108 protein-coding genes, 4 tRNA genes, 8 pseudogenes, 2 riboswitches and 2 other annotated features (1 of these 124 only partly in view) are annotated in these 115,343 nt (G+C 36.5%); of the genes and pseudogenes, 49 read left to right on the forward strand and 71 right to left on the reverse strand.

All coding sequences use genetic code 11. The annotated features are described in order from the left end of the window. Both RCG17_RS02930 and RCG17_RS02935 read left to right on the forward strand, forming a co-directional pair. Positions 1–1,028: the 3' portion of a MurT ligase domain-containing protein gene (locus RCG17_RS02930; protein ID WP_308173782.1), read on the forward strand. It extends 442 nt beyond the left edge of the window; only the last 1,028 of its 1,470 coding nucleotides appear in the window; its start codon lies off the left edge, out of view; its stop codon occupies positions 1,026–1,028. Then, on the forward strand, positions 967–1,656 hold the full coding sequence (locus tag RCG17_RS02935) for a type 1 glutamine amidotransferase (RefSeq protein ID WP_308175759.1): 690 nt from the start codon (positions 967–969) through the stop codon (positions 1,654–1,656). Before RCG17_RS02930 ends, RCG17_RS02935 begins: the two co-directional genes overlap by 62 nt. 64 nt (positions 1,657–1,720) lie before the next feature. Here the strand turns inward: RCG17_RS02935 and RCG17_RS02940 are convergent, their stop codons facing one another. After that, positions 1,721–2,911, reverse strand: coding sequence for a MalY/PatB family protein (locus RCG17_RS02940; protein WP_308173783.1), 1,191 nt, complete (start codon positions 2,909–2,911; stop codon positions 1,721–1,723). A gap of 122 nt (positions 2,912–3,033) precedes the next feature. Then, the gene (locus RCG17_RS02945) at positions 3,034–4,278 is read right to left on the reverse strand and encodes a multidrug effflux MFS transporter (RefSeq protein WP_308173784.1); all 1,245 of its coding nucleotides are present in this window, start codon (positions 4,276–4,278) and stop codon (positions 3,034–3,036) included. A 299-nt stretch (positions 4,279–4,577) separates the two neighbouring features. On the opposite strand from RCG17_RS02945, the gene RCG17_RS02950 reads away from it, so the two are divergent. Beyond that, positions 4,578–4,709, forward strand: coding sequence for a hypothetical protein (locus RCG17_RS02950; protein ID WP_308173785.1), 132 nt, complete (start codon positions 4,578–4,580; stop codon positions 4,707–4,709). Positions 4,710–5,056: 347 nt separating this feature from the next. On the opposite strand, the gene RCG17_RS02955 is transcribed toward RCG17_RS02950, so the two are convergent. Together RCG17_RS02955 and RCG17_RS02960 are read right to left on the reverse strand one after the other, a co-directional pair. Beyond that, positions 5,057–5,920 (reverse strand): processed acidic surface protein, encoded by an 864-nt coding sequence (locus RCG17_RS02955; protein ID WP_308173786.1) that lies wholly within the window; start codon positions 5,918–5,920, stop codon positions 5,057–5,059. A 122-nt stretch (positions 5,921–6,042) separates the two neighbouring features. Then, positions 6,043–7,035 carry a Gfo/Idh/MocA family protein gene (locus RCG17_RS02960; protein ID WP_308173788.1) on the reverse strand — a complete coding sequence of 331 codons (993 nt, stop codon included), beginning with the start codon at positions 7,033–7,035 and terminating at the stop codon, positions 6,043–6,045. A 199-nt stretch (positions 7,036–7,234) separates the two neighbouring features. Continuing rightward, positions 7,235–7,322, forward strand: a riboswitch (cyclic di-GMP riboswitch). 603 nt (positions 7,323–7,925) lie between these two features. Here RCG17_RS02960 and RCG17_RS02965 point away from each other — a divergent pair. Further along, positions 7,926–8,099: an aspartyl-phosphate phosphatase Spo0E family protein gene (locus RCG17_RS02965; RefSeq protein ID WP_308173789.1), complete on the forward strand. Its 174-nt coding sequence runs from the start codon at positions 7,926–7,928 to the stop codon at positions 8,097–8,099. 313 nt (positions 8,100–8,412) lie between these two features. Continuing rightward, positions 8,413–8,886, forward strand: coding sequence for a hypothetical protein (locus RCG17_RS02970; protein WP_308173790.1), 474 nt, complete (start codon positions 8,413–8,415; stop codon positions 8,884–8,886). A 72-nt stretch (positions 8,887–8,958) separates the two neighbouring features. Here the strand turns inward: RCG17_RS02970 and RCG17_RS02975 are convergent, their stop codons facing one another. From RCG17_RS02975 to RCG17_RS02995, 5 genes and pseudogenes are all read right to left on the reverse strand, one after another. Next, positions 8,959–10,044: a 3D domain-containing protein gene (locus tag RCG17_RS02975; protein WP_308173791.1), complete on the reverse strand. Its 1,086-nt coding sequence runs from the start codon at positions 10,042–10,044 to the stop codon at positions 8,959–8,961. Positions 10,045–10,254: 210 nt separating this feature from the next. Beyond that, a complete protein-coding gene (locus RCG17_RS02980) occupies positions 10,255–10,824 on the reverse strand; it encodes a DUF421 domain-containing protein (RefSeq protein ID WP_308173792.1) in 570 nt (189 codons plus the stop codon). A gap of 284 nt (positions 10,825–11,108) precedes the next feature. Further along, positions 11,109–11,909, reverse strand: a pseudogene (gene proB, locus RCG17_RS02985) (glutamate 5-kinase); the annotation flags it as partial. 16 nt (positions 11,910–11,925) lie between these two features. Continuing rightward, entirely contained in the window at positions 11,926–12,768 is an 843-nt protein-coding gene (proC, locus tag RCG17_RS02990; protein WP_308173793.1) for a pyrroline-5-carboxylate reductase, read from the reverse strand. A gap of 79 nt (positions 12,769–12,847) precedes the next feature. Then, entirely contained in the window at positions 12,848–13,015 is a 168-nt protein-coding gene (locus RCG17_RS02995; RefSeq protein WP_308173794.1) for a Fur-regulated basic protein FbpA, read from the reverse strand. Between the two features lie 315 nt (positions 13,016–13,330). Here RCG17_RS02995 and RCG17_RS03000 point away from each other — a divergent pair, with 315 nt between their 5' ends. Next, positions 13,331–14,413 (forward strand): C40 family peptidase, encoded by a 1,083-nt coding sequence (locus RCG17_RS03000; RefSeq protein ID WP_308173795.1) that lies wholly within the window; start codon positions 13,331–13,333, stop codon positions 14,411–14,413. A gap of 92 nt (positions 14,414–14,505) precedes the next feature. Next, positions 14,506–15,411 carry an SDR family oxidoreductase gene (locus RCG17_RS03005; RefSeq protein ID WP_308173796.1) on the forward strand — a complete coding sequence of 302 codons (906 nt, stop codon included), beginning with the start codon at positions 14,506–14,508 and terminating at the stop codon, positions 15,409–15,411. Between the two features lie 48 nt (positions 15,412–15,459). Here RCG17_RS03005 and RCG17_RS03010 read toward each other — a convergent pair whose 3' ends face one another. Beyond that, positions 15,460–15,960, reverse strand: a complete 501-nt coding sequence (locus RCG17_RS03010; protein WP_308173797.1) for a hypothetical protein — start codon at positions 15,958–15,960, stop codon at positions 15,460–15,462. 75 nt (positions 15,961–16,035) lie between these two features. After that, positions 16,036–17,148 carry a Gfo/Idh/MocA family protein gene (locus RCG17_RS03015; RefSeq protein ID WP_308173798.1) on the reverse strand — a complete coding sequence of 371 codons (1,113 nt, stop codon included), beginning with the start codon at positions 17,146–17,148 and terminating at the stop codon, positions 16,036–16,038. Between the two features lie 316 nt (positions 17,149–17,464). Between RCG17_RS03015 and pssA the strand changes: the two genes are divergently transcribed. The 4 genes and pseudogenes from pssA to RCG17_RS03035 all read left to right on the forward strand — a co-directional run bounded on the left by pssA (position 17,465) and on the right by RCG17_RS03035 (position 21,230). Continuing rightward, entirely contained in the window at positions 17,465–18,163 is a 699-nt protein-coding gene (gene pssA / locus RCG17_RS03020; protein ID WP_308175760.1) for a CDP-diacylglycerol--serine O-phosphatidyltransferase, read from the forward strand. 156 nt (positions 18,164–18,319) lie between these two features. Further along, positions 18,320–19,530, forward strand: a pseudogene (locus RCG17_RS03025) (SLC13 family permease). 226 nt (positions 19,531–19,756) lie between these two features. Then, entirely contained in the window at positions 19,757–20,371 is a 615-nt protein-coding gene (locus RCG17_RS03030; RefSeq protein ID WP_308173799.1) for a DedA family protein, read from the forward strand. A 295-nt stretch (positions 20,372–20,666) separates the two neighbouring features. Then, on the forward strand, positions 20,667–21,230 hold the full coding sequence (locus RCG17_RS03035) for a DUF2062 domain-containing protein (RefSeq protein ID WP_308173800.1): 564 nt from the start codon (positions 20,667–20,669) through the stop codon (positions 21,228–21,230). A 53-nt stretch (positions 21,231–21,283) separates the two neighbouring features. On the opposite strand, the gene RCG17_RS03040 is transcribed toward RCG17_RS03035, so the two are convergent. Next, entirely contained in the window at positions 21,284–21,421 is a 138-nt protein-coding gene (locus RCG17_RS03040; RefSeq protein ID WP_308173801.1) for a hypothetical protein, read from the reverse strand. Between the two features lie 678 nt (positions 21,422–22,099). Between RCG17_RS03040 and RCG17_RS03045 the strand changes: the two genes are divergently transcribed. The 4 genes from RCG17_RS03045 to RCG17_RS03060 all read left to right on the forward strand — a co-directional run bounded on the left by RCG17_RS03045 (position 22,100) and on the right by RCG17_RS03060 (position 26,536). Then, positions 22,100–23,266 carry an MGDG synthase family glycosyltransferase gene (locus RCG17_RS03045; RefSeq protein ID WP_308173802.1) on the forward strand — a complete coding sequence of 389 codons (1,167 nt, stop codon included), beginning with the start codon at positions 22,100–22,102 and terminating at the stop codon, positions 23,264–23,266. Between the two features lie 324 nt (positions 23,267–23,590). Then, positions 23,591–23,842 carry a hypothetical protein gene (locus tag RCG17_RS03050; RefSeq protein ID WP_308173803.1) on the forward strand — a complete coding sequence of 84 codons (252 nt, stop codon included), beginning with the start codon at positions 23,591–23,593 and terminating at the stop codon, positions 23,840–23,842. Between the two features lie 172 nt (positions 23,843–24,014). Then, entirely contained in the window at positions 24,015–26,303 is a 2,289-nt protein-coding gene (locus RCG17_RS03055) for a nitric-oxide reductase large subunit (protein ID WP_308173804.1), read from the forward strand. Positions 26,304–26,437: 134 nt separating this feature from the next. Beyond that, a complete protein-coding gene (locus RCG17_RS03060) occupies positions 26,438–26,536 on the forward strand; it encodes a YjcZ family sporulation protein (protein ID WP_308173805.1) in 99 nt (32 codons plus the stop codon). 61 nt (positions 26,537–26,597) lie between these two features. On the opposite strand, the gene RCG17_RS03065 is transcribed toward RCG17_RS03060, so the two are convergent. The 9 genes from RCG17_RS03065 to RCG17_RS03105 all read right to left on the reverse strand — a co-directional run bounded on the left by RCG17_RS03065 (position 26,598) and on the right by RCG17_RS03105 (position 36,629). Further along, positions 26,598–27,200 (reverse strand): methyltransferase, encoded by a 603-nt coding sequence (locus RCG17_RS03065; protein ID WP_308173806.1) that lies wholly within the window; start codon positions 27,198–27,200, stop codon positions 26,598–26,600. A gap of 99 nt (positions 27,201–27,299) precedes the next feature. After that, positions 27,300–28,046, reverse strand: coding sequence for an amino acid ABC transporter ATP-binding protein (locus RCG17_RS03070; RefSeq protein WP_308173807.1), 747 nt, complete (start codon positions 28,044–28,046; stop codon positions 27,300–27,302). 14 nt (positions 28,047–28,060) lie between these two features. Beyond that, a complete protein-coding gene (locus tag RCG17_RS03075; protein ID WP_308173808.1) occupies positions 28,061–28,720 on the reverse strand; it encodes an amino acid ABC transporter permease in 660 nt (219 codons plus the stop codon). A 76-nt stretch (positions 28,721–28,796) separates the two neighbouring features. Continuing rightward, positions 28,797–29,576, reverse strand: coding sequence for an amino acid ABC transporter substrate-binding protein (locus RCG17_RS03080; RefSeq protein ID WP_308173809.1), 780 nt, complete (start codon positions 29,574–29,576; stop codon positions 28,797–28,799). A 173-nt stretch (positions 29,577–29,749) separates the two neighbouring features. After that, complete coding sequence (locus RCG17_RS03085) at positions 29,750–30,457, reverse strand: YoaK family protein (protein ID WP_308173810.1); 708 nt, start codon at positions 30,455–30,457, stop codon at positions 29,750–29,752. Positions 30,458–30,671: 214 nt separating this feature from the next. Continuing rightward, a complete protein-coding gene (locus RCG17_RS03090; RefSeq protein WP_308173811.1) occupies positions 30,672–32,243 on the reverse strand; it encodes a SagB family peptide dehydrogenase in 1,572 nt (523 codons plus the stop codon). A gap of 14 nt (positions 32,244–32,257) precedes the next feature. Further along, positions 32,258–34,198 carry a TOMM precursor leader peptide-binding protein gene (locus RCG17_RS03095; protein WP_308173812.1) on the reverse strand — a complete coding sequence of 647 codons (1,941 nt, stop codon included), beginning with the start codon at positions 34,196–34,198 and terminating at the stop codon, positions 32,258–32,260. Further along, positions 34,198–36,123: a putative thiazole-containing bacteriocin maturation protein gene (locus tag RCG17_RS03100; RefSeq protein ID WP_308173813.1), complete on the reverse strand. Its 1,926-nt coding sequence runs from the start codon at positions 36,121–36,123 to the stop codon at positions 34,198–34,200. The genes RCG17_RS03095 and RCG17_RS03100 overlap by 1 nt, the downstream gene beginning before the upstream one ends. A gap of 161 nt (positions 36,124–36,284) precedes the next feature. Further along, complete coding sequence (locus tag RCG17_RS03105) at positions 36,285–36,629, reverse strand: hypothetical protein (protein WP_308173814.1); 345 nt, start codon at positions 36,627–36,629, stop codon at positions 36,285–36,287. Between the two features lie 283 nt (positions 36,630–36,912). Here RCG17_RS03105 and RCG17_RS03110 point away from each other — a divergent pair, with 283 nt between their 5' ends. Then, entirely contained in the window at positions 36,913–37,572 is a 660-nt protein-coding gene (locus RCG17_RS03110) for a lysozyme family protein (protein ID WP_308173815.1), read from the forward strand. Between the two features lie 37 nt (positions 37,573–37,609). Here the strand turns inward: RCG17_RS03110 and RCG17_RS03115 are convergent, their stop codons facing one another. Further along, on the reverse strand, positions 37,610–39,436 hold the full coding sequence (locus RCG17_RS03115) for an APC family permease (RefSeq protein WP_308173816.1): 1,827 nt from the start codon (positions 39,434–39,436) through the stop codon (positions 37,610–37,612). Positions 39,437–39,633: 197 nt separating this feature from the next. Further along, positions 39,634–39,783, reverse strand: a riboswitch (cyclic di-AMP (ydaO/yuaA leader). Positions 39,784–39,987: 204 nt separating this feature from the next. On the opposite strand from RCG17_RS03115, the gene RCG17_RS03120 reads away from it, so the two are divergent. Then, a complete protein-coding gene (locus RCG17_RS03120; protein ID WP_308173817.1) occupies positions 39,988–40,113 on the forward strand; it encodes a bacitracin ABC transporter ATP-binding protein in 126 nt (41 codons plus the stop codon). A 67-nt stretch (positions 40,114–40,180) separates the two neighbouring features. Here the strand turns inward: RCG17_RS03120 and RCG17_RS03125 are convergent, their stop codons facing one another. The 5 genes from RCG17_RS03125 to RCG17_RS03145 all read right to left on the reverse strand — a co-directional run bounded on the left by RCG17_RS03125 (position 40,181) and on the right by RCG17_RS03145 (position 46,008). Further along, entirely contained in the window at positions 40,181–40,765 is a 585-nt protein-coding gene (locus RCG17_RS03125) for a competence protein ComK (RefSeq protein WP_308173818.1), read from the reverse strand. A 295-nt stretch (positions 40,766–41,060) separates the two neighbouring features. Beyond that, complete coding sequence (locus RCG17_RS03130) at positions 41,061–43,637, reverse strand: SH3 domain-containing protein (RefSeq protein ID WP_308173819.1); 2,577 nt, start codon at positions 43,635–43,637, stop codon at positions 41,061–41,063. Positions 43,638–43,939: 302 nt separating this feature from the next. Next, positions 43,940–44,515 carry a hypothetical protein gene (locus RCG17_RS03135; protein WP_308173820.1) on the reverse strand — a complete coding sequence of 192 codons (576 nt, stop codon included), beginning with the start codon at positions 44,513–44,515 and terminating at the stop codon, positions 43,940–43,942. A gap of 376 nt (positions 44,516–44,891) precedes the next feature. Beyond that, positions 44,892–45,131 carry a glutaredoxin family protein gene (locus RCG17_RS03140; RefSeq protein WP_308173821.1) on the reverse strand — a complete coding sequence of 80 codons (240 nt, stop codon included), beginning with the start codon at positions 45,129–45,131 and terminating at the stop codon, positions 44,892–44,894. Positions 45,132–45,201: 70 nt separating this feature from the next. Beyond that, positions 45,202–46,008, reverse strand: a complete 807-nt coding sequence (locus RCG17_RS03145) for an MBL fold metallo-hydrolase (protein WP_308173822.1) — start codon at positions 46,006–46,008, stop codon at positions 45,202–45,204. 100 nt (positions 46,009–46,108) lie between these two features. Between RCG17_RS03145 and RCG17_RS03150 the strand changes: the two genes are divergently transcribed. The 4 genes and pseudogenes from RCG17_RS03150 to RCG17_RS03165 all read left to right on the forward strand — a co-directional run bounded on the left by RCG17_RS03150 (position 46,109) and on the right by RCG17_RS03165 (position 49,873). Further along, positions 46,109–47,203: a putative glycoside hydrolase gene (locus RCG17_RS03150; protein WP_308173823.1), complete on the forward strand. Its 1,095-nt coding sequence runs from the start codon at positions 46,109–46,111 to the stop codon at positions 47,201–47,203. A gap of 171 nt (positions 47,204–47,374) precedes the next feature. Further along, positions 47,375–48,093: pseudogene (gene pxpB, locus RCG17_RS03155) on the forward strand (5-oxoprolinase subunit PxpB). After that, complete coding sequence (locus RCG17_RS03160) at positions 48,093–49,094, forward strand: 5-oxoprolinase subunit C family protein (protein WP_308173825.1); 1,002 nt, start codon at positions 48,093–48,095, stop codon at positions 49,092–49,094. The pseudogene pxpB and the gene RCG17_RS03160 overlap by 1 nt, the downstream one beginning before the upstream one ends. Before the next feature lie 11 nt (positions 49,095–49,105). Then, entirely contained in the window at positions 49,106–49,873 is a 768-nt protein-coding gene (locus RCG17_RS03165; RefSeq protein WP_308173826.1) for a LamB/YcsF family protein, read from the forward strand. Here the strand turns inward: RCG17_RS03165 and RCG17_RS03170 are convergent. Both RCG17_RS03170 and map read right to left on the reverse strand, forming a co-directional pair. Continuing rightward, a complete protein-coding gene (locus tag RCG17_RS03170) occupies positions 49,870–50,250 on the reverse strand; it encodes an acyl-CoA thioesterase (RefSeq protein WP_308173827.1) in 381 nt (126 codons plus the stop codon). The genes RCG17_RS03165 and RCG17_RS03170 overlap by 4 nt on opposite strands. Positions 50,251–50,419: 169 nt before the next feature. After that, a pseudogene (gene map / locus RCG17_RS03175) lies at positions 50,420–51,161 on the reverse strand (type I methionyl aminopeptidase). A gap of 435 nt (positions 51,162–51,596) precedes the next feature. Between map and RCG17_RS03180 the strand changes: the two are divergent. Both RCG17_RS03180 and RCG17_RS03185 read left to right on the forward strand, forming a co-directional pair. Further along, the gene (locus RCG17_RS03180; RefSeq protein ID WP_308173828.1) at positions 51,597–51,707 is read left to right on the forward strand and encodes a YjcZ family sporulation protein; all 111 of its coding nucleotides are present in this window, start codon (positions 51,597–51,599) and stop codon (positions 51,705–51,707) included. A gap of 147 nt (positions 51,708–51,854) precedes the next feature. Next, positions 51,855–52,334 carry a hypothetical protein gene (locus tag RCG17_RS03185; RefSeq protein WP_308173829.1) on the forward strand — a complete coding sequence of 160 codons (480 nt, stop codon included), beginning with the start codon at positions 51,855–51,857 and terminating at the stop codon, positions 52,332–52,334. A gap of 84 nt (positions 52,335–52,418) precedes the next feature. Here the strand turns inward: RCG17_RS03185 and RCG17_RS03190 are convergent, their stop codons facing one another. Together RCG17_RS03190 and RCG17_RS03195 are read right to left on the reverse strand one after the other, a co-directional pair. Continuing rightward, positions 52,419–52,931 carry an HD domain-containing protein gene (locus tag RCG17_RS03190; protein WP_308173830.1) on the reverse strand — a complete coding sequence of 171 codons (513 nt, stop codon included), beginning with the start codon at positions 52,929–52,931 and terminating at the stop codon, positions 52,419–52,421. 232 nt (positions 52,932–53,163) lie between these two features. After that, the gene (locus RCG17_RS03195; protein ID WP_308173831.1) at positions 53,164–55,119 is read right to left on the reverse strand and encodes a lipoteichoic acid synthase; all 1,956 of its coding nucleotides are present in this window, start codon (positions 55,117–55,119) and stop codon (positions 53,164–53,166) included. A 353-nt stretch (positions 55,120–55,472) separates the two neighbouring features. On the opposite strand from RCG17_RS03195, the gene RCG17_RS03200 reads away from it, so the two are divergent. After that, the gene (locus RCG17_RS03200; RefSeq protein ID WP_308173832.1) at positions 55,473–55,661 is read left to right on the forward strand and encodes a hypothetical protein; all 189 of its coding nucleotides are present in this window, start codon (positions 55,473–55,475) and stop codon (positions 55,659–55,661) included. Between the two features lie 39 nt (positions 55,662–55,700). On the opposite strand, the gene RCG17_RS03205 is transcribed toward RCG17_RS03200, so the two are convergent. After that, on the reverse strand, positions 55,701–56,000 hold the full coding sequence (locus RCG17_RS03205) for a late competence development ComFB family protein (protein ID WP_308173833.1): 300 nt from the start codon (positions 55,998–56,000) through the stop codon (positions 55,701–55,703). A 140-nt stretch (positions 56,001–56,140) separates the two neighbouring features. On the opposite strand from RCG17_RS03205, the gene RCG17_RS03210 reads away from it, so the two are divergent. After that, positions 56,141–56,323, forward strand: a complete 183-nt coding sequence (locus RCG17_RS03210) for an H-type small acid-soluble spore protein (protein ID WP_308173834.1) — start codon at positions 56,141–56,143, stop codon at positions 56,321–56,323. A 33-nt stretch (positions 56,324–56,356) separates the two neighbouring features. Here the strand turns inward: RCG17_RS03210 and RCG17_RS03215 are convergent, their stop codons facing one another. The 3 genes and pseudogenes from RCG17_RS03215 to RCG17_RS03225 all read right to left on the reverse strand — a co-directional run bounded on the left by RCG17_RS03215 (position 56,357) and on the right by RCG17_RS03225 (position 59,261). Beyond that, positions 56,357–56,518: a hypothetical protein gene (locus RCG17_RS03215; protein WP_308173835.1), complete on the reverse strand. Its 162-nt coding sequence runs from the start codon at positions 56,516–56,518 to the stop codon at positions 56,357–56,359. 98 nt (positions 56,519–56,616) lie between these two features. After that, positions 56,617–57,863: pseudogene (locus tag RCG17_RS03220) on the reverse strand (TrkH family potassium uptake protein). A gap of 117 nt (positions 57,864–57,980) precedes the next feature. Beyond that, entirely contained in the window at positions 57,981–59,261 is a 1,281-nt protein-coding gene (locus RCG17_RS03225; RefSeq protein ID WP_308173836.1) for an ArsB/NhaD family transporter, read from the reverse strand. Positions 59,262–59,631: 370 nt separating this feature from the next. Between RCG17_RS03225 and RCG17_RS03230 the strand changes: the two genes are divergently transcribed. Next, on the forward strand, positions 59,632–61,155 hold the full coding sequence (locus RCG17_RS03230; RefSeq protein WP_308173837.1) for an MFS transporter: 1,524 nt from the start codon (positions 59,632–59,634) through the stop codon (positions 61,153–61,155). A gap of 71 nt (positions 61,156–61,226) precedes the next feature. Here RCG17_RS03230 and RCG17_RS03235 read toward each other — a convergent pair whose 3' ends face one another. From RCG17_RS03235 to RCG17_RS03245, 3 genes are all read right to left on the reverse strand, one after another. After that, positions 61,227–62,249: a LysM peptidoglycan-binding and 3D domain-containing protein gene (locus tag RCG17_RS03235; RefSeq protein ID WP_308173838.1), complete on the reverse strand. Its 1,023-nt coding sequence runs from the start codon at positions 62,247–62,249 to the stop codon at positions 61,227–61,229. 209 nt (positions 62,250–62,458) lie between these two features. Beyond that, positions 62,459–64,519: a formate dehydrogenase subunit alpha gene (gene fdhF, locus RCG17_RS03240; protein WP_308173839.1), complete on the reverse strand. Its 2,061-nt coding sequence runs from the start codon at positions 64,517–64,519 to the stop codon at positions 62,459–62,461. A gap of 134 nt (positions 64,520–64,653) precedes the next feature. After that, the gene (locus tag RCG17_RS03245; protein ID WP_308173840.1) at positions 64,654–66,834 is read right to left on the reverse strand and encodes a PAS domain S-box protein; all 2,181 of its coding nucleotides are present in this window, start codon (positions 66,832–66,834) and stop codon (positions 64,654–64,656) included. 254 nt (positions 66,835–67,088) lie between these two features. Between RCG17_RS03245 and yhfH (RCG17_RS03250) the strand changes: the two genes are divergently transcribed. The 5 genes from yhfH (RCG17_RS03250) to RCG17_RS03270 all read left to right on the forward strand — a co-directional run bounded on the left by yhfH (RCG17_RS03250) (position 67,089) and on the right by RCG17_RS03270 (position 68,170). Beyond that, on the forward strand, positions 67,089–67,223 hold the full coding sequence (gene yhfH / locus RCG17_RS03250) for a protein YhfH (protein WP_308173841.1): 135 nt from the start codon (positions 67,089–67,091) through the stop codon (positions 67,221–67,223). A gap of 75 nt (positions 67,224–67,298) precedes the next feature. Further along, positions 67,299–67,427 carry a protein YhfH gene (gene yhfH, locus RCG17_RS03255; protein ID WP_308173842.1) on the forward strand — a complete coding sequence of 43 codons (129 nt, stop codon included), beginning with the start codon at positions 67,299–67,301 and terminating at the stop codon, positions 67,425–67,427. Between the two features lie 70 nt (positions 67,428–67,497). Next, positions 67,498–67,626 carry a protein YhfH gene (yhfH, locus tag RCG17_RS03260; RefSeq protein ID WP_308173843.1) on the forward strand — a complete coding sequence of 43 codons (129 nt, stop codon included), beginning with the start codon at positions 67,498–67,500 and terminating at the stop codon, positions 67,624–67,626. 102 nt (positions 67,627–67,728) lie between these two features. Further along, on the forward strand, positions 67,729–67,914 hold the full coding sequence (locus tag RCG17_RS03265; RefSeq protein ID WP_308173844.1) for a hypothetical protein: 186 nt from the start codon (positions 67,729–67,731) through the stop codon (positions 67,912–67,914). Between the two features lie 13 nt (positions 67,915–67,927). Further along, a complete protein-coding gene (locus RCG17_RS03270) occupies positions 67,928–68,170 on the forward strand; it encodes a transcriptional regulator SplA domain-containing protein (protein ID WP_308173845.1) in 243 nt (80 codons plus the stop codon). Positions 68,171–68,209: 39 nt separating this feature from the next. Here the strand turns inward: RCG17_RS03270 and RCG17_RS28225 are convergent, their stop codons facing one another. Next, positions 68,210–68,521: a cold-inducible protein YdjO-related protein gene (locus RCG17_RS28225; RefSeq protein ID WP_374120893.1), complete on the reverse strand. Its 312-nt coding sequence runs from the start codon at positions 68,519–68,521 to the stop codon at positions 68,210–68,212. Between RCG17_RS28225 and RCG17_RS03280 the strand changes: the two genes are divergently transcribed. Then, positions 68,504–68,659 (forward strand): hypothetical protein, encoded by a 156-nt coding sequence (locus tag RCG17_RS03280; protein WP_308173846.1) that lies wholly within the window; start codon positions 68,504–68,506, stop codon positions 68,657–68,659. The genes RCG17_RS28225 and RCG17_RS03280 overlap by 18 nt on opposite strands. A 22-nt stretch (positions 68,660–68,681) precedes the next feature. On the opposite strand, the gene narI is transcribed toward RCG17_RS03280, so the two are convergent. Genes narI through RCG17_RS03315 form a run of 7 tightly spaced genes read right to left on the reverse strand, consistent with a single transcriptional unit; the run spans position 68,682 to position 76,195 of the window. Next, a complete protein-coding gene (gene narI, locus RCG17_RS03285; RefSeq protein WP_308173847.1) occupies positions 68,682–69,377 on the reverse strand; it encodes a respiratory nitrate reductase subunit gamma in 696 nt (231 codons plus the stop codon). 16 nt (positions 69,378–69,393) lie between these two features. Further along, a complete protein-coding gene (gene narJ / locus RCG17_RS03290) occupies positions 69,394–69,996 on the reverse strand; it encodes a nitrate reductase molybdenum cofactor assembly chaperone (protein ID WP_308173848.1) in 603 nt (200 codons plus the stop codon). Beyond that, on the reverse strand, positions 69,993–71,495 hold the full coding sequence (narH, locus tag RCG17_RS03295; protein WP_308173849.1) for a nitrate reductase subunit beta: 1,503 nt from the start codon (positions 71,493–71,495) through the stop codon (positions 69,993–69,995). The genes narJ and narH overlap by 4 nt, the downstream gene beginning before the upstream one ends. Continuing rightward, positions 71,485–75,150, reverse strand: a complete 3,666-nt coding sequence (locus RCG17_RS03300; protein ID WP_308173850.1) for a nitrate reductase subunit alpha — start codon at positions 75,148–75,150, stop codon at positions 71,485–71,487. The genes narH and RCG17_RS03300 overlap by 11 nt, the downstream gene beginning before the upstream one ends. Continuing rightward, on the reverse strand, positions 75,131–75,427 hold the full coding sequence (locus RCG17_RS03305) for a hypothetical protein (protein WP_308173851.1): 297 nt from the start codon (positions 75,425–75,427) through the stop codon (positions 75,131–75,133). Before RCG17_RS03305 ends, RCG17_RS03300 begins: the two co-directional genes overlap by 20 nt. 16 nt (positions 75,428–75,443) lie before the next feature. Beyond that, complete coding sequence (locus RCG17_RS03310; RefSeq protein WP_308173852.1) at positions 75,444–75,740, reverse strand: hypothetical protein; 297 nt, start codon at positions 75,738–75,740, stop codon at positions 75,444–75,446. A gap of 23 nt (positions 75,741–75,763) precedes the next feature. Then, positions 75,764–76,195, reverse strand: coding sequence for a hemerythrin domain-containing protein (locus RCG17_RS03315; RefSeq protein WP_308173853.1), 432 nt, complete (start codon positions 76,193–76,195; stop codon positions 75,764–75,766). Positions 76,196–76,468: 273 nt separating this feature from the next. On the opposite strand from RCG17_RS03315, the gene RCG17_RS03320 reads away from it, so the two are divergent. Continuing rightward, positions 76,469–77,830, forward strand: coding sequence for an aspartate kinase (locus RCG17_RS03320; RefSeq protein ID WP_308173854.1), 1,362 nt, complete (start codon positions 76,469–76,471; stop codon positions 77,828–77,830). A gap of 240 nt (positions 77,831–78,070) precedes the next feature. On the opposite strand, the gene RCG17_RS03325 is transcribed toward RCG17_RS03320, so the two are convergent. Further along, positions 78,071–78,205, reverse strand: a complete 135-nt coding sequence (locus RCG17_RS03325; RefSeq protein ID WP_308173855.1) for a hypothetical protein — start codon at positions 78,203–78,205, stop codon at positions 78,071–78,073. Between the two features lie 244 nt (positions 78,206–78,449). Here RCG17_RS03325 and RCG17_RS03330 point away from each other — a divergent pair. After that, positions 78,450–80,068, forward strand: a pseudogene (locus RCG17_RS03330) (ABC-F family ATP-binding cassette domain-containing protein). A 76-nt stretch (positions 80,069–80,144) separates the two neighbouring features. On the opposite strand, the gene RCG17_RS03335 reads toward RCG17_RS03330, so the two are convergent. Then, entirely contained in the window at positions 80,145–80,282 is a 138-nt protein-coding gene (locus RCG17_RS03335) for a YuzL family protein (RefSeq protein WP_308173856.1), read from the reverse strand. A gap of 113 nt (positions 80,283–80,395) precedes the next feature. On the opposite strand from RCG17_RS03335, the gene RCG17_RS03340 reads away from it, so the two are divergent. Beyond that, positions 80,396–80,638, forward strand: coding sequence for a YkuS family protein (locus RCG17_RS03340; protein WP_308173857.1), 243 nt, complete (start codon positions 80,396–80,398; stop codon positions 80,636–80,638). A 40-nt stretch (positions 80,639–80,678) separates the two neighbouring features. Here the strand turns inward: RCG17_RS03340 and RCG17_RS03345 are convergent, their stop codons facing one another. From RCG17_RS03345 to mprF, 3 genes are all read right to left on the reverse strand, one after another. After that, positions 80,679–81,086 (reverse strand): hypothetical protein, encoded by a 408-nt coding sequence (locus RCG17_RS03345; protein WP_308173858.1) that lies wholly within the window; start codon positions 81,084–81,086, stop codon positions 80,679–80,681. 88 nt (positions 81,087–81,174) lie between these two features. Next, entirely contained in the window at positions 81,175–81,666 is a 492-nt protein-coding gene (locus RCG17_RS03350) for an Hsp20/alpha crystallin family protein (RefSeq protein ID WP_308173859.1), read from the reverse strand. A gap of 189 nt (positions 81,667–81,855) precedes the next feature. Continuing rightward, positions 81,856–84,390, reverse strand: a complete 2,535-nt coding sequence (gene mprF, locus RCG17_RS03355; protein WP_308173860.1) for a bifunctional lysylphosphatidylglycerol flippase/synthetase MprF — start codon at positions 84,388–84,390, stop codon at positions 81,856–81,858. A gap of 246 nt (positions 84,391–84,636) precedes the next feature. Between mprF and RCG17_RS03360 the strand changes: the two genes are divergently transcribed. The 6 genes from RCG17_RS03360 to RCG17_RS03385 all read left to right on the forward strand — a co-directional run bounded on the left by RCG17_RS03360 (position 84,637) and on the right by RCG17_RS03385 (position 91,368). After that, positions 84,637–85,086 (forward strand): cupredoxin domain-containing protein, encoded by a 450-nt coding sequence (locus tag RCG17_RS03360; RefSeq protein WP_308173861.1) that lies wholly within the window; start codon positions 84,637–84,639, stop codon positions 85,084–85,086. Positions 85,087–85,410: 324 nt separating this feature from the next. Then, positions 85,411–87,636 carry a formate C-acetyltransferase gene (pflB, locus tag RCG17_RS03365; protein WP_308173862.1) on the forward strand — a complete coding sequence of 742 codons (2,226 nt, stop codon included), beginning with the start codon at positions 85,411–85,413 and terminating at the stop codon, positions 87,634–87,636. A 72-nt stretch (positions 87,637–87,708) separates the two neighbouring features. Next, positions 87,709–88,461, forward strand: a complete 753-nt coding sequence (gene pflA / locus RCG17_RS03370) for a pyruvate formate-lyase-activating protein (protein WP_308173863.1) — start codon at positions 87,709–87,711, stop codon at positions 88,459–88,461. A 155-nt stretch (positions 88,462–88,616) separates the two neighbouring features. Further along, the gene (locus tag RCG17_RS03375) at positions 88,617–89,345 is read left to right on the forward strand and encodes an urease accessory protein UreH domain-containing protein (protein ID WP_308173864.1); all 729 of its coding nucleotides are present in this window, start codon (positions 88,617–88,619) and stop codon (positions 89,343–89,345) included. A gap of 443 nt (positions 89,346–89,788) precedes the next feature. Further along, positions 89,789–90,622, forward strand: a complete 834-nt coding sequence (gene yidC / locus RCG17_RS03380; protein WP_308173865.1) for a membrane protein insertase YidC — start codon at positions 89,789–89,791, stop codon at positions 90,620–90,622. Positions 90,623–90,756: 134 nt separating this feature from the next. Beyond that, positions 90,757–91,368: a YhcN/YlaJ family sporulation lipoprotein gene (locus RCG17_RS03385; protein ID WP_308173866.1), complete on the forward strand. Its 612-nt coding sequence runs from the start codon at positions 90,757–90,759 to the stop codon at positions 91,366–91,368. 20 nt (positions 91,369–91,388) lie between these two features. Here the strand turns inward: RCG17_RS03385 and RCG17_RS03390 are convergent, their stop codons facing one another. Next, positions 91,389–91,601 (reverse strand): DUF6501 family protein, encoded by a 213-nt coding sequence (locus RCG17_RS03390; protein WP_308173867.1) that lies wholly within the window; start codon positions 91,599–91,601, stop codon positions 91,389–91,391. A 233-nt stretch (positions 91,602–91,834) separates the two neighbouring features. On the opposite strand from RCG17_RS03390, the gene sda reads away from it, so the two are divergent. After that, the gene (sda, locus tag RCG17_RS03395) at positions 91,835–91,972 is read left to right on the forward strand and encodes a sporulation histidine kinase inhibitor Sda (protein ID WP_374120938.1); all 138 of its coding nucleotides are present in this window, start codon (positions 91,835–91,837) and stop codon (positions 91,970–91,972) included. 87 nt (positions 91,973–92,059) lie between these two features. Here the strand turns inward: sda and RCG17_RS03400 are convergent, their stop codons facing one another. From RCG17_RS03400 to RCG17_RS03455, 12 genes are all read right to left on the reverse strand, one after another. Then, positions 92,060–93,475 carry a HAMP domain-containing sensor histidine kinase gene (locus tag RCG17_RS03400; RefSeq protein WP_308173869.1) on the reverse strand — a complete coding sequence of 472 codons (1,416 nt, stop codon included), beginning with the start codon at positions 93,473–93,475 and terminating at the stop codon, positions 92,060–92,062. Further along, positions 93,472–94,149 carry a response regulator transcription factor gene (locus tag RCG17_RS03405; protein WP_308173870.1) on the reverse strand — a complete coding sequence of 226 codons (678 nt, stop codon included), beginning with the start codon at positions 94,147–94,149 and terminating at the stop codon, positions 93,472–93,474. Before RCG17_RS03405 ends, RCG17_RS03400 begins: the two co-directional genes overlap by 4 nt. A 292-nt stretch (positions 94,150–94,441) precedes the next feature. After that, entirely contained in the window at positions 94,442–95,509 is a 1,068-nt protein-coding gene (gene mnmH / locus RCG17_RS03410) for a tRNA 2-selenouridine(34) synthase MnmH (protein ID WP_308173871.1), read from the reverse strand. A gap of 176 nt (positions 95,510–95,685) precedes the next feature. Next, positions 95,686–96,276 (reverse strand): hypothetical protein, encoded by a 591-nt coding sequence (locus RCG17_RS03415; protein WP_308173872.1) that lies wholly within the window; start codon positions 96,274–96,276, stop codon positions 95,686–95,688. Between the two features lie 144 nt (positions 96,277–96,420). Further along, positions 96,421–97,206: a tryptophan synthase subunit alpha gene (gene trpA, locus RCG17_RS03420; RefSeq protein WP_308173873.1), complete on the reverse strand. Its 786-nt coding sequence runs from the start codon at positions 97,204–97,206 to the stop codon at positions 96,421–96,423. Continuing rightward, positions 97,203–98,408: a tryptophan synthase subunit beta gene (gene trpB / locus RCG17_RS03425; RefSeq protein WP_308173874.1), complete on the reverse strand. Its 1,206-nt coding sequence runs from the start codon at positions 98,406–98,408 to the stop codon at positions 97,203–97,205. Before trpB ends, trpA begins: the two co-directional genes overlap by 4 nt. A 16-nt stretch (positions 98,409–98,424) precedes the next feature. Beyond that, on the reverse strand, positions 98,425–99,033 hold the full coding sequence (locus RCG17_RS03430; RefSeq protein ID WP_374120939.1) for a phosphoribosylanthranilate isomerase: 609 nt from the start codon (positions 99,031–99,033) through the stop codon (positions 98,425–98,427). Between the two features lie 12 nt (positions 99,034–99,045). Then, positions 99,046–99,819, reverse strand: a complete 774-nt coding sequence (gene trpC, locus RCG17_RS03435) for an indole-3-glycerol phosphate synthase TrpC (protein ID WP_308173876.1) — start codon at positions 99,817–99,819, stop codon at positions 99,046–99,048. Beyond that, on the reverse strand, positions 99,820–100,848 hold the full coding sequence (trpD, locus tag RCG17_RS03440; protein ID WP_308173877.1) for an anthranilate phosphoribosyltransferase: 1,029 nt from the start codon (positions 100,846–100,848) through the stop codon (positions 99,820–99,822). Next, on the reverse strand, positions 100,820–101,428 hold the full coding sequence (locus tag RCG17_RS03445) for an anthranilate synthase component II (protein ID WP_308173878.1): 609 nt from the start codon (positions 101,426–101,428) through the stop codon (positions 100,820–100,822). The genes trpD and RCG17_RS03445 overlap by 29 nt, the downstream gene beginning before the upstream one ends. 2 nt (positions 101,429–101,430) lie before the next feature. Further along, entirely contained in the window at positions 101,431–102,813 is a 1,383-nt protein-coding gene (gene trpE / locus RCG17_RS03450) for an anthranilate synthase component I (protein ID WP_308173879.1), read from the reverse strand. Between the two features lie 66 nt (positions 102,814–102,879). Beyond that, positions 102,880–103,129, reverse strand: a binding site (T-box leader). Between the two features lie 33 nt (positions 103,130–103,162). Continuing rightward, positions 103,163–103,410, reverse strand: a binding site (T-box leader). A gap of 85 nt (positions 103,411–103,495) precedes the next feature. Beyond that, positions 103,496–104,128, reverse strand: a complete 633-nt coding sequence (locus RCG17_RS03455; RefSeq protein WP_308173880.1) for an MOSC domain-containing protein — start codon at positions 104,126–104,128, stop codon at positions 103,496–103,498. 107 nt (positions 104,129–104,235) lie between these two features. Here RCG17_RS03455 and RCG17_RS03460 point away from each other — a divergent pair, with 107 nt between their 5' ends. Next, the gene (locus RCG17_RS03460; RefSeq protein ID WP_308173881.1) at positions 104,236–105,513 is read left to right on the forward strand and encodes a bacillibactin exporter BcbE; all 1,278 of its coding nucleotides are present in this window, start codon (positions 104,236–104,238) and stop codon (positions 105,511–105,513) included. Between the two features lie 41 nt (positions 105,514–105,554). Here RCG17_RS03460 and RCG17_RS28230 read toward each other — a convergent pair whose 3' ends face one another. From RCG17_RS28230 to pfkB, 3 genes and pseudogenes are all read right to left on the reverse strand, one after another. Continuing rightward, positions 105,555–106,550: a PTS fructose transporter subunit IIC gene (locus tag RCG17_RS28230; protein ID WP_374120940.1), complete on the reverse strand. Its 996-nt coding sequence runs from the start codon at positions 106,548–106,550 to the stop codon at positions 105,555–105,557. Between the two features lie 102 nt (positions 106,551–106,652). Next, positions 106,653–107,414: pseudogene (locus RCG17_RS28235) on the reverse strand (fructose PTS transporter subunit IIA); the annotation flags it as partial. Positions 107,415–107,427: 13 nt separating this feature from the next. Next, entirely contained in the window at positions 107,428–108,342 is a 915-nt protein-coding gene (pfkB, locus tag RCG17_RS03470) for a 1-phosphofructokinase (protein WP_308173883.1), read from the reverse strand. Between the two features lie 387 nt (positions 108,343–108,729). On the opposite strand from pfkB, the gene RCG17_RS03475 reads away from it, so the two are divergent. The 5 genes from RCG17_RS03475 to RCG17_RS03495 all read left to right on the forward strand — a co-directional run bounded on the left by RCG17_RS03475 (position 108,730) and on the right by RCG17_RS03495 (position 109,543). After that, positions 108,730–108,813 (forward strand) — tRNA-Leu (locus RCG17_RS03475). A gap of 44 nt (positions 108,814–108,857) precedes the next feature. Then, positions 108,858–108,931, forward strand: a tRNA-Pro gene (locus RCG17_RS03480). Positions 108,932–108,943: 12 nt separating this feature from the next. Further along, positions 108,944–109,017: transfer RNA gene (locus tag RCG17_RS03485), tRNA-Gly, on the forward strand. 3 nt (positions 109,018–109,020) lie between these two features. Then, a tRNA-Ser gene (locus RCG17_RS03490) sits at positions 109,021–109,112 on the forward strand. A 146-nt stretch (positions 109,113–109,258) separates the two neighbouring features. Continuing rightward, positions 109,259–109,543, forward strand: a complete 285-nt coding sequence (locus RCG17_RS03495; RefSeq protein WP_308173884.1) for a DUF6509 family protein — start codon at positions 109,259–109,261, stop codon at positions 109,541–109,543. Positions 109,544–109,586: 43 nt separating this feature from the next. Here RCG17_RS03495 and RCG17_RS03500 read toward each other — a convergent pair whose 3' ends face one another. Beyond that, entirely contained in the window at positions 109,587–109,790 is a 204-nt protein-coding gene (locus RCG17_RS03500; RefSeq protein WP_308173885.1) for a cold-shock protein, read from the reverse strand. A 289-nt stretch (positions 109,791–110,079) separates the two neighbouring features. Then, positions 110,080–110,909: pseudogene (locus tag RCG17_RS03505) on the reverse strand (Ku protein). Positions 110,910–111,045: 136 nt separating this feature from the next. Between RCG17_RS03505 and RCG17_RS03510 the strand changes: the two are divergent. Further along, the gene (locus RCG17_RS03510; protein ID WP_308173886.1) at positions 111,046–112,875 is read left to right on the forward strand and encodes a DNA ligase D; all 1,830 of its coding nucleotides are present in this window, start codon (positions 111,046–111,048) and stop codon (positions 112,873–112,875) included. 20 nt (positions 112,876–112,895) lie between these two features. Here RCG17_RS03510 and dapF read toward each other — a convergent pair whose 3' ends face one another. Beyond that, positions 112,896–113,885: a diaminopimelate epimerase gene (gene dapF / locus RCG17_RS03515; RefSeq protein ID WP_308173887.1), complete on the reverse strand. Its 990-nt coding sequence runs from the start codon at positions 113,883–113,885 to the stop codon at positions 112,896–112,898. An 80-nt stretch (positions 113,886–113,965) separates the two neighbouring features. Further along, positions 113,966–115,228 carry an EAL and HDOD domain-containing protein gene (locus RCG17_RS03520; protein ID WP_308173888.1) on the reverse strand — a complete coding sequence of 421 codons (1,263 nt, stop codon included), beginning with the start codon at positions 115,226–115,228 and terminating at the stop codon, positions 113,966–113,968. Between the last annotated feature and the right edge of the window lie 115 nt (positions 115,229–115,343).

Consider the following 115,343-nt stretch of genomic DNA (forward strand, 5'->3'; position numbering starts at 1 on the left):
TGCTTATTAAAAAAATGAAAGAGAGTCTTCGTACTTTTGATATTAAACTTATTTTGAATGGTGATGACCCATTTGTACACCGTTTCTCAAGTTTGCAAAAAGAGAATATTTATGTGGGTCTTGATGCCAATGCCTGCCCTTTTCAATCCTACAGTATGGCTGAATCTAAATATTGTCCGGAGTGCCAAAATGAGTTAACCTACACAACCATCCATTATGGTCAGTTGGGACACTACAAGTGTTCGTGCGGGTTCTCGCGTCCAGAACCGAATTTTTCTGTTGAAAAGGTTGAAAATGGCATTCAAGGTGTACGCCTGAGCGTTGATGGAGTGTCCTATCCAACTACTTTAAAAGGTATGTACAATGCCTACAATGCTTTGCTGGCCATAACAATGTGCAGGACATTAGGTATTGACTCAAAATACATTCAAGATGGACTTGTCTCGTATCACAAAGGGAATGGCAGAATGCAGGAATTTTCGATTAACGGGGTAAAGTGGAAGCTTAATTTGGTTAAAAATCCAGCGGGAGCTAATGTAACACTATCGGAATATATGCTAACCAAAGAAAAAAAGCAATTTATTTTCTGCTTAAATGATGAACTGGCTGATGGTGAAGATATTTCATGGATATGGGATATTGATTTAGAAATGGCAAATCGTTCGGAAGTTGATATTTATATTGCCTCTGGAAAAAGGGCTTATGATGTCGCACTAAGAATGAAGTATGCAGGGATACCCTCAGAGAAAATCATGATTCTCCCCAATTTAAAAGAAGCAGTGTTCTATACAAAATCGAAAGCTCTACCAACCTACGTAATGGCAACATATACTTGTCTTTCTCCGCTGATCAGCATCCTATCCAGGGAAACAGACAAGCTGGAAAAAGGAGATGAGAACATTGGAACTGCTACTATACCACTTTTGCCCAGATACCTTAAACCTGTATGGGGACAGAGGAAATATCATATGTTTAAAAAAACGATGCGAATGGCGGGGAATTACGCTTCAAGTCGAAGAAATAAATAAACCCGAAGATCTAAGGAAGAAAGAATGTGACTTATTTATGATCGGTGGCGGCAGTGATCGGGAACAGGCCATTGCCACCAAACGACTAACGCCTCTAATTAAGGAAATTAAAGCATGGGTGGATGATGGGGTTGCTGGTTTAACCATTTGTGGCGGATACCAGTTTCTAGGAGAATACCTACAAACGAATAATGGCGAAAAATTAATGGGTATGGGAATTCTCCCTTTTTACTCGATTGCAGAAGAAAATAGACTAATGACAAATCTATTAGTAGAATCCAGGCAATTTGGGAAAGTTGTTGGTTTTGAAAATCATAGCGGCAGAACCTACCATGACTATCCGACACTTGGCAAAGTGGTCAAAGGGTATGGGAATAACGAGAATAGTGGTGAAGAGGGGCTTCACTATCATCACTTAATTGGGACCTATCTGCATGGCCCAATCTTACCGAAAAACCCAGTAATCGCTGATTACCTTCTAGATAGTGCATGTGAACGTAAATATGGAAAAAAGTTGGAGCCGCTTGGAGACCAATTAGAAAACGAAGCAAGAACAACCGTCTGGAACCGATTTATCGAAAATCCTCCTACACGAATGAATCGATTGCTTCGAAAGAAGTCGTCTTAAATAAAAATACCCAATAAATAAAGGTTAAGCACACATTATAAATATATAATGTGTGCTTATTTGTTTAGTTAAGATCTTCAAATTCCTTAGCGATTCTTTCAAAAGCCTCTTTAATAATCGGGCGCGGGGACGGAAGACAAATTCTTTGATATTCCAACCCTTCTTCACCAAACATTTTTCCATCTTCTAAAATGACATTTGCTTTATTGTATATTCGATCATGTACTTCCCTAGGTGATATCCCATAACCGCTAAAATCCAGCCACATTAAATAAGTTCCCTCTGGAATTCTGGTTTTTACTTTTGGCATTCTTTCAGCAAGGAAACTTTTCACCCATTCCATCGTACCATCAATATACTCCTTTAATTGCTCTAACCACTCTTCGCCTTCGTTATATGCCGCAATAAGAGTAGAAATAGCAAATGGAGTGGCAACTTGGTGTCCCATTGCATTAACAAACTTAGCCCGAAGGTTCGGATTTGGAAGTACCATGTTAGTACAATGCAGACCCGCAACATTAAACGTTTTATTAATAGCCGTGCAGGTAATTATATGCTGATCATCTTCCGCAAGTTTTGCAATTGGGGTAAAGACCTGATCCCGACGAATTAAATCCCCATGAATTTCATCAGCAACGATTAAAACATGATTTTGAGCACAAATGTTAGATAATCGTTTAAGCTCTTCATTGCTAAAAATTCTTCCAGTTGGATTATGCGGATTACAAAGAATAAACATTTTCGTTTTTTCATCTTTTACTTTCTGCTCAAAATCCTCAAAATCAATGGTGTAAACTCCAGCGGCATCAACTTTCAATTTGTTATTAATGACTTTTCTTCCATTGCCTTCAATTGCGCTAGTAAACGGAGGATACACGGGGCGTTGAATAATAACGCCATCACCTGGGTCTGTAAATGCCCGAACAGCAACATTAAGAGCAAAAACTGTTCCTGGACTGTAAACAATTTCTTCCTTTTTAATTTCCCAGTCATGGTGCTTTTTGAACCAATACTGAATGGCTTCATAATATTCGTCTGGAAAAACGGAATAACCAAAGATTCGATGGTCCACTGTTTTACGCAATGCATCAGTGACTGGCTGTGGAATGGGAAAATCCATATCTGCCGTAAATAATGGTAACGAATCAGCATCATATCTTTCCGTAATTCCACTTTTTTTGATTCTTTCTCCTCCATCCCATTTTAAGGAATATGTCCCTCTTCGATTAACGACCTCATCAAAATTATATATCATGATTTTTCCACCTTTACTATGTACTTATAATTAGAATACCAAAATCAAAACTTTCCCCCAATAAGTTTGTTTTTTTGTACATCAAAAACTCGATGGGCCAATTTACAATCCAGTTAAACAAATCATGAAAGGCCAGAATGTTCTTCTTTTTTGGAAGTCCTAAAAATAAGAATCAGGTACGAAAGAACTGCCCCACTGCCGGCACATACAATGACAACTCCCATCGGAATTGCAGTATGTTCTCCACCTAATCCGACAAATGGTGCTGCAATTGCCCCCAAGGCAAGTGACAAAACACCTAGCAAGGCAGAAGCGCTCCCTGCATTCTTTCCTTGTTTTTGCATAGCGAGTGAAAAACCTGCGGTATTAGTTACCCCAACACTTGCCACCACAAAAAAGAGCGGGACCAATATCAGATATAGGCTTACGTTTAAACTAATAAATGTTAGGAGAACGATTCCGCCAATAAAAGAAGTAGTCAATCCAAATACAAACAACTTAGCCTCATGAATTCGTCCAGCTAATCTTCCGGTCGTTTGACCTGCAATCATAATTCCAACAGCATTTATAGCAAAGATCATGCTAAACATTTGCGGGGAACCCTTATATATATTTTGAATTATGAATGGTGAGCCTGAAATATAAGCAAACATACTAGCAAAGACAAGGCCTTGTGCCAAGGCATAACCAATGAAGCTCTTATCCAGGATAAGGTTTCGAAAGGTCTTTAATGTATGTTTGATACCTCCTAACGATCTTCTTTCTTCATGAAGTGTTTCAGGTAAACCGAAAAGGACGACTAAAAACATAATAAAACCGATGGCACTTAAAACAAGGAATATTCCATGCCATGATATAACTTTTAATAACTGAGCCCCGATAACTGGGGCAAGAATCGGGGCCAGCCCATTTACTAAGGCAAGCAGGGCAAAAAATTTCGTTAATTCATATCCGGAATAAAGATCGCGCACAATTGCCCTTGAAATAACAACACCTGCAGATCCAGCTAATCCCTGGAAAAGACGCATAACAACTAATAACCATATTGATGGACTAAATACGCATAATAAAGAAACAATAAAATATATAATTAACCCAATTAAAAGCGGTTTTCTGCGTCCAAATACATCACTTAATGGACCTGCCAGCAACTGTCCTGATGACAGACCAAGTAAGAAAAAGGTTAAACTTAATTGAGCCAATGTTGGGCTGGCATGAAAATCTCGAGCAATGTTTGGCAGTGCAGGCAGATACATATCGATTGATAAAGGACCAAATGCCGCCAACGAACCTAAAACAACTGCCATCCACAGCCGCTTAGAGCCTGAGATTCCCTCCCCAATATTATTCTTTATAGATTCTCTCATTCTTAGACCCCTTCCTATCCTTGAACGAAATCTCACTTTTTCAAAAAGTGGGAAAATTACCTTATCACATAATATAACATGATAAAGTTATTTTTACTTTTAATTTAGCTTCGATATCCGAAGTAATTTCTTCTGTTTAGAACCTATTGGTTAAATGAAAAAAATACAGAACAGATTCATAATCTGCCCATTTTTAATTGGTACGTATGAAATTACGATGTTTTCTTAAACTAAACGTAGAGTTCGGCTCTTATTGGAAAACAATTTTCGTTATTCATGTTGGTATGGGGGTGAAACAAATGACTGAAAAAAAGTCAAGCTTTCCAAATGTAAGTCTAGGCGGTAAATTAAACAAACAAAAATCAGAGAAACATGCTGGGAACCTGCGTTATCGTGAAAAAGATGAATCAGACTCCATTACTAAAAAGTAAAAGATGTTAAAAGAGCTTGGGATGCCAAGCTCTTGTTTTCCTTTTAATTTGAATATTTAACTAAAACAAAAAATTAAGGGTGTATAGAATGTACGATAATTGGATTTATAACCACTTCATTAACACTTCTTTTTTTATTGTCTTTTGTTTATCTTTACCTCTCGCATTTGGAATTTGGCTCCTCTTTTCCTTAATTAATATAAGTAATAAAGAAAACTCAAAATAAGCTGCCTTTCGTTCTCCATTCTGTTGCCAATATTCCTTAAAAAATATGCTCGCCATAATGATCGAACAACCATTAGAATCAACAAGAGCCGTGGAAATTTCCCACGACCCCCGATGTTATCTTATTTATACATTGAATTATATTTTCCTTCATGTAATAAATCCACAAATTCATTAGACAGATCTCCTAAATGAAGAATCTCGTCCCACCCATTGACAACACTTTGAAAAAAGTCGGAAGTTATATTGAAGTCAATCAGGAGATCCCCAGTATTGCTGTATACACTGGTATAAAGATTTCCCGATTTGTCTTCCAGCTCTAACAATTTTTGAAAGGATATATCTTGATTATTCATTTTAAAATTTACTTTTATTTGAAGGAGATCAGAAGCTTCAGTAAAAATTTCAGCTATTTCATCTACCTGATCCTTATTAAGGTCTGTTGGTGAAGTTTGATTTAAATATTGTTCCATTCTCGCATCAAGCAATTTTAATTGATCAAGTTGATTTTTATTATTTTCTTCAACTTGCCCTATATAATCAAAAAACCTTTCAACTTCCTGGTCGGTAATTCCTAATTCATTTAGATCATTTTCTATCTCTGCCATAAAATCATCATGTTGAACATAAAAGCCAACAGAAGTATCTAAATCCTCAATAAATGTATATTCACTTAAGGAATCCCCGAAGTGATCCAGCAAGGCCTTTAATTGCTTATCAGTTAATTTATATTTGCTTAGTAATTCCTGGTAATTATCAGTATTAATTGGAGTTCCGAGAAGGTCTTTCAAATCTGCAACAGAATTAATCTCATTCAGTGGTATTTCATAATAAGCTAAATAATCGATTAAATCTTGCTTTGTCCAGCCAATTTTCGTTAAATATTGGTTAAGTTCATTCTCTGGAGGTGCGGCTAATACACCAGGAACATTCATAAAAAGTATCAAGGAAAGTAAAGATATAACAAAGGATTTTTTTATAATCAATTTAACTTGCCTCCCTTAAATTATCATTTCATGTTTAATGTTCCCAACATACGCCGATTAAAGAATGAAAGAAATTGCCAAAACTTAAAGGTAAAAAAAACAGCTGTATTTAACAGCTGCCTCTAGTTTACATAAAAATTTTTAACCATCTCACCCATTACCCAATTTGCCCTTGCCCCTGTTACTCCAGTACTAGGACATACACCTTTGTTACCAGTTAATTCCGCCACAATTGTTTCAACGAGTGGCTGATGTACATGCTGTGGCGGCTCAAAACTCCAATTTTCTGATCGACTAGCAGTGATTAAAGTAATTGGTTCATTCCCAAAAGTGGAAAAAGTAATTTTCCCTTTACTGCCGATAATTTCGTTTACATCAACATTTTCAAAAGCAGAAAAACACCAATTTCCTACTCCATGAACTCCGGATTCAAACAAGTATGTACCTGTTACAATATCTTCAGCCTGATAATAACCTGCTTGATTAGAGGCAATGCCTTTGACAGCTTTTATAGGCCCAAGTAAAAAGTCAAAAAGGTCAAGCGTATGACTGGCCAAATCAAAAAATAAACCACCTCCTGCCAAATGAGGCATAACACGCCAAGGAAGTTCTTCAGCATCCATCACTTCTTTTGCAGCATACTGATATTGAGTCGTTGTCACAAACCGAACATCCCCAACAGCTCCATTTTCCAATAACTCTTTAATTTTTAAAAATCGGGGCATTGCTCTGCGGTAATAGGCAACAAAAAGCGGTACATCAGCCTCCTTGCAGGCTTTAATCATTTCTTGACATTCAGTTTCATTCAGCGCCATTGGTTTTTCTACATAAACAGCTTTTCCAGCTTTTGCTGCTTTTATGGTATATTCTTTATGGAATCCGGGCGGAGTTGCGATATAGACTGCATTCACATCAGGATCGTTAATAAGTTTATCTGCATCCTCATACCACTTTGGTACACTGTGCCTTTGTGCATAATCTTTAGCTAGCTCTCCTGACCTTCTCATTACAGCAACCAACTCAGAGTTCCTGCTTTTCTGGAATGCCGGCCCACTTTTCACTTCTGTTACATCACCACACCCAATGATGCCCCAGCGAACCTTGGTATACTTCATGTTGAACTCCTCCTTTATTATTTTCGCTTCTATTTTTCCATACCTTTTCAGTAAATGCCATTTTTAATTTGGAATTTTCTTTTTTAGTATCATTCGATACTATCGTGCTGGCTCAAATGTAAACACATATACCTTTTATCCAACTTTAGTCATAATACATATTCACTATTTTTCTATTCTTTAAATGATTATGTTATTATAAAAACAAGGGCAAATTTTGCGAAAGCAAAAGACGCAAAGCCACGGGCCTAACACAATTCTTTTGTCATGGCAGCCGGGTTACCAGGATTTTAAAATCTTGTAATGTGAGGAATGTATAATGTTTTATCCTACTTTTTTCTGCGGTGTAACTAAAATCAGACATATTGTAAAAGATCGATATTGTTATGAATGTGGGCAAAGATATAATTTAAATTTTGATATTAAGAAAAAAGACCTAAAAAATATTAAATTCAGGCCTTTGGAAGAAATAACATGCCCTAGATGTAAATCACAATTAGAAAAAGGAAATAAAAAATAGCGGAAGTAGCCTCTCTTTACTGTTTAACACAAAAGATTCTTAAATTAGTTCAGCATTTTAAAAATACTATATTTGTGTCAATATTCCGAACTATATTTATTCTATTCTTTTAGTTTGATAAACTATTATCTAGGAATACCCATTATCTTATGTATTCCTTTTGTACCCCAGACTTTTTTACATGACTCCCATTAAGCTGGGGTTATTTTTTTGTGTTTTTCTGTTAGGAATAGGAAATTTTTACTTAAAATTGGAGTTTTTTTGTTCACTTCTTGGCCTAAAGTGTTTATCTCCTGTGGGAAAAATCACTTAACTATTTGTAAATTTATGATAAATTTGTAAATGTACACTACCAAAAAGGAGATCACTCATGTTTTTTATGCCAATTAATGATGAGAAATCCAAACTTGAAAAGCTTATTGAAACGCTTCGTGATGAAATGATCCGTATTGGCATCCAAGAAGGACTTAACAGTGAAAGAACTTTAGAAATAAGTCAAAAACTTGATATCTACATCTCCAAATATCATTTTTTAAAAAACTAATTAATGTGTCATATAGTGAGAGAATACTTTCACTTTAGTATATAAATGATTCGGTTAACTTGTTGTATCAAGCCTGTCTTCTTTTAAGGTAAGGTTCTTAACTTTCATCCACTGACACTAATATTTTCTTCATAAACATCCATCATTTTTTAAAAATTTACCATTCTCTTGAGGAAGTGTCTTTTGACACTTTTTTATTTTGGATAAAAATCTTTTCAGCTATGTATTTGATGATGGTTTTAAATGCGTAATTTTAGTTCAAACTGTTAAAAAATATCTACTGCATTTGATACTTCAAGTAAGGAGTTTTAAAATGAATGATTTGTTAGCACATATTCCGAACGGGCACCCGTTTATTGCTGTTATCTTCCTTATAATAGGAATATTCTTAGTTAGATCTTTATTTAGATTTACTTTTAAATTAGCCTTTCTCGCTGCCATGGTAGGGATCATTCTGTTCGGAATCCTAGGGTATTCACCCAAAGATGTTTTCAATAAAGGTAAACAAATAGCTACTTACACAACCTCCTATGTAGAAGATACAATTAAACCGGCAATTTATAATGGAATAAAAAATGCTCATGTCGAAAAAGGGCCAAATGGAAGGGTGGAATTTATTGGAGATCATTTTAAAATTGGACAAACACCCCAAGGCAAGTTTGTCTTTCAGGTTAATTCCTTAAATGTAACTATTAGTCAAGATGAACTGGCTAAATTTTTGAGCAAGGATGAAATGCAAAAATTGCTGCAAACCCTTCAAGACAAAAAACAACCGAATGAACTATAAACGAAAAAAGCTGGATAAATTCTCTTTATAGAAGTAGAATTTACCCAGCTTTTTCAATTTTCTTTATTGGTGCTAGTCAAGAATTACAATTTTCACTGCCTTGCGGCCATATGCTAGTGCATCTGCCCTTGTAGGCATTAATACATCAATTCTATGACCTTTTATTGCACCGCCGGTATCACCAGCAATGGCAACCCCATAACCTTCAACCCAAACCTTTTTCCCTAATGGAATAACCGATGGATCAACAGCTATCAATTTCATATTTGGATTTGCTTTAATATTGTAACCCAGTGTTGTCATATATGCATTATCTTCTGGATTGTATGCAGTTGCAGTAACATACATTTCTTCGCCGTTTCCTGCAGATTGAGCAGTTCCACTTTGAGTGCTGCTTGCTGCCGCTTGACTTGCGGCACTTGCCGCTGCTTGCTCTTGACGAAGTTTCTCTTGTGCAGCTTGAATTTGTGACTCAATATTGGCTTTTTCATCTTGAGTAACTTGCATTTGTTGGTCAATTTGATTCATTTTATCCTGAAGCAAGGTTAAATTATCTTGTCTTTTTTGCAAATTTTGAGCAAGATCGTCTTGTTGTTTCGCCAATGATTTTTGCTCTTCTTCTAATACTTGTTCTTGCCTATCAATCTCTTTTTTGTCATCTTCTATTTTGCTAAGATCATTCTTTTGTGCTGCTAATATATCCTGGTCTGCATTAAACAAGGCAGTAACAGCACTTGCACGTTGGATGAAATCATCGAGATTTTTAGAATCCAAGAAAACTTTAATGACCATACTAAGATGATCATCATGCTGAAGTGCAACAATCCGTTTTTTCATAACGTCTTTGCGAGCAGAGATTTTATCTTCCAAAGTAACAATTTCCTGCTTTTTCTCTTCAATGAGTTGATTTGTAGCCGCCACTTTTTGCTGTGTACTATTTAATGCGGCCTGGTTCTGGGAAATATATGTATTTAATGAAGCGATATCTTTTTGAATACCTTGAATATCATTACTTACTGATTGTTTTTCTTGAGCTTGCTGGTTTAGCTGCTGCTGAACATTTTGTAAAGCTTGTGTGTTTGTTTGCGCATAGGTAAGTGCGGATCCAGAAACGCACAACGCCCCAGTAAACATTGTGAGAATTATACGCTTTATCATTTGCATACACCTCCTCTTTTTGTATACTTATTTATAACAAAAGTTTGTACCAACCATGTTACAAAAAGATTAAAACTGTATCTCATTTTGTCATAAAGCCTGAAATAACAGCAATTAATGAGGATTTATGCGCTAAATATGGTAGAAATTAGTCTATTATTACATAAAAGAAGACCTCAGAGGTCTTCTTTTAATGACATCATATCTACGTTATTTATTGTTTTTCACTACAGAATCAAAAATATTTTCTCCTTTTGATCCACCTTCAGAGCTTTGTTTATTTAATATTTTCAACAGTTCGTCTTGTGTAATTGGTTTTGCATGTGGCATCAGTTCAAAGCCGAATTCTCCATCTGATTCAATTGTTCCGATTTTAACATCTGTAATATAAGAAATCCCCTTTTGACGTAATCTCATTTCTAATTGTTTCTTGGTCATTCGCAATTTCCTTAAATTATCTGTAATTAACTTCCCTTCATTAATAACAAGTGTAGCGTCGCCGATCAAATAACGCTCGAGAATACTCAGTTTGAGCTCAAGCTTTTGGACGACAATGATAAAAACGCCATAGACAACTAGGACAAGGATCACTTGCCATAATTTATTTTCCTTGACTGCGTGACCCATTGTTGTGCCTATTGCTAAGATTACAACCGTTTCAAGAGCGGTCATTTTCGCAACCGATTTTTTACCTGCAAACCTTAAGACGATAACGCTGGTTAGTAATAATAATATGGATTCAAAAATGAAGTTAAAGTTCAAGACCACCACGCCTGACATTATTGTTAACCATATTTTTATCTTTTCAGGTTGTCCCTAACCCCCTGGGTATTGAAATTCTTTTTAGAAATTCTTTTTTACTAGTTTGTAATGGACAAGATTTTCCATTACAGCTTTCTTACAAAACGGTTAGAGTTCGCAAATTTCCGTATATCAGAATTAAAAAATACATAGTTGTGGCTGAGCTAGTGAACATTGGAACCCTTAACCGACTAACTAAGGCAATGCAAAAGGTCGAAATGGTCTAGATTTCGACCTTTACTTATTTATATAAATTGTAGTTAATTTAGTTTTAGATATGGAGCCTTTCCTTCAAAATACGTTCCCAATGCTTTTTGTTTCACAGCATCTTGTAAAATATTAGGAGTTCCTGCTTTCCCAAGAAAAGCAAAGATTCCGGATGCCATTGCAATTTTAAATGCAGCTATTTTAGATTTCATACCACCGGTGCCCACTGTGCTTCCAGTTCCTCCAGCAGCGGCCTCGATTTTAGCAGTTATTTCATGAACTCGTTCCAACCGTTTTGCTTGCTTCGTTTTCTTGGGGTCTGTATTATATAAGCCATCTATATCTGAAAGAATAATTAGCATATCAGCATCTGTCAGGATTGCTGCTTTTGCAGCAAGAGTATCATTATCACCAAACTTAATCCGACTAACCGTTACAGTATCGTTTTCGTTGATAATTGGGATAATGCCTCGTTCCAGCAGAACATTTATTGTATTTTTCACATTCTTATACCTATTTTGATCCGAGAAATCTTCTTTTGTAATAAGGATCTGTGAAACAATGTAACCATGCGACAGGAAAAGCTTTGAATAAACTTCCATCAATAGACTTTGGCCAATTGAAGCAGCAGCTTGCTTTTCAGGCAGGCGACTTGGCCGCTCAATAAAACCAAGCTTTCGATAGCCGGCAGCCACTGCACCTGATGATACAAGAAGAATTTGATGTCCTTCATCTTTTAACTGAACAATTTCATCCACCAATTTTTCGAGCTTCTTTCGACTTATTTCCCCTTGTAGGCTTGTAAGGGAACTGCTGCCAATTTTAATCACTATCCGCTTTTGTATGTCCTGCACCATCAAATCACCCCTATTTCTATCGATTAAATTTACTGTTTTGAAGTTCAGTACTCATTTCTTTTGATCGGGAGGCTGCCCTTTTAATTGCTTGAAAGATTGCCATTCCACCGCCATAGTTTTCTAATGCAGCTAATCCTGCTGCTGTTGTCCCATTTGGTGAGGTTACTTTTTTTCGTAATATTGCAGGTGATTCTTTTTGCTGTAATACCATTTTTGCTGCCCCAAGCAGAGTTTGAGCACTTATTTCCCTTACTGTTTCCATATCAAGACCACCGTTTGTACCCGCCTTTTCGATTTCTTCCATTAAATAGTAAAAATACGCAGGCCCACTTCCGGCGATACCAGTAAAAATATCCATTTTCTCTTCATCTATTAAGTATACGGAGCCCAACGTACTCAGAAGTTCTTTTCCCCTAGATATTGCTTGTTTATCGGCGTTCTTTCCCGGAGACATAGCTGTAGCAGATTCACAGATTAAACTTGACGTATTGGGCATAATTCGAATCACCTGTTGTTCGGTTGGCAAGTTTTCCTCAAGCCAAGAGGTTGTGATCCCAGCAACTGCTGATAAAATAAGTACATGCGGTTTTAGCTTCGTTTTCAAAAAATGGAACACGTCCCCGATATCCTTTGGTTTCGTTACTATAATCAAGATATCAATTTCCTCAAAATTTAGCAGTTCCATTTTGATGGCTTTTACCCCGTATTTTGTTTTTAACTCGAGTAATCTTAGTTTATTGTTTCGATTTGTAACAAAGAGTTGACACTTTGGAAAGTTTCCTTGTTTAACAATTCCTGCAATCATCGCCTCGGCCATTGATCCGGCACCTAAAAAAGCAATGTTTAGTCGTGTTTTCAATTTTACCCCCCCATTCTGTTTCTATTGCTTTTATGAACCCTAGAAAGATACGTTAATGCAAATGTGTTGTATTTTCACCTCATTTAAAGGTCAAATTATTTTCCACGCTTTTATACTCTCTTTCTAAATCACTTAAAGTCCATTCATATAAGTGTTTATTGTTTTTTTTATATATACCGGATTTAATAAGTTTCTCAATTAAATATTGTCTTTTTTGCTGAATTTTACTTTTTAATAAATGTTCCACCTTTTAAAGACGCCTCCCTCTTTAAACTTGAAGCTTCTATGCCATTATAATGATGGCAAATTTAGGAATTTGTCGAACTATTGGTTATTTCTGGACTCTTAAACGAATTGTTATCATTCCTTAATAAAAGACAAAGAACTGTATTTTAATACCTTTCATACCTCTTAGGATTGAAAAATTTTGAATAAAATGTAAATTTTTCGATACCGAATTGTAATAACCTCATTACACGGTTGAAATATTCTCATGCTAAAATCCTGGTTAATGATTTTGATTTTTCTGGATATTGGGATATGAAGAAATGAAGGTGATGAGATGAAAAGGTGGTTTTTGTTATTTATCAATATTGTGATTATTGGAATTGTATTTTTCACTCCCCAAAAAGCTTATGGGGCAATCCTGAATCCTGCGGAATTAAACAATCAGGATTCCATTGTTGATGCTCAAAATGTTCAACACCCTTATACACTACCCGAAATAAATGAAAACCTACAGAAAATTAATCAAGCTATTTTAGATAATCAGCAGGCCATAAAGTCCACTGAAAAGGAAACCGATGTAGTTCATACAGATATTTTGAAACTTGAGCATGAATTAACCTATTTGGAACAAAAAATGAAAAAAAGAGCTGACTTATTAAAAGAACGAGCTAAGACTTATCAGGTTACGGGAGGAGATCTTTCCTTTCTTAATCTCCTTCTTGACTCGGCCAACATTAGTGAATTTATTGATCGGGCTGGAACTGTCGCTACAATTGTCCAAGCAGATCATGACCTTTTTGAAAAACAAAATGCTGAAAAAGAGGATGATGATTTAAAGCATCGGTCTTTAGTAAATAAGCTTAACAAACTGAATGGTTTAAAAATTAATTATCAGGGGATGCAGGCGCAAATCTTAGAACAGGAAAAACATTATGAAGATTTGAGAATACAATTGCAGCAACAAAACAAAGATTCAGCAATGACAGCAAATCCAGCTGCACTCATCAGCCCTTCCGATTCGACCCAAACTGCTGGCCTAGCTGGAAAAATTTTAGATGTAAGCCGAAAATATATTGGACATTCCGTTTACATTTTTGGCGGAGGAAGGTCGGCCTTTGATATTCAAAATGGCAGATTTGATTGTTCCGGATTTGTTCATTGGGCATTGTCCCAAGTAGGAATCGACGTAGGCACTAGTACAGATTCTATCAAGGACTCAGGAAAGCAAGTACCCGCAAGCAGACTTCAGCCAGGGGATTTAGTGTTTTTTGATACTTATAAACAGGATGGACATGTTGGGATTTACATAGGAAACGGGCAATTCATTGGTTCACAGTGTACAACAGGTGTTGCCATAGCTGATATGACAAGCGGTTACTGGAAAGCCAAATTTAATGGCAAAGTGATCAGATTATAATTTGGCTTTGGCTCTGACAATTATAAGTAACCCGACTTTTTAATCCAGCATATATTGTTCTAGTTATGTGCACAAGATTTGGAGGGATCCCAATGAACGATTACCCCTTGTATCCTTATTTTAGTAAACAAATAAAATGTGAGGAACAGGAAATTAGCTTTCCGCCACAACATCAGGAACGACAGCCTGGATTGGAATATCTAATGGATCCTAGACCCATTTTTGATAATCCATCCTATATCGGAAATAAAAAATTAATTAATAAAACAGCTATTATTACTGGGGGAGACAGCGGGATTGGGAGAGCCGTCGCTGTTGCATTTGCCAAAGAAGGAGCAGATGTTGCGATTGCCTACCTTGACGAACATGAAGATGCGGAAGAAACAAAAGAAGTTGTTGAAAGGCTTGGCAGGAGGTGTATCCTCCTCCCAACCGACCTGCGCTTTAAGGAAAACTGTGTCCGTGTGGTGGAACAAACAATCAATACGTTTGGAAAAATCGACATTCTTGTAAATAATTGTGCGGTTCAATATCCCCAAGAGAACCTAACGGATATAACAGAGCAGCAGCTTGTCCATACATTTGCCACCAACATCTTTTCATACTTTTTTATGGCCCAGGCAGCCATGCCACACCTAAAGCAAGGAAGTGCTATTATCAATACAGCCTCGGTCACATCCTATTATGGGCATAAAACATTAATTGACTACTCTGCAACCAAAGGGGCAATAGTTTCATTTACCCGCGCACTAGGAAATAATTTAGCTGACCAAGGAATTCGAGTGAATGCAGTCGCACCAGGGCCATTCTGGACTCCACTGATCCCAGCATCCATGACTGTTGAAGATATTGCTACCTTTGGAACGGACGTACCGATGAAACGAGCTGGTCAACCTTTTGAGCTGGCTCCTGCCTATGTTTACCTTGCCAGCCATGATTCCCAATATGTAACAGGGCAAACATTACATGTCAACGGAGCAGAATATACTTCATCATAAAATATCCAGGTACTATTATTAAAAATTATGCGAATAGTACCTGGACAACTAAATCCATATAAACATATGTAATAGAAACATAACAAAAAAAATCATAGCACTTATAAGATGGAATTTCCTTCGGAATCCTGATGCTTTGACATGTCTTAAATTTCCAGCATACAGAGCAATAACCAAAAGTAAGAATGATAAGTACCCACTTACTAATTTAAGATGGGTATAGCCTAAGACTGGTCCAAATTCTTTCAAATTGATTCCTGCATGGCCAATGATAATTGTGGTTCCCAAAAGGGCAATTGGAATATGAAATTTCATCATCTGCCGAGAAAATTTTGCAAGCCGAATCTTTACATTTCGTAAAGATGTTTTTCGGATTACTAGAAAGATAAAATACATATTAATATTAATGAAAAAAAGAAGGATTGCTGCTTGTGCAAGGAATTGACTAACAACAACCCAAGAACTTTCATGAGGGCGGATCAACCATATATAAATAATCGAAAATAAAAAAAGTGCAATGTTAAAAAATGTCCAGAGCTTAAAGTACAACGTCTTTCCTCTTCTCTATAAATGTTCATGGAGATTTACGTATTTTATCCCCAAAAAAATTTTTTAATTTGTCTTTCATTTTGATTGATCGATTTTTTCTTGAAGTTTTTCAAGATATAGGTGACCATCTATTGGCAGATCGATTGGTTTATTCAACCAAGAAGAAAGGTAAACAGCATTCAATATTTCTAGTGCTTTAATCCCATCCTCGCCAGGTGCTAACAATGGTGTTCCCTTCCTAATTGTATCTATCCAATTTTGAATGATCCCTAAATGCTCAGGATTTTCTCCTTTAATTGGAATGTTAATCTCCCAACATTCCGGTTCACCAAAAACACCCTTATAGGTTGCATTGAATTCCCTTTCAGATTTCGTAAGACGATAGAATGTAAGTTGTTCATTTTCAATAACGATCTTTCCACGGTCGCCTGCAATTTCAAACCGATTTGTTCCTGGTGCTTCCCCTGTAGAAGTAATGAAAACACCTGTTGCACCATTCTCATATTCAACAAACGCAGTTACATCATCTTCCACTTCAATATCATGATATTTTCCATTGTGGCAAAAGCCATGTACACGTTTTGGCATAAGCCCTGTTGTCCATTGCCAAAGGTCTAATTGATGTACAGACTGGTTAATTAATACTCCCCCACCTTCACCCCTCCAGGTTGCCCGCCAATAGCTTGAGTCATAGTAGCTTTGTGAACGATAATTATTTGTTATAATCCAATTGGTTCGCTTAATTTCCCCTAGTTCATTAGATTGAATAAGCTCCCTTAACTGTTGATAAAGCGGATTAGTGCGTTGGTTATACATCATACTAAATACTTTGCCGCATAATCTTGCTGCTTCATTCATTTCTTCGACGTTTTTTGTATAGACACCTGCAGGCTTTTCCACCAAGACATGCAGTCCCTTCGAAAAAGCTCTAATGGCAAGGTCAGGATGAAGGTAATGTGGCGTTGAGATTATAACAGCATCCATGTCTTTAAAATTAAAAAAGTCATCTTCGTTAACAAATGCCTGTACATTACCAGAAGTATGGTTCACTACCCATTCCAATTGTTCCTCTCTTCTGCCGCAAACTGCAGATAACACTGCACCTTCAACTTGCCCTTGGTCCAGCTGCAAGATATATTCCTTCCCCATAACTCCGATTCCAATTACACCTACTTTTGTAATTTCCATTGTTTGTACGCCTCACTTAGAAGTATTTTTCTTTACCTATTAATGTTTCTATCCTAACCACATCCTCCCCTTCTCTTAAAACTAATAAAAATAAAAAATTTTTCGTCAGCCGCTTCGAAATTTATTGAATGATGATCCTTAACTTTGTAATATAATAGATTTCGAAAGAACTAAATGGGAGTACCATAATGGGAAGAAAATTTGTAATAAAAGTGATAAAGTGTTATTAATAAAAGAATTGAGTGCTAGTCAGTGAATAATGATACTAAAATAATTCATCTAATTATGCTACATACATATAGAAAGAAGGCAAATGATGCGTTTTGCGAAAATGATACCGAATTTATTCACATTAGGAAATTTATATTGTGGTTTTTTATCCGTTGGGTTTGCTGCACATGGTTCATATAAAAATGCAGCTATTCTCATTATCATCGGAATGATGCTAGACAGCATGGATGGCCGATTGGCCAGGATGTTAGATGCCGATAGTAATTTTGGCAAAGAGTTAGATTCCTTGGCTGATATTGTCACTTTTGGTATTGCTCCTTCATTTTTAGTCTATTACACCTATTTTTTTCATTTTGGATTATTAGGATTAGCCGTAGCAGGCCTTTTCCCATTATTTGGCGCATTCCGTTTAGCAAGATTTAACATCAGTCCTAAAAAGGCGTCCTTACGCTATTTTGTTGGGGTTCCAATAACTGCTGCCGGTGGGATTTTAGCGATTCTTACGCTATTTGGAAAAATCATTCCTCATTTAGTCACCTCAGTTATATTCACGGGGTTATGTTTCTTAATGGTCAGCAGGATTCATATTCCAAGCTTAAAAGATGTTCCTTTGCCAAAGTATGGAACAATTGTAACAATCTTTCTCGGCTGTCTCTTATATGTTATATATAGAAGCCCATATACCCACCATTTTCCTTATCTTATGTATATTGCGACACCATTATATATAGCTTACATAGCCTATCGCTTTATCAAAGGGAAAAATCGTAAAGATATTGATTAAATATGCTTTCACGGAACTAGAATAAATAATAAAGATAATTTATCATGATCATTAGAATATCAAAATTATCTATTCTCACAGAAATCATAAAGAGCATCGAAATTGCTCTTTTTTTCTTGGGCTTGATACAGATCAAAAATATAACGGTGGTTAAACATGAAAGAGCTTATCTATCGAAATAATGAACTAAAATTAAAATTTAATTTAAGCATTACCTTTTTCAAAAAGGATATTTTGTTTACAATCTCACTTACTTTAGCAATTTTGAGTTGCTTTTTGCATACTCCAAAGCTCGAATATATTGATTTTAAGGTCCTTATCAGTCTATTTAATTTAATGCTTGCGGTAAAAGCATTTGAAGAACTAAAGCTATTAGATCAATTAGCCATTTTGATTTTAAATAAGTGCCATACCAGTAGAAAAGTTTCAGGAATTCTCATTCTTTTATCTTTTATTAGCTCTATGTTTGTAACAAACGATGTAGCACTTCTCACTTTTGTCCCATTGACTTTAACTATCGGTAAAAAAGCAGAGATAAATATTTTGGAGACCGTTATATTACAGACCATTGCTGCCAATCTTGGAAGCAGTCTTACACCGATGGGAAATCCGCAAAATTTGTTTATTTTTTCTCACTTTGATGTTCGGCCCCAACAGTTTTTTTCAACCATTTTGTTACTAGCAATTATGGGAACCCTATCTTTGGCATATTTAATACTGAGATTTAAAAGTAAGGAGTTAAAGGTGGAGCTTGCTATTCCACCAATGAAAAATAGAAAAAAAGCAGGAATATGGGTTGGTGATTGTATTTTTTTTGATTATCGCATCCATTTTTGGACTGCTTAGTTACAAGCTTGTATTGATCATTGTTTTGGTAACTGCATGTATTTTGGATTTTCATTTATTAAAAAAATTGGATTATCTTTTATTAATTACGTTTGTCTGTTTCTTTATTTTTGTAGGAAATATATCAAATATCGATATAGTGCATTCTTTAGCCAGTGAGAGCTTAAGAAATTCCACTTCTGTTTATTTCAGTTCCATTTTTTTAAGTCAATTTATAAGTAATGTACCCGTAACTATTTTATTATCCAATTTTTTCAAAAAACTGGCAGCCATTGTTAATCGGTGTACATATAGGTGGTCTCGGAACCATTATTGCTTCATTAGCAAGTGTCATTTCCTATCGGATTGTAAACATAAAGAAACCAAAGGAAAGTAAAATCTATTTGGTTAAATTTAGTCTTTATAATTTTTCTTTTTTGGCTTTTCTAACGATCATTCAATATATTCTTTTAAAAAATTTCTCAATCTTATATAAGAATAAGGCTCCGTTTTACTATGGCTGTGTTAAACTTAGTTGTTGATTTCCGCTCTAATCAAAAGCGTTAAAAAGTCAACAATTACCTTTAACACAGCCTTTACTCTAAAAGAATTTGCACTTGCTTTTATGGGACGTTATACTTCTAAATAATTAAAATTTCTTGGACTCACTTTTAATACGATTGGAACTATTAGCATATATTATCTTTGGAACTCCTATTCAAAGAACTCTTAAATAAGTATGATTTATAACGCCGGGACGTGAAAAATTTGGGGCATATTAATTTTCTACTCGAACACTACGGATATTTTGGCATTATCATTGCTTTACTTGGTGGTATTATTGGCCTCCCAATCCCAGATGAAGTATTGCTCACATACGTGGGGTATAACGTTTTTCAAGAGAAAATGGCCTATCTCCCATCCTTGTTTAGTGCTTTTATTGGGGCCTTTGGCGGAATTTCACTCAGCTATTTCTTTGGAATTAAATTAGGTTTGCCTTTTTTACAAAGATTTGGTCCTAAGTTTCATATTACAAATGTAAGAATTAATAAAACCAAAGCTTTATTTGCTAAATTCGGCCCTACCCTACTTTTCATTGGTTACTTTATTCCTGGAGTCCGTCATGTAACCGCTTATTTAGCTGGTATCAATAGTTATTCCTTTAAAAAATTTGCCATATATGCTTATTCAGGGGCGATAGTTTGGTGTTTTACCTTTATCACATTAGGAAAATTACTTGGCGAGAAGTGGAGGTTTTTCGCTTTTTATCTGATGAAAAACCGAATTTTGATCATTCCTGCGGTTATGCTTCTATTAATTTTTGGACTTGTTTATTGGAAAAAAAGAAAAAGAACAGTCAATACCAAAGGAGCTTTTGAATAAATTAAAGACAAAAACGGGAGAAATACTCTCGTTTTTTTATTTTTTTTGTTATTCACCTTATGTTTTTCAATAAAGTTTAATAATTGTAAAAAAAGAATTTGGAAATTTTAAATTTGAGATTAAACCATTTGTAAAAATGGTATACAATATTAATATAGAGGTTAAAACTGCATAAAATAGTTTATTAAGCTCCAAAAAATAAAAATATAAAAAACGGGAACTTTTGAGTGGTTAAATAGGCTAGGTTTAATATAGAATATAAATTAACATATGTGTTTATAAAGGGGATTACCATATGAGCATAAAACAAAAAAAATATAATTTTTTTCAACGGATTGCCCGTGTCTTCAGGTTGAATTTTATTAAGCTTCTTCGCTCACCTGGCGGAGCAAAAAAGGTCGCTCTGGGATTTGCTCTTGGCTTTGGCTTAGAAATGTTAGTAATATCAACCGCTTCACTTATCTATATATTGTTTGTACCCATTGTCCGTTTAGCAAAAGGTTCTTTACCGGCTGCGATTATTGGTAATGTAATTGGAAAACTTTCCTTTCTCCCCGTTCTTCTGCTGCCTTTTGCAAAACAGCTTGGGAAAATGCTCTTTCCTATGAATGTTAAATTAGCTCATGGTACATCCTTTTCTTTTCAAGCCTTACTACATGGTGATTTACGAGGTTTAATTAGTCTCCTCCATGGGGGGATTCATATGTTAATCGGAATGTCCATTTTAGGTACAGTATTAGGTATTATTTCCTACTTTGTCGTCCATGTCTTCTACGAAAAAGAAAGAATGCGAAGGCTAAAAAAAAGTCACGATAAGCATGTCCCACGTGCAAAAACAGTGAATAAAAATTATATTTAAATGAAAAATGCTTATTGTAAAGGCCTTCCGCTTTTTTGGAAGGCCTTTTTCATTTAGACTAGATCTTTATTCGGAGGATGGTGTGGTATTAAAAAAATCTTTATGTTCCTTATTGTTATTTTTCTCTTTTTTTGTTCACCCATTTTGCCATCTGATTCGTAGCTTAACTTTAATTCCTTATTCTCCTTCATGTAAATCCTCCCTTCTTACATTCAATATCTTTTCCGAATCCATGAATGACTAACCAAAACTGTTTTCTTTTTCAACTTTAGGTTATTGTCTATTCTTTTAGCGTATAAAAACATAGATTATTTTGTAATGAAAGTAGAGGAGGAATTGAAATGGAAAAGAAAGCTTACGTGACTGCGCCAACAGTCACCAGTCAACCCTATGTTAGCGCTCCTGTTGCACCCCCAGTACAGCCGCAACCTATAATGCCATCCTATACCCCCGTCCAGCCGCAGGTTGAATATGGATGCCACTATCCTGCCTACAACCCTTGTTGTTTTCCCGCTTATGAGCCTTGTTGCGTTCCAGTAAATCCGTGCTGTCTCCCTATAAACCCATGCTGTATGCCAATTAACCCTTGCTGTTACCCTTTTTAAAATGATATAATGCAATCAGTTTAATGAACTAATGTTAGACTTGTACCATTTAAGAAAATATTTTAAAGACCTTGAGTTCATGGTCTTTTTCTTTTGTTTAAAAATAAATATAAAAATACAATGAACTTTCTTTGGATACCCGTAGTCTTTTTCTTAGAGTACTTTTTTACGGATGAATTAATTGTTTTTTTATATCCAACTTAAGACGTAAAGATTTTTTGTTATTATAGATAGATACTTGTTTGTTGAGAAAGGTTTGATACTATGCGTAAAAAAATTCTTGTTATTTCTTCTGATCATACTGGTCATGGACACAAGAGTATTGCTGAATCCTTATCTGAAAAAATTGGCATGGATAAGACTGTTGAATTACATGTTGTCGATGGGTTTGCATTAGGTGGTAAGCTTTTATTAGGTATTGGAAAATCCTATGGACCTATCACAAGATTCTCTGAACAGTTGTGGAAAGTGATTTGGCATTTTTCAGCGTTTAATTCCTTTCTCGTCGATAGATTTATTGAGACTATGATTAAACACAAATTATTAAATTTGTTAGATCAGCTAAAACCTGATTTGATTTTATCCATTCATCCCAACTTTAATGGTTCCGTTATTAATATTTTAGAAAAACAGAATATAAATATACCTTTTGTCACTCTTATCGCTGATTTAGTTAATATTTACCCATTATGGGCTGATCCAAGAGCTGATTTCATTATTAGTCCTACAGAAGAGGCAAAGGAAAAATGCTTGGAATTTGGTGTTCCTGAAGAAAGAATAAAGGTAACAGGCTTTCCGGTTCGGCAAAGATTTTACCGCGAAACAATAAGGTCATTCAGAAAAGAAAATGGATTAAACTTTTTAATCATGAGCGGCGGTGAAGGTGTAGGAAATATGAACGTAATCGCTGAAAACCTTCTAAGCAACTTCGATTGTTCCGTTACTATTGTCGCAGGAAGAAATGAAAAATTAAAAGAACAACTTGAAACTTCTCTTTTGGCCAGATTTGGAGACAGAGTAGAAATTTTGGGTTTTGTTAAAAACATTCAAGAATATATGTTTGCAGCGGATGTTGCCATTACAAGAGGCAGTCCAAATGTCATGTTTGAAGCAATTTCTTCTAACCTGCCAATTGTCATTACAGGTGCATTGCCTGGGCAAGAAAAGGACAACCCCCTCTTTGCTCAAAACAACAACTTGGGTGTTATTTGTAAAGATGCCGCCCATATAAATCTGGTTGTCGATGGTTTACTCGCAAATGATGGTGAAAAATTAAAGGGAATCATACAATCCCAACGGGAATTTGTAAATAGAAATGCAGCAAACGACATCTTGAAATTCCTAGGTCAGATTGAGACAACAGAATATTATGTACCTGTAAAAAAACTTTCAATTGCTTATGTTGCAAATAGATTAAAGAGAAGTATATGAGGAAAGAAGTACATGTTCAATCATTTTACTTCCTGATTGTCGAGAAAGGTATTTTTCTCGGCAATTTTTTATTTTATCCGTATCTAAACTAAATGTACATGCAAATAGGCCTGTTGATTTCCGCTCCGGGCACTCGCTTTCCGCGGGGAGGTCCTGGAGTGCCAATCAACAGACCTGTTGAAAGTCAATAAACCAATAATATTATATAAGCATTCTAGAAGTACATGTTCAATCATGTACTTCTTTTTATTTAAATGAAATTTAAAAGGATGGATATAATAAGGTTGTTGTGTTTATTTTGCAGAAAATATTGGCGGTGATTTGATGGCAGATTTAGAACCATTCAAGTATGAAACAGGTACATCGATTCAAACCTTCAACATTATTCAAACGAGTGTCAATGAGGATGGTTATGAAGTCCTGTTAACGATCGATTTAGATAGCGGTTATGAATTAGAAGATGTTCGATTAAAAATTAGCTTTGATGACTTAACCGCCTATGAAACAAGGGATATTCATGAAGGAGTAAAGTATGCACTAGGCTTCTTTGATCAAGAACCCAATTTAACCCCATAAACTCCATATGCCCAAGCTGCCACAAGGCAGCTTTTCTTAATCCCCCTAAAACCGCAATAAACTAAATTTACCAACTTATCATGAAAAAGGAATTTTAATTTACTTTTTGGGAATCTTAAATTTCGATCGCAATTTTAAAGTTAGATTGAGAAATATTTAAGGAGGTATACTTATGAGTTATAGAAAGCTATGGATCAGTCTTGCTATTGTTTTTATTGCTTCTTTTGCCGTGCTTGGCTATTACGGTGGACGACTTATTTATTCGGAACCACCGATTCCAAATAAGGTTGTCACAACCGATGGCACCGTGCTTTATACCAAGGAGGATATTGAAACAGGACAAAATGTGTGGCAATCAATCGGCGGTCAAGAATTAGGAAGTGTCTGGGGACACGGAGCCTATGTTGCCCCAGATTGGACAGCAGATTGGCTTCACAATGAATCCTTATGGATGCTTAATAGCTGGGCTGTAAAGGATTTTGGAAAGAAATATTCATCACTTAACGCTGAATCCAAAGCAGCCTTAAAAGAAAGACTGAAAAATGAAGTGCGAAAAAATACGTATGATAAAAAAACAGGCATCATTACCATTTCACCACTTAGGGCCCAGGCAGCTGCTAATGTGAGCAAATATTATGCTTCACTATTTACAGATGACCCGAAGTTTGACAAATTACGGAATGATTATGCGATGCCAAAGAATGTCATTAAAGACCAAAGCCGCTTGAGCTCCTTTATGAGTTTTCTTTGGTGGGCAACCTGGGCAACCGAAACAAACCGCCCAGGGGATGATATAACGTATACGAACAACTGGCCAAACGAAGAGTTAGTGGGTAATACGGCAAATGGTGATATTGTTGTTTGGTCTGTTGTAAGTTTTGTCATCCTTCTTGCCGGTGTTGGTGGATTGGCATGGTACTATGCAACCCAGAAACATAATGAAGCCAATGAAACTTTTCCAGAAAGAGATCCGCTCCTGGGTTTATCACCAACACCATCAATGAAAGCAACACAAAAATACTTTTGGGTGGTGGCTGCCTTATGGCTTGTACAGGTTTTACTTGGAGCGATTACAGGTCATTATTCGGTAGAGGGCAGTGGTTTTTACGGGATTCCATTAGATAAATGGCTACCATACTCACTTACTAGGTCCTGGCATACTCAATTGGGAGTATTATGGATTGCGACAGCATGGCTTGCTACAGGCTTGTATATGGGGCCTGCCGTATCTGGTTATGAGCCAAAATTCCAACGGTTTTTCGTGAATTTTTTATTTGTGTGTTTGATCATTATTGTTGCCGGTTCAATGATTGGACAGTGGTTTGCTGTTCAACAAAAATTAGGGCATACAGCCAACTTCTGGTTCGGACATCAGGGCTATGAGTATACGGATACAGGCCGTTTTTGGCAAATCTTCCTTACAATTGGATTATTCCTATGGTTATTTTTAATGCTCCGGTCAATTATGCCAGCTTTTAAAAATTTAAAAGAAAGCAAACACCTTCTGGCTTTGTTCTTACTTGCTTCTGCTGCAATTCCTGTTTTCTATATTCCCGCTTTACTATGGGGTCAGCATAGTAATTTGGCAATTGCAGAGTATTGGCGCTGGTGGGTTGTCCATCTTTGGGTCGAGGGATTCTTTGAGGTATTTGCTACCGTTGTTATGGCTTTCTTGTTTACAAGAATGGGATTATTGGGACTGCGGACAGCCACTTCGTCCGTGCTGTTTTCAACGATTATTTTCTTATTCGGCGGAATCATTGGAACCTTCCACCATTTGTACTTTAGCGGAACGGCTCCCGGGGTAATAGCATATGGTGCAGCATTTAGTGCTCTTGAAGTTGTTCCCCTTGTTTTTATCGGGTTTGAAGCCTATGAAAACCTTACACGTAGCCGTGCTAAGCCATGGGTAAAAGCATATAAATGGCCAATCTTCTTCTTCGTTGCGGTTGCCTTCTGGAATTTAGTAGGAGCCGGATTATTTGGATTCTTTATTAATCCGCCAATCTCCTTGTACTATATGCAAGGGCTTAATACAACACCAGTACATGGTCATGCTGCCTTATTTGGTGTTTACGGAATGCTTGGGATCGGTTTAATGCTCTTTTGCCTGCGTGGTCTGACGGTGAAACGCGAATGGAAGACAGGTGCCTTATCTTTTGCCTTTTGGACAATTAATATTGGCCTTGCTCTGATGATCTTAATCAGTCTTTTGCCGATCGGCTTGATGCAGACATGGGCAAGTGTCCAACACGGAATGTGGTATGCTCGTTCAGCTGAATTTATGTCACAAAGCATTGTTCATTTATTTGTTTGGCTCCGAATCATCGGAGATACTATTTTTGCCTTGGGAGCATTAGCACTTACCTGGTTCATTTTAGGCCTTAAAACAGGCTGGTCTTTAACCAATAACCGCCTTGATTATGACAATGCGCCTAAATCAAATAACAAAGATATATAAGTTCTTAAAAAGGACCGGTCAATTTGGCCAGTTTTTTGATTTTAAGGCTTTTTTACGAGATATAGGCCATCTGTCCAAACAATTATGTTTTGCCTACCATACGATACAGTAAAGGCAATTGGGAGGTGAATCGTATGGGTGGCTATGCAGGAGGAACCGGAGCTGGATTTGCCTTAATCGTTGTCCTATTTATTTTACTTATTATTGTTGGTGCAGGTTATGGTTGGTATTAATACTTCCGAAGGCGGAGTCCTTTGGTAAAAACTCGGGGTCTTTTAACTCCGAGTTTTTCACTTATAAATAGTAAATAAGAAAACGTTCGTTTTGATTATGTTCATAGTGACCAGGCAATATAATTTCATCCTTTAAATGAAACGCAGTGTTGTTTTCTAGATAAAAAATATAATCTGCTGATGGGTAATATAAAATCAGTGTAATTTCTCGTTTCTCAGTCTCTGCTGATCTCAAAATATGATTCACAACTTTTGTAAATATTTGGACCGAGAAAGGATTAAAAAAGTAAAAGTAGGTGTCCTCCGGGCCTATATCGTACTCTTCTGCGAGATAGTTGTGAAAATATATTTTATCCAATCCGTCTTTGTGTTTTTTTAAATAATTTTTTTTATTTTCCAGGGCTTCTTGATAAAATTTTTGATTCATCTCTATTCCCACAACGGATGCTTTAAAATAATAATGAATGTAAAAGTTCAATCGTCCCTTTCCGCAGCCAAAATCAACAATTCGATCAGAGCTTTTTATTTCATATTTTTGAAATAGCATCTTCAAAGCACTGTATGGAGTGGGCTCATAACGGTGATAATGGAGGGATTGGTTGAATCCCATTTGCTCTTCGGTCGTTTTAACATTTAACATTGCGTCATAAAACCGCTCATCCATTGGACAAACACCCTTTTTCTAGTTAATAAAGAAAAGCTCCCAATCGGCAAGGAGCTTTTTGCGTAATCATTCTGAATCCTTTTGAGTTACTTTAATTGCCTAACCTAAATTGCGATGCAAAAATTCTTTTGTACGGTCAAACTTTGGATTCGTAAATAAATCATTAGGATGACCCTCTTCAATGATTTCACCATTATCCATAAACACTACCTTATTTGCGACTTCCTTAGCAAAGCCCATTTCGTGAGTGACTATAATCATCGTCATATGTTCCTTCGCCAGAGCTTTCATAACTTCAAGAACCTCACCAGTCAATTCAGGATCTAGGGCGGAAGTTGGCTCGTCAAACAACATAATATCTGGATTCATCATTAGCGCACGTGCGATGGCAACCCTTTGCTTTTGGCCCCCCGAAAGTTTAGCCGGGTAAGCATCAGCCCGTTCTGTAAGTCCAATTTTTCCCAATAGCTCTGTGCTCCGTTTTTGGATGTCTGCCAATGGCTCTCTTTTTAATAATTTAGGGGCAACTTCCAAATTCTCCCTCACAGTTAAATGTGGGAAAAGATTAAAATGTTGAAAAACCATTCCCATTTTCGAAGTGATTTGCCTGATTTCTTGCGGTTTAGAGTAAACTCCATCCTTAACAAGATAATCTCCATCAACAATGATACTTCCTCCATTTACTTCTTCAAGATGAACCAAGCCTCGAAGCATCGTGCTTTTCCCTGAACCGGAGGGACCGATCACAGCAACTACATCATTTTTATTGACTTGAAATGTTATTTGTTTTAGTACCTCATGTATCCCAAATGATTTTTTTAAATTTGATACTTCAATGATCGCCATATCGACTACCCCTCCTATTCATATTTAACTTTTTGTTCAAGCCATTTAAAAAACATACTTAAAACAAACGTTATAATTAGATAAATCAAACCTGCGTAAAAGTAAGGCATAATCGTAAAATCTCGGTTAACTGCTGTTTCTGCAAAGTGTAACAATTCTGGAACTGCTACGGCATATAACAAAGCAGTATCTTTTACCAATGTTACTGATTCATTTGTCACTGCTGGAAGCGCAATGCGGAACATTTGTGGCAGAATAATCCTTGTCGTCATCTGCCATCTGTTCAACCCAAGTACTTGGGATGCTTCATACTGGCCTTTATCAATTGCAAGCAAGCCGCCACGGAAAATTTCCGCAAAATAGGCAGCGTAATTTAGGATAAAGCCTAAACAAGCTGCAACAAAACGGTCTAGTACAAGATATTGTCCAATACCAGGAATCATAGGCAACCCAAAACAAATAACCAAAAGCTGCAGTAAGAGTGGTGTACCGCGCATCACATAAATATAGGCTTGAGCAAGCAAAGCTAATGGCTTGAATCTGCTTCTAACAGATAGAGTAAGCAAAAAGCCAAGTGGAATGGACAGGATTATAGCAATAAAAAACAGGAAGAGTGTTGTTATCGCTCCCTGCAGCATTGGTATGATAACAGATTGGAAATAATCTAAGGACATAAAAAGGTTCCTCCACGAAACAAAACAGGGTTACATTTTGCGAACCCTGTTTTGTCTAATTTAAGTTTAAAACAGTTTATTTTAATACCTTGTCAGCACCAAACCATTTTTCAGAAATTTTAGCGGCAGTGCCATCTTGATTCATCTCATCCAAGGCTTTTTGAAGTTTATTCAACAATGCTTCATTACCTTTTTTCACGCCAACTCCATATTCTTCTGGAGCCAGTGACTCCCCAAGAACCTTGTAAGAATCTTTCTGAAGGGACATGTAGTAGTTAATAACAACTTCATCAATAACAACTGCATTCAAACGTCCATTTTTCAAATCTGTTAAAGCAAGATCGTTGGTTTTATATTCTGTTACTGTTTTAATTTTGGATTTAATTGAACTTGCATTTAAAGCATCAGCAGCTGATGACTGTGATTGAAGTCCAACGACTTTCCCAGATAAGTCGTCCAATTTGTTAATGTTAGAATCAGCACGAGTTACAATTACTTGTGAATTTTTTAAATATGGTTTTGTGAAAAGTACTTTCTTTTTACGCTCATCCGTAATAGTATATCCGTTCCAAATTAGGTCAATTCGCCCGCTGCTAAGCTCAGCTTCTTTTGTGCTCCAATCAATTGGTTGGAATTTGACTGATGTTCCCATTTTTTTTGCTGCTGCTTTTGCATAGTCAATGTCAAAACCAACAAGATTGTTATTTTTATCGCGGAAACCCATTGGTGCAAATGTATCATCAACACCAATAACCAATGTCTTTTTGTCTTGTGTGGTCGGTGTCTTAGAGGAACAGCCCGCCATGACGGAAAAAACAGCTGCAATTACTAGAATCATAGTGATTATACGCTTCATCTGTATGAAAACCCCTTTACTTTAGTACGTTACCATATTATTTGACTATAATATAGTAACATACAGTTACCATAGTCCACAATCCAATTTTTGCTGAAAAACAAGGAAATGCTGTGAAAATTTGTCGGTATTTCGATTTTTTTAGAGTTATATGTTGTAAACAGATATTTTTTTCACGATTCCCTTGATGTAGTAAATAAGACGATTACTATTGCAAGGATTCCTGCTGCGATCCAAATTGCCTTTGCCTCAAAATTGGATGTTGATATGGTTCCCACCAGCGCTCCCAATAAAAAGGAAAATAGGACTATGATAAAACGTTTTGCTTGATAAGCCCCCTCTTGGTTGTGAATAAAGATAGCAGAATACGCTGCTTTTGTCGTCGTTAGAAGATTCCCTGTTACTGTTGTCGTATTGAAATTCCATTTGGAAAGTTTTCGAAAGGTTGAAAACTGAATCGATGCCACAAACGCTATAACAATGGTTATGAACATATTTGGAATCTCGACTGGCAGAAAACCAACAATCAACAGTAAAACCATTTCTAAAAGCAGAACTGCTCGGCCGGGAGCTTGGAATAATCGTTTTCCCTGCCAAAGTTTAAAAGTCTCAGCCACTGCTGCCCCGAGGATAAAAGCTAAAATCGGGGGAATGTGCAAGAACGCTCGCTCAAATTTCCCTTGCGCCATTTCGACTCCTAACAGGACGAAATTCCCTGTTTGTGCATTGGCAAATACGCCATCTCGGCTGACAAATGTATATGCATCTAAAAAGCCGCCCACTACTGCCATTAAAACACCCAGCACAACTGATTCAGGGGTTAATAGTGCGAAGGATCTTTGCCTCCAAGCACCCGTAGTTTTTCGATAAAATGTTATCACCATGGTCCTCCCATGCAATAAAGCTCTTTTCAATAGAATTTCCAGCAAATTTCGAGGTCATGCACTAAATTTGGCTAGCCTCTTATAACTAAATATAATAAAGAATCATATCACATTCTTTTCTGAAAAATAAAATAGACGACTTCATTAAAAAAGAACTTACAGTTCCCATTATGGTTTACTGTAAGTTCTTTTTTAAATTTAGACAATTTCATTATATACTTCCCTTTAACCATGCCCGCGGTCGGCATGGCCCTACAGGTACCTGTATTAAGCTGGTTTTTTGTATATAGTTAAGGTGATAAAGCTCATCACATGATTTAACATCAAATCCTAGTAAGGGGTGTCCCCCGAAACCTAAAGCACCTGCAGTAAGGAGAAGCCTTTGCAGGACGATCCCCGCTTCCATTTGCTGAATCCGGTATCCTCTGTAGCCAATTTCCCCGATATAGAAGTCTTTATCACCTACAATATGAAAGCAAAACGGCACTTGAAACAGATTGACATTATCCATGGTTAATCCATTTTGTAAATATTCCCGAAAATCCCCCGTAGATACTCTCCTTAAAGCATGAGCATTTTCTTCATAAGAATAGGCCCCATCAGGTATACCTTTAACATTAGAAAAACAACCATACAAACTGACTCGGTTTTCAGGCAGCTCACCTGATTCAGCCAAGTCATTATTATAGGCATAAGACAATGTTTCTTTTAATAATGCCGCTAATTGAGTTTGACTTATATTTCCTGCTCGAAAATCAAGATCCTGAGAATGCCGCTCTCGGCACACCAAATCAAAATCATACCGTAAAGGCTCCGTATATGGCAGCATAATCGATTCCATGCTAATGGCATACTGCTTGCGTTTGGCTTTCTTCAGCTTTACAAACGATTCAGTTAATTGGAACATCGCAGCTTCATTTAGTTTCTTTAACATAGGATAATCAATGATATTCTTTGAGCGTTGATAAACAGTAGCTTCAAGTTCAGGAAGCTCCTGACATAACGAATCAGAAGAAAAGCTTGTATCTCTATTATCATCCTGACAATTCACTGGTTTTGCGGCAAAGGGAATGACGGCATAAACACTTTCATCCTGTTCACAAAGTCCCAGTAAATGATTGATCGCCCTATCTAAAAATTGATAACAGATTCTTGTTTTTATGTCCATTCGCTCTGCCACTGCCAGCGCTTGCCCAAGAACCACCCCTGCATCTAACCCTTGCAGCCTGTACGAGAAATTATGATATTTGTAAAAATTTTTCCAGAAAACAGTTGAAACAAATAAAGTTCCACAACATTCTGTTATATTAATGTCATTTCCCAGACTTTTAGATAAGTAGGAGTCGAAATTCCCCTCCCGAAGTAAAACGAGGCTGTGATGGGCAGCTGAATAGTGATAAATTCCCTCAGGAATATCAGTTAACTTTAAATAAACGTACAACTCATTAGGGTACAAGGCACCGCCGGATGGAACAAATCGGCGCAATGATTGACCAACATAACTTGATTTTCCTTCAGAGATTATTCCCGTAAATGCTGTTTGCGCATATTGTGTTATTCCATACACATACCAGAGGAATTGACCGATACTTTCCATGTTCGGTTTGAAAAGGTCTTCCCCTCCTTCCAGTGAAAAAGAAATCGGTGAAGATAGCGGAAATTCAGGTAACCCGCGATACAATTTATAAGGCAAAGGTGCATCAGCCCAATCTACCTTCCAATTCTGCGGAAGTGCTTTTTCCACATCAAAATGTAAATAGGATAAAAAGGTATCAAGTTTCATTTGCCACCTCCTTATTATGGGAATGGGTGTGGATACGGATTTAACTCTTCATAGGTTAAAGTGCGCTTTGTAAATCCAAGCTTCGAAGGAATAGTAAGAACCCGTTCAAGACCTCTTACACGAATTAAATGGTGACCAAAAGTCATCGGCAGCATCCCAGGAATGATGACCTTTACACAAAATAATCCGTTCCGTTTTGTTTCGGGTGTGGTTTGATCAACTACAATAACATCGAGATTTAAGCGGCGAAACCTTTCCAAAAGCTCTTTTACTTCATCCTTTAAATCCTGGTACTTTGGCTGAGGCTTAAATTCGTCTGCGAAAGTTCGAATTGTATTTGTATCATTTAATAAAAAATTGAGCCGCTCTTCAGCCTCTGGCAATCCATACAGCATTCCGTGATCTTCCATCGTCTCTACTTCATACGGATGATCCAGCATCCTTACATATTTCGTTCGATTTTGTGCAAGTTTCTCGTCATGGCGATACATCATTCCTGCCAGTTCAAACATTGCACTTTTAATTGCATTAACAGGATCGGGATTTGCCCCAGCAGCGCAAATCAGGTTTAATCCCTTTGTGCCTCTGTTTTTAGCAATTCCCCAAACACTTGGAATACCATGTTCCAATGTCGAATTATAGAAATAAACATCATAGTTTGCTACCTCACGTAACCGCTCAACCATCAGCACTAATTCTTGGTCATTTGCAGAATAAAGATCAAGACGCGGCAGCTGGAGTCTGGCATACCAAGTCAGCAAAAATGAATCCCGTTCAACAACCTCCAAAATACCATGAAATATAGCTTCCTCGAGACTTCCTCCTAAGGCACATCCATTTGATGTTTCATATACAAAACCTTCTCGATCCCCAAGGCTGTAATAAGCGAGTAATTCAGGAACGAGAATAGGGCGGTTTTGTAATAAGGAAAAGCCCCATACCCAATTCATTGGTTCTTCAGGATTAAAGGGCTTAAACGGAAAATGTGGGTTTCGATACATATTCTGTTCATGAATACCTACTGTCAGGGGATTAATCGCTGTTTTATTTACATTCTGATATGTTTCCCGAACAACACGCTTTTTCCCTCTTGGCCCAAGTCCACAATATCTTTCCAACCCCTCCAATATGGCTGTTACAGCGCTCATTTCGTAGGAATGAGTACGCCCTGCTGTTCCCTCATCTGCTCCAAACAAGGGCATATTTGCAATGATATCTGCAAAAGGCAGGGAGTTATCTCTGGTCATAAAGTTCATGATTCCTGAACGAAAATCTAGATAATCTTTACTTAGCACTTTTTTCAAATCATCAATCGAACGGCAGCGATAACTATCCTCCTTAATTTTCAGGCTAGATTCCAGCTTTATTGTTGCTAATTCAGGTGAATCGTCTGGCAAATTGCCACATACAGGACATAGTGGATCAGGTAGAAAAAAGTGTTTAGATGTATCTAACGTTTTCAAATTTGTAATGTAGATATGCCCAGAAAATCCATCAGATTCACGATGAAAAAATCGCTGAACTTCCCTTTTAATCAATAAAGCCATCTGCATTAACCCAGTCTGCGATGCCCATGCATCAGGTATAGTAGTATTAACTAAGGAGAGTTTATTTTGAAGCTCCCACATTTCCCTTCTGTCTGGTCCTGCAATTAAACGTCTTAGATCAGCACAGGATGAACAACCAGGCTGATCTGGAAAAATAATCGGACCAGTGATTCCCTCGCCAAACGAAACAAAAGCACGCAACCACGGCACTGCCGCAGTACGGAAAATCTTTTCCGCTTTATGATATAATCCTGGGTGCCAAGCATCATCCAAAACGAGGGCAAACTCCGTTTCTTTTGGAACTACTTCTAACTTTCTACAATGAATGACATTATATTTGGAAGACAAAAGCTCTTTGACATACTCAGCTAATAATCCAGTTCCTTCAATAAGAACACTGCCGCCCATCAGGTTTCCCCCTCCTGGAGCTGAATGCCATAAACCCCTCCCAGTTCCTCTTTTAAAAATGGTTCAAAGGAAAGATCATAGACAACTAGTTGTTTCTTAGCCTGTTCAATTACCTGAACGGAGGAACGCAACAGCTCCAAATGCGTTATTTCTTCAAAAGAAGGGATCTCAAGCTTTGATTCGTTTAATTTTAGAAAAACAGCTCCTTCAGGCATTTGCTGTGTACTCACTTTCACTTTGTTTTGTGCGTCTAAAAGGGCTTCCTTTAAAGCACTTCTTAAAGCCAAAGTAATATTTAAGCCAGCTTTGGTGTAGAGCCTTCCCTTTGACCTTATCCAAATAACAGGGAATCCGTGCAAATCCTCTTCCATTCCTATAGACGGTACGCCATTTAATGTGGTAAGAGCATGGAAATAAAAGCGGCATCTGCGGTCTTCAATCCTTCCCATTTTCAAACGATAGCTGATGCTCGATTTTTTGTCCTTTCTGTTTCTTAAACGCTCATCTAAATAGGACTGCAGTCCCCGGCATATGGCCTCCCCGACCGTTTCTCCTGCACCAATCCCAAGGAAGCCTTCAGGTATTTCCGATGCACGATCCATCCACCTCGTTACATACATTTCAATTCCCGTCAGACCAGCTTCCCTTTGGGCCTCTTGATGTGTAAATCCTCCACAGATTGCTTCTTGCAGTAATTCAGCAGGACCTTCTGACAAAGGATCAACTGTTTGAACAAAGCATTGTGAAAGCGGCAGTTGTGAAAGATTCCTTTCCTCCCATGAATGAAAAATGCCTATTGTATCTGATGTTAGCAAAGTAAAATACTCCAGAATGTTAGGTGGAGGTTCGTTTCGTTTTAATTCTTTATCCAGTATATCTTCCAAATCTTCAACCAATTTCAACGAAATATCCTTTTTAGCAGGTTCTGGGTGAGTGATAAAACCCTGCCACCCGCCTTCCAGCGTTTCAAGATTAAGTAAGTAGATTTGATTGCATTGATTATGATCGGCTACACCAGTTACTCTTTTGAAAAATTCAAACACTGCCACATTCACTAACATCGAAGCAGCTGTGGAGGAAAGTTTTTGATGCTGCTCATATTGTTTTACAGCAGAACGGTGGAGGCGTCGCCAAGCAGATTCAAAGCAGCCTTTTTCTTCAGGAATGACAAGTGGTCCGGCCAAGCCAACATGTTCTAAACAAATTGCTGGGATAAATGCCTTCCCTTCTTGTTTACACAATCTATTTATTACCTTCAGCTGTTCAATGTTGCAGTCCTCTGCGGCGTATAACACCCAATCAAATGGAAGGATCTTTTCCCGCCAAAACTCTTCCATCGGTTCTTCTTGGAAAGGACCTTCAATTATTCTAACCACTAAATTGGTGCCCTGGACGTTTTTTACTAACCTCAGTAATTGCTCTTGACTGGTTGGATCAGACTCTATTACCATAACTTCACATTGCGAAATACCAGATTCCAATAATGAAGAAACCAGCGAGTTTACGATACTACCAGCTCCAATGACCAGAGGTTTTGTCTGTCGATACTGCTGAAAACGGAAGGCAGCAGAGTCGGTGAAACTCTCAATAAATTCGATTTGGCTGGCATACTTATCAAGAATGTCTTTATCTAGGTGATGTGGCTGGTCCAGACTTAAGTCTCTGACAAATCCATTTTCAACTAATAATTCACTAATTTCATATACTCTTTCTTGATATGGGATGGTTAATCCTTGAGTCAAATCACCTAATGTCTGGTCCCCGTTTAACATCGGCAAGAGTTTCTCAATCCATTGGTAGATGGTCTGGCCCTCCAAACGGAAGGAGTTTACGTTGTTTCTGAAATACACTCCTCCCTTTAAATCAGGAACAAAGAATGTATCTCTTTTTACTTTTAATCGTGAAGTTGAGTTTAGCGCTGTCATTCAATTCCTCCTAACAAATTGTCCTATTTAACTACTAACATTGTATGTGAAAATCTTTGTCCAATATGATTAAAAGAAGTTGTTTGTTTATTTAGACGGACAATGCAGCTTTTCGCATGAAAAATACCCCTGCAGACTTGCCGCAGGGGTATTTCCTTATTTTATACGATCACGACACCGCCGCCATAGTAACAATTATAACAGCTATAACAGCCGCCACAGCCACCACAGCCACCACAGCCACCACAGCCGCCTGCAGCTAAACCTAATCCTAAACCTAAAGGAAAGCCTAAGCCGCCGAAACATCGGCCGAAGCCGCCACATCGACCAAAGCCACCGCAGCGGCCAAAACCACCGCAGCGACCAAAACCTCCGCAGCCGCCACAACGTCCACAGCGCCGAGGGTCGTCTAATGTTTGCAGACTCATCGGATCCATTGGAACAAGCTCACCGGCTTGATAGTGATCCATCCCTAACATTTGTAAATCATTTTGAAAATTTTGCATGTCTACCTCCCCATTAATTTTCTAACTAATATAACCCCACACCCGAGGGGAGAGAAGTACGAAGGTAATCTGTTTGAACTCAGGAACCCCTTGATACCACATGTACTCTCTTCACCAAAATATGATTAGGATTAGGTCCTTGTTACTGAAACAGATGCCTATTTCTTGATGAAGCAAAAGACCTTTCTTATTTTTGAAATAAACGTAACAATTTTTTTATCTCTATTACGCTAGTTTTCGATTATAATATTCATAAAGAATAAATATTAGGAGAATTGTAGAAGTGAAAAAACGAAGAAGGAAAAATGCTATTTCCAGCTTCGTCGTGTTTTTACTGCTTTTAGGTACATTTTTTGCCATCATATCCCTTTCCAATATGCAAAACCATACTCCTCTGGTAAAAAAAGATCCGTTTACAGACGTAAAAAAGTATCGTACAACCATCTATAACGAGTTAGCGAAAAACCATTTAGAAAATTACACAACCGTTTTAGTTGCGTTAATGCAGCAGGAAAGTCATGGAAGAGGCGGCGACCCAATGCAGGCTTCCGAATCAGCAGGACTCCCGCGCAATTCCATTAAAGACCCATACCAAAGCATTCAGCTTGGTGTTAAACAGTTTCAGCGGGTCCTAACTTATGGGCAACAAAAAAATGTCGATTTTGCCACAATCATACAGGCTTACAATATGGGCAAAGGGTATATTGACTATATCGCAGAGCACGGCGGCAAACATAATGAAGAGTTAGCTAAAAATTTTTCTCTTATCCAAGTACAAAAAGCACCTAATCTTTACACCTGTGGAGGAAATAAAAACAATTTCCGTTACCCCTACTGTTATGGTGACTTCACATATAGTTCGAAGGTATCGAAAAATATACAATTATTAACTGTCAGCCAGCAAGTGGCTGATAATAAAAAAACAACCGAGCAATCCTTCTAGGATCCATCGGTTGTTTTTCGTTAGATTACATTTTTAACTATTCCCTTAAATGAAATGGAACAGTCGAAATAACCACATTTTTTCGTGATATAAGAAAAGCACGTATAAGCAAGCTTGTTTGGTTATGAAGAATATTTTGCCATCTTTTTCTAGGAATAAACTGCGGAATCATAACAGTAACATTATAATTTGATTCACTGGCCTTGTGCTCCACTGTATCAATAAATTTCATTAATGGATGAATAATACTCCGGTAATAGGACTGTAACGTGACTAGTCGAACATCCGGCTGCCACTTTTTCCACTTTTCTTCAAATACTTTCTCATCTTCCCTTTCAAATGCTACGTAAACTGCAATAATTTGATCAGGTCTCAATGACTTTGCATAATTCAACGAGTTTTCTACAACATGCGTCATCCCAGCAACAGGCACGATGATAATATTTCCCTGTATTGGTTTAAGTTGTTCACAATTTGCTAAGCTTAGCTGTTTTCCAACTTTTATATAATGTCTTTTTATTCTGTGGAAAACTAACACAAGTATTGGTAAAAAGATCAGTACCGGCCACACTTGCGTAAACTTCGTGATAAAGAACATCATCATAACAGTACCGCTAATAATAGCTCCAATCAAATTCGTGATAAGTTTGGCCACCCAGCCGGGCGGTTTTTCCCTGATCCATTTTAGGAACATTCCTGTCTGTGCCAATGTAAATGGAATAAATACACCTACTGCATATAGGGGAATTAAACTTTCTGTTTTTCCTTTAAAACCAATGATCAATAGGATGGAAGCTACTGCAAGAGCAATAATTCCGTTTGAATATCCCAATCGGTCCCCCCGAATGGTAAACATCCGAGCAATGTACTTATCTTTTGCAAGATTCACTGCAAGCATTGGAAAAGCAGAGAACCCCGTATTTGCAGCAAGAACTAAAATTAATGCTGTAGTGCCTTGGATAAAGAAATAAACAAAGTTTCTTCCAAATGTTTCCCTAGCAATTTGCGAAACGACTGTTTCAGTTGCCTTCGGTGCAACTCCATAATAGTACGCTAAATAAACAATTCCAACAAATAGTACGGCTAATAATCCGCCCATTGCTATTAAGGTTTTTGCTGCGTTTACAGGTTCAGGTTTTTTGAAATTTGGAATCGCATTTGAGATTGCTTCAACACCTGTCAAGGCCGAGCATCCAGAGGCAAATGCCTTAAGTAGTAAAAATAACCCAATTCCTGCAACAGGGGTTCCAAGAGCCGAATGATGGTTTGCTGGAACATGCCCGGTTAAAATATGATAAAGGCCAACGCCAAATAAAATGAATAATGCCAAAACAAATAAATAAACTGGATACGCTAAAATTGTAGCTGATTCTGTTAGTCCTCTTAAATTTAATAAGGTAATAACTACAACAAGGCAGCAGGCAATTATTACATTATAGTGAAGTAAGCTAGGAAATGCAGATGTAAGGGCATCGGTTCCCGAAGAGACACTAACCGCTACGGTTAAAATATAATCGACAAGTAAAGATCCTCCCGCAACTAGCCCTGGGTTTTCGCCTAGGTTTTCTTTTGAAACGACATATGCTCCGCCACCATGCGGATATGCAAAAATAACCTGCCGATATGATAAGATAAGAGCAGCCAACAAGATTAAGACGCCAACTGCAATCGGTATAGAGTACCAAAATGCGATCGTACTGACTGTCGCTAAAACAATCAAAACCTGCTCAGGACCATATGCCACTGATGATAAAGCATCAGACGAGAGCACCGCTAAAGCTTTTGTTTTGCTAAGCCTCTGTTCACCTAATTCTTTTGATTTTAAGGGCCTTCCGATTAAAACTCTTTTAACTGCTGATAACACCCATTCCACCACCAATAAATAGCTTTAAAAATACAAATGTAAAGTACTGATACAAACTTGATAATGTTTAGCTTGCCCCATTTCTAAAAAGAAAGTCACTAATAGAATATAGACATATTGTTAACGTGAACAATAAAAAAGCCACAAGGCAAAGAGAATAGCCCTGTGACTTTTATTAAGCAGCCTCAGTTGCTCCACCTTCCTCTCTTAAAACGCTGACGAGGTTAGCTGTCGGGTTAGGGACAAAAGAGTATCCCTTCCTAATTTATAAATAGGATTCACCCCTAGTGATTCAGAACACCAAAACATGGGTCCCCCGTTCCCTATGGATTAAGCGATAAAGAAATATGAAACTGTTGTTAATATTACTGCTAAATTCCTTTTATGTAAATAAAAAAATTATCTTTATTACATAAATGTTTCAAAAAATTCAAAGAAATTTCTGTTTATTCCATCTTTTTTTTTTGAAATCGTTTATAATAATAGTATGATATTCGAATTTTTGTGCAAACTATTCTTTGAAAAGCCTCAATAAAAAGGAGGATAAAGTTATGTTCAAAGAAAATAACCCTTTATTATCAGATGAGTTTTTAGATGAAATTGCTAAAGAAATCAACTTGCAATTTGGAAATCAGGGACAAAGCGATGAGGTTCCAAATAATGAGTCCTCAATTTAATCAAGCTTACCGCGGTCGGTAAGTCTTTTTTAAACTTCCCCTTTTTATCTTGTCTTAACCTTTAAATTCAGTTTTCATTTTGTCCGCTTGAAATATCTTTTTGGTCATCATTAAGCATATTCAGATCTTTTTGTTCAGACTCTCTGATTATCTTGTCACTTTTGGGTTCTAGGTAGAAGGTAATTGGGCAATGTTCATTTTCCGCAATCATTTTCCTTAACTTGAATGCCCTGTGTAACTTTGTTTTAAAACTTGCTATGGTGCAATCAACAATAATTGAATGCCCATGACTCAATAATACCTTTGTTTTGTTTTTTCCAAGACCCTTAGCTCCTTTAACATGGATTAATGAAAACCAAACACAATCGGGCCTTTTGGGAGATTTACTTGGGAAAAGATATAATCCAACCTGTGAATTCATTTTTATTGGACACATATTCATATTTCCTAAGTTTGCTTTCGCATGATCCAGTGCTCCCCTCAGTGTTGTACCCATTTTTTTTAGAGAATTATTCAGAATTTGTTCCGCTGTATTATTAACTCGAAAAGTCTTTCCAGTCTCAATGACCAAAGTTTGTAATTGACCATGATGTCCATGTATACCTGTTAAAAGGATTGTATTTTCATTTATAAAGTAATTTTTTAATAACATTGCAAACTTTTCCCCCTAAGAAATTACAGGCTTAGTCTTTAGCTGTCAAAAGTACATCTATGTACTATAAATGATTCCAGCACGCCAGTGACAATTATATCTATGATAACCTTTTTTTCTTCCGTCCTCTATTATAAAACTTTTCAAAATATTGTAAACACCATTTTAATATTTTAAGAGAATATCAATATATGTAGTATTTTGATAAATAATGTCGAATCATTCGATTTTTATTTTTCTTGTATAATTTTAGAACACAAAAAAGGGCTCCATAGGAAGCCCTTCATTGTTATTTTCACTGATACTTTGGAATATCCAGAACAAGTTTATAAGAATTTAACAATTGATATAGATTGTAAATTTGATTTACTTGTTTAGACGCCCAGCCGATATCTGTTGCATATTGGTGTGTGGCAGAGCCATTTGTTACTGCAGAACTTGGATTCCATCTCATTTTATAAAGTGTATCTTGTCCTGCGTTTATATATCCCTTAGCAATAAATTGAGCTCCGCCAATAATGGCATCCTCTGGTGCATACCAGCCTGCATTATAAGCATATTGGGCGCCACTGTTAACAGGATCCGTATCATATGCACCGATTCCGTACATATTATAGACAGTTTTACCATTGATGACCACACCGTTTGCCAGTTTTGATGTACCATTACCAGTCTCTAACAAAGCATGGGAAATTAAATAAAGTTCATTAACTCCATAGGTAGTTCCAGCAGTTATGAATGCAGCTGCCTGTCCTTGTAAGATTCCTTTCCCATTCAGAATTCGATTATTAACTTCTGTTGAATCTAGGTTGGCAGTTACAGAGAGCTTAAGGAATTGAAAAGAGTCAACACTGCTATTAACAAAATTATTGGGATCTAAACAATATGTAACATCATCAGGACTGGCATTAACCCAAGTTTTATCATAATTGATCCTATACCAATCATACCCATCCGTACCCTTTACTTTTGAGAGGATCTGAACGGATGTTGAATTAGAGACTTGACCTACCACCCAAAAGCTAGGACCAGCTCCCCCTCTTACATTCCACCCGGCACCTTTTACTGTTCCGCTAGTTGGACTTGTTAGTGTTAAAGCATCTGATCTTATGTATGTATCATAATTCTTGTCAGTTTGTGGGTCTGCTTCCATTTGAAGCTTTACCATCTCACTTAAACTAATTCCATAACTTTCATATGCAGTGTCCGATGTACTGTTAGTTTGACTTGGGTCGAAGGGTTCTGTAGAAGACAAATATTGCGTACTAACATAGCCTTCCACACCATTAGCCGTTATTCGGGACCAGCCGTTCTCTTCGGAAATAATTGAAACTACAGTCCCTCTCGCAAGTTTCGTAATGATTGATGAGTCTGTTGCAGCAGATGAACGCATATTTAAACTTGACCCGTAAATAACATTTACGTATTTATTTATACTGTTATTAGTTGTCGTGCCTGAACTATTTCCTGTGGTAAGGTCAGTTCCGCTATTATTAGCTGACGTCGGGATAGTTGCTCCGTTATTGTTGTTATTGTTACTTGTGTCAGTCCCAGCATTAGTGTTTGTTGGGGACAAAAACTCTGTGCTCACATATCCAGTTTGTCCGTAAGCCTCTATATTTGCCCAACCATTTGCTTCTGATAAAACAGTTACCTCAACACCTCTGGCAATTTTTACAATAATAGATGAATTCACGGATGGACTTTTTCTCATATTCAGGCTTGACCCCAAACTTACATTTACATATTTGGTTACAACCTGTTGTTCTTGCTGTGTACTAGTATTTGGTTTTGTTTCGGTAAGATAGTCTGTACTAACATAGCCTGTCTTGCCATTCACTTGGATCTTTGCCCAGCCGCTTGATGAGGAAAGTACTTGTATTTCTGTACCATTTCCTAACTTTGTTAATACTCCCGAGCTTACAGAGTTACTTAATCTTAAATTCAAGGAGCCGCTGCTGACATTTACATATTCAGTCACGGTTTGTTGGACTGCAGTTGCATTACTATTAGTAGAACTCTGACCGGTATCAGATAAATAGTCCGAATTAACATAGCCTGTCTGTCCGTACACTACAATTTTTGCCCAGCCATTTGCTTCCGAATATACCTGTACACTTGTTCCTTTTGCAAGTTTAACAATGATTGATGCACTAGTTGAAGGGCTATTCCGCATATTTAATGAACCGCTGGTTACATTAACATATTTTGTGGACGGAGCAGAAACGTTTGCAGGTGCAGTTGTTTGAACAGCTGTTGAACTATTTCCTGTGCTGTTTGGATTAGTGTTCGATAAAAAACTGGAGCTTACATACCCATCTTTTCCATTGGCATTCACTTTTGCCCAACCATTTGCTTCTGAATAAACAGTTACGGTTGTTCCTTTTGTAAGTGTTGCAATAATGGACGCCCTCGGTGAAGCGCTTGACCGCAGATTTAACGTACCACTGCTTATATTGACATATTTAGTTGTTGACGTGACAGTCGAACTTGCAGGATTACTTGCATTTGGGTTCGTTGCAGATAAAAAGCTTGAACTTACATACCCATCTTTTCCATTGGCATTTACTTTTGCCCAGCCATTTGCTTCTGAATATACGGTTACGACTGTGCCTTTTGCTAGTGTTGCAATAATGGACGCCCCCGATGAAGCGCTTGACCGTAAATTTAATGTACCACTGTTTACATTGACATATTTTTGAGAACCATTGACTGTCATTTGTACCGGATTAGTTTGAGCCGCAAATATTTCCTTTTCAAAAGCAATTGTAGAAAAGGCAGCAAAACAAACTGAAGGCAGTATCGCTTTTTGAACAACACTTCCTTTTTTCTTATGTTTTTGTGCCCTTTTTATCATGATGGCCCTTTCCATAATTCCTCCTCCAATATTAAATTAATGTTAAAATATGAATATATTACTATAAAACTATGTATAAAAATATAATTAGATAAATTTTACCATATTAAATAGATTAATATAGCTATGTAGTACAAAAAAAAAGAAAATTTAACGACAAAATAATCTTTATCCAGGATAAATGTCATTAGTATTATGATGATTTCTCCACTTTAGGCGTTTTATAAGAAAAAGGGATAGAAACCGCAAAAAGGATGTTCTTTTAAATTCATTTGCGGTTATATTTGGAAGTATTTTGCATATTTTTCAGAAGATTTTTAGAGTACATCTCTTATTAATGTGCGTTTAACAAGCTTGATTTCACTACTTTTGGGGATTATTTCACTTATATTTTCACATTTTTCGTCTATTACCGAGGTTTCTTTGTTCGTGACAATATATTCTCTATAGGACCAGCAAAAAAGTTTCCGTTCTACCCTGCCTTTTTCCCCAATCATGTTAAACCAGTTTTGGCTAACATAAAATGGATTCGTCAGCAATTTGTCAATAATAATGGAAATACGATCATTCTCTTCATTAGGCTCGAATTTTGTTTTGGTGGATAAAGCCAATATAAAATAGTTTTTAAACTTATCCAATTCCAACAATTGAAGATGATATGTGCCTTGCTGTTTTTTATTGAAATCAGCAAGAACTGTTTTAATACTTTTTTCAACATCTATTTCATATTTACTTGCCTCTCTCCAGGATGTTAATCGTGAATTAAAAATAGACAAGGTTAATATATAATACGCAGCATAATTTTGGGGGTCATACACATCTTTATAAGTTAGATTACTATTTTCTGGTTCGACAATAAACTTTTTATAATCCGCAAAAAAATTTTCGCTCATATTATATACCTTCTTTCTCACATGGATGAAAAAAAAATCTACATCCTAATTCGGTAAATTAATTGAAAACTGTAATAATATAGTTCTTTTTCAAAATCAAAAATCCTTCCTTTTCTTCCATAAATCCACAAATGCTTCATATTTTAATAAAAAAGTCCTATAATTTACACGGAATTTGTCACAAAGATAAATAGAGGAGTGATTATTGAGAGAAACACTGCGGAGGAAATCATAGCGATGCTGCCCATTGTACCTTCCAACTCCCCCCATTCAAATGCCCATCCTGCACCATTACCGATAAGATAGATGATGAATTTAAGATGTAAGGATTATTAACCAAGAGCATAAAAAAAGTACCGGAACTATTCCGATACTTTTATTTTTTTGCTAATATAATTAGTTCTTGCAGTTGATTGTTAAATCCTTTTACGGCTTTATCCTCAACAACTGTAACTGGTATTCCTAAAAAGCCATACTTTTCAACTTCCTTTTGATATTCAGGGTTCGTTAACACGTCTCTTACCTCAAATGGAATATTCTCTTCAGTTAATACCTTTTTGACCATTGAACATTCTATACAGCCTTCTGCTGAATAAACAATTACTTGTTTTTTCATAAAAAAGTTCTCCTTAATTCATAAGATTTTTCTTTTATAACTTCAATCATCTAACTTTATTTTAGGGGAGTTACTTTTGCCCATTCCATACGATAAGATTTTCTTCGTGTCTTTTGAAAAGATTGGTTCTGTGGTTATAGCCTTTTTCTAAAAGAAACCTTTTAAAAGCATAATCATTATGTTCGTTTTTAAGTAGTGTAAAATAGTCAATTGATGTATCAATTCTCTCCTGAATTTCACGTCCATCCGTTGTTACACTCCCATGTCCGGGAACTAAAATCCAGTTACTTTTTTCCTGGGTAACACGTCCAAAAGATGCCAATGTTTTTTCGTATTCCGAAAAGCTATGATACACAAATGGAAATTCTAAATCAGACAGGTAATCACCAGCAATTAATAAATTATCGTTTTCAATAACTGCAAATAGACCATCATTGGTATGGCCAAATGCCTGGTAAAACGTAATTTTAGTACCCCGAATTTGAAGCTCCTGCCCATCTGCTTGGATTATATAATTGATTATCGGGTATTCAATCTTATATTCACGGTCAATATATAAATCATCATCAAAGCTGATTATGTCTTTTAATTGCTTATTTTTCATACTACTATTAACAAACTGTCTGCTGGCAATCTTATTAGCATTTGGAAAAGCCCCGTTCCCAACGATATGGTCAAAATCGGAGTGGGTAAAAAATAGAAAAATAGGCTTGTCCTGTTTAACTGTTTCCACAAACTGTTGTATTTCATTGATTTCATTTGGCAGATAACCTGGGTCAACGACAAGGACAAGGTCCTTTGTGACCACGACTGTCGAATTCATCTTAAAAATTGTACTTTGGAATACTGTAATATTGTTTTCACTAAAAATGATCATTGGAACTTAACAGCCTCCAAGTTTTTAATGTAAAAAAAAGAATACAGCTTGTTGGATATGAGAAGGATAATAAAAAATTATAGCAGAAGCTGGTGAATATATGGTGAAGCAAGTATTATTAATAGTGTTTGTACTGTTTGGAATTTTTATAGGACCATCAATAGACATTACCTTCGCCACTAATCATACCACACAACAGCCTATCAGGGGTATTTATGTCACAGCCTCCCATACAAAAGGTCCACAATTTGAAAAATTACTTTCTCTTGTTAATCAAACCGATTTAAATGCTATGGTGATCGATATTAAAGATGATGAGGGCAGGCTTACCTTCACTCCCTCAAAAAATTCACCTTATTATTCGATTAGTCGTCCATTTATTACAGACCCTGCTGTTTTAATAAAAACTTTAAACAAGCATAGCATCTATCCAATTGCGAGAATAGTTGCTTTTAAAGATACCACGTTAGCAGCTAAAAATCCCGATATCTCTTTCAGAACTACAAATGGTATATGGAGAAATTCAAAAGGTGATGCGTTTATCAATCCTTTCTTAAAGGAAGTATGGGATTACAATATTGGAATTGCAATTCTAGCTGCCAAACTTGGTTTTAAAGAAATACAATTTGATTATGTTCGTTTTCCAGAAAAATTCGAAACCTTCGAGGCTTCATTAAGCTATAAAAAGGTGAAATTTGGTAAAGAGGACGAACTAAATAGAGTCAATGCTATTACACAATTTGTAAATTATGCACGTAAACAATTAAAGCCATATCATGTAAAATTATCAGTAGATGTTTTTGGTAACTCAACTGTTATTCCAGAAGCACGTGGAATTGGTCAAAATTTTTCTAAAATCGCTGAAAATGTTGATGTTATTTCTGCAATGATCTACCCGAGCCATTGGTCTAAACACTTTGGAATCGAAAAGCCAGATTTGGAGCCATTCCGATTAGTTAAGGAATATTCTAAATTAGAAAAAAGCCGTTTAGAATTATTAAAACATCCCCCAATTTCCAGGCCATGGCTGCAAGACTTTACTGCCACATGGCTGGGGCAAGGTAACTTTAAAGTTTATCGTAAAAAAGAAGTTGAAGATCAAATACGGGCCTTGCATTCAGAAGGAATCAATGAATATTTAATATGGAACAGTAGAAATGAATATACTTCAAATGTAGACTATACGCCTTTTTAAGTCAGAAGGACAAAACCAATACACACCCTTTTGGTGTTATTGGTTTTTATTTTTTTCTTAATTGAAAATGATTGACTATTTCGATACTTAAAGTATAATTTAACCATTCTTTTGAACTGCATTAATTTTTCAAAAATTGATGTTTAATTTTAACGGAATGTGGTGATAGTTGTGGAATTTCACGTTTGTTTTTACCCCTTAAGTGATACCGCTGTCATCCTACAACTTAGTGGAGACAGAGATTGTAATCAATCACATAAAATAATCCAGACGATCGTCACTCATTTAGATCTTTCCCCCCTGTTTGGATGAATGAATATATTCCCTCATTTCAAACAGTTGCTATTTTTTATGATCCGCTGAAGGTCCCATTTACAGGCAGTTCATTTCAGTTCCCCTATGACTATGTTTGTAATGAACTGCATCAAATGATCGCAAAACTTAATATTCATCAATCAATTGGGCAACAAATCATCGAGATTCCAATTTGTTACGATGGCGAATTTGGGCCTGATTTATCCTTTGTTGCTGACTATAACGGTTTATCTACAGACGAAGTAATCAGAATCCATACAAGTGGTGATTATTTAGTGTATATGATCGGTTTTTCACCGGGATTTCCCTATCTTGGGGGAATGTCTGACAAAATAGCTGCACCTAGAAGAGAGACACCGCGACTAAACATTCCGGCTAGGTCGGTTGGAATTGCTGGAAACCAAACAGGGATCTATCCCATTGAAACCCCCGGTGGCTGGCAAATAATTGGAAGAACACCCGTTAATTTATTTCGTCCAAATCATAAAATTCCTAGTTTGTTACGGGCAGGAGATCGAATTAAATTTAAAGCCATTAGCCTGAAAGAGTATCTTGAGCTGGAGGAGATAATCTGATGATCACCATTTTAAAGCCTGGACTCCTTACCACTATTCAAGATCTTGGCAGATCTGGATTTCAAAAATACGGAGTTATTACAAGTGGAGCAATGGATCAAATTGCTTTTCGGATCGCAAATTTATTAGTGGGAAATCAGGAAAATCAAGCAGGCATGGAAATTACACTTATTGGACCATCACTTAGGTTTGAAACAGATTTACTTATTTCAATTTGCGGTGCAGATTTTACTCCGACTATAAATGGGGATATAGTCCGCTTATTTCGTCCAATTTTCGTCAAAAAGGGAAGTATACTTGATTTTGGGATAGCTCATAATGGAGCTCGTGCTTATTTAGCAGTGGCCGGCGGTTTTGATGTTCCGATTGTGATGAATAGTTATTCTACGTATTTACGTGCTAAAATTGGCGGCTTTCATGGCAGAAAGCTAAAAAGCAGTGACAAGCTTTTGTTACAATCACCAAGTTCAACAACACAAAAAATAATCAGTGCATTATCTAAAAAAACCGTCTCAAATCAATACCTTGAGCTAAATTGGTTTGTAGATTCTGGTCTATTTCCAAAATATAAAAATAACCGTATTGTACGTGTCATAACAGGAAGGGAATTCGATTTATTTTCTAAAGAGAGTCAGAAAAAGTTTTTCCAAGAAAGCTATCTGATTACAAGTAAATCGGACCGAATGGGCTACCGCATCCATGGTTCCCCGCTTTTTTTAGAAAAACAGTTTGAAATGTTGTCTGAGGCTGTTTGTTTTGGGACCATCCAGGTTCCCGCTGACGGGAACCCAATCGTTCTTTTAGCTGATCGGCAGACAACTGGTGGATATCCAAGGATTGCTCAGATCATCACTGTCGATTTACCTGTGGTTGCCCAAGCAAAACCAGGAAATTTCCTTTCCTTTATAAAGATATCTCATGAAGAGGCACAGCTACTTTATATCGAAAGAGAACAAGAGATTAAACGGCTAAAAAAAGCAATCGAGTTAAAATATTGTTAGGAGAGTGTACGATGGTTAATATCGATATTAATTGTGATCTGGGGGAAAGCTTCGGGATCTACAAACTCGGCAGAGATGAAGAAATTCTTGATTATGTGACTTCAGCCAATATCGCTTGCGGTTTTCATGCGGGAGACCCAAGTACAATGCGTAAAACGGTAAAAATGGCTTTAGAAAAGCATGTTGGTATTGGCGCACATCCAGGTTTTTCTGATTTGGCTGGCTTTGGAAGAAGAGCAATCGACATTTCTACTGAAGAGGTTTACGATTTAGTCATCTACCAAATTGGTGCCCTTCAAGCATTTGTCAAATCGGAAGGTGGAAAACTTCAGCATGTTAAACCACACGGTGCTTTGTATAACATGGCCGCTAAAAGTTTCCCTATATCCGAGGCAATTGCCGAAGCCACTTATCGGGTTGAACCTGATTTGATCCTTTTTGGTTTAGCCGAAAGTGAGCTTATTGAAGCTGGAAAAAAAGTCGGTCTACGCACAGCGAGTGAAGTTTTCGCCGACCGAACTTATCAGGAGGATGGATCATTAACATCGAGGCGTGAGGCCAATTCCCTTATTAAAGAACAGAGTTTGGCCGTTAATCAAGTCATTAGGATGATTAAACAAAATAAAGTCGCAGCTTCTTCAGGTAAAGAGATATCGATTAAAGCAGATACAGTCTGTATTCATGGAGATAGCGTGAGTGCACTCGATTTTGCCAGATTCATCTCTTCCTGCCTAAATATGTCTGAAATCACCGTTACAAAAGTTAGTAATTTTGTTTAACTGATGGATATATCTTGATCCATCAATCTTCTAATTTCTGAAGGTATGCTAAACTTTTGTCTTGTTTGTAAATCAATGAGTGCAATAATAGCATCAGCAGTAACGATAGGATCTTTTTGTTCATTTAAAATTATTTGTTTTAAAGTAAGACTTGAATTCCCTACTCGATCAATCTTTGTTCGAATGTAGAGTCTCTCGTTATCAAAAGCTTCTTGATTGTAGTTTATGTTAATATTCACCACCAATGGTTGGGATCCAAATGAATTGCAATATTCATACCACACTTTTCGTGCCTGATCCAAATAACCAAACAAGGTAACATTGCTAACATGCCAGTAATTAGATTCTGCAACAACTTGTAATTCTGAAAAAGCCAATTATTGCACACTCCTTCATTCACAAATTCGCTACTATTCTATAACACTACTATAATCAATAGCCATTCGCACTCATTTGATATTTTATGGTCGTCAATAAAGTTTATTAACGACCATGTTAAATTTAATATTTTTTGGGAGAACTTTTTCAGTCAAAATGTTCTACTTATTATAAGGTAATAATAATTGGCCCGTCTTTTGTCAAAATCATCGTATGTTCATATTGTGCGACAAAGCTTTTTTCGGTGATATAGGTCCAGCCATCACCTTTTTCAAAAACTTCCTCTTCAAGGGTCGAGATGAATGGCTCTACCGCGATAACCATTCCTTCCTTCAGTAATTCATCACCCTCTGTTTCAAAATAGTTAAAGATGTACTCAGGCGATTCATGAATAGATCTGCCAATTCCATGTCCAGTTAGGTTTTTAATAACCGTGAATCCTCGTTTTCTGGCAGTTTGATAAACCACTTTCCCAATCCTGCTTTTTTTGGAGCCGGGGATTGCTTTTTTAATCCCTTCTTCAAATGCCTCTTTGGCCACCTGACACATATTCTTTAATAATTCATCTCCTTCACCGACAACGATGGAGATCCCAGTATCAGCAAAATAGCCATTCTTTGAACCGGAGACATCAATATTTACAACATCCCCTTCTTGGATCACCCAGTCTCCAGGGAATACCATGTGCAACTTCTTCATTCACACTAATACAAGTATACCCTGGAAAGTCATATACCCCTTTAGGAGCGGAAACAGCACCTTCCTTGTCAAAAAGTTCCTTAGCCATTTCATCTAATTCTTTTGTTGTTATCCCAGATTTAGTGTTCTTTACCAATTCATCCCGAATAGCAGCACAAATCCTTCCAATTTCCTTCAAACCTTCAAAATCATCTGCTGTTTTTGCAATCATTATTTTCCCTACTTACTTTTTATGATTTTTTTAAAATAAACTTAACACGATTTATATTTTAGCTGTTATTCCATAAAGGTTACAAGTTTCTATACAGAAAAACAACCAAGTAAAGTTGTCTTTTTGTTTTTTATTTCCTTAGAAAATAATGAAAACAGCCAAATCACTTTGAGCTGTTTTCCTGAGAAATTATTTTTGGCCTATTTTTTCAACCACTGCATTATTCGCAATCCATGATACTAATAGTATTCTATGTATTTTACAAAATCCCCTTTTTCTGAAAAACCAGAAATACATCTTTTCTGGTACTCTATTGATTATTGAAATTGAGATTCTGCCTTTTTTTATATAAAGTTAATACATGTGGTACTTCGTCCAAACTATTGGACACGTTTTTTCATAGTATAGAGTAAGCTTATTAGGGAGGTGTTTTGTATGAGTCGTACTCATGGAGACGGTGGTGGAAACGCAGGAAACAATAACTTCGCATTAATTGTAGTATTGTTCCTTCTCCTCATCATTGTAGGATCTGCTTACATTTATTAATAAGAAAATTGGGCCGCTCTTGCCCATAAAATAAAAAGCGCCATGCGGGCGCTTTTTGTAATTTGAGAATTATATTAACCAAAATGTATCTTTCATGGTAAATTAGAAATGATAAATTTATACTTTACTCAAATATTGGAGGAAACTATGCTTACTTTTTCTGAAAAATTAGCTATTATTGAAACGTTCCCTGAACTGGAACGAAAAAACGTGTCACTGGGACGAGTTAATTTCCAATTAAATAACAGTCTGTCTGATAAGAAAAATATTATCTATCATCTTCACCCAAATGGGAATGGTTTTGTGTATTCCGGACAACTGACAAAATATGAAACAGACGAAAAGGGTATGACCAATATCCGAGATTTCTCTGAAAAGGAATTAAAAGAAATTATTTCTGAAGCCATTCAATCCCTAACAGTAGTTAAACAACAAACAATTGCTGAACAAGCAATCGTAGGAGAAAACCAGGAAGAGCGGTGGATCAATCAAGAAAAACAACAACTAATTGTCATCTTCGAAAATGAGGCTTGGAATATTTATTTTGGTTTAAACCTTGATGCAACTTTTGATACATATGAAGAGGCAGAAGAATATTTAACAGAAGATGGATTTCACCGAGTTTAAGTAAGGTCCAAAACAACATATATAATTAGTTTGGCTGTACCAATTCAAGAATTGGACAGCTTTTTTTGTTTTAAAAAAAAATAATTAAGATAGGCTTTGATCAATTAATTCGTCTAAACGGATAATGCTTCGTTTTGCACGGTTGAAGTCAATTTTTCGGTAATGGTGCAATCCGCCTTCTTCTTCATCCTTTTCATCTGCCAATTTAACAATTTGTTGTAAGGGAGTTCTTACAATATCATTAGAAGGTAAAAATGAATCAGTATGAAATAAAATAGCAAGTGCAATCGTTTTAGCCTTTATAGGGTTTTCACCAAGTCTAATTAATAACTTATGTGCCCTTTCTGCCCCTTTTATCGGATGTATATCATTTTGTCTGTAAAGATCATAATCCCATTTACCATTTTTATACCAAGTATAATGGCCCATGTCATGGAGGAGCCCGGATTTTGCCGCAATATCTACATCTAAATTATGTTCTTTTGCCAAATGAAAAGCGTGATAGGAAACGGCAATTGCATGTGCCAAGCCTGAACGGTTTAAGAATTTTTGGGCTATATGATGTTCAAAAATATTTAGCAGTGTTACATCTCTCAAAAGATTCTCCCCCTTTTTCAGATTTTTTAACAATTATTATATTATATATCCAACTTCAAACGCCACTATTTTGACAGTTTTTATGACATTAATTTATAAAAAAGACAGTTACTATAAGTAACTGCTTAAACATATTCTGATTAGTGTTTTGATTTATGACAGCCTGCTCTGATTGCATATTGTTCAGTACTTAGCATAACTCAAAAAAAAGAGAGCGAAGATGATCTTCACTCTAGTTAGCTTTAGAAGGCTTTGCATTTTTAGCACCTTTTGGTCCTAAATACTCATAGTCATTTGGATTAATTGGTTTATACCCGCTTGGCTTATAGAAACGTAATAAATCTCTAGTGACAACCTCATCGGACATTTGCAATTCGGTCTTCACATTATTGTATATAGCTTTACAGCCATTATTATCTTTTTCTAATAACCCTGTAGATGTCGAATAACACTTTTCATTCACTTGTGTTACATTTGGAGAAACAAAATCACCATTTCTGAACAAGGCCCAATTGCGATGCGTCTGAGATAATAAATCAGAGCCAAATTCCATGTAGTCTTTTGTATCGATTCCTAATAAGTGAAGCAATGTTGGCCGAACATCCACTTCTCCACCATACTGGTGCTGAACGCCGCCTTTTACACCAGGAACATGGATAAACAATGGAACCTCTTGTAATTGTGCGTTTAGTGTTGGTGTAATTTGATCAACGCCTAATACTTTCTTCATTGCTTCATTGTGGTTTTCCGATATTCCATAATGGTCACCATACAAAACAATAATGGTATGATCATACAATTTATCTGCTTTTAGATAGTCAAAGAACTCTTTTAAAGATTCATCCATGTAATGGGCAGATTGGAAATAATTATTGACAACAGAATCACCAAAATCGCCTGCAGGGAAATCCGTATCCCCTGGATCCATTTCAAATGGGAAGTGATTAGACAATGTAATAAACTTGGTATAGAAAGGCTGTTTTAGCTTTTCTAACATTGGCATAGATTCTTTAAAATAAGGAATATCCTTCATTCCATAGTTTTTCACATTTGTGCCGCTCATATCATAATACTCTGCATCGAAGAACTGATCGTACCCAAGCGCCTTATACATAACATTCCGATTCCAGAACGTTTTGTAATTACCATGGAATACGGCAGAATTATAACCGTACCCCTTCAATATAGCTGGTGTAGCCTGATATGTGTTTTGTGCTTTGTTAATAAAAACAGCACCTTGGGACAGAGGATATAGGGAATTTTCCATTAAGAATTCAGCATCGGACGTTTTTCCTTGTCCTGTTTGATGATAAAAATTATCAAAATAGAAGGTTTCACCATCATTTGCAAGCGAATTTAAGAATGGAGTCACTTCATGTCCATTTAACTTGTAATTAATCATAAAGTTTTGGAAAGACTCTAACGAAACGTAAATAACGTTCATGCCTTTAGCCTTACCGAAATAAGCAGGATTTGGCGGTGTATAATTTGCTTTACGATAGTTCTCAACATTTGTAATGTCACTTTCGCTAGCCAATGCACGCTGACTTGAAGACTTGATGTTTTGAATAATATCGTAAATCGTAAAATTGTAAGCTCCTAAATATTTCACTAAATAGTTTCGGTCAAAGGATCTTGATAATAATTGCGGGCGGTCTTTCTCAGCAAGCCCAAGATTAAATAAAAAGACCGTTATTGAAAACAACAAAACAACCTTGAATGATTTCCGATTTGTCACGGTAACCTTTTTGAATAATTTTAAGGCTAAGAAAATCAAAAGAACCGTATCTGTAAAATAAAAAATATCAAACGGTGACATTAGAGATAAGGCACTATCCCCAAGTTGTCCAGTATTCGTTTTTGCCTGCATAATAACTGGTACTGTAATAAAATCGTTGAAAAAGCGGTAATAAACAATATTGGCATAAAGTAAGAAAGACAATAAAAAGTTCATGATGATCAGAACGAGTTTTGTCCCTTTTTTAAAAAGAAGGGCCAACCCGAAAAAGAATAATGCAGAACTAATTGGATTTATTGCCAATAAGAATTTTTGTAAGTTATTATCAATTCCTAATTTAAACTCAATTGAATAGGCAACATATGTTTTTAGCCAAAAAAGGATAACAGCAATACCAAAGAAAGTAAGATGGCTTTTGTTTAATCGTTGCCAAAATTTAGGATTTCCCATTTTATTGATTCTCCTCTCACTTACCAATGCTACGGTAAAAGAACCTAAACTACTATATCATACTTTACAAAAAAAATAAAAACAAAAATAATGGTAATCCATCAACTCATTCCCTATTTTTCGAGCACCAATGATGGAGAGCTTGTTTTTAGCTTGTTTATTTTATTAACTTATCTTTTGAATATCATAAACCCGCCCTATAAACAGTGCAATAAGAATTTTATCGCTAATTTTTTCTTTTTTCTTGTTTTGATCAAATATTTTAGTGAATGTTGTAAAAAAATAATAGAGAAAATTTTCATAAAAACAACGAAATCCTCACAAATACCGATGCATAGAAAGAAGGAACAATCTTGCCAAAAGCACAACCCGATTTTACGAAAAGTCCATATTTTGTCGATGAACCAGGAAATTGGCATTTAAGGGAAGGCGCTCCCCAAAAACTGCAAAAAGAATTGCAGCAATACCTGGAGTCACTCACAGAGATAGATGACTCAGGTACAATCAATGGTAATACAATTGATTTCCCACACAATAGATAAAAAGTGGCCTTCAAAGAGGGCCACTTTCCGTATGATACTTTAAAAAACTTCTAACCTTTTTTGTGAATGCTGAGGATACTTCCCAACAGTATGGATAGCTGAAATAATTCGCTTATTAATCCATTTTCGGTTTTCCACAGTATTTAGCATTTCAAAAATATGCGTTCTGCCTTCCTTTGTTGTTACATAATGGCATGGCAGTGTATTTAAACTTAATGAAATAATATCACTTCTGCATTTAGGGCAATGACAAAAAGTTTGATAATCGGGACTCATCATTAAAACTGTTACAAGTGTAGATACAATCTCTTCCATAACATTAATATATTCCTTATTCAAGGCTTTCCCTCTTTCATCAATACTACAAGTATTTTAACACACTAAAAACAAGATTTGTTTTACCCATTTGGAGAATTGATGAATGATTTCAAAGACCGTTACGAACAATAGTACTAGTATTGGATAAGGAGTGAATGAACATGAATGTTAATAGAGTACAGCAAATTCTCTCATCTTCTGCAGATATTGAGGTAAAATATAATGGCACTTCCATTTGGATTGACCAACTAAATGAAGATGGTAGGACCGCAAGGGTTCATTTAAGGAGCGGGAATCTTGGAGAAAGCACAATTGTCGAAATTAATCAACTTGTAGAAGAATAATGGCAGCAAGAAAGGCAGGAACGATATCCTGCCTTATATCATGTCTTCATTTTCTTTGGATATTTCACTTGGTTGAGGCTGTTCATTTTGTTCAATGCTTTCTAAAATCTTTCTATGATAACGCCCTTGGTCTTTTCCTGCCCCAGGAGCTACATTTCCAGCAGGCAATTGTTCAAGTTCTTTCCCTCTTGGCATTCATCAGTCACCCCTTTCTCAAATTAATTTACTCCAACAGCATTGAAATTAACCATCAAACCTCATTTGCTTCTAAATGTAAGAACTTTCGTATTTTGTTAACCGATCATAATTTTACCTTTAGGATATCGGAAGGCATCTGGATTACGGCGGACAGTGACTGCATAAGCAATTGTTAGCGGCCCCACCCTGCCTGCAAACATTGATAAGATAATTAAAGCCTTGCCAACAGAAGATAAATGTGGTGTTAATCCCATCGAAAGTCCAACAGTTGCAAAAGCGGATGTCGATTCAAACAATATCATAAGGAAGTTTTTTCCGTGTTCAGTAATGGTTAAAATCATCGTTACAAATAACACAACAAACACACCAGCCAACGTAACCGTTAAAGCCTTATAAATGGTTTCATACACAATACGCTGCCTGAAAAAAATCACATCTTCTTTACCTCGAATTTGGGACCAAACTGCCCCAACCAACGTGGTAAAAGTTGTCGTTTTTATTCCGCTCCTGCTGAACCAGGAGATGCACCAATAAACATTAATATGATTGTCAATAACAATGAAGATTGTGTCATATCACCAATATTGATTGTATTTGAACCTGCAGTTCTAGGGGTTACGGATTGGTAGATCGAGGCTAAAATTTTCCCAGTCAAAGATAGTGGCTTTAATGTTTTGGGGTTAGAAAATTCCAAAACATATATGCCAATGGTCCCAGTGATCAATAATACTAGACTGGTGACTAGGACCACTTTGGTATGTAAAGATAGTCTGCGAACCTTTTTATACTCAAAAATGTCATTCATAACAATAAAACCGATTCCCCCTAGGATAATTAACGAACAAATCGTCAGGGTAACTGTAGGATCTACCACATAATCCGTCAGACTATGGAATTCCCCCATCAAATCAAATCCAGCATTATTAAAATTTGAAATAGAATGAAAAATCCCATAGTAAATTGCTTTTCCTAACGGCATATCGAAAGAGAAGCGGATTGAAAGCAATATGGCTCCAATTAATTCAATCACTGCTGTAAAAATTAATATCCTTCTCGCTAACCTTACAATCCCCTCCATCGATAAATTGTTAAGTGATTCTTGAAGCAATAATCTTTCTTTAAGAGAAATCCTTTTTCTGACTAAAAGCGCAAATAAAGTAGCAAATGTCATAAACCCGAGACCGCCTATTTGGATCAGGCACAAAATGACTAACTGTCCAAAAAGTGTAAAAGCCGTCCCCGTGTCCACCACCACTAATCCAGTCACACAAGTAGCGGAAGTTGATGTAAACAAAGCATTTAAAAAAGATAACCCCTTACCGTCCGTTGTAGCAACAGGCATTGTCAAGAGAATAGCACCTATAAGGATAATTCCCCCAAAACCTAAAACAAGGACTTGCGGGGGAGCAAAGTAAAATTTTTTCCTCACATTACATCCTCCTAACGAATTTTTATTTTTCTACAACAAATAACGGAAATATATATAGATAGATGAAATTAAGATAGAAATAATCATTAATGGAAAACCAACCACTAAAAACTTCATAAAAGAAATATGATAACCGTTTTTTGCAGCTAAACCTGCAACAACTAAGTTTGCACTCGCTCCGATTAATGTTCCATTTCCACCCAAACAAGCTCCAAGAGATAAACTCCACCAGAGTGGATCAAGATTTTGGATCCCTAAATGCCCCATTTCTTTAATAAGGGGAATCATGGTTGCAACAAATGGAATATTATCAACAAATGCTGATATGAGCGCACTCATCCATAAGACTAGAAATGTGGATGAAGTTAATTCTCCCCCAGTTAGCCTGATCGCTTTTTTTGCTAATGCTTCGATTAAGCCGGTTTCAACTAAACCGCCGACAATCACAAATAACCCAATGAAAAAGAAAAGAGTGGTCCATTCTACCTTTTCAAGTGCATGAACCAAATATTTATCACCGGTTAACAGAAGCAGCAGAAAAGCTCCAATTAGCGCAATGGTAGCTGTTTCAACATGAAGTAATTGGTGAATAAAAAATCCTAGTAATGTCAGCGAAATAATGAATAAACATTTGCGTAATAAAACCTGATCCTGAAGTTCCATATGTGCACTTTTTGCAAGTAAATGATCCTTTAGCTCATTGGTAGTTTTTAATTTTTTTCTGTAAATAAACGCCAAAATAAGAACTGTCACAATTAAGATAACAAAATTTATTAGTGCCAGGTTATCGATAAATGATAAAAAAGTCAGTTCTTTAACTGCACTACCAATCATTAAATTAGGCGGGTCGCCAATCATCGTAGCCGTACCGCCAATATTTGAAGCAAAGATTTCCGACAGCAAAAATGGAATAGGCGGAACCTTTAATTGGTATGTAATACTAAATGTTACTGGAACAACCAACAAAACGGTTGTAACATTATCTAAAAATGCTGAAGCAAGAGCGGTAAACAAGCTTAAAGCAATTAAGATTTTAATAGGGCTTCCTTTTACTTTCTGTGCTGACCAAACAGCAATAAACTCAAATACACCAGTTTGTGCCGTGATGCCCACGAGAATCATCATCCCCACTAACAAACCAATTGTATTAAAATCAATATATTGTACGGCTTGTTTTTGATCCAAAATACCGAACCCAACCATTAAAAGTCCGCCAAGCATAGCAATTGTCGTTCGATGGATCTGTTCTGAAATTATCATCGCATAAGTAAATAAAAATATTATTAGTGCGATTAAGCTTTGAGTCTCCATAAAAACTTCCTCCTATAATTCATACATGAGTTTTATTAATTAATAAAAGTAGGTATCAATTAATAAAATTTTTTATTAAAATGAATTATAAGGAAAATATACTACTCATTACACATTATGTAAACTTTGCCATTGTATACAAATACCTTCCAACTTCTGCATGGATTATATCTTTGCCCCTTCATATTTTTTCTATTTTAATGATTGTTACACAATTTTATTACCAAAATTTTTATAAATGTGAACTTATTCACAGTAATATTTTTGTTAAAAATCTATAATACTCAGAAGAAACTCTCATAATAAGTATGAAAACTTCACCTTTGGGTTAAAAAGTAAAACATATTATCTTAAAACGAGGGGGACATGAATGAATCACGGAGCAAAACATTTAATTATTCAAACTGCTAGTTTAATTGCAGGATTTATGGTATGGGTTCTTATTTCTTCATTAATGCCATACATACACACTGATATTGAACTTACATCAACACAGCAAGCATGGGCAACTGCTGTACCCGTCATACTTGGTTCGATCCTGCGAGTACCGATCGGATACTGGACAAATAAATTGGGGGCACGAACTTTATTTTCGATAAGTTTTTTGGTTTTATTGCTCCCAATCGCGTTAATCAGCTATGCACATTCCTTTTTCATGTTAATTCTTGGCGGGTTTTTACTGGGAATTGGGGGTGCTGTTTTTTCAATTGGAGTCACATCCCTGCCAAAGTATTATCCAAAAGAGAAACATGGATTTATTAATGGAATTTATGGTGCAGGAAATATTGGAACCGCTATCACATCGTTTTCCGCACCAGTTTTGGCAAATACGATAGGTTGGAGATCAACAATTAAAATTTTTCTGTTAATTGTTCTCGTTTTTGCTATTATTAATTTCCTTTTTGGTGATAAAAAGGAACAAAAAGAAAATAACTCATTATCGGAGCAATTGAAAAGTGTTAATCGTAACCCTAAATTATGGTTATTAAGTCTTTTTTATTTTATTACCTTTGGATCGTTTGTTGCATTTACAATTTATTTACCTTCCTTTTTAGTTAATTATTTTAGTCTAAACAAAGTGGATGCCGGATTAAGAACGGCTGGATTCATTGCATTGGCGACGGTATTTAGACCCGTGGGTGGATGGTTAGGTGATAAAATGAACCCATTCCTTATTCTAATGGGTGTCTTTTTTGGTCTTACTTTTGCAGGATTTCTGCTTTCATTTACCCCTTCACTTCCAATTTATTCATTTGGTTGTTTACTCGTTGCATTTTGTGCAGGGATCGGCAACGGTGCTATTTTTAAATTAGTTCCTTTATATTTTTCGAAACAAGCTGGAATCGTAAATGGGATCGTGGCTGCAATGGGTGGACTCGGGGGGTTTTTCCCGCCGCTTATTCTAACAATTTTGTTCAATATTACAGGTCATTATGCGATTGGTTTTATGTCGTTATCAGAATTTTCGTTAGCAAGCCTGGTATTAGTTGTATGGTTATATTACCAAGATAAGTTAGATATCTCTGCAAAAATTATCGACTATACAGATGAAGGTATTTGTATTACAGATTCAAATGGAATCATTCAAAAAGTAAATCCGGCTTTCACAAAGATAACTGGTTATGAGGAAGAAGAGGTGGTCGGAAAAACACCAAGTGTTCTGCAATCGGGTGAACATGACCAGAATTATTATAAAGATATGTGGGATCAATTGCTCTCAAACGGAGTTTGGAGAGGTCCAATTTGGAACAAACGTAAAAATCAAGAGATCTACCAGGAGTGGCTAACAATAACTTCCATAAAAAACGAAGCTGGTGAAACCAAAAACTATGCTGGAATGTTTAAAGAAATGAATGTGATTGAAAAAGAATATGCGAATAAGGACAAACTTTAACCCCAAACTTGAGGGCCGAGCCGTGTAAATTCGGCTTATTTCCCTACAAAAAAACTGCCCGCCGGCAGTTTTTAGTTTAATATTTTAACAGTAAGTTCTTTTGCACCAAATTGGAGTGCATCACTTTCATTTTGCATATAAACATCAATCCTATTACCTTTAATAGCTCCCCCAGTATCGGCTGCAGTTGCTTCACCATATCCCTCGATATAGACTTTTGAACCTAGAGGGATGACTGATGGATCAACAGCAATGACTTTTTCATCTGGATTTGCCTTTAGATTCACACCAGTTTTTGTGATACCCGAGCAACCCTCACAGTCTGCAGTATATGCAGTAGCTTTAACCGTAATTTCCTTAGGTGCTGCACTTTGCGTATCTGCCTGTGCTGGTGCTGCCGGCGCCGATGTTTGTGCTGGTGCTGGTGCTGGTGTCGGTGCTAGCGCAGGTGCTGCTGGTGTCGGCGTTGGTACTTGTACAGCTGTAGGTGTTGACTCTGATGCAGGTGCTGCTGGTGTTGGTGCAGCCGCTTGTACGGCTGTTTCTGAACTGTTATTCACAGGTACTGTTGCATTTTCTTGATGGGTAATTGTATCAACAAGTGATGATGAACTCGCCGATTCAGGAACCTGGGAACCAGTCTGTGTTGGCGAAGTGGCCGTTGTGGAACCTTCTAGCGGTGTTTCTGTTGTACTAGCTGCCCCCTGCTTAACAGGTTCCATTTGACCAAGGGTAGCCGAATTATCAAAAATAACAAGGTTTAACCCTGGATGAACAAGATTTGTATATAAGTCATTCCATTCAATTAAGTTTTGCGCTGTTACATTATTTTCATTTGCAATACTAATTAATGTATCCCCTTGTTTAACAGTATAATGCTTCTTTTTTGCAATTTTTAAAATATCACCTTGCTGAATAAGTTCAGATGCAAGTTGATTCCAGCTCTTTATGTTTTCTATAGAAGCATTATGTACTTGTGATAGCTTCCAAAGTGTATCTCCTTTTTGGACAGTTACCTCTTTTGCCTGCACATTAGCACCAACTGTACCTGAGAGTGCAGCAACTGCAATAAGTGTTTTAATTGTTTTAAACATTTTTTACCTCCCATGTTCTCTTAGTTGCTAACCGTAATTATGATAACATGGAATTTGTCAATACAAAGAACAAGCATATTAAGTATCTTTTACGCGAATGGCAATTATATTACAATAATATTTCTATCGTGCTGAATATTCTGATATCCACGATTCTTCCTATTAATAAAAAACACGACCAAATGATCGTGTTTTTTATTTTTCTACTATTATATCTTTGTAATGGCGACTGCACATGCTTTAAATTCTGCTGTGCCCGATATCGGGTCATATTCGTTTAGAGTCAAGATATTCGTAGGTGTCTCACTCCAATGAAAACTCATAAACACCAAACCCGGCACAACTTGTTCCGTTACTTTAGCTTTTACGGTCAGTTCTCCCCTGCGGGAACTAACTTTTACAACCTCATGATCCTCTATTCCCAGCATTCTTGCATCCTCTGGATGAATGTCCACCGTTTCTTCCGTTTGTTTTATTTTTACTCCCGGAGCATAGTATCTTGTTTGGGAATGCGTATTGTAAGATTCGTATCTTCTTCCCGTCGTCAACATAAATGGATATTCTTCATCTGGTAACTCTAGTGGCGGAGTATAATCAACTGGGATAAATGGTGCTTTGTTTTGATCCAACATTTTTTTGTTTTGAAACCTTGTATGCATGATAAATGTTCCTGGATGATCCTCACTAGGGCATGGATAATGAAGACTATATTCCTTCTCTAATCGAGTATAAGATATACCTCCATACATCTCCCAAGCAATGGATTTTACTTCATCCCAAATTTCTTCACTGTTCTTATATTGCATTGGATAACCCATTAATGTGGATATGTCACAAAGAATCTCCCAATCCTCTTTCGTATTTGGGTTTGGCTCTACTGCACGTCTGACGCGTTGAATTCTGCGGTCCGTATTGGTATATGTTCCATCCACTTCTCCCCATGATTGTGCAGGGAGTACTACATCCGCAATTTCAGCCATTTCCGTAAAAAAGATATCCTGAACAATTAATAAATCTAGTTTCTCGAATAATTTCTTTGTATGGTTCATATGAACATCTGCAAGGATCGGGTTTTCACCAATCACATAAAGGGCTTTTATTTCACCCTCTTCGAGCCTGTCAAATGTTCTCGTTTGGGTGTCACCAACTTGTGGATTAAGTGTAACATTCCAAGCCTTTTCATAACGAGAGCGATATCCTGCATTCGTTATACTCATAGCACCTGCCAATTGGTTTGGTAGGCAGCCCATATCACCTGCACCTTGAACATTATTTTGTCCCCTTAGCGGCATAATGCCACTGCCTGGTTTTCCGATATTTTCAGTTAACAAAGCAAGATTGGCAATATCGAATACATTATTAACACCACAGTGATGCTCAGTTATTCCAAGTGTATAGGCAATCATTGCTTGACTTGCACTTGCGTACTCCCGTGCTGTCGCTTCGATTTCTTCCACATTTAACCCAGTTATGCTTGCAGCATAATCAGGTGTAAACGGTTCAACCTGCTTTACCAAAGCATCAAAATCAATGGTAAATTGATTGATAAACTCTGGATTATACAGATTTTCTTTTAAAATAATCCGAATTATGGCATTTATTAGAGCAATATCTGTCCCAATTTTTATTTGCAGGTGGCGATGTGCTACCTTTGTCATCTCAATCTTTCTAGGGTCGATCACGATAATTTTTAGACCTGCTTTAGCTGCCTTTTTCATCCGATTCGCGATAATCGGATGGGCTTCCGTTGTATTTGAACCCATTAACAAGAGTACTTCAGCTTTATCAATATCTTCCAACGTATTCGTTGGGAAACCGCTTCCAAACACAGTTGCCAGACCGGCAACACTTGGAGCGTGTCACGTTCGGTTACATCCGTCAATATTATTACTTCCAATCGCTGTCCTCATAAATTTTTGAGTAATATAATTGGATTCATTTGTTGTTCTTGAACAAGCAAACATTGAGATAGCATCAGGTCCCCATAGTGTTTTAATCGCATTTAGTTTATCGGCAATAAATTGGTAGACCTCTTCCCACGAAGCATTAACAAGTTGTCCGTTTTTACGAATCATTGGTGAATTTAATCTTTTTTTAGCATGAACGTATTCATAGGCAAATGCCCCTTTAACACATGTTTGCCCTTTATTAACGGGTGCTTCTTTATCACCACGGATTTTCATTATTTTGTTATTTTGGACTTCGAGAATAAGTCCACATCCGGTGCCGCAATAACCACAAACCGTTTTGACAAAACTTGTTTCTGCCATTCGTCTGCCTCCTCTTTTCACAGCATCAACTACTACATATATAATATAGGAATCTACTTAAAGTTAAAACTTTAATTTTTTATAATAACGTTATTAACGTAAAAAAGAGCAAAGATAATCTTTACTCTTTTTTGTTACGCAGTTCTAGCTGGAAGAAAAATATTAAACGTTGTTCCTTTGTTCGGTTCGCTTTCAATAAACACCTTTCCATTATGGCTTTCAATGATTTTGAAACTAACCATAAGACCAAGACCATTCCCATTTTTCTTTGTAGTAAAAAATGGCTCTCCCAGTTTTTTCAATTTATCTTCAGGAATTCCAACACCGGTATCTTGGATGGATATTTGAACGTTGTTATCCTTAATAAACGTCCTAACATATAAATCACCGCCATTAGGCATCGCTTCAATTCCATTTTTAATAAAGTTTAAAAATACCTGCTTTAGCCTGTTTTCATCACATTCAATTTGAATAATCTCAGCTTCACATTCAAGATGGAGCCGAACATGCCTTTTACGTGCCTCAAATTCAAGCAGTGACACAACATTCTTAATAACTGGAATAACATTTTTCTCTTCTAATTCTACGGCCTTTGGTTTTGCAAGAACCATAAAATCTTCGACAATCATGTTTACTCGTTCAATTTCATCAAGAATGATACTTAAAAATTCCAAGCGCTCAGGATCTTTTTCATCCAATTGTAAAAATTCGGTATAACCTTTCATTGATGTAAGAGGATTCCGAATTTCATGGGCTACTCCAGCTGCCAGCTGTCCTACAGCAGCGAGCTTGTCTTGTTGGTGTAGGATCTCTTCAGTCCGTTTCCGCTCCGTAATGTCATTACGAATCGCAAGAAACTGATATGGTTTCCCTTTTTCATCAATAAACGGGACAATCGTGGTATCTACCCAATAAAGTGATCCATCTTTTGCTTTATTACGTATTTCACCTTTCCAAACATTCCCCGTCAAAATTGTTTTCCAAAGGTTCTGGAAAAACTCTCTTGAGTGATAGCCTGAATTTAAGATACCGTGACTTTTTCCAATAAGCTCTTCACGGTTATATTTTGATATTTCACAGAACTTATCATTTGCACTTGTAATGATACCTCTTGCATCAGTAAAAGCAACGATAGAGGACTGGTCAAGTGCGAATTTAATATCAAGATTTTCTTTCAATGTTTCTTTTAAATGATCCTCGGCCCTTTTTCGATCTGAGATATCTGTTCTAATGGCCACGTACTGATAAGGCTTTTCATTGGCGTTTAGAAAAGGGACAATCGTGGTATCCACCCAATACAATGAGCCATCTTTTGATCGGTTACAAATTTCTCCATTCCATACCTTACCATTGCCAATAGTTCTCCACAAATCCTGAAAGAATTCCCTTGAATGGTATCCTGAATTTAATATTCGATGATCCTGGCCCATTAGCTCTTCACGACTATATTTTGATATTTCACAGAATTTATCATTAACACTTGTAATAATTCCCTTTTGATCTGTAATAGCCACAATCGATGATTGGTCAAGAGCAAAGTTAATATCTTGGATTTCCTTAATTGAATGGGAAAGATTTGTATCAGATACCTCTAATTTCTTGCTAATAATGACACTTGAGCCAATTAGGCCGACCAAAATTAGAATCGAAACAAATAAAACAAGGTAAATAATAAATGTACTAACAGAACCTTGTTCTTTTCCAATATTATTTGATAGCGCTAATTGTACTGCACGATTTAAAATAAAGTGCCCTTCTACAATCGCAGCAGTAACAATGATTGCGCTGATAGGCTTACGCCAGACTTGGTTCCCTTGAGCAAAGCTTTTCGAAGAAAAGAGGATCCATAAAGAAAAGAGGAAAGAGCCAAAGATTAAAATAGCAGAAACGAGTAATAAGGCAACATTATTATTAAAATTCAGGTTCATCGCAAAAGTACTAATAATATGAACAGATATTACAGCTAGCGTTAATAAAAAACTTGCGAAAAGTAATTGATAATTTTTTACCGCCTTTCCAATAAGGGTAAAAAATGCCATCCCCGTAAATGCAATTCCAATAAAGATCGATAAAATTGTCATTGGGATTTGGTATTGCCTAAAACGGTTAACATCAACGGCAATTAATCCTACAAAATTCATGATCCAAATTCCAATGCCTAAAGAAATCGTACCGCCTAAAAACAAAATGGTTTTATTTGAATCGGAAGTTTTAACAAAGGTGAACATATCCAATGCTGTATATGATGCTGCGATCGTTAATCCAATTGCAATCAAGATGATAATAGGATGATAAGTATTCGTGATTTCGATCATTTTCGAGCATCCCCCAATATCTCTACATATTTCTACTATGATTGTAATGTAAACTATGGTATTAGGGAAGAAAAATATTTTAATTTATGGTTAGATCGTCCCGAGCTAAATAGATTCATTACAAACAAAACAGGAACATTTGGCCAAATTTAATTTTTTTTAAAAAAAGCCTACACAAATTAAACTTTTTTGTTTATACTGTACTATAACACGACGGATTAAAATTATCTGTTTTAAAAAAGGAGGAGTTTAAAATGTTATTGAATCCAATTGAATTTTTCCGAAACTTACCAACAAAAATGTGTCCCGAATGTGGTCAGCAAATCGAAGAACAGGCAGAATCCTACATGATGGAATGTGATCAATGCTTGGCTAAAAAAATTGACTAAAGTAATTTTATATTTTCTGTACTATAACAAAATGATTTTAAATATACTGTACTATTAAAGGAGGCGGTTCAATTGATGAGTCCAGTTGAATTTTTTCGTAATCTACCAAAGAAGGTTTGTCCTGAATGTGGTCAGCAAATGGAGGAACAAGCAGAATCTTATATGACCGAATGTGAACGTTGCCTTTCAAAAAAAGAGGAATAATTTTCATCCCGTCTGCAGTACAACGGTAAATTATTATTTTTTCTGTTCTATCAAAAAGGAGGCGATATAAATGAAATCAATTGATCTTATTAATACGACGCCAAGAAAGGTTTGTCCTGAATGTGGTCAGCACATGGAGGAACAAGTTGAATCCTATATGTACGAATGTGAACGCTGTCTTGCTAAAAAAGAAGAATAGGATGTAAACTCCCAAATTAATTGGGAGTTTTTTAATTTGTTAACAATCTCCATGGATAGCATTTTTCTCTATTGTAAATGCTTTAAAAAAGGAGATGACTTAATGCCTAAAAAAGAAGAATACCTTACTAATGCTCCTAAAAAAGTCCAAGTTACCATTAATAACGGAAGCATATTTTCAAATCAAAAAAACGTACCTGGAGATTCCGTTGATCAACATGAGTCTTTAGAGGAAGCGAACACGATTATAAGCGGGGATGAAATCCGCCAGCAAAATGAAAATCTATAAGGATGGTTTTATAATGGAAAGGATTGAAGTAAAGAATCTTAACCCTGGGGATGAAGTGTTTGTGATTTATCGTAATCCACATATACCGTCGGTATCGAACATAAAAGCTGCAGAAATTGTTCAACATCCAAAGGACCCAAACCAATTAGCCCTTTTTATTAATGATACCTTTCATGTTATTGAGGATGATGATGCATTTTTCCATTCTGCCGAGGATGCGGAAAAAGCTTATGAGGAAATATATAAATTTGATTAAAAATGGAAAGGCTGCCAAGTTTCAGCAGCCCTATACTCTTTATATTTGTGGCAGTTCTCTAAACTCTTGGACTGTTTGATTACCACACATTGGACAGAGTAAATCATCTGTTGCAAATTCTTTTCTCATCCAGCCATTACAAGTTTCATCAGTACAGGAAAATACTTCTGTATTAACTAGTATATTTTCAATTTTCTCTTCGGTGTTTCTTTTACCATAAAATATAGGAAACGCCTCCTTTTTTATCCACCTTTTTAGTATGCGTAAAATTTGCCCATTTATTAAAAAAAGGACTAATAAATTAGCTATGTTATACAAAACGAGGTGAATGAAATGACAAATTACAATCACAACAAAAAATATACAGTTGTTGGAACCGATATTGATGAAGTGAAAAGAATGAATAAGCAATCGGGTGCCAGCTACAATGAAGTGAAAGATTATTTAGCTCTTCATTACTTTTATAAAAATAACAATGATTCTATTTGAACCATTGTTATTTTTAATTAATTTATCTGCTATTTTTGTTATATCCATCTCTGGATCGATATTGCTGGGGAGCTCGTGTTGGGTATCGTAAAGGAAAGCTAAACATATGAACCAGTTTTGTAAATGGAATGGCTGCAAATAAAATAAAGGAACAAATAACATGGACCTTAAAAAGGGTTGGAACTCCTAACATTAGGTCTGACCTTGGATTAAATGTAAATAGACTTCTGAACCATGGACCAATTGATAAACGATACTCATACTCACCAATAGTCGTATTATAGACAAGGGTCATAAAAGTTCCTAATCCCGCCACAAGTAACAACCAAACAATTGTAAAATAACCACCGCCTGTTGTGTGAGCACGAACTCGAGGAAAAGTAAATTTACGGATCAAAATAACGATCAAACCAATCACAACCATTAAACCAGCCACTCCACCACCTGCAATAGCAAAGAAATGATAGGTTTGGTCCTTAATTCCCATTGCATTATAAACCTCAAGTGGAATCAAAACCCCCATAATGTGTCCAATAAAAGCAAATACAATCCCATAATGGAATACCACCAATCCAATCCTTAACCACTTCTTTTCAAAAATTTCCGTCGAAGGGGCTGTCCAGCTTTTTCCGCGAAAAACAAACCGGTAGAAGGTAGCAATAACTAAAATAGTTCCACAAATATAAGGAAAAATAGTCCACCAAAAAATAATCTCCATTATTTTCCTTTCCTCCTCAACGATACATCATTGGATATGGAAGCTCATCCAAGTCTGCTTCTTCACGAAGATTTTCCAAAATCGAAATTTCTTCTGCTTCTGGTTTTTCAAAGACATACAGCATTAACAGTTCAATCAGTTGGTAATAAGGGTGATCGCAGGAAAGATGATTTAATATTCGGTGGATAGCATAAGCTACTCGGCGGGACAGCAGCAAAAACTTCTCGTGCTCTGGAGCTACAGCTAAGAGTTCTAAAATCATCGGAATATAATCAACCAATTCTTTTCCAATATATTCATAACCACATTCAGCGATCAGCATTTGTAACTTGATTAATGCTGCTCCACGTTTTTTACTATCACCCATTTCATGAGCGGTTAGATAAAGGTTTGTTTTTTCCCTCTGGTCAAAAGTCTCTACATAGAGCTCTTGTAGTTCCTTTTTTGACATATCCATTAGAGGTTTTATTCTCGACATCACATTATTACGAATTTTTTTGGAAGAAAGATGTTCATTGACGAATGAAAGAACATCGGGATATTCTTCAAAAAACTTCTCATCGGGATAATCTAAGAAACGAGCCAGGATTAGCAAAATTGCTTTACGATCATTCTTCATTGAACATCACTTCTTCCAAATGGATTTGTTACCATTCCTTCTGGCGGTGCCAACTCTTCAAGACTGCATGCACCCCTTTTATAATCTAAATCCTCATCCATTTCACGACGTCCAGTTGGGATTACAAATCGCTCATTATATTTCGCCACAGCAAGTAATCGTGCCATACTTTCAAGTTCCTCAGGTGTCGTATTTGCTTCTTCAAGGAGCTTACTTGTTTTCAAATGATCCATACCGCCAACTGTTTTTGCACGCATATGGACACGCATGGCCGCCATTTTTAAGAGTACCCTTCGAATAACACTCGTATCATCTGCAGATAACAGTGAGGCAAGGTATTCCATAGGAATTCTCATTTGATCGACAGCAGGAATGTATCCATCCGCACTCAAATCTTGTTCATTTGTAATATGACTCATGATTGGACTAAGCGGCGGCACATACCATACCATTGGTAATGTTCGGTATTCAGGGTGCAGTGGCAAGGCGATTTTCCATTTCATTGCCAATTTATATACAGGAGAATCTTGAGCGCCTTGTATCCAGCTATAATTAATACCTTGTTTTTGAGCTTCTTCTATTACTTGTGGATCAAAGGGATCTAAAAAGACTGAAAGCTGTGAAGGATATAACTCCTTTGGGTCCTCAACGGATGCAACTTCCTTTACTCTGTCTGCATCGTATAAAAGCACACCGATATAACGAATTCTTCCTACACACGTCTCAGAACAAACAGTTGGAAGACCCGCTTCCGTTCTTGGATAGCAGAAATTACACTTTTCCGCTTTATGTGTATTCCAGTTATAATAAACCTTATGATATGGACAGCCATTCATACAAAACCGCCAGCCGCGGCAGGCATCTTGATCCACCAATACAATTCCGTCTTCGTCCCTTTTATATAGAGCACCGGAAGGACAGGATGCCACACAGGATGGATTCAAGCAATGCTCGCAAATCCTTGGCAAGTACATCATAAACGTTTTTTCATACTCCATCCGAATATGTTCCTGAAGTTTACGGACATTTGGATCCCTTGGGACTGTTTCACTACCACCTGCTAAGTCATCATCCCAGTTAGGCCCCCACTCAGGCTTGTCGAGATAATTACCTGTAATCGTTGATATAGGGCGAGCAACAGGAATACTCTCTCCCTTTTTCCGCTTATGAAGATGCTCAAAATCATAGGACCATGGTTCATAATAATCGTCCATAGACGCCATGTTTGGATTAAAAAATATATTAGCTAATTTAGAAACAGGTCCCCCTGCCCTTAAACTTAATTTTCCATTCCGTAACACCCAGCCGCCTTTAAAGTGATCAGTATTTTCCCATTCTTTTGGATATCCTGTTCCTGGTCTTGTCTCCACATTGTTGAACCATACGTATTCCATTCCAGGGCGGTTGGTCCATACATTTTTACATGTGACTGAGCAGGTATGACAACCTATACATTTATCAAGATGCATGACCATAGCCACTTGTGCTTTAATCCTCACGCCAATCGACCTCCTTTAACGGCCGGATAATTGCCATTGTGTCCCTTTGACTTCCTGTTGGTCCATAGTAATTAAATCCGTAGCTTAATTGTGAATATCCCCCAATCATATGGGTTGATTTCGGAACAATTCTTGTCACGCTATTATGGGTTCCTCCACGTACTTTATTAATTGTATTTGCTGGTACTCCCATGGTTCGATCCTGTGCATGGTACATGTAGACTGCGCCCCGCGGCATCCTGTAGGTCAAAACAGCTCTTGCTGTTACGACGCCATTCCGATTGTAAACCTCAATCCAATCATTATCCTTAATCCCAATGGACGCGCCATCCTCTTCATTCATCCATACAACCTGCCAGCCTCGAAACAACTGAACCATATTCGTTGTATCCGTAAACATAGTATGGATCCCCCATTTTTGGTGCGGTGTCATATATCGCAAACTAATGGACTTACCAAGATTTTCGACTCCTTTCTCATTCTTTATAAACGCACCTTTTGTTATTGGCGGTATATACAATGGAAGCCCTTCACCATAGTCAAGCATTACCTCATGATCAAGATAAAAGCTTTGTCTTCCTGTAAGAGTTCGCCATGGAATATGAAACTCCTTATTTACAGTAAACGGTGAGTAACGTCGATTGTCTTTTTCCATACCGGTCCAGACAGGTGATGAAATTGCTTGGCGGGGTTGAATAGTCAGTGCATCTAATGTATAATCTTCTTCCTCACGTCCCTCAGGAATTTGGGCGAGTTTCTTCCCTGTTTTTGCCTCCAATGATTTCCATCCTTCAACCGCACGCTTTCCATTTGAAGCACCGGACATGAGAAGTATCGCATTAATTGCCTTTTTATCAGAGAATAAATCAGGATAACCTTTTCCAACACCTTCGTGCTTTGATGCTCCAAGGCGATCAAGCAATTCTCCATACACATTTTCTCCTGGATATTGTACAGCCTTTGTTCCATATCCAGTTTTTATATTTGGACCAACAGTAATCCACATATCATATACATGGGGATAATCCCGTTTCACAATTGTAAAGTTGGGCATGGTCTTTCCTGGGATTGCCTCAACTTCGCCCTTTCGCCAGTCTTTTACTTTCCCAAACGGCTGAGCAATTTCATTTTTGGTATCATGGGCAAGCGGAGCCATAACGATATCTTCTTGAGCAGGAAGATGTTCTTTTGCCAGTTCGGAGAAGATTTTTGCTATCTCCCTAAAAGCATCCCAGTCACTTCTGGTCTCCCACGGCGGACTTATTGCTGCATTAAATGGATGAATAAACGGATGTAAATCCGTGCTGCTAATATCATATTTTTCATACCATGTGGCCGCAGGCAAAATAATATCAGAAAAAAGTCCAGAGCTTGTCATTCGGAAATCCATACTGACAAAGAGATCTGTCTTCCCTTCAGGGGGCTTTTCCGATATTTTTATATCCTCAGGCTGCCATGAGTTCTCAGTTTCTGCTAACAATGAATCAGATGAACCAATTAAATGCTTCACAAAATACTCATGTCCTTTTCCACTATCACCTAGAAGGTTCGAACGCCAGTTGAAAAATACACGTGGATAATTCCGTGGATCATTTGGATTTTCAATCGCAAAATCCAATTTTCCTTCTTTAAGCTGTTTTGCAATATCAGCTACAATTGCTTGATCATCAAGATTACGTTTACGAGCTTCGCTCATTATGTTAAGTGAATTTTGCGAAAGCTGCGGGAAACCAGGCAGCCAGCCTAAACGGACTGAAAGTGCATTAAAATCTGCTGGATGAATATTTGAATATTTGCTGTCCCATTCTGTTTTTTCTTCATTTTTTTCGTACTCATATCGAAATTGCTCTGTTGCAAAATAAAAGAAGGATGTTCCATTCATAAACCTAGGGGCTTTTACCCAATCATTTGCAAAGGCAATTTGGGAAAACCCTTCTAATGGACGAACCTTTTCCTGCCCAACATAATGGGCCCAGCCACCACCGTTTACTCCTTGTGAACCAGTCAATAAAATAAGATTCAATATGGTACGGTAAATTTGATCACTGTGAAACCAGTGATTCGTTCCTCCTCCCATTGCAATCATTGATTTTCCCTTTGTGAGGGCAGCATTTTCGGCAAATTCTCTTGCTACCTGAATCACATGTTCTTTTTTTACACCGGTAATACTTTCTTGCCACGCTGGTGTATATGGTCTATTTGTATCATTATAGTCAGTCGGATAATCTCCGATTAAATCCCTGTTTACACCTGAATGGGCAAGCATTAAATCAAAAACGGTTGTAATCACTAATTGATTCCCAGACTTGTCCTTTATCTTTTTTATTGGTACCCCCCTATTGACCACACCCCCGTCCTTTTCTCCGAAGTATGGAAACTCTACTAGGGCAATACCATCTGATTCATCAAGAAAACTCATTTTTGGTTTTATTTCATTTAAATCAAGATTCCACTGACTCCCGTTATCCCACCTAAACCCTTCACTGCCATTGGGAATAGCAAAATTGTTCTTATTTTCATCCCATACTACTGTCTTCCATTCCCCCAGTTCTTGCTGATCGGAAAGATCCGATGCCCGCAAGAAACGATCTGAGCGGAAGTTTTCATTTGATTGATTTAAGATTATGAGGAACGGAAGATCAGTATATTGTTTGGCATACTCCATAAAGTAAGGAGTTTCTTTATCCACGTAAAATTCTTTTAAAATAACATGTGTCATTGCCATTGCCAATGCCCCATCTGTTCCAGCTTTTGCTGGCAGCCACATATCAGCAAATTTTTCATATTCTGCGTAATCCGGGCTTACCCCAACTACTTTTGTGCCGTTATACCTTGATTCCACCATAAAGTGTGCATCAGGTGTCCTCGTTTGCGGGATATTTGTGCCCCAAATGATAAAATACTTTGAATTATACCAATCTCCACTTTCTGGCACATCCGTTTGGTCACCCCAAACCTGAGGTGAGGCCGGAGGCAAATCAGCATACCAATCATAAAAACTTAATATGGTACCGCCAATTAACGATAAAAATCTTGCACCACCTGCGTAGCTAACCATTGACATTGCTGGTATTGGACTGAAACCCACAACTCTGTCAGGCCCATATTTCTTGATTGTATAAATTGAGGCAGCGGCAATCATTTGACAAACCTCTTTCCAGGATCCGCGCACAAACCCGCCTTTGCCTCTCGCTTTAACATATTGCTCACGTTTTTTGGGGTCAGTCACTATATTTTCCCATGCTTTAACAGGATTTTCGGCCCTTTCAAGCTCATCTTTCCAAAAAGCATAAAGATCCCCTCGAACATACGGGTACTTCACACGTGTAGGACTATATGTATACCATGAAAAACTTGCCCCTCGAGGGCACCCCCTTGGTTCATATTCAGGAAAATCATCACCAGTTGAAGGGTAATCAGTTTGCTGGGTTTCCCATGTGATAATTCCGCCCTTTACGTGGATTTTCCAGCTGCAGGAGCCTGTACAGTTTACTCCATGTGTAGAGCGGACCACCTTGTCATGACCCCAACGATTTCGGTACACAGATTCCCAATCACGTGGACGTGGATTTTCCTCTGTCCATCCATCATTAATGCGCTCTCCCCGCGTCAAGTGTTTTAGGGAGTGCAATAAATTATTTTTGCTTTTTTCCATTTATACCACCCCTTCTGTTTATAAATTCACCCAGTGGATTAAAATTCTCTCCCAGTAAACGAAATGATCTCTCTCCAGCGCTTAATTCCTCTACAAATACGTCCCAACTGACAGCATTTGCAGCAGCTAAAATGAGACGTTGTAATGTATTTATATCGTCAATTTCATAGATTCTCCCTATTATCGCCCCAGTAAGATGACCAAATCTCATCTGCAATACAGCTATTAAATCTTCCCGATCATCAACCAGAAACGCATCAGATTCAAATGAAAACAATAACTTACAACTCCTTCTAAAGCTTGATCATTTTATAGTAGTCAGCAATTAAAATAGACTTACATTTTTCTGCTGCTTCTTCAAAAAATTGAATGACAAAATTATCAGGATTTTCAGCCTGTATACAGCTGATATTTGTGGAAACGGAAAGAGAAAAATCAGAAGAAAACCTTAATGAAACAGTCATTCCATTGTTATTTTTCAAAACATGTGCCTGTACCTCATACGAATGGATGTGGTGATTTGAAAAGATTTCAATCATCTTCATATACAATTGTGGTGCAGCAAAACGCAATAACCGTTCCTCTATCATTTCATTCCACCTTCCATTTCTTGCTAATTAGTATCATTTGTATTTTTTAGGAGTTTATTCATTTCGTCTTCATTATGAATAGAATCAATTACGACTAGAGAATCCATTAATATTAACATCCACTCATTAATGTCATTGTTTGAAAGCTGTACTTTCAATTTCTCAACAATACGCCGCATCAAATCATGGTCTCGAGTAAGTTGTATAATAAGATGGTGTAACGCAGGGTTCTCTTTGACCATTTCGATATATAAGCCTTCTTCTTCTGCCTCCGCATGTTTAAGTGTTCGCGATTCCCAATGCTCAACTAGCACTTCAGCAACCTGGAAAGCTTTTTCTTTTTGTTTTTTCTGTAAACACAACCGAAATAATTCATTTAATTCTTTTGCTTCATTTAAAGATGCCTCATGAATGGAAGAATGTGCATCTTGTTTCTTTAAACTAGGTCCAGACAATATTGTCCCATCCTTTCGCCCGCTTTTATAGTATCCTAATCAACAGGATATTATTTCAAGATAATAAATTCATTGGAAATAATATTAATCTTTTCCAATGGGTTTATTTCTAAACCTCTACTCACCGAAAAACCCAAAAATCTATTTTCTGTTTATATTCCATCCAAAAAATACATTTGTCCTCCGTAGGAAGAATAAAACTTGATTCTTTTTGACTTTTGCGTAATAATAGAAACAAAATTTGAGAATTTTTATTGATCAGGAGATGTTAGGATGAAGGTAGTAAAATTTGGTGGTTCTTCTTTAGCCTCAAGTGAACAATTAAATAAAGTATTTAATATCGTTATGTCAGATTCAGAGCGAAAAATTGTTGTTGTTTCGGCACCTGGTAAAAGATTTGCAGAAGATATCAAAGTGACTGATTTGTTAATTGCACTTGCCGAGAAAGCTCTTACTTCTAGTAATACAGATTCAGAATTAAATGCTGTACTAGAAAGGTATATGAATATTGCTAAAGATGTAGACCTTTCTCCTAACATTATTGATACAATTCGTGAGGATTTACTTAATCGGTTAAACGCTGATAAAACGAATGTAGAGCAGTATATCGATCTATTAAAAGCTAGTGGTGAGGATAATAACGCTAAGCTTGTCGCTGCTTATTTCCAAAACAAAGGCGTTGAAGCAAGTTACGTGGACCCTAAGGAAGCAGGTTTGCTTGTTACAAATGAACCTGGAAACGCTCAAGTATTACCAGATTCATATAATCGTATTTATCGGCTTCGTGAAAAATCAGGAATTTTAATCTTCCCAGGTTTTTTCGGTTATAACGAAAATGGTGAAGTAGTAACCTTTTCACGAAGCGGCTCTGATATAACTGGTTCAATCCTGGCTAATGGAATTAAAGCTGATTTATACGAAAACTTTTCAGATGTTGATGCAGTGTATTCTGTTAACCCAAATATAATCAAAAACCCTAATGAAATTCGTGAGATCACGTTTAGAGAAATGAGAGAACTTGCTTATGGTGGTTTTTCTGTATTTCATGATGAGGCCTTATATCCTGCTTTTCTGGCTGGGATCCCTGTGAATGTTAAAAATACAAATAATCCTACTGCACCCGGAACTTTAATCGTGAAACACCGAACAAACCAATACGGACCTGTGATTGGAATATCCAGTGAAAAAGGATTTTGCAATATTTATGTTCGCAAATATTTGATGAACAGGGAAATTGGTTTTGGAAGCAGGTTATTAAAGATATTAGAAGATTACGGTTTATCCTATGAGCATACTCCTTCTGGAATAGATGATTTATCTGTCATTTTACGTCATAGTCAGATGGACCAAGATTTGGAACAAGAAATCATTAGCAGAATTCAACATGAGCTTAAGGCGGATGAGGTACATGTTATTCCAAATATCGCCTTAATTATGGTAGTTGGTGAAGGAATGCGCCATAATATTGGAACAATGGCAAGAGCATCTAAAGCGCTAGCGCGAAGCACGATTAATATTGAAATGATTAACCAAGGTTCCTCTGAAGTAAGCATGATGTTTGGGGTAAAAGAAAAAGATGAGAAAAAAGCAGTTCAAGCACTTTACGAAGAATTTTTTGTAGGTGTAATGGTTTAATCCAATTTCCGCTATCATTAAAAGGGCTTACCGTTGTTGGTAAGCCCTTTTATTTTTATAAAATGGAAAGCAATTAGGATATTAGGGATTTCTGTTTTTCTCAATATAATATATTGTTCGGGATACACCAAAAGTATTGAAATACAATATGAAAGAGTTCCATATTAAACAGGTGATGGGAAATGGATTTTTAAAAGTGGTTATGTAACGGTTGGATTCACTAAGAATAGCTATTTTATATTAATTTATAGTTGAGGTGCAATTTTTACTCTGATTTAATGATAAAAGGTATTTTGACTTTGGTTTGGTTAAACTTACTTTAATTCCTGCCTTTTTTAGTTTAACAACTAGCTCCGAAATTTGTTTTTTAGCCATTTATTCCACCTTCTCTTTATTCACTTATCTAACAACATTCTACACCATATTTATGAATAAAGTGTGAAATTTAATAAATTTTTCCCGAAAAAATCCAATTAAAATTCTTGACATTTTAATGTTTTATCTGTAAATTAAATTTTTAGGCAAAATTTTTATATTTTCTTAATAACTAAAAAGAATTCGCCCTTTCCTTTAATAAATGATATAATTTTGTCATATTTTGTGTTTGGAGGATTTAAACATGATAACCGTAAGCAATGTAAGTTTACGATACGGAGAACGTAAACTTTTTGAAGATGTTAATATAAAATTTACCCCTGGTAATTGTTATGGATTAATTGGAGCTAATGGTGCAGGTAAATCAACCTTTCTTAAGATTTTATCAGGAGAAATTGAGCCGCAAACAGGAACTGTGCAGCTTGGTCCGAATGAGCGGATGGCAGTCCTTAAACAAAATCATTTTGAATATGAAGAATTTGAAGTCTTAAAAACCGTCATTATGGGTCATACAAGACTTTATCAGGTTATGCAGGAAAAAGATGCCATTTATATGAAAGAAAACTTCACAGATGAAGATGGAATGAAAGCAGCTGAGCTTGAAGGCGAATTTGCTGAATTAAATGGTTGGGAAGCAGAGTCTGAGGCAGCTATTCTACTAAAAGGACTAGGTATCGAGGAAGAACTCCATGATAAAAAAATGGCTGAATTAACTGGCTCAGAGAAAGTGAAGGTTTTACTTGCTCAAGCTTTATTTGGCCATCCAGATGTTTTACTGCTTGACGAGCCAACCAACCACTTGGACATAAAAGCCATCCAATGGCTTGAGGAATTCTTAATAAACTTTGAGAATACTGTTATTGTCGTTTCCCATGACCGTCATTTCTTAAATAAAGTTTGTACGAATATCGCTGACTTGGATTTTGGAAAAATTCAACTTTATGTTGGAAACTACGATTTTTGGTATGAATCAAGCCAACTTGCTGTAAAATTGACCCAGGATGCAAACAAAAAGAAGGAAGAAAAAATAAAAGAACTTCAGAGCTTTATTGCTCGATTTAGTGCCAATGCCTCTAAATCAAAGCAAGCAACATCAAGGAAAAAACTTTTAGATAAAATTACGTTAGATGATATTAGGCCATCATCACGGCGTTATCCTTTCGTTGGTTTCACACCAGATCGTGAAATTGGCAATGATCTCCTTAGGGTTGAAGGGCTTACAAAAACAATCGATGGTGTTAAAGTACTGGATAATATAAGCTTTGTAATGAATAAAGGAGACAAAATTGCTCTTGTTGGTCCAAATGAGACAGCTAAAACAACCCTCTTTAAAATTTTAATGGGTGAAATGGAAGCAGACAGTGGCACCTTTAAATGGGGAATCACTACATCTCAAGCTTATTTTCCAAAAGATAACTCAGAGTACTTTGAAAATAGTGAGCTTAATCTTGTTGATTGGCTTCGTCAGTTTTCTCCTAAAGATGATAGCGAAAGCTTTTTGCGTGGATTTTTAGGGAGAATGCTTTTTTCCGGGAAGAGGTACTTAAAAAATCGAGTGTTTTATCAGGGGGCGAAAAGGTTCGTTGCATGCTTTCCAAAATGATGTTAAGCGGAGCAAATGTACTCCTCTTGGATGAACCAACAAACCATCTTGATTTGGAATCCATTACAGCACTAAATAACGGGTTAATCAATTTCAAAGGTTCCCTTTTATTTGCTTCCCATGATCATCAGTTTATTCAAACAATTGCCAATCGCATTTTCGAATTAACTCCAAAAGGTCTAGTGGATAAACAAATGAACTATGATGAATATCTCGAAAGTACTGATTTGCAGAAGCAAGTCGCAGATATGTATCAATAATAATGATGGGCATAACGAGTAAACCGTTATGCCTTTTTTGTCCAACTCCAAAGCTCAATAGGTATTTTCACATTTCCTATTTGCTATGTTGCTTTTGTTTTTTATTTGCGGATGAACTCATTTTGCTGCCTGTTTCTGTTGTTGTTGTCCCTTGGCCTTCTACTTGTGGAGAGGATAAACCAATTGTTGATGGATCTGCTTTACGTCTTCCCATAATTACACCTCCATTTATTAGCTTTAGAATTCAGTAAGCATCTTATACGATGCTACTTAAGAATATTTGGGATAAAACTGTGGCAAGTTAATATCAGGAGGAGGTGTTTTTGGATGGCAAAGATTGGAGTAGAACAATCTCTTACAAATGTACAACAGGCTCTTCGTCAAAAAGGATATGATGTTGTACAGTTAAAGCAGGAATCCGACGCAAACGACTGCGACTGCTGTGTCGTAACCGGACTTGATTCGAACGTTATGGGTATACAGGATACTTCCACGAAAGGCTCCGTCATCGATGCGAACGGGATGTCCGCAGACGAGGTATGCCAAGAGGTTGAAAGCAGAATTAGATAAGTTATTTAAGACTAAAGGAACATCTCCCCTTTAGTCTTTTTTAATCATCTCTTTTTGCATAAAGATTCACTTTAGGTCCTTCTGAAGTTTGAGTTTTCTCCATTTTCTTTTTCGTTAACGTTCGTTTGTTTTCTTCCTCATTTGGCTTTGGAATAAATTCACTTCCATATGTTGCACCAATGTTTAATTTTCCCTTTAATTCCTTGATCCCTAATTGCCCAAAATTGTTATTTAGTTCATATTTATCAAGAACGATTTTATCTATATGGACTTTTTCGATGATAATCGGCGGGTCCTTCGCTTCTAGTTGTTCTTGTTTTTCCAGTTTGATTTTAGCAATGGTTTCCTTTAATTCTTCAATATTTGTTTCTAAGAAGGATATCTTTTTCTTTAATTCTTGTTCATAATCATCTTTACTGAATATTTGGAATAAACCTTTTAATGACATTCAGTAAACGCCCCTTAATTAAACCTTTTTATCTAATTATATGGAAACGATGGTTTTAACATGTCCATTTAAAAGCTGGAACTACCCTTTATTCATCAATCGGGATAATCTCAACTCTTGAATATGCTCGAGGATAGCTAACAATCAGGAGTCCATTCCAATACCGAGCGTTTAATTGATTCGGAGAAATCGTGTCGGGTAATTTAATTTGTCTTTGAAATTCTCCAGTAAACCTTTCCGAGTATGTTCTTTTTAATTGAGAATAGATCGGACTGTTTATTCCTTTTATGGTTAAAACGTCTCCCGCTATCCCTAGCTCGATATCTTCTTTTTTTAATCCTGGGAGTTCAATAATAACATATACTTCTTGTTCTCCCTCTAACAGCTCAATAATCGGAAACACCTGGGATGTTTGCTGTTTTTCGCGCGGTTCACCCTTTGAAGATTCTGGAGCTGTTTTAAATGGCTGGTCATCAAGAAATTGTTTGGCAAAGTCTTGATCAAATATATTATTCCAAAACTCTCCCCCCTGCATATTCTGGGCGACTTCCATCCATTGTTTTAATTTTTCTATATCCATTTATTCACATCCCTTAAACCATAAAAGTCATCAGTATCTTTTAAAAAGAGAGTGAAAAATTTTCATCTAGAGCAAAATAGAACACTCAATTATTTATATGCATAAGAAGCGTAATCATATCTCTTTAACAATTGTAAAAAACAAAAAGCCGTTTCAAATGACGGCTTTTTGAGTTGATATACGAGATACTTATTTCTCACGTTTTTTAGATATTAATAATGATATTTGCATCATTGTAAATGGGAGTGAAGATTTTCTGCGGTATGCCAAAAATTTGGGTTCCCAAATTCTTATTTGATTTTCTGATAATCGATCTAACCTCACATTGTTATAAATGAAATGACTGTGTAAGAAAATTTGGGCCGCAATCCTTTCACTTAAAAACGAAAATCGGGATAAGCCGGCATTAGTAAGCGGAGTCATTCCCATATTAAAACGTTGGTATCCATTTTCTTTTGCCAAGCTTAACAAAGATAAAAACAGAAAATCGGTGATTCCAGCCGGAGCATTTGGCAAAATTCTCATTAAATCAACGGATGATGTCAATTGGTCATCATACACTGGTATTAGATTAGCGAAACCAATTATAGCTGAGTTCTGGTCCTTAACAAGGGCAATTTCCGTTCTGTTTAAATAATCTTCATCAAAGAAACCGTAAGAAAAACCTTTTTCTCTGCTGCCCCGAAGCCATTCTTCCGAAACAGTCCGCAATTTATTTAATAAATCACTAGAATATGGCGGTTTAATAATAGAAACCGAATATCCTTTTCGCTTAAACTTATCAGCTGTTACTTGTAAAGTTTCTTGTTTTTTATCTGAGAAAGACAATGAATTTAAATCTACCAGAACTTCTTCACCTAATTTAAAAAATGCATACCCACCTACATGCAAATAGGAAAGCATTTCGTCACTTACCTGATAAAAAACTGGCGTAAATCCATGGATATCTGCAATTTGCTGAAATTCTTCAATTGCTGAAGAGATGTCATTTTTTTCCCCTATTGGGTCACCGAGTACAACAAGTTTGTCAGCATATTGCTGATAAGTAATCAACACATTCTTTTTTCGATTCCAAAAAATGTACTTATCATGTAAAAAAATCAAATGGGATAAATTCTTTCCTTGATATTCCTGTAAATGTTTGATAATTTCCTTTTCTTGATGAATGGATGGTTCCATTACCCACTTTTTAGGATTGCTGATTAAGTAACCAAACATTAAGATGATAAAGGCAATTAAAAGACCAATGATTGCACTATAAAATAAATCGTGGCTGTCGACGATTACATATTGTTGGAATTTGCTTGGAATTAATCTTTTTGCAGACGGTAAATTGGAATATCCTATAATCAGGTACATGGATGTAATAATAAGGACAAGAGTAACATCGAAGAATGTTTTTCCCCATGTCATAACATAGCTTTCCCGATAAAATTGCCCTTTTGCCAGCCTTAAAAGAATCGCAACAATAATTAGAAAAATTGCTTCCTCATAATCAATTCCCTTAAAGATAGAAAAAATCGCTGCAAAAATTAAAGCGGTGACTGTTAATTCATACGTTCTCTTTACACTATATTCAATTCCTCGTGACAGTCCTAATAAAAGAAAGCCAGCAGCAACAGATAGTTGATGTGAAAGGTTCATAATCGGAAATGAGAGTAGTTCCTGTGCATATCTCATCCTTGACATGATTCCTGGTACACTGGCAGAAAGGAGTAGAATGAGACCGGAAGCAAATACAAGCAATGTTAGAATGACATGACTAATTCCCTGAAGAATAGCACTTGGGAGATTACTCCAGGACTTATTCCACTTAACCCAAAATGATTTTACAAACAAAACCAAACTGATCAAAAATGGTAATAAATAATAACCAATTCGATAAAATAGCAATAAAACAATTACCTTTTCAGTAGGAACATGTAAATCTTGCATACCCCAAATGAAAATTAAATCAAAAGAGCCGAGCCCCCCTGGTATCATACTGATAATCCCTGCACAGGAAGCGATAATAAAAATAGGAATAAGGTTACTGACACCAATAGATATTCCTAGTAACTCACTTAATAGCAGAATCGTTAAAAAAACAAAAAACCATTCCAAAAACGAAATTCCTACTAGCTTAACCCCGATGTTTAACGTTATTAGCGATTGCTCGTCCTTTTTGGCATTAATGATGTGGACAAGAACAAATATGGGTAAATAAAACCCTACTGCTAATACGGCAAAATACAGCCAATGTTCTTTTTGAAATAGTGAAAAGTGGCGGTAGCCGATGGTAACAACCCAAGAAAATAATGAAATCCCTGTTAAATAAAAAAGTGAGACAGATGTGATCCCAACAACAAGTTTCCTTCGATCGTGCTCAAAATCATGATAAAAAAATGTTCGTAGCATTGCTCCTATAAGTCCGCCAAACCCGATTAAATTTGAAAACGAATTGGCAATAAATGAATATTCCAAAAGCTCATCCCTTGGTACATTTAGACCTAGAACACGGACTAGGATTAAATCGTAAAAAAACATTGGGAAAGTTGAAAATAATGTAATGATTAGTATGAGTGCAAGTATACTAATATGTAAGTGACTAACTTCTTGCTCGAGTAATTCAGTATTAACCCCTTTAGCAAACTTTTTTATTTCATAAATAGCTAATATCAATAGAAAAAGAGGAAAAATAAATTTAACCGTTGTAAAAATTCTTTCTTTTTTAATCCCCGCCATGATGATCTCCTAATTTCATTACTGATTTAAATATAAACTGTTGGCTAAAAAAAACAAAGAAATATTTACCTACTGTGACAGATAGATTCCCTGTACTATCATTGTTGACAGTATTTGTTCTGTTCAAAACTGTAATCGTACCAACTCCCATAATTAATAAAATAAATTATTAAAAATAGACAAGTTTTCCACCCTCTCGTGCATAAATATTAAATAGTACAAAGAAAGAGACTGGGGGTACGGAGAATGAGGTTTTTGGTTTTTAAAAGAGAGACAGTTTTATATGTGTTGATATCGGGCATTATCCTGGCAACCATTTCTGCTTGGTTTATCTTGAAAAAAGGGGATACAGTTGTTTTTAATGTTCAAAATGGACAAAATGTCCGTGAAATTCACATGGTTACAGGTGAGTTTAAAACAACAATGAAAGACGGAACCCAAATTGAGTCCTACCGATGGGACCCGGGGACAATCTTTTTGGATAAAGGCGAAAAAGTAAACCTCTATATTAGCGGAATTAATGGAGAAGAACATCCCTTTTATATTGAAGGTACCAATTTAAAAGGAGATGTAAAAAAAGGAGAAGAAGTTGTAGTTCCCCTTCATTTTAATCAACCTGGGACCTATCGCCTAATATGTAAAACGCATAATGATAAATCCCATAGTCCGATGATTGCATATATTGTTGTTAAGTAAGTATATACGAAAAGCAGCCTAAATAGCTGCTTTTTTATATGAATCAACGTTTTATTTCAATTTATGAGACGGTTTTATTTTTATATAACAGATCATATAAAATATCCGATAATTATAATACAGATATACAAAATAGACTAAATTACCTAAAAGACATTTTTTAAAAAAAGCAAAATATCCTTGTGAAATATGCCTTCACAATATCTTAACAAATCTGCCTTATTTATGTGATTCATTTCACATTCTACCTGTTATACTAAGTCTATATTAAATACAGCTAAGCTGTTATATATTCTTACCACAACAAACCAGAGGTGAATAAACATGGAACAATGGCAAGGATTTGAAAAAGGAATTTGGACAAAAGAAGTTAACGTACGCGATTTTATCATGAAGAACTTTACACCATATGAAGGTGATGACTCTTTCTTAGCAGAAGCAACAAAAGCAACAAAGCAACTTTGGGAACAAGTAATGGAGCTTTCTAAACAAGAAAGAGAAAAAGGCGGCGTTCTTGATATGGATACCGAGATCGTCTCTACCATTACCTCACACGGACCAGGATATTTAAATAAAGAACTTGAAAAGGTAGTTGGAGTTCAAACTGATCAACCATTCAAACGCTCCATGCAGCCATTTGGCGGCATTCGGATGGCGGAACAAGCTTGTGAATCTTATGGCTATGAATTAAATCCTGAAATTTCCAAGGTATTTACGGAGTTCCGTAAAACTCATAACCAAGGTGTTTTCGATGCCTATACAGATGAAATGAAAATGGCAAGAAAATCTGCTATTATTACCGGTCTTCCAGATGCATATGGCCGTGGACGAATCATTGGCGACTACCGACGTATTGCCTTATACGGTATTGATTTCTTAATTAAAGAAAAACAACAAGCTCATCAGGAAACTAGCACAGTAATGACTGAAGAAAATATTCGTCTTCGTGAAGAATTGGCTGAACAAATTCGTGCGTTAAAAGAATTAAAACAAATGGCTAAAGCCTATGGATTTGATCTCTCTCTTCCTGCACAAAATACTGTTGAAGCATTCCAATGGTTATACTTCGGTTATTTAGCAGCAGTTAAAGAACAAAACGGTGCGGCTATGAGTCTTGGACGGGTATCAACCTTCCTTGACATCTATGTAGAACGCGATTTAGCAAATGGCACATTAACAGAAGCAGAAGTGCAAGAAATCGTTGACCACTTTATTATGAAACTGCGACTTGTTAAATTTGCTCGGACACCTGATTACAATGATCTATTTAGTGGTGACCCAACATGGGTAACAGAATCAATCGGCGGTATCGCAAATGATGGACGCGCTCTTGTAACAAAGAACTCTTTCCGTTTCCTTCATACACTTGATAATTTAGGACCAGCTCCTGAACCAAATTTAACTGTACTATGGTCAACCAGACTTCCTGAAAACTTTAAAAAGTTCTGTGCAAACATGTCAATTAAGACAAGTGCAATTCAATATGAAAATGATGAAGTGATGCGCCCTGAATATGGTGATGATTACGGTATTGCCTGCTGTGTATCAGCAATGGAGATCGGTAAACAAATGCAATTCTTCGGTGCTCGTGCAAACCTTGCAAAGACTCTTCTTTACGCCATTAACGGTGGAGTTGATGAAAGATTAAAAATTCAAGTCGGCCCACAATTCCAGCCTATTACTGGAGATGTACTTAATTTTGATGAAGTTATGCAAAAATATGATCAAATGATGGATTGGCTTGCTGGTCTATATATCAATACGCTAAATATTATTCATTACATGCATGATAAATACAGCTATGAAAGAATTGAAATGGCTTTACATGATACAAAAATTCTTCGTACAATGGCAACAGGAATTGCTGGTTTAAGTGTTGCTGCGGATTCCTTAAGTGCCATAAAATATGGTGAAGTAAAAGTAATTCGGGATGAAAACGGGCTTGCTATTGATTTTGAAACAAATGGTGACTTCCCTAAGTATGGAAACAACGATGAACGCGTTGACAGTATTGCGGTTGATCTAGTTACACGTTTCATGAAAAAGCTTCGCAAATATCAAACTTATCGCAATTCTGTTCACACAACGTCAGTTTTAACGATTACATCAAATGTTGTTTATGGAAAGAAAACAGGAAATACACCTGATGGACGTCGTGCTGGAGAAGCCTTTGCTCCGGGAGCAAACCCAATGCACGGTCGTGATACAAAAGGAACTTTAGCTTCCCTTTCATCAGTTGCCAAACTTCCTTACAGCTATGCAATGGACGGTATCTCAAATACATTCTCCATTGTGCCAAAGGCATTAGGAAAAGATGAGACTAGTCAAATTTCTAATCTTGTTTCGATTCTCGACGGTTATACCGTCAAGTCAGGACATCACCTGAATGTCAATGTATTCAATAAAGAAACTCTTTTAGATGCAATGGAACATCCAGAAGAATATCCGCAATTAACCATTCGTGTTTCGGGATATGCTGTAAACTTCATCAAGTTAACAAAAGAACAACAACTTGAAGTAATCAGCCGTACGTTCCACGAATCCTTGTAATTGAATTAGGAAGTTAAGCGACGAGCCTTTTATTACGGGGCTTGTCGCTTCATTTGAAAGGAGATCATCATCATGAACGGAAATATTCATTCAATTGAAACATTAGGTACGGTTGACGGTCCGGGGATTCGCTATGTTGTGTTTGTGCAGGGATGTCTCTTGCGCTGCCAATTCTGCCATAATGCCGATACTTGGGAAATAGGTAAAGGAAAACAAATGACCGTTTCCGAAATCATGGATGATCTTCTTTCCTATCTTCCATTCATTCAAGCTTCTGGCGGCGGGATTACTGTAAGCGGCGGTGAGCCGTTATTACAGCTATCATTCTTGTTAGAATTATTCAAAGCATGCAAAAAGAAAGGGATTCATACAACGATTGATTCATCAGGTGGATGTTTCTCGAACACGGAACCTTTTTTGACACAGCTTGAAGAATTAATGAAATACACGGACTTAATCCTCCTTGATTTAAAGCATATCGATCGAAAAAAACACATAAAGTTGACTGGTAAACCAAATGATCATATTTTGGAATTTGCAAAATTCCTTTCTGACCGCAATATACCTGTTTGGATTCGTCACGTATTAGTACCAACTGTAACGGATGATCCGACGGATCTTCAAAAACTGGGTGAATTTATTGGCACACTTGAAAATGTCCAAAAAATAGAGATTCTACCCTATCATAAACTTGGAGTATACAAGTGGGAAGCATTGGGGCATGAATACCCTTTGAAAGAAATTGAGCCGCCGAGTTCGGACAAAGTTGAGTATGCTTATAACATGTTAACAAGATATTGGAAATCACCTTCTGTAAATGAATAAATGATCACAAACTTAAGAACACTGATTCGAATGAATTAGTGTTTTTTTACGATAATGTGAAAAGAATCTCATCTGCAAACTTTTTTGATATTTTTATAGTATTGTTATGGTAAAAACACGATTAATATTGACGTTTACAGGAGAAAGGTGAAAATATGTACTCTTTTTTAAGCTCGATAAGCCAAATCCTAAGCAGTCCCTTTGTCATCTTATTAAATGAAACAAAACAGCTTCCCCTTCTTGCTGCATTTTTCCTAGGTCTGGTTGGCGCCCTCGCTCCATGTCAGCTTACAGGCAATATAAGTGCTATCACATATTATGGCAACAAAAGCCTGCAAACAAAAAAACAATGGTTTGAAGCTTGTTTTTTTATTCTTGGCAAAGTGGTTGCATTTTCGTGCCTTGGTTTAGCGGTTTGGATAATCGGCCGTGGATTTCAGACATCCATTACAAGTTTTTTTGCGTTTTTCCGAAAACTTATGGGTCCATTTATTATTCTATTAGGTCTCTTTTTGTTGGGGATTATAAAGCTAAATTTGCTTAACCGTCTCTTTACTTTTATGCCAAAATTAACAATGGGAGGATTGTGGAGTTCGTTTTTAATGGGGGTTAGTTTTTCTATCGCCTTCTGTCCTACCATGTTTGTTTTATTTTTTCTAACATTAATGCCCATCGTATTAATTACATCCTACGGGGCCATTTTACCTACAATTTTTGCGATCGGAACATCTCTCCCGCTTATTGTTTTTCTATTAATTATTTGGTCTTTAGGTTTTGACGGATCACTTATGAAAAAAAGCAGGAAAATAGGCTTGATTGTACAAAAATCTGCTGGTTTCTTGCTGATTATGATGGGAATTTTTGATACTATTACCTATTGGTAAAAACCTGCAAAACTATGAAAAGGAATAAAACTTAATTTTCTTGATTTACTATGATTAAATTGATTCTTTACCCTTTCTACTATATACTCATATAAGTGACTCAAAAAGTGAGGTGAATAATTTTGTTACAGCTAGTAATCGATTCTGCCGATATCAATACTTTAAACGCACTTTATATCAGTATTTCAATTGGTATTACCCTTAAATTTTTTTGGGCCTGGAATGTCAAATTTTCTTTTATCGACTCACTTTCAGATCAGGCACAGACCAAAATTATTCATCCGTACCTTTTTGCAGAAAGAAATAAGCTAAATTACAATTTTATTTTAATTAGAATTGTTAAATATATACGAAGAAAAAAATATTCCCTTGATGATTCTGAGGAACCTATTTCCTGCTGTTATTATATCCAGGGCATCATATAAAACATTTCAGGAGGAAATATGAAAATTAAGCGTTCATCTATTTTAACAGTTATTTTATTGTCATTAACTACCCTATTATTATCTGCGTGTTCTTCCCAATCTGGAACTAAAAGTAATAGTGGGTTCTTTAATAATGGATTCTTTAACCAGTATTTTATCGAACCATTTCGCTATTCCATTCATGCTGTTGCCAGTATATTTAATGGAAGCTATGGCTTATCGATTATTCTTATTACACTTATCATTCGATTAGTTTTAATGCCACTGATGCTTAGACAGTATAAAACACAAATGGCGATGAAAGGAAAAATGGATGCCTTAAAGCCAGAAATGGATACAATCCAGCAAAAAATGAAAGCGGAAAAAGACCCAAAAAAGAAACAAGAGCTACAACAAGAAATGATGGGACTTTACCAAAAGCATGGAGTCAATCCTTTAAATATGGGCTGTCTCCCAATCCTTATTCAAATGCCGATTTTAACAGGCTTTTATTATGCAATTCGAGGCTCCAAGGAAATTGCCTCTCATAACTTCTTATGGTTTAGCCTTGGACATCCCGATATCGCCTTAACACTAATCGCCGGAGTCATTTATTATTTTCAGTTTAAGGTTTCACAATCAACAATGCCAGCTACACAGCAGGCGCAGATGAAATATATGGGGCTGATGTCACCGCTCATGATCGTAATGTTTTCATTTTCTGCACCTGCTGCCCTTCCACTTTACTGGGTTGTTGGTGGTACATTCTTAATTGTGCAACAATATGTAAGCAGAAAGTTATATCCAGCACCTGAAACCGCTCATGCTGTTGAAGGAAAGACAACTAAAAACGAGAACAAAAAGAGAAAATAAGATTATGAAAAGAAGCATTGTTTCAATGCTTCTTTTTTTTATGTCTTTTTTATCTAATTTCTTTTCATTATTAAAGTATAGAATTTTACTGTATTGGAATGCTATTTTTGAACAACTTTGAAAGGAGTCTGATTATGAAAAAGTATAATTTAATGATGATTTTTTCACTTCTTTTCAGTATGGTACTGGTCGGCTGTGCAGGGAACAATGTGAATAATGACAATGTAGCCTATCGGAATAAAAATGGTATGCAGCCTACAAGGGTTGATTATCCAAATCGTCCAGGGGTAAATGACGCAGATCTTAACAGAACAGATTTGCACGGTAACAACGTTGATCGAACAGATATCCGCAATAACGTTGGTAATGTTAATCGTAACAATGACGGTGTAATTAATAATAATTTTAATGAGAAATCCAGATTTCGTGTGGCCGATCAAGCCGCAAATAAGATAGCTGATATGCGTGAAGTCGACTCCGCCAATGTGATTGCAACTGATAATAATGCCTATGTAGCCGTAAAGCTTGCAAATGGGTCCAAATTAACAAATGGCCTTGAAAATCGGATCTCGAAGAAGGTAAAATCAGTTGATAGGGATATTGACCATGTGTTTGTATCTGCAAATCCTGACTTTTACAACCACATGAAAGATTATGGAAATGACATAAGAGCTGGAAAGCCTGTTTCGGGGTTCTTTACAGAATTTTCACAAACGATTCAAAGGGTATTCCCTAATAGGAAATAAAAGAATGCCTAGCCAGCAGGCTAGGCATTTTTAACTTCTTGGAAATATTCTTTATAAAAGCCTCCAACTTTTCCTGTGTTATCTATAATAAAATAAAATTCCTCAGTTTCATTTTTGACTTCATAAATATTCCCTACAGTTAACGCATGATTAACAATATATTTTTTAGCATCTGTATGTATGCATTCCACCTTCTTTATTGTTTTCCGATCATGCCATGCTAAATGAATCATTCTTGCCACCCTTTCTATTTATGTCCACAATCTAGTATAATCAGCTTAAGGTTTTCCTGCAACTTTATTTCATTTCACGTGATAATTATGGCATACATGGTAAGAGTTTCAAAATAAAAGTCGAAATTTTGAAAATTTGTCATTAGGTCTTTTCAAACAAATGAAAAACCCTTACAATATTAAAAACTGAATATTTAATCCATTTTCCGAGGAGGCATTTTAGATTGAAAATTATGAGTAACGAACAGTTGATCGTTTCGTATCGGGATGCAATTAAAACGGGTAAGGAAAAAGAATGGATTAGGATTTTAAAGGATGAAATTTTACGTCGTGGGTTAACTCCGATAAAAAATCGCGCCATGAATAATTAACGTAAGCGTTTTAGAACGGCTTAATTTTCTTTTTGAATAAAAAACAACAACTGCGTCGAGTTGTTGTTTTTTAATTTGCCTATCTAGTTAGTATTTTACAAATTCATGGTCAGGTAAAACAACCATAACCTTTGTTCCTTTCCCCTCTTGACTCTCAATTGTAATATCACCATTGTATTTTGCAACCAATTTTTTTGCGATTGAAAGTCCTAATCCAGTTCCGCCGTTTTCACGGCTTCTTGCTTTATCAATCCGATAAAAGCGGTTGAATACATCCGTTATATGTTCTTTTGCTATGCCGATACCATAATCTTCAACGAATAGAATTGTTTCATGTCTCGTTTGTCTGGCTCTGATTTTAATTTTATGATTATCCCCGGAATATTTTATTGCATTATCCAATAATATAATAAGAATTTGCTGCAGGTGCTGTTCCGATATCCAAATCAGTCTTAAAGGATGTTCAATCTTAATATCAAATTGAAAATCTGGGTGGATCATTTTTAAATTTTTGACGAGATTCTCAAGCAATAGTTCAAAATCAACCATTTCTTGTGTAAGAGATGTTCTGCTATTTTCAGCTCTTGTTAACTCCAATAAATCTACAACTAATTTTTTTAATCTTGAAACCTCTTGTAAGGAAGCGTTGATTGATTCATCCAGGATCGATGGATCTTTTTTCCCCCACCGATTTAACAAAGAGAGATGCCCTTCCAATATTGAAACAGGGGTTCTTAGTTCATGGGAAGCATCCTCAATAAATTGTTTTTGGTGGATAAATGAATGCTCAATCTCGTCCATCATGTCATTAAAAAGGATGGAGAGCTGGCTTAATTCATCTTTTTGCTTATAAACTTCCATTCTTCCTTGGAAACCATTTTCTTTTATTTTTTTCATCGTTTCGGCCAGATTCCTTATTGGCTTAAGAAGTTGTTTAGCAAGTACAAAACCACATAGTGCACTAAAGAGTATAGCCGCAGTTCCAAAGCCTGACATCACTACAAAAAGGTGATCCATCATTTTTTGATAGGAATTTAATTCACGGACAATTTCAATGGTACCCGTAAAGTTGTCTAACTTTAAGGGATATTTGGCGACAATGGCTTCGTTATCTTCCGTTGTGATTTTTTCGAGTTTTTGTTTTGTCACAGGAGAAGGCTCTAATACAGGAAAACTGCCATCTTTATCAGATACTAGGACTTTCCCTTTATTATTATAGATCCTTATCAGCTGATCCTTGTCATTTATTTTTTTAATAAAAGGATAACTTGCTTTTATTTCATCTTCTGTTAGCTTTTTATCTTCATCCTTATAATAAGTCGAAATATCTGCTATTGTTCTTTTAACCACAAGCTCTTCTCTTTTTAACATCCAATTGGATACAGAATTGTACTCCAAGAGACTAAATAATGTAAATGTCAAAAATATCGCAATCGAACCACTTAATATTAATTTTGTTTGCCAGGATCCTTTTTGGGAAAGTCTTCTTAAAAAATTAATCATCTCATCACGTATCCTGTGCCACGAACCGTTTGAATGTAACTTGCATCGCTTTGACTGTCTATTTTATTTCTTAAGTATCGGACGTAAACATCCACGACATTGGTTTCCACTCCGGTATTATAACCCCATACTTTATTTAAAAGAACTTCCCTAGTTAAAACAATATTAATATTTTTCATAAAAATAACTATTAAATCGAACTCCCGCTTTGTTAAAGCAATGATTTGATCTCCTTTTTTAACGACACAGGACTCTAATTCAATTGTTAAATCTTTAAAAGTTAAAGTTGTTATTTCTTTAGTGCTTAAAGCCTCCACACGTCGAAGCAATGACCTTAATCTTGCTAAAAGTTCCTCAATAGCAAACGGCTTTACAAGATAATCATCAGCACCGCTGTCAAGACCCGAGACACGGTCGAGCACATTGTCACGTGCCGTAATCATAATAATTGGCACTGTTTTATTGACTTGTCTGATTCTTCTACATACCTCAAGTCCACTTAATTCCGGCAACATCACATCAAGGAGAATGGCATCCCAGTCATCAGTAAGGGATTGATTCAGTCCATTTCTGCCATCAAAACAAACCATAGTTTCATATCCCTCATATTGCAGTTCAAGTTCAATAAATCGGGATAAATTTTTTTCATCTTCAATAATTAAGATCTTTGGCATCTCATTCCCTCTCACATATCATCTTTTATAAGAATATTTTACCGAAAGCATCTAAATTTTCCTAAGAAAAAGAAAAACACATGCAAATGTGAGCATGTGTCAGATATAAGAAGGCTTTGCATTATGGTTGGAAGGATTCTTAGCAGCAGAAAATTCGCTTCCAAGCAATAATGATATCGTGTCAACATTTCGCCCGACGATTGTATGCCTCTTTCATCTTTACAATTTTCATTTTAATGCTTCTTTAAAAGAGGAAAATGAAAGTTACATTAAAATTTAATGAAAAAAGAATTTACACGTATTGAGGCTTTAATGATAATTTCTCCAATTGACTAGCTATTTGTTCGGCAGCATCAACTGGATTTTCGGCAAATATATCGAAAAATTCCCCAGTATATTCCTGACGTTTGTAATCATACATAGGGTCATAATATTTTTCTAACAATAATTGAATCATTTCTTTATATTCACGGGATTCAAGATGTTCTTCAAGCCTATTTTTAATTTCAACATCTTTTAATCTTCTAAAGACTTTATTTAGCGACTCTTTAATTACATCAAAATACCATGACTCGTATTTGTATGGTTCAATATATTCTTTTGCAATATGACTGACTCTTTGATCCACAGAAGAATGTACATGAAAGTTGATTCCATTCATCTTCTTTTCCATTAACTCATCTGGCTGGGTAACTTTACCAATCCGCTTACTTTCCGCTTCCATCAAAAAATAAGATGCTCCCTTGATTTCTTTCAGTTTTTTATACAAAAGGGAATCAAATTGTTTTTGATTATGTCCCTGGCCTAAACCAACCCCTCCAAAAATCGAGCCCCGATGGTTGGCCATACCCTCCAAGTCTAATACAGGATACCCGCGTTTTTCAAGGATTTGAAGGATCTCCGTTTTCCCAACCCCTGTAAGTCCGTGGATTACGACAGCCATAGCAGGTATGAAATGGGGAATTTCTTTGAGTATGAACTGGCGATATGCTTTATATCCGCCTTCTAATCGTTTGGCACGGATTCCTGCAAAATCTAAAAACGTTGTTACTGCCTTGCTGCGATTTCCACCACGCCAGCAATGAATAATTGGCTGTTCATGCGTTTCACCAGAAGCATCCTTGATCGATTGCAGTATCATCGGAATTTTTGGCGATACCAGTTCCATAGCTCTCCACTTTGCCTGTTCCTGTCCTATCTGTTTGTATATCGTGCCAATTTCTTGCCTTTCCTCATCTGTAAATAGAGGGATATTGACCGCACCTGGAATTGCACCTTCTTTAAATTCAATTGGAGCACGAATATCAATAACCACCGGATGGTCTATTTTAAAAAGTTCTTCAACTGTAATATCTTTCACCTGTACTACGCTCCTTAAAATAATAAAACTTCCTTTTGGGAAGTTTTAAAAACAAGCATTATCTTTCCATAAGATGACACTCTTTTTTTGAGTAATTAAATAGAGTATATCTTAATTATATAAAAGATCATCAAATTGAGCAAATGTCCATAATAGCTTACTTTATAATATATATATTAAGAATACGATTGGAACGTAAACATAACTCCTGCAAACTTTTCGATGGATTGACAGAATTCGGTCCACTTTTCTGGGTAACAGTCTGTTCCTTCAAAGACGTATGTTTTACATTTTGTTTTCAGTTTTATCGTCCAGTTTGTCTTCCCAAGTGTGATCCCAACTTCTGGACCATAATAAGATTGCCACTCCCATATTTTCAGAGCCATAATTTCTCGTTTAAATTCGTCTATACTTCCAAGCTTGCTAGTTTGGGGAGCCTGATTACTTTTTTGATGTCCCTTGTTTTTCCATTCGAAAAATAAAAAACTTTTTTTGATGAAGTCTACATTCAATTGGTAGTTTATTCCTTCATCATTATCGAGAATTGCCGTGATCGAATAAGGAATTTTTTCTGGAGCAATGGAGATATTTCCCTCCCTTTCCCGAAATAAATCTTTTTTTCGAGTAACAATAGACTTAATATGTGAAGGTAAGATTGGATGACTCCGTTCTGTAACCAGCAGATCGTTAACCTCCTGACAGATCAAGGGAATGGACAAAGGCCCTTTTTCATCTAAAATCGAAATAATGGTTTCATATATGTTCATAGCCCTCACCCTCTTTCATATGCCATTGCTGCAAACTCTTCTTTTCTTCGTAATAAATTATAGTAAAGATTTATTTTTCAGGCTGTAACAATTGACACTGATTAAGCGTTAAATAAAGAAAAAATCCACATGAGTGGATTTTTTTTACAAAACATTCTGTTCCGGATGAAGAACAGTTATTAAGGTTTTTAATGAAGGAATATCATCTTTTTCAAATAATTCGACAATCTTACTGCCAACGATTACTCCATCACAGTAGGATGCTAATTCTTTTACTTGGTCTTCGTTGGAAATTCCAAATCCAGCTAATACAGGAATAGGGCTGACTTCTTTTACGCTTTTCAAAAATTCACCTAATGAATGATCATATTCATTTCTAACACCTGTAATCCCCTTAACCGTTACAGTATAAAGGAATCCACTTCCTTTTTTCGCAATTGTTTTGATCCGCTCAAATGGAGTAGTCTTCGTCACAAGGCGAATTAATTCGATACCTGCTTCAGCCAATTGAGGTGCAATGATCGCTTCCTCTTCGATCGGTAAGTCGGGAATAATACAGCCATCTATTCCTGCTAGTTTAATATCTTGAACAAATCTTTCGATGCCATAGGAATAAACAGGATTTAAATAGGTCATTAGCAGAAGTGGCACATCTACCGTTTCCCGTGCTTTTGCTACCTCTTTGATAACATCTGTTAAATTTGTTCCATTTTTAAGAGCTCTGATACCCGCGCGCTGAATGGTAGGCCCGTCTGCAACCGGATCGGAAAATGGGATCCCGACTTCAACGGCTGTCACGCCCATTGCTTCAAGTGTTTGAAGGCGTTTGGTAAGACAATCAAGGCCGCCATCTCCAGCCATGATATATGGTACAAATGCTTTTTGGTTTCTTGTCTTTAACTCATTAAATGCTTGATGAATTCGGTTCATGATCGCTTCTCCTTTTCCATAATTGCTCTGACTTGATCTACATCCTTATCGCCTCTACCTGATAGACAAACAACAATACTTTCATTATCGGACATTGTTGGGGCAAGCTTTACGGCATAAGCAACAGCATGGGAGCTTTCAAGTGCTGGAATAATACCTTCAAGTTTGGTTAGCAAACCAAATGCTTCAAGTGCTTCCTTATCGGTAATGGACTCATAAACAGCACGGCCAATTTCTTTAAAGTAACTATGTTCAGGTCCAACACCTGGATAATCAAGACCTGCTGAAATGGAGAAAGCCTCTTGGACCTGCCCGTCATTATCTTGCAATAAATACATTAGTGCACCGTGCAAGACACCAGGTCTTCCCTTTGTTAAAGAAGCTGCATGATATTCAGTTTCAACTCCTTTTCCAGCTGCCTCGACCCCATATAACTTAACCTCTTTATCCTCTACAAACGGGTAAAACATTCCCATTGAATTACTGCCGCCGCCAATAGCAGCTACGAGCGCATCAGGAAGTTTACCCTCCCTTTCAAGAAATTGTTCTTTTGTTTCTTTGCCGATCACACTTTGAAAATCACGAACAATTTGCGGGAAAGGATGTGGTCCCGTAACAGATCCTAATAGGTAGTGAGTATCATCTACATTTGCCACCCAGTAGCGCAAGGCCTCATTAACAGCGTCTTTTAAAGTTCGGCTTCCTGATGTAACACTGACGACCTTTGCTCCGAGCAATTCCATCCGAAAAACATTCAAAGACTGCCTTTTGATATCCTCCTCACCCATAAAAACAATACATTCAAGATTCATTAAAGCACATACCGTAGCTGTCGCCACTCCGTGCTGTCCGGCACCTGTTTCCGCTACTATTTTTCTTTTTCCCATTCTTACTGCCAAAAGCGCCTGCCCGATCGCATTGTTAATTTTATGGGCACCTGTGTGATTCAAGTCCTCGCGCTTTAAATAAATTTTCGCTCCACCTGCATATTTCGTAAGGTTTTCGGCAAAATATAGCGGAGTCTGCCGCCCTACATATTGAGCTAATAACCGCTCGAATTCAGACTGAAATTCAGGATCATTCTTTGCTTCTTCGTAAGCTGTTTCTAACTCAACAATAGCCTTCATTAGAGTCTCAGGTACATATCTGCCACCAAAGATCCCAAAATGACCGTTTTTATCTGGTAATGTATAAGAATTCATGTTAATTTCCTCCAAGTTAAGACTGCCTTTTTACTTTATCAATAAACCTCTTTATTTTGTTCAAATCCTTTTTTCCGTCCGTTTCTACTCCGCTGCTGACATCGACCATATAGGGGCGAACCTGGCGGACTGCTTCAAGAACATTTCCTTCGTTTAAGCCGCCGGCGAGTATCACTTTTTTGCCAAGTAAATCTTGCTCGTTAAGAATATTCCAATCAAACGAAAGCCCATTTCCGCCTTGATATTTCCCCTTTGGTCCATCAAGCAATAGAAATTCACATGGATATTCTTTTATAGCCTCAAGACTATCTTTGCCTTCAATTCCAAGAGCTTTAATCACTGGTAATGACAGACTTTTGCTAAAGTCAGCAGACTCATTTCCGTGCAACTGTACATGGGTTAAGCCAACCACTCGACCTATACGATCTATCTCTTCTTTCGTTTCGTTAACAAACACACCGACTTTCATGATATCGTTCGGTAATTCCGCAGCAATATCCCTAGCATTAACTACGTCAATTTTCCGTTTACTTTTTGCAAAAACAAAGCCGATTGCATCTGCCCCGGAATCCACTGCTGCTAATGCTGCACCCACATCAGTAATTCCACAAATTTTCACCTTCATCATTTATTCCCCTTAAACTCTCAATCTAAAAGATTCCAATCTCTGTTTTACATTATTACTTTTCATCAGAGACTCCCCAACCAGGATCCCATTTGCCCCTGCCAACCTTACTCTTTCAACATCTTCTTTTTGATGGATGCCACTTTCGCTTATTAAATAAGCTCCCGCTTTTTTAACTAATGGGCCTAATTCTTCAACTACAGCTAATGACACGTTGAATGTTTTCAGATCACGATTATTGACACCAATCAATCTGGCACCTGTTATTAATGCCTTATCCAATTCTTCACGATTATGAATTTCTAACAAAACTTCTAAATCAAGACTTCTCGCATATTGATAGAGTTCATTTAATTGAGATTGTTCCATCGCAGCTGCAATTAATAAAATCAGGTCCGCTCCACTGGCTGCAGCAGCATCAATTTGAATAGGATCAATTATAAAATCCTTACACAGTACTGGGACATCAACAGCTGCTTTTATTTTTCTTAAATCTTCGTAGGAACCTTTAAAGAAGGATTGGTCCGTTAAAACAGAAATTGCTGAAGCTCCATTACTTTCATAAGCTTGCGCTTGCAAGGCAGGATCTGCTTCCGTATTAATGATTCCTTTTGAAGGAGAAGCGCGTTTAAATTCTGCAATAATAGCTATTTCCTCTTCTTTTTGAAGCTTTTGTATGAAAGATCTTCGTGGAAAAGAGTTTTCTGCAAAGTTCTGATGACCAACTTTTAAGCTTTCAATTTCACGTTTTTTTTCATGTAGAATCCGATCCAGAATTGTTTCCAACTAAATTGCCTCCTTTTGTGCAGAACTAGACTTTTCAATTAAAAGTCTTAGTTTTTCAAATGCTGCTCCAGAATCAATGCTTTCTCGTGCTATTTGGATCCCTTCCTGAATGGAATCAGCCTTTTTCGCTGTAAAAATTCCAATTCCTGCATTCAGTAGAACTGTGTCTCGATAGGCACCTTGTTCCCCTTTAAGAACACCCTCTAATATTTCGGCATTTTGCTTAGCGTCTCCTCCTTTTATCATGCTATTATCATATTCTGGAAGGCCTACTTCGGCTGGTGTAAACGATGTTGAAGTAATTTTTCCGTCATCTAGTATCGTTATAAAGGTTGCTCCTTGAAGTGATGCTTCATCCATATTGCCCGGTCCGTTTAAAACAGTTGCCCGTTTCCGTCCAAGCGTTTTTAAAACTTGGGCGATTGGCTCAAGAATATCTCTGCGATTTACTCCTAACATTTGATAATCTAGATCAATTGGATTTGTCAAAGGACCGATGTAGTTAAACACTGTTGGAATTTTAAGTTGTTTTCTAACCGTATTGACCTTTTTCAATTTCGGATGGACATGGGGAGCAAACAAAAAGGCAATCCCTATTTCTCTAAGAATTTCTTCAGTTTTTTCAAATGGTAAATTTAATTCAATTCCCAATGCTTCAAGCACATCGGCGCTTCCAGTTTTACTTGAAATACTGCGATTTCCGTGTTTCCCTACAATAATTCCAGCACCTGCAATGACAAAAGCGGAAGTTGTGCTGATATTAAAACTTGATGACCCATCTCCCCCAGTTCCGCAGTTATCTAAACAACCGGGATACTTTTCTTTAAATGACACAGCATTTTCTCTTAATGCGCGAACAATACCGGCGATTTCTTCAACTGTTTCACCTTTAGACTTTAAACCCATTAAAAAAGCTGCAATTTCACTTTCTGATACTTCATCGTCATGTAGAACTGTTTGAAATATTTCCTTCATTTGCTCTTCAGTAAATGATTTTTGTTCAGCTAATTGGAGTAAAAAATTCTTCATTTTCCTTCTTCCTTTCCGTTTCCGCTAAAAAGTTTTTAAGAATTTGTTTACCTGATGGTGTACCAATTGACTCGGGATGAAACTGCAATCCAAATACAGGATACGTTCGATGGCGAATCGCCATTATTTCTTGATCATCCATTGCTTCAGCTGTATATTCCAACACTTCAGGCAAAGTGTTTTTATCGATTGATAACGAGTGATATCTCATTACTTCCAATGGGCTTGATAAATAGTTAAATAATCCACCTTCGTGTGTTATATGAGAAGTTTTACCATGCTTAATACTGCTGGCATGCTTAATAACAGCACCAAAGGCATAACCAATTGCTTGATGCCCAAGACATATACCTAATATTGGAACTATCTTATAAAAGCTGCGAACTACTTCCACACATATACCTGCATCTTCCGGTCTACCTGGACCTGGGGAAAGAATGATCGCCTTTGGATTCATTTCTTTGATTTCATCCAGTGACACTTGATTATTTCGAACTACCTTTATCTCCTCGCCTAATTCCCCTATATATTGATAAAGGTTAAATGTAAATGAATCATAATTATCGATTAGCAGGATCATTTTTATCCCTCCAAAAAAGACCTTAGTTTATTTATGGTTTCTTCATATTCCAATTCTGGATTTGAATCGTATACAATGCCGGCACCTGCTTGAATATATGCCATCCCATCTTTTAAAATCATCGTCCGAATCGCCAGAGCAAAGTCCATGTTTCCATTTACCGATAAATACCCAACCGCTCCCGAGTAAAGACCACGTTTTGATTTTTCCAGTTCATTAATAATTTCCATTGCTCGGATTTTTGGTGCACCCGAAACTGTACCAGCAGGAATACAAGCTGAAAGTGCATCTAATGGTGTTTGGTCCTCTCTCAGTTCCCCGCTTACCTCTGAAACAAGGTGCATTACATGACGGAATCTTTCGACTTCTTTGTATTTATCTACTTTAACTGTTCCAAACTTGCAAACCTTACCAAGATCATTTCGTCCTAAATCAACAAGCATCTTATGCTCCGCCAGCTCTTTTTCATCTGATTGCAAATCTTTCTCGTTGTTAAAGTCTTCTTCCGTTGTTTTCCCTCTTTTTCTTGTTCCAGCAATTGGATTGGTAATAACTTGTTTGTCTCTTGTCTTGATCAGACTTTCTGGTGATGAACCAACCACTGTATAATTTTCAAAATCAATATAATACATATATGGTGTTGGGTTACTAGAACGATGCCGACGATAAAGGGATAAGGGGTTCCCGCTAAAAGCTGATTTCATCCTTTGTGATGGAACAACCTGAAAAATATCACCATTGACAATGCATTCTTTCGCCTTTTCAACATTTCTCATAAATTCTTCTTTTGATGTTTCTGGAACAAATCCTTCAAATGAAAACGAATCAATATCTTGATGCATGTATGATTTTTTGAGTTCAGCAATTCGTCCCTCTACCCTTTCCAGTAATTCCTGTTCATCGGTTTCCCCTAAAAGTGGTGTACCAATCACGAAGACCTTTTCTTCGAGATGGTCAAAGACGATTACATCTTCATAAAACATGAGGTGAGTATCAGGCATTTTCAATTCGTCAGCTAACTCCGAACCAATATCTTCAATTTGGCGAACAATGTCATAGCCGATATATCCAACCGCACCAGACATGAAAGGATATGGAAAATCGCCAGCTTCTCTTTGGGGAAGCAAGCTTTTGATCATTTCAATTGGGTTTCCATTAACGCTCTCCCTTTGTCCATTTCGTCTCACAATTTCATTTTTATCCCCATGTGAGAAAAACTCCATCACCGGGTCTGAACCGATAAATGAAAAACGGCCAGATTCATTGTACTTATGTGAACTTTCTAATAAGAACTTTTTGGGTCCAGATATTTTTTGTAAAATTGCAATCGGAGTTAAAGTATCCCCTTTTACTTCCTTTACAACAAAAGAACTTTTGGTCTTCATCTTTTTCAATCTCCTTTTTAGACAAATAAAAAAATCGCCCTCTATATACATAAAATACTTATGCATATAGAGGGCGATTCTTGCGACCGCGGTGCCACCTCCATTTGAAACATTCCCATGTTTCCTCTTTCAGATACAAGCCAACATACAACTGATATCCTATCCTTTTAACGGTGGAACTCCGTGCAGTCCTACTCTCGTCTTCAGACTGCCACTTGCAAGCCCATTCCACAAATTCACTCTTACCGGGCTTTCACCTTCCCGCTCTCCTGAAAAGAATGTTGTATTGTGTACTCCCCTTGCGCATCGCTTTTCATTATTAAAATAAATACAAAAAGGGCCTCCATCCAAAAAGGACGGAAGACCCGTGGTGCCACCTTCATTAACTGATAAAACAGTTCACTTTATCGGTATCAAATCACAATGATTAATACCTATCTCTTGTAACGATGAGATGTTCGCCAAAGCCTACTTTCCAATTGGAGTTCGGTTTGGAGGCTCCAAAGTCCATTCACCATTACGTCTACACTGATTCACACCAGCCATCAGCTCTCTAAAGTATCCGCAAAGGTTACTACTCTTTTTCATTGCCCTTAATAACTTACTTATGTGAATTATAATAATAAACAAAGAATAATTTGTCAAGTGATATATTCATAATACTCATTATTGAGCAAAAAAATTACACTAATTTTAAAAATCTTTGTTTCCAATCCTCTGCCATTTCTTCTACCTGAAGAATTTTCTCTATCGCTTTTTTGTCATGGTTGTGAAAAAGCGTTTGGGCAGCAAATAGTACAGAAACTTTCAACGGATGCTGCTCGACAAGTTCAATTTTGGAGTCAATATTAATCGTTCCTTCTTCTATTACACGACAAAAATAACCCGTTAAACTTGTATCAAACACAAGTTTTAGAAATTCCTTTTCCTGATTAAAACTTGAAATGGTTGAACAAGGAACCCTTCCTTGTGTTACTTGAATTACAGTATCCCCTATTTTATAAATATCACCAATATGAACTTCTGCTTCTGTCATTCCAGCAGCGGTTATATTTTCTCCAAAAGCCGGCAGTCTGAGTTTTTTATTAAATAATTTTTCCCATTTAGAATAGTGCTCATATGGATAAACACAAACAGCACGGTCAATTCCCCCATGAAATTCATGATTAGCCACATCATCGCTAACAAAACCACTTATATTTAATTTTGCAGTTTTAACAACATTTTTGCCAATGGCCGATTTTTCATTCTTTTGTTCCCAAATATATTCCATTGGTTTACCGATTGCAAGGCTGATCATTGTTCGATTACTCATAAAAAATCTCCTGCTTTCCATTAAAAGGATTGATCACTTATTGTTATTTTAAAATAAAAAAGACCATATTAACATTAGCAAAAACAAAAAAGGCGGTATTGAGCTCAATGGATAATATTGAACGCTTATGCCCAGCTCCAATAAAAGCATCAAAAAAACAGGTGGCTGAAGGAAAAAGCAAGTCGAGTGAAACCTCAAAGCAAAAATGGGCGATTTTGTCAATTTCCTCCATTCCTTTGGTAATGACACTAGGGAATTCAATGTTAATCCCAGTGTTACCCGCAATGGAAAAAGAATTATCGATTTCCTCTTTTCAAACAAGCATGATTATTACGGTTTACTCAATTGTTGCGATCATTTTAATACCCATTGCCGGTTTTTTATCAGACCATATTGGACGAAAAAAAGTCATTATTCCAAGTCTAATTATTGCAGGTGCCGGAGGACTCATTTCCGGCTTTGCTGCGTGGAAAATGGATCATACCTATTGGATTATCCTCATTGGCCGCTCCCTCCAAGGGGTAGGTGCTGCGGGTGCATTTCCAATTGTTCTTCCACTTGTTGGCGATATGTTTAAAAATGAGGATGATGTCAGCAGTACACTAGGGCTAATAGAAACCTCCAATACGTTTGGTAAAGTATTAAGCCCAATATTAGGTGCATTTTTGGCAGGGTTTATATGGTTTTTACCTTTTTTCTCATTCCCAGTTTTTTGTTTAATATCAACAATATTAATGATTTTTTTAGTGAAATGTCCGAAAAAAATTGAAAAGCCGATCCCCTTTAAACAATTTCTCGCAAATCTTAAAGAAATCTTTAGTGAAAAGGGACGATGGCTTTATGCTATTTTTTTTATTGGCGGTATTTTAATGTTTCTGCTATTTGGAGTATTATTTTATCTTTCGGAAGTATTTGAAAGTGAGTACGGTGTCAAAGCTTTAAAAAAAGGATTCTTTTTAGCTCTTCCACTTGGCGCCCTTTGCCTCTCTTCATTTATTACAGGAAAAATCATTAAAGAGAACAAAGTCTTAATGAAACGGCTTACTTTTGGAGGAGTTTTTCTTACAGCTCTTGCCATTGCAGCACTTTATTTTTCTATCAAATTGTGGTTCATGATCTCGATGTTTCTTCTTGTCGGCATAGGAATTGGCGTTGGTCTGCCCTGCCTTGATGCTTTAATTACTGCCGGAATTGAAAAAGAGGAACGAGGAACCGTAACCTCACTTTATAGTTCGATGAGGTTTATTGGTGTCGCTGCTGGGCCACCATTTATTGCTTTATTTATGAAATATCCACATCATTGGATTTTTATAATATTAAGCTGTGTAAGTGTAATTACAGCTTTTGTAATCCTCAAAGCAATTAAACCTGGGGAGGCAGCTTAAACTAAAACGCAGAGGTAAGTGCCTCTGCGTTTTGTTTGCTTCTATTCATTATTTACTGGTTTCTTTAAAATTCCAAGCAGAATTGCTGAAATAAAAGCTCCAACTAAAATGGATAGTGCATACTGAAGGACGCCACCTTGTACTAATGGTACAACAAAGATTCCTCCATGTGGTGCCCTAAGACCAATTCCAAATGCCATCGACATTGCCCCTGCAACTGCTGAGCCAATCATAACTGAAGGAATGACACGCAGTGGATCCGCAGCTGCGAATGGAATAGCGCCCTCAGTGATAAAGGACAGACCCATTACATAACATGCTTTTCCTGCATCCTGGTCAGCTTTGGAAAATTTCTTTTTAAATATAGTTGTAGCAATAGCAATTCCAAGCGGCGGAACCATACCTGCTGCCATGATCGCAGCCATTGGCTGATAGACTCCACTAGCAAGCAAGCCTGTTCCAAAAACATATGCAGCCTTATTAATGGGGCCGCCCATATCAAAAGACATCATCGCACCTAAAACGATTCCCAGTAGAACAGCATTACCTGTTCCAAGACCAGATAATACGTGAGAGATTTCCTTATTCAACCATGTAACTGGTGTATCAATTGCATATTGCATGATCAATCCTGTAATCGCAATACCTAAAAGAGGATAGATTAAAATACTCTTTATACCTTCTAAAGATCTTGGTAAACCAATGAAAGCCTTTTTCAAGAACAAAACAATATAACCTGCAAGGAAGCCGGCAATCAATCCGCCTAGGAAACCTGCTCCGCTATTTGCTGCCATCATTCCTCCTACCATACCAGGTGCAAAGCCCGGACGATCGGCAATACTTAACGCTATAAATCCAGCAAGAACAGGAACAATCAGTGCAAATGCATTATTACCGCCAATTAATTTTAATACAGCTGCAAAAGGATTATAGGATGGATCTTGCGGATTAGCTGAGTTGTATCCGAACATAAAACTAATCGCAATTAAAATACCGCCGCCAACAACAAATGGCAGCATGTTTGATACGCCATTCATTAAATGCTTATAAAAACCTTTACGTTGTTCTTTTTGTCCTGCAGGAACTTGTCCATTTCCTTGGTAGACAGGGCCATCTTGTTTTAAGGCTTTTTTAATCAATTCCTGCGGGTGGCGGATTCCTTCTGCTACAGCCGCCTGAATCACATGTTTTCCTTTGAAACGTTCCATTTCAACGTTAATGTCTGCAGCAATAATTACCGCAACAGCATTGTCGATTTCCTCTGCTGTTAAAACATTCTTTGCTCCACCAGAACCGTTCGTTTCAACTTTAATAGTCACTCCCATTTCGCCTGCTTTTGCTTTTAGAGAGTCCGCAGCCATATAGGTATGAGCAATTCCTGTTGGACAGCCCGTTACAGCCACAATCGCATTTTGGCTGTTTGAAACATCCTGCTCTTCTTCTTCTTGTTCATCATGATTGTCGATGATGCTTAATACATCATCCGCTTTAGTTGCGTTTAATAATTCTTTTCGGACTTCCTCGTTCATCAGCATTCCTGAAAGACGGGCAAGAGCCTCTAGATGTGTATTATTTGCACCCTCTGGAGCAGCAATCATAAAAAATAGGTGTGCAGGCTGTCCATCTAAAGATTCATAGTCCACTCCTGCAGAAGATTTTCCAAAAGCAATCGCCGCTTCCTTCACTGCAGCTACTTTTGCATGTGGTATAGCAATTCCTTCCCCAATTTCGGTTATACTTTGCTCTTCACGTTTTAAAATTGCTGCCTTATATTCTTCTTGATTGGATATTTTTCCTGCTGTATATAAGATTTCGACCAATTGGTCGATGGCGGATTCTTTTTGATTTCCTTCAATATTAAGGAGAATCGTTTTTTTCGTTAATAACTCCGTAATTTTCATATATTTCTCTCCCTTAGGAAAATTCTTTGATGTGTACTTGCGGAAGAAGTTCAACAACTTTTTCTTTTGTACACAATCCTAATGAAAATGCTGTTGCACTTCCGGAAGCAATACTGAATCGAAAAGCTTCTTTAATATCTCCAGTTAACTGATATTGAGCAAGAAAGCCTGCTACCATTGAATCCCCCGCACCAACGGAATTTTTTACAATTCCTCTGGGTACGTCAGCAATTAATGCTATTGCATCATTAACGAAGACAGCACCATCACCTGCCAGTGATACAATGACATTTTTTGCCCCCAATTCAAGAAGTTTCTTTGCATATGGGACAACTCCCTCACAAGTGGAGATCGGAGTCGAAAATAATTCCTCTAATTCATGTTGATTTGGCTTAATTAAAAATGGCTGATAAGTTAAAACCTTTTTTAATAAATCCCCTTCTGCATCAACAACAAACTGGACATTATTTTGTTTACAAATTTTCACTAATTCTTCATAGGTTGTCTTTGGTAATGAGGATGGAATACTGCCAGCCAATACAAGAAGATCTTCTTTCGTTAATCCCTTGATTTTTTCTTTTAACTGAAGGAAATCTTCATCCGATATTTTAGGACCTTTTGCATTTATTTCTGTCTCTTGACCTGTTTTGAGTTTGATATTAATTCGGGAATCTTCCATTACTTTAACAAAATCGGTATCAATTTCTTCATTTTGAAGATATTCATCAATATATTTACCAGTAAAACCCCCATTAAAGCCAAGGGCTTTACTCTTAATTCCTAGTTCTTTTAAAACTCTGGAAACATTTATACCTTTTCCTCCAGGAAATTTTGCTTCCTTTGTTGTTCGATTTAATTCCCCTATTTGAAATCCTTCAAGCTCAACAATGTAATCTACCGAAGGGTTTAAGGTTAAAGTGTAAATCATTCTGTCACGACCTTTATTGTTTTTTTACTTAGATATTGTTTTTTTGTTTCATCCTCTATGTCATTTTTGATAATAATTGCTTTTTGCCGTTCTGGAATTAACATATTTATCGCCATCAAATCCCTTGACTAATATTATTTTACTGTAACCGATTACTTTTTTCAATCATTTTCTTTCAAAAACAATCATTTTATGAACGTTTTTGACTGTTTTTGATTTATTATAAATTAACCAAATCATTTTAATTATATTGAAATAATTTCGAATCTTTTGATTCTCCTTCTTTTCTAAATATCTTTTTGATTAATATTGATTTTTTTTTAATAACTAGTGAACTTTTTTAAAATTTATGTTATATTAATAAAGGTTGTTAAAAACTTATATTTTGCGGATGTGGCGGAATCGGCAGACGCGCTAGATTCAGGTTCTAGTGAGAGCAATCTCGTATGGGTTCAAGTCCCTTCATCCGCATCGGTTCTGAACCATCCAACTGGATGATCCTAATGCTTTCCTAACGGGAAATAGCTCAGCTTGGTAGAGCACCACGTTCGGGACGTGGGGGTCGCAGGTTCAAATCCTGTTTTCCCGATTTATATTATTTGCGGGTGTGGTTTAATGGTAGAATTTCAGCTTCCCAAGCTGACGGCGGGGGTTCGATTCCCCTCACCCGCTCCATTCGGAGAAGTACCCAAGTGGTTATAAGGGGGCGCACTCGAAATGCGTTAGGGCGGGTAACCGTCGCGTGAGTTCGAATCTCACCTTCTCCGCCATACATACTAGCAAGTTAAAGCGCCAAGTATCGGCGCTTTTTTTACATTATTTTAACTCCCTGCCATTCATTTTTTCCCGTTGGGGTTAAATTACGATCAAATAGGTTCATAATAAAAAATATAAGAAAAGAGAATAGGGTGATGAAATGAATATTACTGGCCATACAATTGAAAAATTGGAGGATCCATTTGGCTTGCTAACAGGTGAACGATACGAATTCTTTCTTGATATAGAGGTTGACGAAGAGGATGAGCTTTATTCTGAAAAGGGAATCGTATTAAAAATAATTTATGTTATTGATGATAACGGTCCTAAAATTTCCTATTATCATTTTTTTGAAAAAATCAGTGAAAAAGTACTCGATTTTGCTCTTGAAGAAGATGAAGAAAACTTAGTTAAAAATTATTGTGCAGAACATATTATTGAATGACAATTTAAAAGGGATAAATCAATGATTTATCCCTTTTTATCAGTTACATAAAATTTTTACTATGGTTTGGAACAACCTGCAATTGTCTAGTTGTTAATGTCATTTCACTTTTACAAATGGGACAAAGGGGAACGTCACTGCTCTTGAAGTTATCACGAATCCAGCACTTGCATTTGTCTGAAGTACATACCCATATTTTTGTATCTTCCAATTTGACTTCCTCTTCATTTCTTCTACCAAATGCCAATTTGGTCACCCCCATGTGAAATACACTCAAAAATAAAAAATCGCACCTACACCTGTGAGGAAAAAGCCCACAAAATTGTGCAGTTACGACCGCTCATCATAAACTAGATAAGGAACTTAAAAAGTGTAATTTAATAATACTTCAAAATTACGAAAAAGTCAAATCATTCTATACTACCAAAAAACCATACGTTACTCAAGAGTGAATATTATTTAAATGATTATTTTTTCTGGATAGCAAATAAATAAGAACCGTTACAAAAGAACGGTTCCTTATTTTATATGAAGGCCTATGCCTGCTTTTTAATTTTTGTTGTTACTTTTTTTCTTGTAGTCACAGGTTTATTTGGTTTTGTTCGATCAATAGAAGCTTGTAAGGCTGCCATCAGGTCAGTTACATTTGATGCTGCCTCTTTAGCTGCAGGCATCACTGTTTCTTTGCCCATCCGTTTTGATTCGATTAAATCAAGCAATGCGGAACGATATTCATCGGTATATTTTTCTGGCTGGAAATCTGATGTTAATTGATCAATTAAAAGAATCGCTGTATCTAATTCTTTATCTGTTACCTTATCCTCAATTGGAACATTCGGTACTTCTCCAACATTTCTTACCTCATCAGGATAATGGATCGTTTCCATCACAAGTGTATTTTTATAAATTCGAATAACTGCAAGCTGTTCCTTTGACCGAATGACAATTTTAGCAATTCCAACCTTTTGTGTTTCCTCCAATGCTTTACGAAGTAAGGAATAAGCTTTTCCCCGCCTTCATGAGGCGACATATAGTAACATTTTTCAAAATATATAGGATCAATTTGGTTCATACTAACAAAATCAATGATTTCTACTGCCTTTTCCTCATTTTCAACCCGAAGACTCTCTAAATCCGTTTCATCAAGGATGACAAATTTACCTTTTGTATATTCATATGCTTTTACGATATCTTCATTTTTTACTTCTTCCTCGCAGTGGGGACATACTTTTTTATATTTTATCGGTGAATGACATTTTTTATGAAGGGTTCGAAGCTTAATATCCTTGTCTTCGGTAGCAGCATGGAGCTTAATTGGAATATTTACAAGCCCAAAGCTTATACTTCCTTTCCACATTGTATGCATCTTTTTTTCTCCATTCTTATCGTGTTTTAATTAGTTTGCTTCTTCTTAACAACTGCATACAAATAAACAACTGGAAAAGGATGAAGATTAAAAGTTCTAAGCAAAATATAAAAAAAAACGAAGGGAGCCACGTGAATTGAAGCCAATGCTTCCAAGCTTAACGTTTGATTCACCAGAGCATTCTGATTGGCTTTATGAGGTTAAGTACGACGGTTTTCGAGCAATCATAGACTGGGATGAAAATGGCATTCGTTTAACCAGCAGAAATGAAAAATCTTTATTAATACAATTTCCCGAGATCGAGGAATTCTTACTTCCCTTGGCCAAGAGAATACAACAGTTTTTACCACTCAAGTTAGATAGCGAACTTGTTTTCCTTGAAAACCCTTATAAAGCTAATTTTGGAGCATTGCAAACCCGCGGAAGATTAAGGTCGAAAAAAAAAATAAACGATCTTGCCGATCACTCTCCATGCAGAATAATGGTTTTTGACATTTTAAACATGGCTGGAAAGAATCTACAGAATGTCCCCTTCCGAGATCGAAAGGAAAAGTTAATCAACCTTTTTAACAGCTTAAATTTCAGTTTGACTCCAGATCCTAATAATGGTCAATTACTCCAATTCGTTGAAGCACATTCCGTGTTTTTTGATTTGTGGGAAAAAGTTATTTTATACGATGGTGAAGGCATTGTTGCAAAACACAAAACTAGTCTCTGGGAAGAAGGAAAACGGTCATCACTTTGGCTCAAATATAAAAATTGGAAATACGTCAGTTGTTTTGTAACTTCCTTTGATAAAACAAATGGTTACTTTTCCATCGCTGTCTTCGACGAAAATAAAATACACGGAATTGGACAGGTACTGTTTGGATTTAAACCAGATGAAAAACAGGCTTTACAGAATATTGTCAGACAGAATAAGATTAGGGAAGATTCACGCTACATTTTTGTTAACACAGCAATCTGCCTTGAGGTAAAATACCTAGAGCTATACGAAAATGAGCTTCGCGAACCCCATTTTGACCGTTTTCGCTTTGACTTGAAACCTGCTGATTGCACTTATGAGCGTTTTCAATCTCAGAGAAAAAATCTTCCCGAAAGTGTGGAGATTACACACCCCGATAAACCATTATGGGACAACTTAAATATAAGCAAATCTGAATATATTCATTATCTTCGGGAAGTATCACCTTATATGCTGCAATTTTTAAAAAACCGATTATTAACGGTCATCCGATTTCCACATGGTATGTTTGGTGAGCCGTTTTATCAGAAAAACTGTCCTGATTATGCACCTGAATTTGTCGATACATATCAAGAGGATGGAATCAATTATATTGTCTGCAACAACCTTAATACTCTTTTATGGCTAGGAAATCAACTGGCGATTGAATTTCATATTCCTTTCCAAACAACTGACAATAAAGGACCAAGTGAAATTGTTTTTGATTTGGACCCGCCATCAAGGAATGATTTCCATTTAGCAATAAAGGCTGCCTTAAATATTAAGGAGATCCTCGATCAATTAAAGTTAATCAGTTTTGTTAAAACATCAGGAAATAAAGGGTTACAGGTCTATATACCATTAGCGGACAATTTATACACTTATGAAGATACACGCTTGTTTACAAGCTTTATTGCGGACTTTCTTGTTTCTCGTGAACCTGATTTATTTACAATCGAAAGACTGAAAAAAAATCGAGGGAATCGATTATATATTGACTATATACAGCACAGTGAGGGGAAAACAATTGTGGCTCCTTATTCAATTAGAGGGAATGAACACGCCGGGGCTGCGACGCCATTATTTTGGGATGAAGTAAATGATAAGCTTGATGTGAATATGTTTACGATGGAAACCGTATTGAAGCGGATCAAAAAGCAAATTGACCCTTTCAACAACTTTTTTCAAACCAAGAAAATCCAACCCTTTGAACCTGTTTTGGAATTTCTAAAAAAAAACTAAAAAAGGATAAGGAGATACCCTTATCCTTTTAAATTTGAATGTAAGAAATTTTGTGCCTCTGATTGTAATTTTTCATATATTTTTTGTTCATGAAACTCTTGCTTAGAAGAAATTGAAAATGCCTCAATTTCAGAGTCAACATCAATCACAGCATTATATAAATATGTTGCATTTCCGATAAGGTCAATGTAAAAGCTATCGTTCTTTTTGTGAACAACACATTGAACTTTTCCACCGTTATTATATACGTTAATAACTTTTTCAAATTCGTTTATTTCGCTTAAACACGTTACAAGCGAGGATGCAGACATTGCAGTGCCGCAGGCATTGGTAAAGCCAACGCCACGTTCAAACGTATTAACATAAATGGCTCCTTGCCCCATTGGGTTAACAAAACTAACATTTACCCCATCGGGAAATAACTCATTTGGTCCGTTAACCTTTTCACTTAATTGCTTTTGAATATTCGATTCCAAATGTTTTGCTCCCACCATTGAAATAAGATGCGGATTCGGGACTGCAAGTGCTGTAAAGCTTAATTCATTCGATAACTCTTTAATCGGTTCATTGATTAAAGTTGATTTGTTCAAAGTCAATGGCAAGTCAGTTAACTGAAAGGATATTGGCGATATTTCAACTTGATAGGTAGATACCTCAGGAAATAAATCAGGTTGTTTGCTAACCATTAAATCTGCTTTCATTGTTTCAATCACGGTGTTATCTAAAGCAAACATTTCACAAATATACCTTGCGACTAGTCTTAGACCATTTCCACACATTGAAGCTTCAGAACCATCTGCGTTAAAAACACGCATCCTGCCTTTCGTATCTTTGTGATTACTGTTAAGAATATATAAAATTCCATCAGCACCCAATTCTGTATTTCGGCTGCATAGTAAAACTGCTAGATTAGCTCGGTCCTCTTCTGAAAATGAATATGAATTGGATATTTCATCTATCAACAGAAAATCATTTCCTGAACCATGGCCTTTAATAAGCTTAATTTGCACGAGTATTGCCTCCGTTAAAATAATAGTAGTAATTATATTTTATCAAACGTTTAAATTGAAATAAACCATTGCGCATCACTTTAAATGAATACCAGAGGAGAAACTTCATCTGTTTTAATCTGCATGATCTTGCGAGACCATTTAAACGCTTCTTGGTAGTTGGAATAAACATGGCCCTCATTTATTCCGAGCCAGGAGCAACGATCCTTTATATTCTGCCAATTACCTTTTTCAATCTCGATGATTAATTTTAAAACTTCTCCAAGATGATTTTCCTTTCCTAATATGGCATCACATATTTCTTGATGAAAAGGTAAAGAAGCCAGGATCCGTTCCATGGACATATTTAAGAGCACATCCATTAGTGAATACAATCCGACAATAAAATATTCCGAAAAAGGATAGAAATTCTTATTTTGCATCGCCACTAACTCACAAGTTTTTGCCCTTGTTAAGGAAATTGAGATCATTTCCTTTGAAAATTCATTATTGGAACCTGTTGTACCTCTTACTGCTAATACAGACATCCATTTATTTATTTCATCAAATCCGAGAAGAACAACTGCTTGGCGAATTGATTTTATTTTTTGTGTCAGCCTGTATTCAGGAGAGTTGATTAGCTTTAATAGTTTATATGATAATGATAAATCCTGTTCAATTAGTTTACTTATTTTCTCAACATTCGGTTCAGGTTCAGAAAGTAAACGGACAATCTGATAATACGAATAAAAGTAAGGCGGCACATCCTTCGTTGAAACAACTACTGGCTCAGAAAAAAAGTAACCTTGAAAATATTCATATCCAAACGTATTAGCTTGTTTAAACTCATCTCTCGTTTCGATTTTCTCGGCAAGCAGCTTTATTTTTGCATTTCTCGCCAATTGTTCAATTTTTTTTCTGGCTTCCGCTGTGGTGCTTCTAAAATCAACTTTAATGATGTCAACATAACGCATTAATGCATAAAAGTAGATATTCTGATCGTTAAAGACAAAATCATCTAAAGCGATTCGGTATCCAAGATCCTTTAACTCTTTACATATTTCCAACAAACTAAAGCTCGGTTCAACTGTCTCAAGAATTTCCACTACAACCTCGTTTGGATTAAAATAAGTGGGCAATCTAAGTTGCAAGAGTTTCTCGGTAAAATTTATGAAACACGGTTTCCCCTTTGCAAGAGTTTCAAATCCAATATTCAAAAATCCATTAATTAGGACATCCGCAGTTGCCTTATCCCCATTAATGTCAGGAAATTGATTCTCTAAATTGTTCCGATATAACAGTTCATATCCAAACACTTCTTCGTTTCTTGTAAAGATTGGCTGTCTGGCCACAAAGACCTCCATCCAAAACCCCCACTTTGTATGTTTATATTGTATTTTTCAACTTTTCTGTGTATTTATAGTCTAATTATCCTAAACTCAACTTAAAATGTAAACTATTATTGTAAAAAAATAACTA

Source organism: Neobacillus sp. PS3-12 (assembly GCF_030915385.1).
GTDB lineage: Bacteria > Bacillota > Bacilli > Bacillales > Cytobacillaceae > JAEVLT01.

What these genes read in the sequence shown, in the direction of transcription:
- RCG17_RS02940 (WP_308173783.1), bottom strand. Translation starts at nt 2,911, where the DNA reads ATGATATATAATTTTGATGAGGTCGTTAATCGAAGAGGGACATATTCC.
- RCG17_RS02945 (WP_308173784.1), bottom strand. Translation starts at nt 4,278, where the DNA reads ATGAGAGAATCTATAAAGAATAATATTGGGGAGGGAATCTCAGGCTCT.
- RCG17_RS02950 (WP_308173785.1), top strand. Translation starts at nt 4,578, where the DNA reads ATGACTGAAAAAAAGTCAAGCTTTCCAAATGTAAGTCTAGGCGGTAAA.
- RCG17_RS02960 (WP_308173788.1), bottom strand. Translation starts at nt 7,035, where the DNA reads ATGAAGTATACCAAGGTTCGCTGGGGCATCATTGGGTGTGGTGATGTA.
- RCG17_RS02965 (WP_308173789.1), top strand. Translation starts at nt 7,926, where the DNA reads ATGTTTTTTATGCCAATTAATGATGAGAAATCCAAACTTGAAAAGCTT.
- RCG17_RS02970 (WP_308173790.1), top strand. Translation starts at nt 8,413, where the DNA reads ATGAATGATTTGTTAGCACATATTCCGAACGGGCACCCGTTTATTGCT.
- RCG17_RS02975 (WP_308173791.1), bottom strand. Translation starts at nt 10,044, where the DNA reads ATGATAAAGCGTATAATTCTCACAATGTTTACTGGGGCGTTGTGCGTT.
- RCG17_RS02980 (WP_308173792.1), bottom strand. Translation starts at nt 10,824, where the DNA reads ATGTCAGGCGTGGTGGTCTTGAACTTTAACTTCATTTTTGAATCCATA.
- RCG17_RS03000 (WP_308173795.1), top strand. Translation starts at nt 13,331, where the DNA reads ATGAAAAGGTGGTTTTTGTTATTTATCAATATTGTGATTATTGGAATT.
- RCG17_RS03005 (WP_308173796.1), top strand. Translation starts at nt 14,506, where the DNA reads ATGAACGATTACCCCTTGTATCCTTATTTTAGTAAACAAATAAAATGT.
- RCG17_RS03015 (WP_308173798.1), bottom strand. Translation starts at nt 17,148, where the DNA reads ATGGAAATTACAAAAGTAGGTGTAATTGGAATCGGAGTTATGGGGAAG.
- pssA (WP_308175760.1), top strand. Translation starts at nt 17,465, where the DNA reads ATGCGTTTTGCGAAAATGATACCGAATTTATTCACATTAGGAAATTTA.
- RCG17_RS03035 (WP_308173800.1), top strand. Translation starts at nt 20,667, where the DNA reads ATGAGCATAAAACAAAAAAAATATAATTTTTTTCAACGGATTGCCCGT.
- RCG17_RS03040 (WP_308173801.1), bottom strand. Translation starts at nt 21,421, where the DNA reads ATGAAGGAGAATAAGGAATTAAAGTTAAGCTACGAATCAGATGGCAAA.
- RCG17_RS03045 (WP_308173802.1), top strand. Translation starts at nt 22,100, where the DNA reads ATGCGTAAAAAAATTCTTGTTATTTCTTCTGATCATACTGGTCATGGA.
- RCG17_RS03050 (WP_308173803.1), top strand. Translation starts at nt 23,591, where the DNA reads ATGGCAGATTTAGAACCATTCAAGTATGAAACAGGTACATCGATTCAA.
- RCG17_RS03055 (WP_308173804.1), top strand. Translation starts at nt 24,015, where the DNA reads ATGAGTTATAGAAAGCTATGGATCAGTCTTGCTATTGTTTTTATTGCT.
- RCG17_RS03060 (WP_308173805.1), top strand. Translation starts at nt 26,438, where the DNA reads ATGGGTGGCTATGCAGGAGGAACCGGAGCTGGATTTGCCTTAATCGTT.
- RCG17_RS03065 (WP_308173806.1), bottom strand. Translation starts at nt 27,200, where the DNA reads ATGGATGAGCGGTTTTATGACGCAATGTTAAATGTTAAAACGACCGAA.
- RCG17_RS03070 (WP_308173807.1), bottom strand. Translation starts at nt 28,046, where the DNA reads ATGGCGATCATTGAAGTATCAAATTTAAAAAAATCATTTGGGATACAT.
- RCG17_RS03075 (WP_308173808.1), bottom strand. Translation starts at nt 28,720, where the DNA reads ATGTCCTTAGATTATTTCCAATCTGTTATCATACCAATGCTGCAGGGA.
- RCG17_RS03080 (WP_308173809.1), bottom strand. Translation starts at nt 29,576, where the DNA reads ATGAAGCGTATAATCACTATGATTCTAGTAATTGCAGCTGTTTTTTCC.
- RCG17_RS03090 (WP_308173811.1), bottom strand. Translation starts at nt 32,243, where the DNA reads ATGAAACTTGATACCTTTTTATCCTATTTACATTTTGATGTGGAAAAA.
- RCG17_RS03095 (WP_308173812.1), bottom strand. Translation starts at nt 34,198, where the DNA reads ATGGGCGGCAGTGTTCTTATTGAAGGAACTGGATTATTAGCTGAGTAT.
- RCG17_RS03100 (WP_308173813.1), bottom strand. Translation starts at nt 36,123, where the DNA reads ATGACAGCGCTAAACTCAACTTCACGATTAAAAGTAAAAAGAGATACA.
- RCG17_RS03105 (WP_308173814.1), bottom strand. Translation starts at nt 36,629, where the DNA reads ATGCAAAATTTTCAAAATGATTTACAAATGTTAGGGATGGATCACTAT.
- RCG17_RS03120 (WP_308173817.1), top strand. Translation starts at nt 39,988, where the DNA reads ATGTTCAAAGAAAATAACCCTTTATTATCAGATGAGTTTTTAGATGAA.
- RCG17_RS03125 (WP_308173818.1), bottom strand. Translation starts at nt 40,765, where the DNA reads ATGTTATTAAAAAATTACTTTATAAATGAAAATACAATCCTTTTAACA.
- RCG17_RS03130 (WP_308173819.1), bottom strand. Translation starts at nt 43,637, where the DNA reads ATGGAAAGGGCCATCATGATAAAAAGGGCACAAAAACATAAGAAAAAA.
- RCG17_RS03135 (WP_308173820.1), bottom strand. Translation starts at nt 44,515, where the DNA reads ATGAGCGAAAATTTTTTTGCGGATTATAAAAAGTTTATTGTCGAACCA.
- RCG17_RS03140 (WP_308173821.1), bottom strand. Translation starts at nt 45,131, where the DNA reads ATGAAAAAACAAGTAATTGTTTATTCAGCAGAAGGCTGTATAGAATGT.
- RCG17_RS03145 (WP_308173822.1), bottom strand. Translation starts at nt 46,008, where the DNA reads ATGATCATTTTTAGTGAAAACAATATTACAGTATTCCAAAGTACAATT.
- RCG17_RS03150 (WP_308173823.1), top strand. Translation starts at nt 46,109, where the DNA reads ATGGTGAAGCAAGTATTATTAATAGTGTTTGTACTGTTTGGAATTTTT.
- RCG17_RS03160 (WP_308173825.1), top strand. Translation starts at nt 48,093, where the DNA reads ATGATCACCATTTTAAAGCCTGGACTCCTTACCACTATTCAAGATCTT.
- RCG17_RS03165 (WP_308173826.1), top strand. Translation starts at nt 49,106, where the DNA reads ATGGTTAATATCGATATTAATTGTGATCTGGGGGAAAGCTTCGGGATC.
- RCG17_RS03180 (WP_308173828.1), top strand. Translation starts at nt 51,597, where the DNA reads ATGAGTCGTACTCATGGAGACGGTGGTGGAAACGCAGGAAACAATAAC.
- RCG17_RS03185 (WP_308173829.1), top strand. Translation starts at nt 51,855, where the DNA reads ATGCTTACTTTTTCTGAAAAATTAGCTATTATTGAAACGTTCCCTGAA.
- RCG17_RS03195 (WP_308173831.1), bottom strand. Translation starts at nt 55,119, where the DNA reads ATGGGAAATCCTAAATTTTGGCAACGATTAAACAAAAGCCATCTTACT.
- RCG17_RS03210 (WP_308173834.1), top strand. Translation starts at nt 56,141, where the DNA reads ATGAATGTTAATAGAGTACAGCAAATTCTCTCATCTTCTGCAGATATT.
- RCG17_RS03215 (WP_308173835.1), bottom strand. Translation starts at nt 56,518, where the DNA reads ATGCCAAGAGGGAAAGAACTTGAACAATTGCCTGCTGGAAATGTAGCT.
- RCG17_RS03225 (WP_308173836.1), bottom strand. Translation starts at nt 59,261, where the DNA reads ATGGAGACTCAAAGCTTAATCGCACTAATAATATTTTTATTTACTTAT.
- RCG17_RS03230 (WP_308173837.1), top strand. Translation starts at nt 59,632, where the DNA reads ATGAATCACGGAGCAAAACATTTAATTATTCAAACTGCTAGTTTAATT.
- RCG17_RS03235 (WP_308173838.1), bottom strand. Translation starts at nt 62,249, where the DNA reads ATGTTTAAAACAATTAAAACACTTATTGCAGTTGCTGCACTCTCAGGT.
- RCG17_RS03245 (WP_308173840.1), bottom strand. Translation starts at nt 66,834, where the DNA reads ATGATCGAAATCACGAATACTTATCATCCTATTATCATCTTGATTGCA.
- yhfH (WP_308173841.1), top strand. Translation starts at nt 67,089, where the DNA reads ATGTTATTGAATCCAATTGAATTTTTCCGAAACTTACCAACAAAAATG.
- yhfH (WP_308173842.1), top strand. Translation starts at nt 67,299, where the DNA reads ATGAGTCCAGTTGAATTTTTTCGTAATCTACCAAAGAAGGTTTGTCCT.
- yhfH (WP_308173843.1), top strand. Translation starts at nt 67,498, where the DNA reads ATGAAATCAATTGATCTTATTAATACGACGCCAAGAAAGGTTTGTCCT.
- RCG17_RS03265 (WP_308173844.1), top strand. Translation starts at nt 67,729, where the DNA reads ATGCCTAAAAAAGAAGAATACCTTACTAATGCTCCTAAAAAAGTCCAA.
- RCG17_RS03270 (WP_308173845.1), top strand. Translation starts at nt 67,928, where the DNA reads ATGGAAAGGATTGAAGTAAAGAATCTTAACCCTGGGGATGAAGTGTTT.
- RCG17_RS03280 (WP_308173846.1), top strand. Translation starts at nt 68,504, where the DNA reads ATGACAAATTACAATCACAACAAAAAATATACAGTTGTTGGAACCGAT.
- narI (WP_308173847.1), bottom strand. Translation starts at nt 69,377, where the DNA reads ATGGAGATTATTTTTTGGTGGACTATTTTTCCTTATATTTGTGGAACT.
- narJ (WP_308173848.1), bottom strand. Translation starts at nt 69,996, where the DNA reads ATGAAGAATGATCGTAAAGCAATTTTGCTAATCCTGGCTCGTTTCTTA.
- RCG17_RS03300 (WP_308173850.1), bottom strand. Translation starts at nt 75,150, where the DNA reads ATGGAAAAAAGCAAAAATAATTTATTGCACTCCCTAAAACACTTGACG.
- RCG17_RS03310 (WP_308173852.1), bottom strand. Translation starts at nt 75,740, where the DNA reads ATGATAGAGGAACGGTTATTGCGTTTTGCTGCACCACAATTGTATATG.
- RCG17_RS03320 (WP_308173854.1), top strand. Translation starts at nt 76,469, where the DNA reads ATGAAGGTAGTAAAATTTGGTGGTTCTTCTTTAGCCTCAAGTGAACAA.
- RCG17_RS03325 (WP_308173855.1), bottom strand. Translation starts at nt 78,205, where the DNA reads ATGGCTAAAAAACAAATTTCGGAGCTAGTTGTTAAACTAAAAAAGGCA.
- RCG17_RS03335 (WP_308173856.1), bottom strand. Translation starts at nt 80,282, where the DNA reads ATGGGAAGACGTAAAGCAGATCCATCAACAATTGGTTTATCCTCTCCA.
- RCG17_RS03340 (WP_308173857.1), top strand. Translation starts at nt 80,396, where the DNA reads ATGGCAAAGATTGGAGTAGAACAATCTCTTACAAATGTACAACAGGCT.
- RCG17_RS03345 (WP_308173858.1), bottom strand. Translation starts at nt 81,086, where the DNA reads ATGTCATTAAAAGGTTTATTCCAAATATTCAGTAAAGATGATTATGAA.
- RCG17_RS03350 (WP_308173859.1), bottom strand. Translation starts at nt 81,666, where the DNA reads ATGGATATAGAAAAATTAAAACAATGGATGGAAGTCGCCCAGAATATG.
- mprF (WP_308173860.1), bottom strand. Translation starts at nt 84,390, where the DNA reads ATGGCGGGGATTAAAAAAGAAAGAATTTTTACAACGGTTAAATTTATT.
- RCG17_RS03360 (WP_308173861.1), top strand. Translation starts at nt 84,637, where the DNA reads ATGAGGTTTTTGGTTTTTAAAAGAGAGACAGTTTTATATGTGTTGATA.
- pflB (WP_308173862.1), top strand. Translation starts at nt 85,411, where the DNA reads ATGGAACAATGGCAAGGATTTGAAAAAGGAATTTGGACAAAAGAAGTT.
- pflA (WP_308173863.1), top strand. Translation starts at nt 87,709, where the DNA reads ATGAACGGAAATATTCATTCAATTGAAACATTAGGTACGGTTGACGGT.
- RCG17_RS03375 (WP_308173864.1), top strand. Translation starts at nt 88,617, where the DNA reads ATGTACTCTTTTTTAAGCTCGATAAGCCAAATCCTAAGCAGTCCCTTT.
- yidC (WP_308173865.1), top strand. Translation starts at nt 89,789, where the DNA reads ATGAAAATTAAGCGTTCATCTATTTTAACAGTTATTTTATTGTCATTA.
- RCG17_RS03385 (WP_308173866.1), top strand. Translation starts at nt 90,757, where the DNA reads ATGAAAAAGTATAATTTAATGATGATTTTTTCACTTCTTTTCAGTATG.
- RCG17_RS03390 (WP_308173867.1), bottom strand. Translation starts at nt 91,601, where the DNA reads ATGATTCATTTAGCATGGCATGATCGGAAAACAATAAAGAAGGTGGAA.
- sda (WP_374120938.1), top strand. Translation starts at nt 91,835, where the DNA reads ATGAGTAACGAACAGTTGATCGTTTCGTATCGGGATGCAATTAAAACG.
- RCG17_RS03400 (WP_308173869.1), bottom strand. Translation starts at nt 93,475, where the DNA reads ATGATTAATTTTTTAAGAAGACTTTCCCAAAAAGGATCCTGGCAAACA.
- RCG17_RS03405 (WP_308173870.1), bottom strand. Translation starts at nt 94,149, where the DNA reads ATGCCAAAGATCTTAATTATTGAAGATGAAAAAAATTTATCCCGATTT.
- RCG17_RS03415 (WP_308173872.1), bottom strand. Translation starts at nt 96,276, where the DNA reads ATGAACATATATGAAACCATTATTTCGATTTTAGATGAAAAAGGGCCT.
- trpA (WP_308173873.1), bottom strand. Translation starts at nt 97,206, where the DNA reads ATGAACCGAATTCATCAAGCATTTAATGAGTTAAAGACAAGAAACCAA.
- trpB (WP_308173874.1), bottom strand. Translation starts at nt 98,408, where the DNA reads ATGAATTCTTATACATTACCAGATAAAAACGGTCATTTTGGGATCTTT.
- RCG17_RS03430 (WP_374120939.1), bottom strand. Translation starts at nt 99,033, where the DNA reads ATGAAGGTGAAAATTTGTGGAATTACTGATGTGGGTGCAGCATTAGCA.
- trpD (WP_308173877.1), bottom strand. Translation starts at nt 100,848, where the DNA reads ATGAAGAATTTTTTACTCCAATTAGCTGAACAAAAATCATTTACTGAA.
- RCG17_RS03445 (WP_308173878.1), bottom strand. Translation starts at nt 101,428, where the DNA reads ATGATCCTGCTAATCGATAATTATGATTCATTTACATTTAACCTTTAT.
- trpE (WP_308173879.1), bottom strand. Translation starts at nt 102,813, where the DNA reads ATGAAGACCAAAAGTTCTTTTGTTGTAAAGGAAGTAAAAGGGGATACT.
- RCG17_RS03455 (WP_308173880.1), bottom strand. Translation starts at nt 104,128, where the DNA reads ATGAGTAATCGAACAATGATCAGCCTTGCAATCGGTAAACCAATGGAA.
- RCG17_RS03460 (WP_308173881.1), top strand. Translation starts at nt 104,236, where the DNA reads ATGGATAATATTGAACGCTTATGCCCAGCTCCAATAAAAGCATCAAAA.
- RCG17_RS28230 (WP_374120940.1), bottom strand. Translation starts at nt 106,550, where the DNA reads ATGAATGGCGTATCAAACATGCTGCCATTTGTTGTTGGCGGCGGTATT.
- pfkB (WP_308173883.1), bottom strand. Translation starts at nt 108,342, where the DNA reads ATGATTTACACTTTAACCTTAAACCCTTCGGTAGATTACATTGTTGAG.
- RCG17_RS03495 (WP_308173884.1), top strand. Translation starts at nt 109,259, where the DNA reads ATGAATATTACTGGCCATACAATTGAAAAATTGGAGGATCCATTTGGC.
- RCG17_RS03520 (WP_308173888.1), bottom strand. Translation starts at nt 115,228, where the DNA reads ATGGAGGTCTTTGTGGCCAGACAGCCAATCTTTACAAGAAACGAAGAA.